A 90,648-nucleotide genomic window follows, 5' to 3' on the forward strand; every position below is an offset into this window, starting at 1 on the left:
CGGTTACATTCCGAACCCGGAAGCTAAGCCTTTCAGCGCCGATGGTACTGCAGGGGGGACCCTGTGGGAGAGTAGGACGCCGCCGAACAATCATTCAAAGGAAACCCCGCATCTTCGGATGCGGGGTTTTCTGCGTTTCAGGGCCCCTTGCGGGGCCCTGAATGTCACCTGGATGTCATAGGCGGCCGGCTGCCTTCAATGCCAAGTACGCATCCGCCAGTGCCGGCGCGAGGTCGTCCGGTGTCGCGTCCACGACTGTGACGCCGTGACGGCGGAGTTGATCTGCCGTGCGGTGGCGTTCGGACTGGGCCTGGGCTGCCGCGGCGGCCTCGTAGACGGCGTCGGTGTTTCCGCGTGCTCTGGCCATTTCGGTGATGTGCGGGTCTGCCACCGATGCCAGCAGGACGGTGTGGCGCTGGGTGAGCTGCGAGAGGACCGGGAGCAGGCCTTCTTCGATGGGGGCCGTGTCCAGGGTGGTGAGCAGGACGATCAGGGAGCGGCGGGGGGACGTACGGAGGGCGGTGGCCGTGAGGCCCCGGGCGTCCGTTTCTACGAGCTCCGGCTCCAGCGTGGCCATCGCGTTGACCAGGGACGGAAGGACGTCGCCTGCGGTGCGGCCCTGGACGAGGGCGCGGACCCTGCGGTCGTAGGCGAGGAGGTCGACGCGGTCGCCGGCGCGGGAGGCGAGGGCTGCGAGGAGGAGGGCCGCGTCCATGGAGGCGTCGAGGCGGGGTGCGTCTCCCACACGGCCTGCCGAGGTGCGGCCGGTGTCGAGGACCAGGAGGATGTGGCGGTCGCGTTCGGGGCGCCAGGTACGTACGGCGACCGTGGCCTGGCGGGCTGTGGCGCGCCAGTCGATGGAGCGGGTGTCGTCGCCGGGGACGTACTCGCGGAGGCTGTCGAATTCGGTGCCCTCGCCACGGGTGAGCACGCTGGTGCGGCCGTCCAGTTCGCGGAGACGGGCCAGTTTTGAGGGCAGGTGCTTGCGGCTGGTGAAGGGGGGCAGGGCGCGAACCGCCCAGGGGGCCTTGTGGGTGCCCTGGCGGGCGAAGAGGCCTAGGGGGCCGTAGGAACGGATGGTGACTCGGTCGGCTTGGCGGTCGCCTCGGCGGGTAGGGCGGAGGCGGGTCGTCACGCGTCGGCGTTCGCCTGCGGGGACGGTGAGGCGGTGGCGGGAGGCCGTCGTTTCCGTGCCTGGCTGCCAGCTGCTGGGCGGCCAGGCGTCGCGCAGCTGGGCGCGGAGGGGGCGGCGGGACGGATTGGTGATCGTGAGGGTCACGTCTGCTGTGTCGCCCAGGCGTACCGAGGTGTCTCCGGAGCGGGTCAGGCCCAGGCGTCGGATCGGAGCCGCCAGTGCGAAGTCGCAGGCGCAGGCCACAGCCAGGGGTGCGTTGACCGCCAGGATGCCCGTCCAGCCGGGTTCCCAGATGCCGACGGGGAGGGAGCCCAGGGCCGCGAGGAGGGCGGCGCGTCCGGTGAGTGCCATCAGCGGGGGACGGGGACGTGGGTCAGGATCGCGTTGATGACGGAGTCGGCTGTCACGCCTTCCATTTCGGCCTCCGGGCGGAGCTGTACGCGGTGGCGGAGGGTGGGCAGGGCCAGGGCCTTCACGTCGTCCGGGATGACGTAGTCGCGGCCTGTCAGCCAGGCCCAGGCGCGGGCGGTTGCCAGGAGGGCCGTGGCGCCTCGGGGGGAGACGCCGAGGGTGAGGGACGGCGACTCTCGGGTGGCGCGGCAGATGTCGACGACGTAGCCGGTGATCTCCGGGGAGATGGTCGTTTTGGCGACCGCCGCGCGGGCTGCCTCCAGGTCGGCGGGGCCCGCTACGGGGCGTACGCCGGCGGCGTGGAGGTCGCGTGGGTTGAAGCCCTCGGCGTGGCGGGTGAGGACGTCGATCTCGTCCTGGCGGGAGGGCAGGGGGATGGTGAGTTTGAGGAGGAAGCGGTCCAGCTGGGCTTCCGGGAGGGGGTAGGTGCCTTCGTACTCCACCGGGTTCTGGGTCGCTGCGACCAGGAACGGGTCGGGGAGGAGGCGGGGAGTGCCGTCGACCGTGACCTGGCGTTCCTCCATGGCTTCCAGGAGGGACGACTGGGTCTTGGGGGGCGTGCGGTTGATCTCGTCCGCGAGGAGGAGGTTGGTGAAGACCGGGCCGGGCTGGAAGGAGAACTCGGCGCTGCGGGTGTCGTAGACCAGGGAGCCGGTCACGTCGCTCGGCATGAGGTCGGGGGTGAACTGGACGCGTTTGGTGTCGAGTTCGAGGGCGGAGGCGAGGGCGCGGACCAGGAGGGTCTTGGCGACGCCGGGGACGCCTTCGAGGAGGACGTGGCCGCGGCAGAGCAGGGCGACGACGAGGCCGGTCACGGCGGGGTCCTGGCCGACCACGGCCTTGGCGATCTCGGCGCGCAGGGCCTCCAGGGCGGCTCGGGCGGTGCCCGGGTCCCCGGTCTGCCCGGCGTTGTCAGTGGTCGGGTCCATCATGGACGGCGTACCTCTCTTTCGAGGGCGTCGAGTCGGTCGGCGAGTGCGATGAGTGCTGAGTCGGTGCTGGGCGCTGGGCCGAAGAGGAGTGCGTGCAGGTCCTGTCCGTCGCCGTGGAGGTGGGCGGACAGGGCGGGGAGCAGGGCCTCGGGCGTGTGCGCCTGGGTGACGGGGACGCCGATGAGGGGGGCGAGGCGGGTGCGGGTCGTGGAGCGAAGAGCGTTTGCCGCGCGGTCGCGGGCGTCGGCCTTGCGGTAGAGGCGGGCGCGGCCTTCGGCGGTTTCGGAGGCGCGGATCGCCACGGGGAGTTTTTCGGGCACGAGGGGGCCGAGTCGGCGTGCCCGCCACAGGGCGGCCAGGGCTGCGGCGATGAAGAGTTGCAGGGTGCCCCAGAGCCAGCCCGAGGGGAGCAGGTCGAAGAAGCCGCGTTCGTCGTCGGTGCCGGTGGCCGACGTGTCGGAGAGCGAGGGGAGGTACCAGACCAGATGGGGTCGGGAGCCGAGGAGCTGGAGGGCGAGCGAGGCGTTGCCCTGTTGGTCGAGGCGGTCGTTGAGGAGGATGTCGGGTGCGCCGAGGGCGACGGTGTCGCCGTTCCCGGTCGGGTCCGGGATGCGCAGCAGGGTGGCCAGGCGCTCGCTGGGGTAGCACTGGTCGGCGTCGAGGTGCGTGGTGCTGTAGCGGACGCCGCCCGTGTCGGCGGTGCCCGCGCGCTGGGCGGCGGGCAGGTCGCAGTCGGGGGCGAGCGTCGAGTCGAGGCTGGTGGCGGGGTCGGCGGTGACGCCGGGGGCGAGCCGCTCGACGGAGGCGCTGCCGGAGGCGATCAGGACGGTGCGGCCGCCGGAGCCGGCGAACGAGTCGTGCAGGCGGGACTGCTGACCTCGGGTCAGCAGGTCGGGGGCGGCGACCAGGAGGGTCGTGTCCGGGCCGGACACGGCGGCTGCCTCGTCCAGGGTGGTCACCACGCGGGTGTCCACGCCCCGGTCGGCGAGGAGCTCGGCGACGGCGCGGCTGCCGCCCGGGTCGGCGGAGCGCGGGTCGAGTTCGCCGTGGCGGGCGTCGGAGCGGATCACGGCGATGGCGATGGCACCCGCGACGAGCACGACGAGGGCGAGCGCGATACCGCGCGTGCGGGTCCACACCTGGCGGGCGGTGGGCGAGGCCGAGGTGGACGGGAGCGTGGCCTCGGTGGTCATTCGGCGGCTCCCTGGCGGGTGTGGGAGGCCGTGCTGTGGGCGCTGCTGGTGGAGAGCTGGGGCTTGGTGCGTTCCAGGTCGCGGTCGAGTTCGGCGATGCGGCGGTACGACTTCTCGGTCGCCGAGCGGCCGCCGTACGTCACGTCGTCGAAGTCCCGGGCGGCGGCGCGCAGTCGGTCGGTGTGGGCGGGCAGGGCCCGGCCTGCTTCGGCGGCGGCCTCGTCGGCGGTGCGGCCGGGGCGGACGTCGAGGAGTGCGCGTTCCTCCAGGGCGCGGACGAGGGCCCGCATGCGTTCCTGGACGGCCTGGTTCCAGTGGCCCTGGGCGGCGTGTGCCTCGGCGGCGGAGCGGTGGTCGGCGGCGCTGCGGGGGCGGTCGTCGAACAGGGCGGCGGACGAGGTGGGCCCGCGGCGCGGGGTGCCCAGGCGCCACCACAGGGCGCCCAGGACCGCGACGACGGCCAGGATGATGACGACCAGGCCGAGTGTGCCGCCGGGTGTCGCGGACGAGGCGGCGTTGAACAGTTTGCCGAGCCATTCCCAGAAGGCGTCGAGCGCGCGCTGGAACAGGCTGGGGTCGTTCTCGTGGTACATCCGCTTGGACAGCTCGCGTCGGGCCGCCTCGCGCGCGGGGTCGCGTGGGGCGGTGAGGGGCGGCTCGTCGGAGGAGCGCGCCGACGACAGTACGGAGATGTCGCCGGCGCGCAGCAGCGTGCGTATGGCGGTGCGTGGCAGTGCCGTTGTGAGAGGTTCCCCCGCCCAGCTCACCGCATCAGCTCCCCGGGGTGGCGCCGGGGGCGTGGGAGCCGTAGTCCTGGACACCTGCGGCGCGGGCCAGTTCGAGGTCGAGGGCCTCGCGGCGGATGCGCTGGTCGATGTAGAGGAGCACGGTGACGCCTGCGGTGATCGGGAAGGTGATCATGGAGCCGATCACCGCGCCGATGCCGCTGACGATGAGGAACGTCCAGCCGAGGTCGGCGCCGCCGCTGTTGAGCCAGCCGGTGATGCCTTCGCCGCTGAGGGCCGCGGCGAGGAAGGTGAACGGGATGACGATGATCGAGGCGACGACGTTCGCGATGATCGTGGCGAGCAGCTGGATGCCGAAGATCCGCCACCAGGTGCCCTGGACGAGCTTCGCGGAGCGGCTCATGGCCTTCTTGATGCCCTGCTTCTCCAGCATCAGGGCGGGCGAGGCCAGGGAGAAGCGGATCATCAGCCAGAGGGCGACGATGCCGGCGCCGATGACGCCCAGGACGGTGAGGGCGACGCCTGGCCCGGTGCTCCCGGAGGCGGTGATGAGAATGCCGGGCAGGGTGCCCGCGGTGACGATGGCGGCGGTGATGAGCAGCAACAGGCAGATGAGGCCGAACAGTTTGACGATCTGAGGGCGGGCGTCCCGCCAGGCCTCGCCGATGGTCACCGATTTGCCGAGTACGGCGCGGCTGGTGACGGTGGTGAGCAGTGCGGTCGCGATGACGGTGCCGACCAGGGAGATCACGAAGACGACGGTGGAGTTGAGCAGGGCGTCGCTCATGGCGCGGCTCAGCTCGCTGAGGGTGGCGCTCGGGTCGTTGAGGGCCTGGGTGCTGGAGTCGTCGAGGACGAGGCCCTGGAACAGGACGACGATGATCTCGGTGAGGACCGCGACGGTCAGGGAGATACCCAGGACCGTGCGCCAGTAGGTGCGCATGGTGGAGACGGCGCCGTCGAGGATCTCGCCCACGCCGAGGGGGCGGAGCGGGATGATGCCGGGCTTGGCGGCGGGCGGGGGGCCGCCCCAGCCGCTTCCCCAGCCGCCGGGGGGCCCGTATCCGCCGGGGGCTGCGGGGCCGCCAGGGCCGTATCCGGCCGGGCCGTGGCCGCCGGGGGGCTGGGTGCCCCAGCCCGGGCCGGGGGGCGGGGGCGGGGGCGCCTGGCCGGGGACCGTCGGGCCGCTGGGGGCCGACCACTGGGCGGGTGGCGGCTGGTCCTTGGACCACTGCGGGCCAGGGCCCTGCGGGGCCTGGCCCGGCTGGGCCGCTTGGCCGGGCTGGTCCGCGGGCTGTGCGGGGCCGGGGCGGTCGGTGGGCTCGGCAGGGCCGGACTGGTCCGGCTTCTGCCCGTCGGACGGGGCGGATCCGGGCGAGGCCCAGCCCGGAGTGTCGTTCATCGTCGCTCCTTCACGGTGCCCGTCCGCGGTCGCGGCGGCAGGTTGGCAGCCATCGTGCCATGGGGTGGTCTTGGAATGACCGGCCGCGGTATGGGCTGCGTACCTTCAATTGTCCGCTCCACAGGGGGCAGACTGACCGCATGGCTGATCAGTACGCGTACAGCGGCGATGACAAGCGGCCGACCGAGATCCCCGCGATCCGTTGGGAGGAGCCACCGGAAGGACCCGTTCTGGTCCTTCTCGATCAGACGAGGTTGCCGGCCGAGGAGGTCGAACTGGTCTGTACGGACGCGTCCGCGCTGGTGGAGGCGATCCGCTCGCTCTCCGTGCGCGGGGCGCCGTTGCTCGGTATCGCGGGGGCGTACGGTGTCGCGCTCGCCGCCGTGCGGGGCTTCGACGTGGACGAGGCCGCGGCCGCGCTGGCCAGTGCCCGGCCGACCGCGGTGAACCTGGCCCTCGGTGTGCGCCGGGCGCGATCGGCCCACGAGGCGGCGCTCGCCAAGGGCGGTGATGTCCGGCAGGCGGCCTCGGCGGCGCTGGCGGCGGCGCGGCAGTTGCACCGGGAGGACGCCGAGGCCAGTGCGCGGATGGCCGAGCACGGGCTGGCGCTGCTGGACGAGTTGCTGCCCGGTGGCGGGCACCGGATCCTCACCCACTGCAACACCGGTTCGCTGGTGTCGGGCGGGGAGGGGACGGCGTTCGCGGTGGGGCTCGCGGCGCATCGGGCGGGGCGGCTCCGGCGGCTGTGGGTGGACGAGACGCGTCCGTTGCTGCAGGGCGCTCGGCTGACGGCGTACGAGGCGGCGCGGAGCGGGATGGCGTACACGCTGCTCACCGACAACGCGGCGGGGTCGCTGTTCGCCGCCGGGGAGGTGGACGCGGTGCTGATCGGGGCGGACCGCATCACGGCGGACGGTTCGGTGGCGAACAAGGTGGGGAGCTATCCGCTGGCGGTGCTCGCGCGGTACCACCATGTGCCGTTCATCGTGGTGGCGCCGGTGACGACGGTGGATCCGGACACCCCGGACGGGGCGTCCATCGAGGTCGAGCAGCGTCCCGGCCACGAGGTGACCGAGGTGGTGGCGCCGCAGGTGCCGGTCGCCGGTGCGCAGGAGGCGGGGGGCGGCATTCCCGTGGCGCCGCTGGGAACGCAGGCGTACAACCCGGCGTTCGACGTGACCCCGCCCGAGTTGGTGACGGCGATCGTCACGGAGGAGGGTGTGGTTTCGCCGGTGACGGCGGAGGCGCTCGCCGAGGTGTGTGCGCGGTCGCGGAGGGTGACGGCGGGCTGAGCTCAACGGCTGCCGGAGCGGGTGCGGGGCGGGCGGGCTCCGGCGGTCGCGTCCCCCTCCCGTGCGCCGGCGGCCCGGTCGGCGGGCGTCGTGGAGATCAACTATGGGCGGGCGAGGGCAGACAGTAGCGCTTGCTGCGACTATGGTCACTGGCCGGTGACCTACCTCACCACTGCCTTCGCCACCGTTATGAGAATGGGATGATGTCGTTTATGAAGGGACGAGTCCTTGTCGTCGACGACGACACCGCACTGGCCGAGATGCTCGGCATCGTGCTGCGTGGTGAGGGTTTTGAGCCGTCTTTCGTGGCTGACGGTGACAAGGCGCTGGCCGCTTTCCGTGAGGCCAAGCCCGATCTGGTGCTGCTGGACCTGATGCTGCCCGGTCGGGACGGCATCGAGGTGTGCCGTCTGATCAGGGCGGAGTCCGGGGTGCCGATCGTGATGCTCACGGCGAAGAGCGACACGGTCGACGTCGTGGTGGGCCTGGAGTCGGGTGCCGACGACTACATCGTGAAGCCGTTCAAGCCGAAGGAGCTGGTCGCCCGGATCCGGGCGCGGCTGCGGAGGTCGGAGGAGCCCGCTCCGGAGCAGCTCGCCATCGGTGACCTGGTCATCGACGTGGCCGGGCACTCCGTGAAGCGGGACGGGCAGTCGATCGCGCTGACGCCGCTGGAGTTCGACCTGCTGGTCGCGCTCGCGCGCAAGCCGTGGCAGGTGTTCACGCGCGAGGTGCTGCTGGAGCAGGTCTGGGGCTACCGGCACGCGGCGGACACGCGGCTGGTCAACGTGCATGTGCAGCGGCTGCGCTCCAAGGTCGAGAAGGACCCGGAGAAGCCGGAGATCGTGGTGACCGTCCGTGGCGTCGGGTACAAGGCAGGACCGAGCTGACATGTCCGGCGACAGTGCCGCTTCGGCGCCCGGACGGTCCGGGGCCCGCCCGGGGCGGCCTGTCGGGCGGAAGAAGACGGGGTCCCGCTGGGGACGGTTCCTGGAGAGCGGGCTGCTGCTCCAGGGCGGGGTACAGGGCAGTCCGGTCATCCGCCTGTTCATGCGGTGGGTGCGCCGGCCGCTGCTGCCCGTCATGCGGCTGTGGCGGCGCAACATCCAGCTCAAGGTCGTCGTCACGACGCTGCTGATGTCGCTTGGCGTGGTGCTGCTGCTGGGCTTCGTCGTCATCGGGCAGGTGCGCAACGGCCTGCTGGACGCCAAGGTGAAGGCGTCCCAGAGCCAGGCCACCGGCGGTTTCGCGGTGGCCAAGCAGCGGGCCGACGAGGCGGCGAGCGGGACCGGCGACGATGTCGCCACGGCGGACGGCCGTCCCGCGCAGAACGTCATCCAGTGGATGAGTGATCTGGTGTCCTCGCTGTCCAGCGGCGGGCAGGGCGCTTTTGACGTGGTCACGCTTCCGGCTTCCGACGCCGACGGTGCCGGCGGACGTGGTCCGCGTGCCTCCGGTGAGGTGGACTGGAGCAAGAGCGTGCCCGCGGCGCTGCGGGAGCGGATCGGCAGCAGTACGACGGCCGCGCAGAGCTACAGCCGCGTCATCTACAACAACGACACCAAGGACTCCCAGCCCGCCCTGGTCATCGGCAAGCAGGTCAACGACCCGAACGGCGATCCGTACCAGCTCTACTACCTCTTCCCGCTCACCCAGGAGGAGAAGTCGCTGAGCCTGGTCAAGGGGACTCTGGCGACGGCCGGGCTGTTCGTCGTGGTGCTGCTCGGGGCCATCGCGTGGCTGGTGGTGCGCCAGGTCGTCACGCCGGTGCGGATGGCGGCGGGGATCGCCGAGCGGTTGTCGGCCGGGCGGCTTCAGGAACGTATGAAGGTCACCGGCGAGGACGACATCGCGCGTCTCGGCGAGGCCTTCAACAAGATGGCGCAGAACCTTCAGCTGAAGATCAGCCAGCTGGAGGACCTGTCGCGCATGCAGCGCCGGTTCGTGTCGGACGTGTCGCACGAGCTGCGTACGCCGCTGACGACCGTACGGATGGCGGCGGACGTCATCCATGAGGCGCGGGAGGACTTCGACCCGATCACCGCGCGGTCGGCGGAGCTGCTCGCCGACCAGCTGGACCGGTTCGAGTCGCTGCTCGCGGACCTGCTGGAGATCAGCCGGTTCGACGCGGGTGCCGCGGCCCTGGAGGCGGAGCCGATAGACCTCAGGGACGTCGTGCGGCGGGTGGTCAGCGGGGCCGAGCCGCTCGCGGAGCGCAAGGGCACGCAGATCCGGGTCTTCGGCGACCAGCAGCCCGTCGTCGCCGAGGCCGACGCCCGGCGGGTGGAGCGCGTGCTGCGCAACCTCGTCGTGAACGCCGTGGAGCACGGTGAGGGCAGGGACGTCGTCGTCAAGCTCGCCGCGGCCGGCGGCGCGGTCGCCGTCGCGGTGCGGGACTACGGGGTCGGGCTGAAGCCGGGTGAGGCGACCCGGGTGTTCAGCCGCTTCTGGCGGGCCGACCCGGCACGCGCGCGGACCACGGGTGGTACGGGGCTCGGGCTGTCCATCGCCCTGGAGGACGCGCGGCTGCACGGCGGCTGGCTGCAGGCGTGGGGTGAGCCGGGCGGCGGTTCGCAGTTCCGGCTGACGCTGCCCAGGACCGCGGACGAGCCGCTGCGGGGCTCCCCGATACCGCTGGAGCCCAAGGACTCACGGCGCAACCGGGGACTCGACGACGCGGGTCTGCCCTGCGGCGGCGGGGACGGCGAGAAGCGGGCGACCGTGCCGGCACAGCCGGCGGGCGGTCCGGTGCCGTCGGGGCCGACCCGCAACCCGATACCGCCGCGGGCGTCCACCGTGGCGCCCACGGCCGATCCGACGGCGCTGCCCGGCAACGGCGCGCGCGTGGTGCCGCGGCCCGCCTCGGGCACGCGGCGGCAGGACGAGTCGGTGCCAGCGGAGTCGTCGGCTCGTGGCGGGGGCGCGGAGAGCACGGCCGGTGACGGCGGTGCGAGTGGTACGGCGCGGACGGCTCGTGACGAGGGCGGGGGTGAACCGGCCGGAACGGCTCGTGACGGGGTCGGCGGCGGCCCTGCGGGGGCGGCCCCGGGACCGGCCGTGAGCGGGCCGCGGGACAAGGACAACGGCTCCGCGGGCTCGGGCAGGGAAGCCGAGCCGGGAGACGCGAACAGGCAAGGGGAGGCATCTCGTGGGCGCTGACCGCGAGGGGCGCGGTCGGCGTACGCCCGCGCGCGTGATGGCGTACGCCGCCGGTGGCGTGCTGGTGCTGGCGGGGTGCGCCTCGATGCCGGACAGCGGGGATCTGCGGGGCGTGGAGTCGACACCGCGCCAGGACACCCAGGTGCGGGTGTTCGCCGTGCCGCCGGGGGAGGACGCGCCGCCCTCGGAGATCGTGCAGGGCTTCCTGGAGGCGCTCACCAGCGACGATCCGCACTACAAGACCGCGCGCCAGTACCTGACCGGCGAGGCGGCGAAGACCTGGCGGCCGGAGCTGTCCACCACGGTGCTCACGGACGGGCCGGGTGCCAAGGCCGAGGGTGCCGGCGGCCGGGAGGACACCGGCGAGATCTCGTACACGCTGACCGGCACCAAGGTGGCCACCGTGGACGCGCAGCAGTCGTACGCGCCGGCGACCGGGGCGTACGGCAGGACCGTGCACCTGACGCAGGACGAGAAGAGCGGGCAGTGGCGGATCGACGCGCTGCCTCAGGGCGTCCTCATGGGCCAGTCGGACTTCCAGCGCAACTACATGTCCGTCAGCAAGTACTACTTCGCCTCCAACACCATGGCGGCCGGGGCGGACACGCAGCCCACGGCGGTCGCCGACCCCGTCTACATCCGCCGCCGGGTGGACCCCACGACACAGATGGTGCGCTCCCTGCTCAACGGGCCCACCCGGTGGCTCGGGCCCGTGGTCAGGTCGAGCGTCCCCACCGGTACGGCGCTGGCGAAGGACGCCGGAGCGCTCACGCCCGACGAGCGGAACAAGCTGACGGTCCCGCTCAACGACAAGGCCGCGGGCATCGGCACCAACAGGTGCCAGGAGATGGCGGCCCAGACACTCTTCACGCTGAGGAACCTCAGCCCCGCGGTGGACGAGGTCGCGCTGCGGGCCGGCGGGGCCGAGCTGTGCTCGCTCACGCAGGAAGCGGCCGACGCGGCGGCCTTCCGGACCTCGGCGCGCCACCCCGACTACCTGTACTTCGTCGACGCCAAGGACCGGCTCGTACGGATCCCGGCCGGCAGCAGCGACACCAAGCCGGACACGGCACCTGGGGCGCTGGGCGAGGGCGACACGGCGCTGCGGGCGGTGGCGGTGTCGCGCGACGAGCACACCGCGGCCGGTGTCGGCCTCGACGGCAGGTCGCTGTACGTGGGATCGCTGGTCTCGGGCGGTTCGCTGGGCGAGCCGGTGCTGCGCAGCCAGGGCCGGACCGAGGAGGACCGGCTGACGACGCCCAGCTGGGACGCGGACGACGGCCTGTGGGTGGCCGACCGTGACCCGGACAACCCCCGGCTGCTGCTGCTCGAGGAGGGCAAGGGCGATCCGCTGGAGGTGCGCACACCGCACCTGGACGGGCGGATCCAGTCCGTGCGGGTGGCCGCCGACGGCGTGCGGATCGCGCTCGTCGTGGAGAAGGGCGGCAAGAAGACCCTGCTCATCGGGCTGATCGAGCGGGAGGAGAAGCCGGGCGAGAAGCCGGCCGTCAGGGTGGTCGAACTTCGCTCCGCGACGCCGGAGTTGGAGGAGGTCACAGCCATGTCGTGGGCCGGTGACAGCCGGCTCGTGGTGGTCGGGCGCGAGCACGGGGGCGTGGAGCAGATGCGGTACGTCCAGGTCGACGGCTCCACGCCGGACGTGCCGGCGCCCGCCGCGCTGACCGGCGTCAAGGAGGTCACCGCCGCCGAGGACGACCGGCTGCCGCTGGTGGCGTACTCGGTGGACGGCATCGTCCGGCTGCCGTCGGGCGCGCAGTGGCAGAAGGTGACGGAGGGGACGGCGCCGGTTTATCCGGGGTGAGCGCCGGTTTGTAGTACAGGTTTGTAGTACCGGTTTGCAGCGCCGGTTCGTCCGGTGTGAGGCGTCCCGGTGGGGATGCGGTGGGTCCTGGCCGGGGCCGGTGGAAACCGGCCGTCGGCTCGGGGCGACGCGTTGTCCACAGGGAGTTATCCACAGGGGTGGCCGGGTGCCCTCGCTGTTGGCACAGTGGTGGCCATGCGGGGCTGGTGGCAGGACCTCACCGACCTGGTGCTGCCGGGCGAGTGCGGGGGCTGCGGGGCGCCTCGTACGGTGCTGTGCGCGAAGTGCCGTGCGGTGCTGAGCGGAGCGGTGGCGCATCGGGTGCGGCCGGTGCCGGAGCCACCGGGACTGCCGGTGGTGCACGCGGCGGCTCGGTACGCGGACGAGGTCCGGGCGACGCTGCTGGCCCACAAGGAACGGGGCGCTCTGGCGCTCGCCGGTCCGCTCGGGGCCGCTCTGGCGGGGGCGGTACGGGCGGGAGTTCCAGGAGCGCGGAGTGGGCCCTGGCCGGGGGCCGGAGGGGTGCGGTCGCGGGGCATCGGGGCGGCTGTGCTGCTCGTGCCCGTTCCGTCCGGGCGGCGGGCCGTGCGGGCCAGGGGGCATGATCCGGCGCGGCGGATCGCGCTCGCGGCGGCTGGTGAGCTGCGGCGGAGTGGGGTGCCGGCCAGGGCGCTCGGCGTGCTGCGGCAGCGGCGGGCCGTGGCCGACCAGTCGGGGCTCAACTCACGGCAGCGGCTGGACAATCTCGCGGGCGCGCTGGCGGTGGCGCCCGGTGGTGCCCGGCTGCTCTCCGAGGGCCTGGTCGTCCTCGTCGACGACGTGATGACCACAGGGGCCTCGCTGGCGGAAGCCGCGCGTGCCGTGCGGTCGGCGGCGGGGCTGGTTTCGAACGCTGCGGGAACTGGGGCCGTGTACAGGGGAGAGACCTGGGAAAGCAGAGAAGAACAGAACATCGGATCAACGCGAGAGAGGACGAGCCGATGGCCCGCCCGGCAGGGAATCACGGGTGCGGGCGGCGTCGGCGGAGTCGTTGACGTGGTGTGCGCGGCCGTGGTCGCGGCACCGCCGGACTCTTTCGAAATAAACCGGAACTGACTGAGAACTTGCGTCGTTGCAGGTAACGAGAGGGCCTATTCACCTGAACGGAGGTACGCCGCAGTAGAGGGTGACGACATCCGTCCGGGCGAGATATGTTCGGTTGAGAGGGAAAGCCGCAGGCCACACCTCTCAAAACCGAATGCCGTGCTGCGGGTTTTTCTTCATCACTCGCGACGGTGGAGTGGAGATCTCGCTCACGGGGGAGGAGGTGGAAGTCACCGAGAGTCCGAGGTTCCGGGCCTCACCGGAACCTGGTGCAAAAGGGAGATGCTCCGCACCGAAGCGGAGTGATCCGGGAACGGAGTTCTGCGTGGACATCGTCGTCAAGGGCCGCAAGACCGAGGTGCCCGAGCGGTTCCGGAAGCACGTGGCCGAGAAGCTGAAGCTGGAGAAGATCCAGAAGCTCGATGGCAAGGTGATCAGCCTCGACGTCGAGGTGTCCAAGGAGCCCAACCCCCGGCAGGCCGACCGCTGTGACCGAGTGGAGATCACGCTCCGCTCCCGCGGTCCGGTGATCCGGGCGGAGGCAGCGGCGAGCGATCCGTACGCGGCGCTCGACCTGGCGGCGGAAAAGCTGGAAGCCCGGCTGCGCAGGCAACACGACAAGCGGTTCTCGCGTCGTGGCTCGCGCCGGATCCCGGCCGCCGAGGTCGCCGATCACGTCCCGGGCGTGGCGACGCTCAACGGCAACGGCTTGGTGCCGACCCCGGAGGAAGAGCCGGCGGCCGTGCCCACGAAGAAGATCGGCTCACTGGAAGTACAGGGTGACGGCCCCATCGTCGTCCGCGAGAAGACCCACGTCGCAGCACCCATGACCCTCGACCAGGCTCTCTACGAGATGGAGCTGGTCGGGCACGACTTCTACCTGTTCGTCGACTCCGAGACCAAGGAACCGAGTGTCGTCTACCGACGGCACGCCTACGACTACGGCGTGATCCACCTCAGCACGGACACGATGGTCACACAGGTGCACGCCCCCGACGCGGGCGGTGCGCTCGGCGGCTGACCGTGCCGGGTGACAGCGGAGCAGGTGCCCCTGGAGCGCGTGTGCGCCCCCAGGGGCACCCCTGTGCGACCACTGCGCGCCCCGCTCGGTCGTCCCGGTGCCGTCCGGGCATGAAATCATGGTGGCCACGACCCAATCGGTGGGTCGTTGCTCTGGGTTGGCGATGGCTCAGGACCACAGGCCGCAGCCTTCAGGGGGAGGAACGATGGCGGACAGCTTCGGACCGATGCGTGACGAGGATGCCGACGACGGCGTTGTCGGCATGGGCCCGGACACGGACTCTCCACGCAAGGAACCGATCAGAGTCCTTGTGGTGGACGACCACGCCCTGTTCCGCCGTGGCCTGGAGATCGTGCTCGCGGCCGAGGAGGACATCCAGGTCATCGGGGAGGCCGGCGACGGCGCCGAGGCCGTCGAGAAGGCCGCCGACCTGCTGCCCGACATCGTTCTGATGGACGTGCGGATGCCCAAGCGGGGCGGGATCGAGGCGTGCACCTCCATCAAGGAGGTCGCACCCAGCGCCAAGATCATCATGCTGACGATCAGCGACGAGGAAGCCGATCTCTACGACGCCATCAAGGCGGGTGCGACCGGCTATCTCCTCAAGGAGATCTCGACGGACGAGGTGGCCACCGCCATTCGCGCGGTGGCCGACGGGCAGTCGCAGATCAGCCCGTCCATGGCGTCGAAGCTGCTCACCGAGTTCAAGTCGATGATCCAGCGCACGGACGAGCGCCGGCTGGTGCCCGCGCCGCGGCTGACGGACCGCGAACTCGAAGTCCTCAAACTCGTCGCGACGGGGATGAACAACCGGGACATCGCCAAGGAGTTGTTCATCTCCGAGAACACCGTGAAGAACCATGTGCGCAACATCCTGGAGAAGCTGCAGCTGCATTCCAGGATGGAGGCGGTGGTGTACGCGATGCGAGAGAAGATTCTCGAGATTCGCTGACGGTCAGGCGGTCGTCCGGGCGAGCTCCCTCACGAGAGGCTCGCGCAGGTGTGGTGCGTCGACCCGCTCCACGCGTACGTCCGTGCAGTCCACCCAGGTCGCCGCCTCGGCCAGGGCCTGGGCGACCGCCGGGACCGCCTTCGGGCCGTCGAGCGTGACCTGCCTGGCCACCAGAGTGCCGCCCTCGCGGGCCGGGTCCACGCGGCCGACGAGTCGGCCGCCGGCCAGGACCGGCATCGCGAAGTAGCCGTACACCCGCTTCTGCTTGGGGACGTAGGCCTCCAGGCGGTGGGTGAAGCCGAAGATCCGCTCCGTGCGCGCCCGCTCCCAGATCAGGGAGTCGAAGGGCGACAGGAGGGTGGTGCGGTGGCGGCCGCGCGGAGGTGTCTCCAGCGCCGCGGGGTCGGCCCAGGCCGGCTTGGACCAGCCCTCGACCGTGACCGGGACCAGGCCCGAGTCGGCGATCACCGCGTCGACCTGTTCGCCCTTGAGGCGGTGGTAGTCGGCGATGTCCGCGCGGGTACCGACGCCGAGGGACTGGCCCGCCAGGCGGACCAGGCGGCGTACGCACTCGGTGTCGTCGAGTTCGTCGTGCAGCAGGGGCTGCGGGACGGCGCGCTCGGCGAGGTCGTAGAGGCGCTTCCAGCCGCGGCGCTCCACGCAGACCACCTCGCCGTACATCAGGGCGCGTTCGACGGCGACCTTCGTGCCGGACCAGTCCCACCAGTCGCTCGTCTTCTTCGCGCCGCCCAACTCCGTCGCGGTGAGGGGGCCTTCGGAGCGGAGCTGCTTGATGACCTGGTCGTAGACACCGTCCGGGAGGTCGTGGTTCCAGTGCGGGCGGTTGCGGTAGGCGCGGCGGCGGAAGGCGAAGTGGGGCCACTCCTCGATGGGGAGGATGCAGGCCGCGTGGGACCAGTACTCGAAGGCGTGAGTGTCTCTCCAGTAGGCGTTCTCGACTGTCTTTCGGCCTACCGCGCCCAGGCGGGCATACGGGACGAGCTCGTGGGAGCGGGCCAGGACCGAGATGGTGTCGAGCTGTATCGCGCCCAGGTGGCGGAGGACGCCGCGGACGCCGGAGCGGCGGTCGGGGGCGCCGAGGAAGCCTTGGGCGCGGAGCGCCAGGCGGCGGGCCTCGTCTGCGGAGAGCTCTGCGGTGGGGCGCGGGGTGGTCATGGGTCCGCACGATAGGGGGTGGGACTGACAATGGGGCGTGACCTGCGGGGTTGGGTGTCCGGTGCTGGCGTGGGTGTGGGGGCGGGGTGGGTGCGCAGCACGGCGGTGCGGGGTGCCGCTGCGCCCACCCGTGCCGCCCCCAGCGGCACGCATGCCCGCAGCTCGGGCGGCACGCATGCCCGCAGCTAGGAGGGGGCGGGGAGGTACGGGGCCGTTGAGGGGAGGCTCAGGTCTGAGGGGAGGAGGGAGCCCACCCAGGAGTCCCGGCGTACTCCCTTGTTGTTGACGGCGGCGCGCAGGGTGCCTTCGATGGTGAAGCCGGAGCGTTCCGCCACGGCGCGGGAGGCGTGGTTGCCCACCTCGGCGCGCCATTCGACGCGGTCGAGCGCGGCGTGGACGAAGGCCCAGCGGCAGGCGGTGAGGACGGCCTCCGTGATGTAGCCGTTGGCGCGGTGCTGCTTGGTGGCCCAGAAGCCGATCTCGCCGACGCCCAGGGCGCGCATGGTGATGCCGAGCATGCCCGCCAGTTCTCCGGAGTGGAGGAAGACGCCGAGAGTGAACATGGACCCGTCCGCCCAGCCGTCCGGGACCATCTGTTCCGTGAAGCCCTGGGCGTGCTCCAGCAGGTAGGGCGAGGGGATCGTGGTCCAGCGCTGGATGTCGGGGTCCTGGCAGGCGTCGTACACCGCGTCGGTGTCCTGGGGGCCGACCGTGCGCAGCAGGAGGCGGTCCGTGGTGAGGGTGACGGGGTCCATCGGCCGATTCTGCTCGGAGGTCGCAGAAGGCGCCATCTGCTGGCGGTGGGTGAGTGTCTTGTCACGCTTCGTTTAATTCGGTCGGGGGATGCGGCACTATCCGCGGCGCCCGGACGTTGTCCCCTTTGAAGCAGACGAATCAGAATTGAAGCAGCGCACGGTCGCCGTCACGGCAGGCCCTCCCGGCGCGGTGGGGTCCTCGCATACGATGGCCGTTGCTCAGTAAGTCAAGTGGTAACCGACCGTCCCAGGCCCGACCGGCAAGGAGACCAACCCCCGTGTCCGTCCTCTCGAAGATCATGCGTGCAGGCGAAGGCAAGATCCTGCGCAAGCTGCACCGCATCGCGGACCAGGTCAACTCCATCGAAGAGGACTTCGTCGACCTCTCCGACGCCGAGCTGCGCGCCCTCACGGATGAGTACAAGCAGCGCTACGCCGACGGCGAGACCCTGGACGACCTGCTGCCCGAGGCGTTCGCCACCGTTCGCGAGGCCGCCAAGCGCGTCCTCGGCCAGCGTCACTACGACGTGCAGATGATGGGCGGCGCCGCCCTGCACATGGGCTACGTGGCAGAGATGAAGACCGGTGAGGGCAAGACCCTCGTCGGCACGCTGCCGGCGTATCTGAACGCCCTGTCCGGCAAGGGCGTCCACATCATCACGGTCAACGACTACCTGGCCGAGCGCGACTCCGAGATGATGGGCCGCGTCCACCGGTTCCTGGGCCTCGAGGTCGGCTGCATCCTGGCCAACATGACGCCGGCTCAGCGCCGCGAGCAGTACGCCTCCGACATCACGTACGGCACGAACAACGAGTTCGGCTTCGACTACCTCCGCGACAACATGGCGTGGTCCCAGGACGAGCTCGTCCAGCGCGGCCACAACTTCGCCATTGTCGACGAGGTCGACTCCATCCTCATCGACGAGGCCCGTACGCCGCTGATCATCTCCGGCCCGGCCGACCAGGCCACCAAGTGGTACGGGGACTTCGCCAAGCTGGTGAAGCGCCTCAAGCGCGGCGAGGCCGGCCAGCCGCTCAAGGGCCTCGAGGAGACCGGCGACTACGACGTCGACGAGAAGAAGCGCACGGTCGCCATCCACGAGTCCGGTGTCGCCAAGGTCGAGGACTGGCTGGGCATCGACAACCTCTACGAGTCGGTGAACACGCCGCTGGTGGGCTACCTGAACAACGCCATCAAGGCCAAGGAGCTCTTCAAGAAGGACAAGGACTACGTCATCATCGACGACGAGGTCATGATCGTCGACGAGCACACCGGACGTATCCTCGCCGGCCGCCGCTACAACGAGGGCATGCACCAGGCGATCGAGGCGAAGGAAGGGGTGCCGATCAAGGACGAGAACCAGACGCTCGCCACGATCACCCTCCAGAACTTCTTCCGCCTCTACAAGCGCCACGACCACAACGAGAAGGAACAGCCCGGCCTGTGCGGCATGACCGGTACGGCCATGACCGAGGCCGCCGAGTTCCACCAGATCTACAAGCTCGGTGTGGTGCCGATCCCGACCAACCGGCCGATGGTCCGCAAGGACCAGTCGGACCTGATCTACCGGACCGAGGTCGCCAAGTTCGAGGCGGTCGTCGACGACATCGAGGAGAAGCACCGCAAGGGGCAGCCGATCCTCGTCGGCACGACCTCGGTCGAGAAGTCCGAGTACCTCTCGCAGCAGCTCAGCAAGCGCGGCATCCAGCACGAGGTGCTGAACGCCAAGCAGCACGACCGTGAGGCGACGATCGTCGCCCAGGCCGGCCGCAAGGGCTCCGTCACCGTGGCCACGAACATGGCCGGCCGTGGTACGGACATCAAGCTCGGCGGCAACCCCGAGGACCTCGCCGAGGCGGAGCTGCGTCAGCGCGGCCTCGACCCCGAGGAGCACATCGAGGAGTGGGCGCACGCCCTGCCCGAGGCGCTCAAGCGGGCCGAGAAGGCCGTCCAGGCCGAGAAGGACGAGGTCGAGAAGCTCGGCGGGCTCTACGTGCTGGGCACCGAGCGCCACGAGTCGCGGCGGATCGACAACCAGCTGCGCGGTCGTTCCGGCCGTCAGGGCGACCCGGGCGAGTCCCGCTTCTACCTCTCGCTCGGCGACGACCTGATGCGGCTGTTCAAGGCCCAGATGGTCGAGCGTGTGATGTCGATGGCGAACGTCCCCGACGACGTGCCGATCGAGAACAAGATGGTCACGCGCGCGATCGCCTCCGCCCAGTCGCAGGTCGAGCAGCAGAACTTCGAGACCCGTAAGAACGTCCTCAAGTACGACGAGGTCCTCAACCGCCAGCGTGAGGTCATCTACGGCGAGCGGCGCCGCGTCCTGGAGGGCGAGGACCTGCACGAGCAGGTGCAGCACTTCATGGACGACACCATCGACGCCTACGTCCAGGCGGAGACGGCCGAGGGCTTCCCCGAGGACTGGGACCTCGACCGGCTGTGGGGTGCCTTCAAGCAGCTGTACCCGTCCAAGATCACGATCGAGGAGCTGGAGGAGGCCGCCGGCGACCGGGCGGGCCTGACCGCCGAGTTCATCGGCGACTCCATCAAGGACGACATCCACGAGCAGTACGAGGAGCGTGAGGCGCAGCTCGGCTCCGAGATCATGCGTGAGCTGGAGCGCCGGGTCGTGCTGTCGGTCCTGGACCGCAAGTGGCGCGAGCACCTCTACGAGATGGACTACCTCCAGGAGGGCATCGGCCTGCGCGCGATGGCGCAGAAGGACCCGCTGGTCGAGTACCAGCGCGAGGGCTTCGACATGTTCACCGCAATGATGGAGGGCATCAAGGAGGAGTCCGTCGGCTACCTGTTCAACCTGGAGGTCCAGGTCGAGCAGCAGGTCGAGGAGGTTCCGGTCGAGGACACCAAGCCGGTGGCCGACCTGGAGAAGCAGGACGCGGTGCCGGCGCAGGCGGGCTCCCGGCCGGAGATCCGTGCCAAGGGGCTCGACGTCCCGCAGCGGCGCAACCTCCACTTCTCCGCGCCGACGGTCGACGGTGAGGGCGGCACCATCGAGGGTGACTTCACCGAGGACGGCGAGCCGGCGCGTTCCGAGTCCGACGGCCTCACGCGCGCGGAGCGCCGGAAGCAGGCGAAGGGCCGGGGGCGCCGTAAGAAGTGACGGTGGCCGAGGCACCGTAGCGGCTTGAAGGGCCGGACACCCGAGGGTGTCCGGCCCTTCGGCTTGGGGTGGGCCGGCCGGGCGTCCGTTGCCTCGGCCGGCGCGTCCCTCAGTCGGCCTCCGCCTGGGGTGGGCGGGGGCCGCCCAGTTCCACCGCCGTGCAGCGCCAGCGGAGGTCCTGGCCGAGTTCCAGACGGAAGGCCATGGCGCGGAGGCGGTCGCCGGCGCCGATGCGGGCGAAGGCCTCGATGGCGCCGGCGCGGGGTTCGAACCAGCCGATGTCCCGGATGACGGGGCGGGCGCCGCGGGTGCGCAGGGGGCCGCGTTCGGCGAGCCAGGCCAGTTCGTCGTAGGCGCGGCCCCGGGTGTGGCGGAGCATCGAGTGGACGGGGCGACGTCCGCTGAGCACGGCGAGCAGGAGGTCGGCGAAGAGGTCGGTGGGCAGGAGCGGCTGGGGGATCGGCCGGCGGGGGCTCTGGGCCGGGACGCGGGGTGCGGTGTCCGTGGGGGTGCGGGGCGTCGGCCGGGGTGTTGCGCGGGTGGTGGTGGCGGTGGTGGTGCCGGCGCCGGTGCGGGGTGTGCGGGTGCGGGAGGGGGTCGGTGGGCGGTTGTCCGCGGGGCGGGTGTGGGCCTTCTTGGCGCGGCCGGGGGCCGGGGGACGGTCTCCGGCGGCCGTGGTGCGGGCGTGGCCTCCGCCGGGGGTGCGCGGAGGGGCTGCGCCGCTGGGCGGGCGCGGGGTGGTGGTGCTGGGGGTGCGTGAGGTGGTGCTGTCGGGGGTGCGGGGAGCGGTGGCGCCGTGGGTGTGTGAGGTGGTGCTGCTGGGAGTTCGGCGAGCGGTGCTGGCGAGGGTGCGCGGGGTGGTGTCGCTGGGGGTGCGGGGGGTGGTGCTGCCGGGGGTGTGCGGGGACGTGTCGCCGGGGGTTCGCCGAGCGGTGCCGTCGGGAGTTCGTGGAGCGGTGGCGCCGGGAGTGTGCGGGGTGGTTGCTCCGGGGGTGTGTGGGGTGGTGCTGCTGAGGGCGTGTGAGGAGGCGTCGCCGGGGGTGCGCGGAGGGGCTGCGCCGCTGGGCGGGCGCGGGGTGGTGGTGCTGGGGGTGTGTGAGGAGGCGTCGCCGGGGGTGCGTGGAGCGGTGTCGTCGGGAGTTCGCGGGGTGGTGGTGCTGGGAGTGCGTGAGGTGGTGTCGCCGGGGCGGTGGGGCGGAGGGTGGCCGGGCCGGCGGTGTTGTGCCCTGGTCATGACCTTGTGCATGGGGGGTCCCCGTTTCGTGGGCCGGTGATACCCGTGAGTAACTTCGGGTTGGTGATCTTGTACGGGGCGGACGGGGGCAGGGGCAAGGCAGGGGGCCTCGGGTCGGGGGCGCAGGATTGTTCACCTATCTGGGTGATTCGGAGGCTGAGGGGCCCGTCAGGGCGGGGGTGTGCCGGGTGAATTCCGAGCCCGGGGTGGACGCGTCCGGCGTCACGGGCGGGAACTCGAAAGGGGACCCCCGCACGTATCCTGGAGGCCCTCCGGGGCCTTCCCGGGCCCTCCGACCTGAACCGACCACGAAAGCGGCCAGCCATGCGTGTCTACGTGCCCCTGACCCTCCCCGGTCTCGCCGAGGCGTACAAAACGGGTGAGCTGGGAGCCGGGCCGTTCGTGGCGTACGCCGTGACGCCCGCGCTGCGTGAGTGGTATGTCTCCGACGACATCGAGGAACTGGAGTACGCGGCGCTGAACCGGGCCGCGCTGGCCTCGTTGCGGATGCTGGCGATGGAGCCGGGGGTGCCGCGGCGCCGGGTCGTGGTGGCCTTGGACGTGCCCGACCGGGCCGCGCATGCCGATCCCGACCGGGGGCTCGATCAGGGGGCACTGGGGGAGGTGCGGGTCTCGGGGGCCGTGGCGCTGGCCAAGGCGGCGGCCGTGCATGTCGACGCGGATGACGCTGAGGCCGATGTGACGGCTGCTGCCGCGGCGCTGGGGGCGGCGGACGCCGGGGACGACGACGCGCAGTTCGTCGTGGACGGTGCGGAGGATCACGAGCTGCTGTGGTTCGCCACGCAGGAGATTCCGAACCTGGTGGGGCAGGGGGACTGAGCGGTCCGCGGGCCCGGGCGCCGGGGGCGCGTTGAGGCGCTGTTCTCTTGATTGTCAGTGGGTGCGGGTACGTTTTCGGGCATGGGGATGAAGACGGGCGCGCACATTGTCTGGGACTGGAACGGCACGCTGTTCCATGACATCGACGCGATCATCGGGGCGACGAACGCGGCCTTCGCCGAGCTGGGGCTGGAGTCGCTGACGCTGGAGAAGTACCGGGAGCTGTACTGCGTGCCGGTGCCGAAGTTCTACGAGCGGCTGCTGGGGCGGCTGCCGACCGAGGCCGAGTGGGAGCTCATGGATGAGATCTTCCACCGGTACTACACCGAGCACCGCGCGGCGTGCGGGCTGACGGTGGGGGCCGTGGAGCTGCTGTCGGGGTGGCGGTCGGCGGGGCGCAGCCAGTCGATTCTGAGCATGTACGGGCACGAAGAGCTCGTGCCGTTGGTGCGGGGGTTCGGGATCGAGGCGCACTTCATACGGGTGGACGGGCGGACCGGCCCTTCCGGGGGCAGTAAGGCCGAGCACATGGTGCGGCATCTCGCGTCGCTGGCGGGGGTGGAGGCGGGGCGGACCGTGGTGATCGGGGATGCGGCGGATGATGCGGTGGCCGCGCTGCATGTGGGGGCTCGGGCCGTGTTGTACACCGGGGGGTCGCACAGTCGGGTGAGTCTTGAGGCGGTGGGCGTGCCGGTCGTGGACACGCTGGAGGAAGCGGTCGCTGAGGCGGAGCGGCTGGCGGCGTAGCCCAAGGTGCTCGGCGTCGGTGCTGGGGGCGGGGCGTTTCGCAGCCCGGCGTAGCGGGGTGCCGCTGCGCCCACCCGTGCCGCCCCCAGCGGCACGCATGCCCGGAGCGGGGTGCCGACTGTGCAGAACGTCAAACTTCCTGGCCTGGTTTTGTACACATACGGCTCATGACGGGGCCCCTGTAAGGAGCGATAGCCTTGGTGGCGTGATCAGCGCGATAGTTCGCGGGGACGTCGTCGTCCCTGCCCTGCGCCCGGAGTGCACGGACCACATCCGTGACCGGGCGGCGGTCGCTGGTCTTCGCGGGCGGTACGGGGCATCGATGACTCCCGGGACGCCGAGCACCACCGGGACCGAGGCGTCGCAGAGAGCAGCGTCACACCCGTGGGGCAGCTCAAGAATGGCTCAGACACCCCCGCTCCTCTCCTCTGGCGGCATAGCGTCGGAACAGACCGGATACCCCGTGTCACGGCGTGACGTCGTCAGCGCAGAGACCGTACTTCCTTCTACGTCACGCAACGGCGCGCGACAGGAGCCAGAGGACAATGCAGACCAAGCTGGACGAAGCCAAGGCCGAGTTGCTCGAGAGGGCCGCCCGGGTTGCTGAGAACAGCCCGGTCGGGGGGCACCTACCGACCGGGTCGACGGGCGAGGAGACCCCAGACGCCCAGGAAGCCCCGGACCGCGAGTCCCTGATCTCGTTCCTCCAGCGTTACTACCTGCACACGGCCCCGTGGGACCTTGCCGACCGCGACCCGGTCGATGTCTTCGGAGCCGCCGTATCCCACTACCGGCTGGCCGAGAACCGCCCCCAGGGCACGGCCAACGTGCGGGTTCACACGCCCACCGTGGAAGAGAACGGGTGGACGTGCAGCCACACCGTCGTCGAGGTCGTCACCGACGACATGCCCTTCCTCGTCGACTCCGTCACCAATGAGCTGACCCGGCAGGGACGCGGGATCCACGTCGTCATCCACCCGCAGTTCGTGGTGCGGCGCGATGTGACCGGCAAGCTCATCGAGGTGCTGCCCACGCCCGCGACCGGCGCCGGCGACCTCCCGCACGACGCGCACGTCGAGTCCTGGATCCACGTGGAGACCGACCGCGAGACGGACCGGTCCGATCTGAAGCAGATCACCGCCGACCTGCTGCGCGTGCTGTCCGACGCCCGTGAGGCCGTCGAGGACTGGGGCAAGATGCGGGAGGCGGCGACCCGGCTGGCGGAGGGGCTGCCGGACGAGTCCATCCCCGGCGACCTGCCCGGACCGCAGGTCGAGGAGGCCCGCGAGCTGCTGCGCTGGCTGGCCGACGACCACTTCACGTTCCTCGGCTACCGCGAGTACCAGCTGCGCGACGACGACTCCCTGGCCGCCGTCCCCGGCACCGGGCTCGGCATACTGCGCGCGGACCCGCAGCACGCCGCCGAGGAGAGCCACCCGGTCAGCCCGTCGTTCGAGCGGCTGCCCGCCGACGCCCGGGCCAAGGCGCGCGAGCACAAGCTGCTCGTCCTGACCAAGGCGAACAGCAGGGCGACCGTGCACCGGCCGTCGTACCTGGACTACATCGGGGTGAAGAAGTTCGACGCCGACGGCAATGTCGTCGGCGAGCGGCGCTTCCTCGGGCTGTTCTCCTCCGCCGCGTACACCGAGTCCGTGCGCCGCGTCCCCGTCATCCGGCGCAAGGTCGCGGACGTCCTGGAGCGCGCCGGGTTCTCGCCCAACAGCCACGACGGACGCGACCTGCTCCAGATCCTGGAGACCTACCCGCGCGACGAGCTCTTCCAGACCCCCGTCGACGAGCTGCGGTCCATCGTCACCTCCGTTCTCTACCTCCAGGAGCGCAGGCGGCTGAGGCTCTACCTGCGCCAGGACGAGTACGGCCGCTACTACTCCGCCCTCGTCTACCTCCCGCGCGACCGCTACACCACGGCCGTACGCCTCAGGATCATCGAGATCCTGAAGGAGGAACTGGGCGGCATCAGCGTCGACTTCACCGCCTGGAACACCGAGTCGATCCTCTCCCGGCTGCACTTCGTGGTCCGGGTCCCGCAGGGCACCGAGCTGCCGGAGCTGTCCGACTCCGACAAGGACCGCATCGAGGCCCGGCTGGTGGAGGCCGCCCGCTCCTGGGAGGACGCCTTCGCCGAGGCGCTCAACGCCGAGCTCGGCGAGGAGCGCGCGGCCGAACTGATGCGCCGGTACGCGCACGCCTTCCCCGAGGGCTACAAGGCCGACCACAACCCGCGCGCCGCGGTCGCCGACCTCGTCCACCTCGAGCAGCTGAACGCCGAGGAGGGCAAGGACTTCGCGCTCAGCCTGTACGAGCCAGTGGGCGCCGCCCCCGAGGAGCGCCGCTTCAAGATCTACCGCACGGGCGACGCCATCTCCCTCTCGGCCGTGCTGCCGGTCCTCAACCGGCTCGGCGTCGAGGTCGTGGACGAGCGGCCGTACGACCTGCGCTGCCCCGACCGCAGCGTGGCCTGGATCTACGACTTCGGCATGCGCATGCCGCGCTCGCAGAACGGTGGCGGGGACTACCTCGGCGACGACGCCCGCGAGCGCTTCCAGGACGCCTTCGCCGCCACCTGGACCGGCAAGGCCGAGAACGACGGCTTCAACTCCCTCGTGCTGAGCGCCGGCCTCACCTGGCGCCAGGCGATGGTGCTGCGGGCGTACGCGAAGTACCTGCGCCAGGCGGCTTCGACGTTCAGCCAGGACTACATGGAGGACACCCTCCGCAACAACGTCCACACCACCAGGCTGCTCGTCTCCCTGTTCGAGGCGCGGATGTCGCCGGACCGGCAGCGCGCGGGACACGAGATCGTGGACGCGCTGCTGGAGGAGGTCGACGCGGCCCTCGACCAGGTCGCGAGTCTGGACGAGGACCGGATCCTGCGGTCCTTCCTCACCGTCATCAAGGCGACCCTGCGCACCAACTTCTTCCAGGAGGCGGCGGGCGGCAAGCCGCACGACTACGTCTCCATGAAGTTCGACCCGCAGGCCATCCCCGACCTCCCGGCGCCGCGTCCGGCGTTCGAGATCTGGGTGTACTCGCCGCGCGTCGAGGGTGTGCACCTCAGGTTCGGCAAGGTCGCGCGCGGTGGTCTGCGCTGGTCCGACCGGCGTGAGGACTTCCGCACCGAGATCCTCGGCCTGGTCAAGGCGCAGATGGTGAAGAACACCGTCATCGTGCCGGTCGGCGCCAAGGGCGGCTTCGTCGCCAAGCAGCTGCCCGACCCGAGCGTCGACCGGGACGCGTGGCTGGCCGAGGGCGTCGCGAGCTACAAGACGTTCATCTCCGCGCTGCTCGACATCACCGACAACATGGTGGCCGGCGAGGTCGTGCCCCCGGCGGACGTCGTCCGGCACGACGAGGAGGACACCTACCTCGTCGTCGCCGCAGACAAGGGCACGGCGACCTTCTCCGACATCGCCAACGGGGTCGCCGAGAACTACAACTTCTGGCTCGGCGACGCCTTCGCCTCCGGCGGCTCCGCCGGCTACGACCACAAGGGCATGGGCATCACCGCCCGCGGCGCCTGGGAGTCCGTCAAGCGGCACTTCCGGGAGCTGGGCGTGGACACCCAGACCGAGGACTTCACGGTCGTCGGCATCGGCGACATGTCCGGTGACGTGTTCGGCAACGGCATGCTGCTCTCCGAGCACATCCGGCTGGTGGCCGCCTTCGACCACCGGCACATCTTCATCGACCCGAACCCGGACGCCGCCACCTCCTACGCCGAGCGCCGCCGCCTGTTCGAGCTGCCCCGCTCCAGCTGGGAGGACTACAACAAGGAGCTGCTGTCGGCCGGCGGCGGCATCTTCCCCCGTACGGCCAAGGCGATCCCGGTCAACGCGCACATCCGCGAGGCCCTCGGCATCGAGGGCAAGGTCACCAAGCTGACCCCGGCCGACCTGATGAAGGCGATCTTCAAGGCGCAGGTCGACCTGCTGTGGAACGGCGGCATCGGTACGTACGTCAAGTCCTCGGCCGAGTCGAACGCGGACGTCGGTGACAAGGCCAACGACGCCATCCGCGTCGACGGCAAGGACCTGCGCGTCAAGGTCGTCGGCGAGGGCGGCAACCTGGGCCTGACCCAGCTCGGCCGGATCGAGTTCGCGCTGCACGGCGGCCGGATCAACACCGACGCCATCGACAACAGCGCCGGTGTGGACACCTCCGACCACGAGGTGAACATCAAGATCCTGCTCAACGGCCTCGTCGCGGACGGCGACATGACCGTCAAGCAGCGCAACAAGCTGCTCGCCGAGATGACCGACGAGGTCGGCCGCCTGGTGCTGCGCAACAACTACGCGCAGAACACGGCGATCGCCAACGCCCTCGCCCAGTCCGGCTCCATGCTCCACGCCCAGCAGCGCTTCATGAAGCACCTGGTCAGGGAGGGCCACCTCAACCGGGCGCTGGAGTTCCTGCCCACCGACCGGCAGATCCGCGAGCGGCTCGCCCAGGGCCAGGGTCTGACCGGCCCGGAGACGGCCGTACTCCTGGCGTACACGAAGATCACGGTCGCAGAGGAGCTGCTGCACACCTCGCTGCCGGACGACCCGTACCTGAGCACCCTGCTGCACGCGTACTTCCCGACCGAGCTGCGCGAGCAGTTCCCCGAGTACCTCGTCAGCCACCCGCTGCGCCGCGAGATCACCACGACCGTCCTGGTCAACGACACGGTCAACACGGGCGGTACGACGTATCTGCACCGTCTGCGCGAGGAGACCGGGGCGTCGCTCGAGGAGATCGTGCGGGCGCAGACCGCGGCCCGGGCGATCTTCCGCCAGGGCTCGGTGTGGGACGGGGTGGAGGCGCTCGACAACAAGGTCGAGGCCGAGGTCCAGACCCGCATCCGGCTGCATGCGCGCCGCCTGGTGGAACGGGGCACGCGCTGGCTGCTCAACAACCGGCCGCAGCCGCTGGAACTCGCTGAGACGGTCGACTTCTTCGCCGACCGGGTCGAGCAGGTCTGGGGACAGCTGCCGAATCTGCTGCGCGGCGCCGACCTGGAGTGGTACCAGAAGATCTTCGACGAGCTGACGGGTGTCGGTGTCCCGGACGAACTCGCCACCCGGGTGGCCGGATTCTCCTCCGCCTTCCCGACGGTCGACATCGTCTCGGTCGCGGACCGCATGGACCGGGAGCCGCTGGACGTCGCCGAGGTCTACTACGACCTCGCCGACCGGCTGCGCATCACCCAGCTCATGGACCGCATCATCGAGCTGCCCCGCGCCGACCGCTGGCAGTCCATGGCCCGTGCGGCGATCCGTGAGGACCTGTACGCGGCGCACGCGGCGCTGACCGCCGACGTCCTGGCGGTGGGCAACGGCACCTCGACGCCCGAGCAGCGCTACAAGGCGTGGGAGCAGAAGAACGCGGCGATCCTCGGCCGGGCCCGCACCACGCTGGAGGAGATCCAGGGCTCCGACGCGTTCGATCTCGCCAACCTGTCGGTGGCGATGCGCACGATGAGGACGCTGCTGCGCACGCACTCGTAGGGGTACGGCCTCTTGGGCGCCCCGGGCCGGTTTCGGTCCGGGGCGCCTTTCGCATGCCTCAGGTTCCTCGCGGGTCTCTGGGCGGTTCGAGTGGAGGACTGACCGTTTCGGGCTGAGGCTTGTGCCGTGAGACCCGCTCTCGTCGCGCAGGCCGCCGCCGTGGTGGCCGCCGTGGCGGTCGTCGTGCTGCTGATCCTCGTGATCGTCCGGCTGCCCTGGGCCGGGGATCTCGGTGTGCACGCGGCGACCGTCCAGCGGCTCCGGCACAACCTCCTGGACCCCGGCAATCCCCTCGTCGACGCGGACACGCCGAGTCCGTACTACTCGCCCTGGATGGTGGTGCTCGGCTGCGTCGCGCGGGTGAGTGATCTGTCGGTCTTCTGGGTGCTGCGGATCGGGGCGTTCGCCGGGCTCGGGCTGCTGGTGACAGGGGTGTGGCGGTATGTGCGGACGCTGAGCGACCGGCGGGCCGCACCCGCGCCGGCCTTGCTGAGCCTGCTGTTGCTGTGGGGGACGGCGCTCTTCAACTGGAGCGGCTTCTACGGGCTCAACTCGCTCGCCCTGACGGTGTCGTACCCGAGCGTCTTCACATTGGGGCTGGCGTTTCACCTCTGGGCCTGGCTGGGGCGGGCGGTACGGGAGGACGGGGGGTGGGGGGTGTGGCTCGGGCTGGGGGTGCTGTGGGCGGTGATCCTGCTGTGCCACCAGTTCTCCGGGGTGGTGGCCTCGCTGGGGGCGGTCGCGACGGTGCTCGCCGCGCGGCCGGGGCGGGCGGTGTGGGGGCGGCTGGGGTGTGGGGTGGTGCTGGGGCTCGTGGTGCTGCTGGTGTGGCCGTACTACGACTTCTTCGCGCTGGTCGGGGCGTGGGACGGGCTGGAGTCGGTGCATCGGCCGCTGTACGAGGACCTGTTCGGGCGGTACTGGCTGGTGCTGCTCGGGGTGGTGGCCCTGGGGGTGCGGTGGTGGCGGGACCGGTGGGATCCGCTGGTGCTGTTCTTCGTGCTGGGGTTCGTGGTGGTGGCGGTGGGTGGGGTGAGTGGGCAGTACGCGTGGGGGCGGGTGTTGCCGGCGGTGTTGATTCCGGCGCAGGTCGCGGTGGCTCTGGAGGTGGGGGAGGCCGGGCGGCGGGCGGTGCGGGTGGGGTGGGGGTGTGTGCTGGGGGTGGCGCTGGCTGTGGGGGCATGGACGCAGGTGGGGACGGTGGGGTACGTGGTGCGGCCGGGGGATCTGCCGGTGGCTGTCGCGGAGAAGTACCGGGAGCCGTGGGTGGGGTATCAGTGGATGACGCGGTGGGTGAAGTACGGGGATGTGGTGATGGCCCGGGAGGGGCGGCCTTCCGCGCAGATCCCGGCGTATGGGGCGTACACCGTGGCGCCTGGGTATCCCGACTTCTTCCTGCCGGATGAGGGGCGGAGGGGGGAGGCGGTGCGGAGGTATTTCGGGGGTGGGGTGTCGGAGGGGGAGCGGGGGGAGATTCTGCGGGAGTACGGGGTGCGGTGGGTGATGGGTACGGGGGCGGATGGGCGGCGGGGGGTGGGGTTGCGGGAGGTGGGGCGGGGGCCTGGGGGGCAGGTGTTGTACGCGGTGGTGCGGTGAGGTTGGGCGGGGGTGAGGGAGTTGTTCTTATCCGCGTTGGGGTGCCGGGGCGGTTGGTGCTGGGGGCGGGTGGGTCCGCAACCCGGCGGAGCGGGGTGCCGCTGCGCCCACCCGTGCCGCCCTTAGCGGCACGATTGCCCGCAGCTCGGCCGCAGCTCGGCCGCAGCTCGGCCGCAGCTCGGCGGAGCGGGGTGCCGCTGCGGCCACCCGTGCCGCCCCTAGCGGCACGCATGCCCGTAGCGGGGTGGGGCGGGACGCATGCCCGCAGCGCGGATCAGCAGCGCAGCGCAGCTCAGCTCAGCGCAGTGCGCTTGCCACCAAGCGGGCTGCTCGCTTTACCCGGGGGCGGGCCAGGCGGCGGACTGTGGGGCGGATCAGGTTTGCTGTGGCTCCCGTGGGTTCCCAGCGGGCCTGGAGGCGGCCGGGGTTGTGGCCTTCGGGTTCCAGGGTCAGGTGGTGGTGGGGGACCTGGGTGGTGAAGGCGGGGAAGGTCAGGGGGGCCAGGAGGAGGCCGGTGTGCGAGACGCCCTGGTGTTGCAGGCGGAGCAGGGGGTGGCGGACTCCGGAGAAGCCGTAGAAGGGGAGCAGCGCTGCTCCGAGGTCGAGGTGGGCGTGGCCCTCGAAGACGCCGGGGCTGACCGGGGAGAGGCGGAAGTGGACGTGGACGCGGTGGCCGCCGGGGGCGATGAGGAGCGTGGCGCGCTGGGGGCCGACGGGCAGGCGCAGGGCCGGGTCGTACGTGCGGATCGCGAGGTCGACGGAGGCGCCCGGGCCCCGGGTGATCTCCGTGATCTCGTGGCGGAACTGCGCGCTCGGGAAGGGACGGGTCTCCAGATCCAGGTCGGAGATGTCCAGTTCGCGGCGGGCCCACTCGGAGTCCGGGACGCGGTCGCCCCAGTACGTGCGGCCCTCCCCGTCCGTCGTGATCTGCCTCGGCCCCACGCCGTGGCCCAGGCCTCGTGCCGCAAGCCGGGCCTCCGGCAGGCGGCGGTCGCGGATCAGCTGGAGGACGACGCGTTCGGCGCGCGGGAGGCGGGCGAACGCGCCGGGGGCGAGCGTGTCGAGGTACGGGGTGACCAGGTCCGCGAAGGACGCCAGCCATGCCTCGTCCCGGTAGGGCAGGTCACCGGCGTACATCCGGAAGTCGTGCTTCAGGAACTTGTGGTCCTTGTCCTCGCGCAGCGACTCGTGGCCGCTCTCGGACAGGAACGCGTCGATGAGGTGCTGGACGTGGACACGGTCGCGGACGTTGGCGAGCTTGTGCCGCTGGTTCGATATCGAGGCGGCCTCGGAGGCGGCGTAGGGCGCCACGTACCAGCGGTAGACCGGCTCCGGGACGATCGTGAAGCGCTTGGCCAGGCAGTACGCCTGCGCCGAGAACAGCTGGTCCTCGTAGTGGACGCCCTCGGGGAAGCGCAGGCCGTGCCGGTCGAGGAAGGCGCGGGCGTACATCTTGCTCGTCGCCAGGTGCTCGAAGAGCAGGCGCGGGTCGGCCGCGATGCCGTCGAGGGTGCGGCGCTCGGCGACCAGGTGCGGCATCCAGGTCGAGCGGCGGCCGTTGTCCACCCGGACCCGCCGCACCGCCCCCATCGCGAAGTCGATCTCGCGTTCGCGGTGCGCGGCGAGCAGCAGGGCGACGGCGTCGTCGGGGAGTTCGTCGTCGCTGTCGAGGAACATCAGGTACGGCGCGCGGGCGATGTCCAGGGCGCGGTTGCGCGGGACGCTGCAGCCGCCGCTGTTCCGCTCCAGGCGGAGATGGCGGACGCGGGGGTCCTGGGCCGCGAGACGCCGTGCCACCTCCGCGCTTCCGTCCGTGGAGTGGTCGTCGCTGATGATGATCTCGACGTTCGCGTGGGTCTGCCGGCGGACCGAGTCGACCGCGCGCGGGAGGCGTTCGGCGTCGTTGTAGACGATGACCGTCACGGTGACGTCGGGGGTGCTCATGCGGTCGCCTCCTGCGGGGTCGGGGCCGGGGTACGTGCATCGAGCGGCAGCACCGGCGGCAGGGAGCGTTCGTCCTGGCCGAGGAAGACCCGGCGTACGACGCGCTCGGCGGCGCGTCCGTCGTCGTACTCGCAGAACCGGCGCCGGAAGGCGGCCCGGGTCTTCGCCGCGCCCTCGTCGCGCCAGGCCTCGGTGGTGAGGATCTCCGTCAGTTCCTGCTGGGTGCGGGCGACCGGGCCCGGCGCCTCCGCCATCAGGTCGAAGTAGACGCCACGGGTGGTGCGGTACGTCTCCCAGTCGTCGGCGTGGATCACGATCGGCCGGTCGAGGTTGGCGTAGTCGAACATGATCGAGGAGTAGTCCGTGACCAGGGCGTCCGCCGCCAGGCACAGATCCTCGACCGGGTCGTAGGAGGAGACGTCGATGATCCGGCCCGTGCGGCGCAGGTTGGTGAGCGGGGAGGCCGCGCCGCCGTAGAAGTAGTGGCCGCGCACGAGCAGGACGGTGTCATCGCCGAGGCGGTCGGCGAGGGCGGCGAGGTCCAGGCGCGGGGTCCAGCCTGCCTCGTAGTCGCGGTGGGTCGGCGCGTAGAGGACGGCCCGGCGGCCCGGGTCGATGCCGAGGCGGTCGCGGACGGCGCGGATGTCGTCGGCCGTGGCCGTGTAGTAGACGTCGTTGCGCGGATAGCCGTGGTCGAGGGAGACGTAGTGCGAGGGATACGCGCGCTCCCACATACGGGTGGTGTGGCTGTTGGCGGAGACGCTGTAGTCCCACTTGTCGATGCGCTCCAGCAGCGCCTTGAAGTCCAGGCCCTGCGCGGCGGCCGGGTACGCCATCTGGTCCAGGCCCATGCGCTTCAGGGGCGTGCCGTGGTGGGTCTGGACATGGATCGCGTCCGGGCGTTTGACCACCGCGCCCGGGAAGTTGACGTTGTTGACGAGGTACTTGGCGGTCGCCAGCACCTCCCAGTAGCGGCGGCTGCCGGGCACGACATGGTCGGTGCCAGGGGGGAGGAGGGCCTCGTTCTCCTGGGTGACCACCCACACCGGGTGGATCTGCGGGGCGAGTTCGGAGAGCTCGGCGGCGATGGCGGCGGGGTTGCAGGCGACGCCGCGGTTCCAGTACGCCGCGAACACCGCGAGGTGGGGGTCGACCGGGCGGGCGAGTGCCCGGCGGTACTGGTGGTCGCGGAGCTTGGCGCCGGCCTGGCGCTTGCGGCTCCGTACGGCCGACCTGGCGGTGCGGCGGGTGCGGTTGACGGCCTGGAAGGCCCGGTACCTGCCGTAGGCGCCCTCTTCGAGCAGGGAGCGGCGGACGCCTTCGAGACCGGCGGGGCGGCTGTAGCCCTCGGGGCGGCGGCGCAGGGCGGCCAGGGACGCCCGGCGGAAGAACTCCCGGGCGACCTCCTCCTCCATGCCGCCGCGTGCGAAGACGCGCAGGCAGTCGCGGACCATGACGTCGTAGAGGACGGCGTGGGCTGTGGGGCGGCCCCGGGTGAGGTCGAGGAGGGACTCGTAGCGCTCGACGAGGCCGTAGCGCTGCTCGGGAGTGACCGGCGGCAGGCTCGCGGGGCGCAGGGCGCGGTCCTCGTAGGCGACGTGCGGCAGGCAGGCGACGCGGTCGGCGAGCAGCAGGGCGGCCAGGGCGGCGTGCGGCTCGTCGTCGGTGGTGAGCTGCTGCTCGTGCGCCCGCCAGAAGTCCGCGCGCAGGACGCGGGTGCCGAGCAGCGGGGTGAGGCGCAACAGGGGCGCGCAGACGTCGAGGGCGACATCGGCGCGGCCCGCCCGGGCCAGCAGGGAGCCGTTCGGGGAGGGCATGCCGGAGGTGTGCCAGGTGCTGCGGACGTGGTCGAGGAGCAGGACGTCCACCTCGGCGGGCAGTTCGGCCACCCGCTCGGCGACCGTGCGCGGGGCGCCGGCGGGCAGGCCGTCCTTGGCGTGGACGAAGTGCAGCCAGCGGCCCGAGGCCCGGGCCGCGCCCGCCGCCCGGGCCGCCGCGTCGCCCATGCCGTCCGGCACCGGCAGCACCTGGACGTCCGGGGTGTGCCGCTCGGCCGTCTCCCGGGCCCAGTCGCCGACCGCGGCCACGATCACCTCGGCGTCGGGGAGGGGATGCGCGGCGAGGGAGTCGAGGAGTTCCGTCAGATGGTCCTGAACGTTCGCCCCGTGGACGATGAGGCTGAGCTCGGCCATCGCGAGGGCTCCTTCACGCCGGTGCACCGTATGCGGTCATCGTGTCATCAATACGACAAAACGGCCGACCGGAGTACGCCTCACGAGCGAACGGGAACCTTCGTCTCCGGCTTGGGCTTGGGCTTCGCGGACTTGTCCCCGGTGAACGCCTCGTACTCCTTGAGGACGTCCTCCGTCGGCCCGTCCATGAGCAGCTCGCCGCGCTCCAGCCACAGCACCCGGTCGCAGGTGTCGCGGATCGACTTGTTGTTGTGGCTGACCAGGAACACCGTGCCCGCGTGCTTGCGCAGCTCGCGGATGCGCTGCTCGGAGCGCTTCTGGAAGGAGCGGTCGCCGGTGGCCAGCGCCTCGTCGATCAGCAGGACGTCGTGGTCCTTGGCGGCGGCGATGGAGAACCGCAGCCGCGCGGCCATGCCGGAGGAGTACGTGCGCATCGGCAGGGTGATGAAGTCGCCCTTCTCGTTGATGCCGGAGAAGTCGACGATCTCCTCGTAGCGGTCCCGGATCTGCTCGCGGGACATGCCCATGGCCAGGCCGCCGAGGTGCACGTTGCGCTCGCCGGTCAGGTCGTTCATCAGAGCCGCGTTGACGCCGAGCAGGGAGGGCTGGCCGTGGGTGTAGATACGGCCGTTCTCCACGGGGAGGAGTCCGGCGACGGCCTTCAGCAGGGTCGACTTGCCGGAGCCGTTGGTGCCGATCAGGCCGATGGCCTCGCCCTTGTACGCGACGAAGGACACGTTCCGCACGGCATGCACCCGGCGCACACCGGCCGCCTTCTCGGTCTTCTTGCGGCGCACGATGCGGTTGAGGGCGGCGGTCGCGGAGCCGCGTCCGGCGCCGGTGCCGTTGACGCGGTAGACGATGTCGACGCCGTCGGCGACGACGGTGGGGATGGTGGGGACGGTGGGGACCTTTTCGTTGAGGTTGTCAGCCACGGCCGTACGTCTCCTCAGCCTTCCAGAAGTAGATGAAGCCGCCGACTCCGGCGACCAGGGCCCATCCGGCGGCGAGCGCCCACACGTGGGCCGGGAGCTGGCTCGCGTGGAAGCTGTCGATCAGGGCGAAGCGCATCAGGTCGATGTAGATCGCGGCCGGGTTGGTCTCCAGCAGGATCGTCACGGCGCGCGGCAGGCTGTCCTTGTCGGCCAGCTTGTCGATGCTCCACATGACACCCGAGACGTACATCCAGGTACGCAGCACGAACGGCATCAGCTGGGCGATGTCCGGCGTCTTGGCGCCCATCCTGGCCATGACCATGGAGACGCCCGCGTTGAACGTGAACTGCAGGAACAGCGCCGGCAGCGCCAGCAGCCAGGACACGCCGACCGGCACTCCGAAGCAGAGCAGGATGACGACCAAGGCGCCCATCGAGAACAGCAGCTGCTGGAGCTGCTGGAGGCAGAACGACAGGGGCAGGGCGGCGCGCGGGAAGTGCAGGGCGCGGACGAGGCCGAGGTTGCCGGAGATGGCGCGGGTGCCCGCCATGATCGAGCTCTGTGTGAACGTCCAGATGAACACGCCCGTGACCAGGAACGGGATGTAGTCCGGCACGCCGTGCTTGGTGCCGAGCAGGACGCCGAAGATGAAGTAGTAGACCGCCGCGTTCAGCAGCGGGGTCATCACCTGCCACACCTGGCCCAGCTTCGCCTGGCTGTACTGGGCGGTGAGCTTGGCGGTGGCGAACGCGGTGATGAAGTGGCGGCGGGCCCACAGCTGCCGGACGTACGCGGGCAGGGAGGGCCGGGCGCCGCTGACCGAGAGGCCGTGGCGGGCGGCGAGGGCCGCGAGGTCGTCGCCGGCGGGAGCCGGGGCCGGGGTCGGTGGCTGGGGCGGTGTGTCGAGGACCTGGCTCACATCCGCTGCTTTCGTTCGGGGGAGGTTCGGGGGGTGTGGGGCCCGGGGTCGTGAGGAGCGGGAAAGTGAGGTTTTTACCAGACTCTTCACGAATTCTTACGTCGGGACGGGACCGTATCGTCGCAACGCGAGCGTAGGCCTTGCGGACGTCGGAACGCAACCGTTTCGTCGTGACGCCCCTATGCTGTCGGCATGACGACGAACGCGAACGCCGACGAGCCGCCGCCGCAGCAGTCGCAGTCGCAGCCGCGTCCGCGCCGCCGGGCCCCCGCGGGGGCGGCCGTGCTGCGGGAGGATGTGACGGACGCGATCCGGGCGGCCGTGTTCGAGGAGCTCGCGGCCGTCGGCTACGCGCGGATGTCCATCGAGGGGATCGCGCGCCGGGCGGGCGTCGGGAAGACGGCGGTGTACCGCCGCTGGCGCTCGAAGCTGCACCTCGTGCTCGACATCGTCTCGGCGCTCGCCGTGCAGGGCCTGCCCGCGCCGGACACCGGCTCCCTGGAGGGCGACCTGCGGCTGCTGTACGAGGTGACGTCCCGCGCCCTGCGCCACCCCGTCGCCTCGCAGATCATCCCCGACCTCCAGGCCGAGGCGGCCCGCAACGCCGAGATCGCCGAGGCCCTCCAGAAGGCCCTGCGCGAGGGCCAGGACGGCGTCGCGACCGGCATCGTCACGGCAGCGGAACGCCGCGGCGAGCTCCGCGAGGGCCTCGACCACGACCTGGCCCTCGACCTGATCTCGGGCCCCCTGTACTGGCGCTCGGTGGTCATCCGCAGCCCGAAGCTCCCGCAGGGGTACCTGGGATCACTGGCCCGGGCCACGGCGGGGGCGTTGCGGGCGTTGTGAGAGGCCGCCTTGCCGGTAGGTGACGCGGCTTAGGCCCGCCCCGCCTACAGGTTCAGCCCCGCCTCGCCTCGGGGTGCAGCCGAACCCACCCTTCCCAGGCCGACGTGATCATGTCCTGGATGTCGTGCCGGGCCTTCCAGCCCAGTTCCGTGGCGGTGAGGTCGGCCGAGGCGACGACGCGGGCCGGGTCGCCGGGGCGGCGGGGGCAGACCGTGGGCGGGCGGTCGTAGCCGGTGATGGCGTTGATGCGGTCGATCATCTCGCGTACGGAGACGCCCTCGCCCCGGCCGATGTTGAGCGTGAGGTCGCGGCCGGGGGAGGAGCGCAGCGCCCGGGCCGCCGCGACATGGGCCTCGGCCAGGTCGACGACGTGGATGTAGTCGCGTACGCAGGTGCCGTCCGGGGTCGCGTAGTCGTCGCCGAAGACGCGCGGCGGCGCGTCCTCCGTGAGCTTCTCGAAGACCATGGGCACGAGGTTGAAGACCCCGGTGTCCGCGAGCTCCGGGCTCGCCGCGCCCGCCACGTTGAAGTAGCGCAGCGACGCCGTCGACAGGCCGCTCGCCCGGCCCGTCGCCCGGACCAGCCACTCACCGGCCAGCTTCGTCTCGCCGTAGGGCGACATCGGCACGCAGGGCGTCTCCTCCGTGACCAGGTCCACATCCGGCATGCCGTACACCGCCGCCGAGGAGGAGAACACGAAGGACGGCACCTTCGCCGCCGTCACCGCGTCCAGCAGGATCCGCAGGCCCTCGACGTTCTCCCGGTAGTAGCGCAGCGGCTGCTCGACCGACTCGCCCACCTGCTTCTTCGCCGCGAGATGGACGACACCGGTGACCGAGTGGTCCGCGAGGACGCCCGCGAGCCGCTCGGCGTCCAGCGTCGAGCCCACCACCAGCGGCACCCCCTCGGGCACCCGCCCGGCGATACCGGTGGACAGGTCGTCGTAGACCACGGCCCCTTCTCCCGCCGCGGTCATCGCCCGTACGACGTGCGCGCCGATGTAGCCGGCGCCGCCGGTGATCAACCAGGTCATGTGCGACCGTCCCCTCGTCAGTTGGCCCGTCGTGTTCTCAGTGAAGCAGGCGGCTTTCAGTGAAGCAGGCGCCGCAGTCTCGCGCGTGCGACGGACAGTACGCCGCGCACGCCGGGCGCCACCCGTAGCGCCAGCGCGCCGGAGTGGGTGGCGTACGGCTGCACGAGCACCACGCCGTGGCGGGCGCTCGGTACGGCACTGCGGCGCAGCAGGCCGGCGCCCGCGAGCGCGTGCGCCGAGACCTCGCGGCTCACCCCGTCACGGAAGCGGAGGCGAAGGCGCAGGTCCCAGATGCCCGTACCGAGCGCCGCCAGCGCGGGGAGGTCGAGGTCCGCCTCGGACGACCAGCCGTCGGCGGCCTCGGTGAACCGGGTCGTGGCGCGGACGGTGACCTCCCCGTCGTCCCGGTGCCGCCACTCCACCTCCACCGCCTCCGGGCCCGCCCGCGCCACCCGGCCGTACAGCTCGTGCAGGCGCAGCCGCAGCCGGGCGCCCCGCGCGCGTGGCCGCAGCTCCGCGTCCACGGCGAGGGGCAGCGCGCGCACCGGCCGGGTCAGCAGGGGCTCCAGGGAGACCTGCGGGAGGTCGTCCGACCAGACGGGCGTGCCGTCCGCGGCACGGGCGTACGGCGGACAGAGCCGGGCCGGACGGGCCGCCAGTTCCCGCAGCCGGGGCAGGTCGCACGGCTCCGGGGAGGCCAGCACGACCCGCCCGGCCAGCCGGCCCGGAGCGGCCGGGTCGCGCGCCCAGTCGTCGGCGTCGTACTCCGCGAGATGCGCCCGCGTCACCTCCCACCACGCGCGCCGGTAGGCGGCGTCACGCAACCCCAGCTCGCGCACGTACATCCGCAGCTCGTGGTCGAGAAACCTGGCCCGCGCGGCCCGCGCGAGTTCCTTCTGCCCGGCGCTCAGCAGGGTCTCGTACGCCTGTCGGCACGCCTCCGTACGGGCCCGCCAGTTGCCGACGCCGGTTCGGTCCAGGGAGATCGACAGCCGCTCGGCGGACCAGCGCACGTGCCAGACGTACACCAGGTCCGGGACCAGGGCGATACGTGGGTCCGCGGCCAGCACACGCGCGCTGAAGACGATGTCCTCGTACGGGAAGCGGCCCTCGGGGAAGCGGATGCCGTGCTCGCGCAGGAAGTCGGTGCGGTAGAGCTTGTTGACGCAGAGCGGGTCCTGGACCAGGTGCGGTCGCAGCGCGGGGCGCGGTACCACGGCGTGGAGCGCGTAGAGGCGCGCCTGCCAGGGCACTTCACGCCCCGACGGCAGCTCCCGGCGTACGCACAGACCGCCCGCGACCTCCGCGTGCGCGCCCGTCGCGGCCCCGAGCAGCGCGTCGACCGCGCCGGGCGGCAGGACGTCGTCGCTGTCCAGGAACATCACGTACGGCGAGGTCACCGCGTCGAGCCCGGTGTTGCGCGGGGTGCCGCAGCCGCCGCTGTTGACCCGGCGGCGGATCACCCTCAGGCGGGGCTCCGACGCGGCGAGCCGGTCGAGGAGGCCGGCGCTGCCGTCCGTCGAGCAGTCGTCGACGGCCACGACCTCGCGCACGGCCGGGCCCTGCGCGAGCGCCGAGCGCACGGCGTCCGTCACATGGGCGGCGTCGTCGTAGCCGATGACCACGACGGCGACCTGGGGGCGAGGCCTGTCGGCATCCACAGCGGCATTCATTACAAAGGATCGTAAGTCGGGTGAATGCCGCGAAAGCGATAAAACGCCCTAAGCTGCTACATCCGCCCGTCGCCCGGCGACCCGCCCGGCACCTCCGAGAGCGCCGCCGCGTCCAGTGCCGTGGTGAGCTCGTCGAGGCGGGCGCGCAGGGCGCGGACCTCGGTGGCGTCGAAGCCGGTCGCCCCGGCGATCCGGCGCGGCACCTGGAGCGCCCGCGTCCGCAGCGCCGTGCCCTCCTCGGTCAGCCGCACCTCCACCGACCGTTCGTCGCGCGCGCTGCGCTCCCGGCGCACGAGGCCCGCCGCCTCCAGCCGCTTGAGCAGCGGCGACAGGGTGCCGGAGTCGAGGCGCAGGTGCTCCCCGAGCTTCTTCACGGGCAGTTCGCCCTGTTCCCAGAGCACCAGCATCACCAGGTACTGCGGGTAGGTGAGCCCGAGGTCCTTGAGGATCACGCGGTAGACGCCGTTGAAGGCGCGGGAGGCCGCGTGCAGGGAGAAGCAGATCTGCTGGTCCAGGCGGAGCCAGTCGTCGTCCGGCGTGTTCATGGCTCCAGGGTAGCTCGGACCCACCATTCAATTGCGCACAACTTAATTGTGTGCTCTAATCATGAATGTCAGGCGGCCCGGAAGCGGGCCGCCGGAACGTGATGCGAGAGGGAGATTTCCATGGACGCGCTCTACACCGCTGTCGCCACCGCCACCCACGGCCGCGAGGGCCGTGCCGTCAGCTCCGACGGCACGCTCGACCTCGCGCTGGGCATGCCTCAGGCGCTGGGCGGCAACGGCCAGGGCACCAACCCGGAGCAGCTCTTCGCCGCCGGTTACGCCGCCTGCTTCGGCAGCGCCCTCGGCCTCGTCGGCCGCTCGGCCAAGGTCGACGTCAGCGACGCCGCCGTGACCGCCGAGGTCTCCATCGGCAAGCAGGGCGAGGGCTTCGGCCTCGCCGTCACGCTCCGCGTCGAGCTGCCCGACAGCGTGGACGAGGCGACCGGCCGCAAGCTGGTCGAGCAGGCCCACCAGGTCTGCCCGTACTCCAACGCCACCCGCGGCAACATCGAGGTCGACCTCGTCATCGAGTAGTCACCAGCGCGTCACCCCCCGACCCGCGCCAGCACCTCCCCAGTCTCCCCGCTCCACGCCACCACCACGGCCTCCTCGGGCACCGGGTGCCAGCGCGTGAGCAGCAGCCAGCGCACGTGGTAGCGGCGGACGACGGCGGCACGCCCGGCGCGGGTCGAACCGGGGGCCAGATACGCCCGGACGTCAGACAACCGGCGCTCCCGCTCCCGCTCGTCCAGGGCCGGGTCGGGCCGGACAGGCGCGGCGAGGTTCGGCCCGTACCCGGCGAGGGAGCGGCCGGACCGGTACCCGTCGGTGATCACCACCTCGCCCGGACCGATGTGCCGTGCCGCCCAGTCGTACGCCGGCCAGCGTACGGGCTGTGCGAACCCCACCGGGTCGAGGGAGCGCGGCACGACCGCCCCGGCGTGCACGGTGACGAACCCGGCGCACGCCCCGGCCGCCGCCGCCCCGCCCAGCACCTTCCGGGCCCGCCGCCAGGGCCGGGGCGCCGCCAGCTCCACCGCGAGCGCGCACTGAAGCGGGACCAGGGCGGCCCACAGGGCCATGGCATACGTGTAGTGCCCGCTCACCCAGCCGTACGCCACCAGCGGGCACTCCAGCAGGAACATCAGCACCAGCGGATCACGTGAGGACCCACGCGCCCGCACCCACAGCGCGGGCACCCCGAGCAGCGCCAGCCAGGAGCCGGCGAACGTCTCCTCGTACAGCCGCCGGTGCGTGCCGTCCGTGCCGGAGTCGCCCACCAGCGCCAGGACGTCGTAGTACGGCCACGACACCGCGACCGCCCCGCAGACGGCCCCTGCGAGCGCCCAGCGCGCCACGACCGGCCGGCGCCACCCGCGCTGCCGGGACGCCACGACCGCCACCGCGCCGAGGAGCGCCGAGGCGCCTGTGACGGAATGGGTGAGCAGGATCAGCCCGTACAGGGCGCCGAGCCCCGCGTACCCCGCCCCGCCGCCGAGCCCGCTCGGACCGACGAACCGCACGGGGGCGTCCGCACGCGCCCGCGACGCCGTCCAGGCCCACGCCCAGAGCGTCAGCCCGATCGCGAGCGCGGACGGATAGCCCAGGTTCGTCGTCATCGGCATCAGACCGAGGCGGCCGCTCCCCAGGATCCGCGCCGTGCCCCACAGCAGCGTCATGAACAGCAGGGCCAGTACCGGCGCCCAGGGACGCGGGGTGAGGGTCCGGACGAAACGGCCGAGCCCCGTCAGCAGCACCAGCAGATGCACCGGCCCCGCGAGCTTCACGACCGCCCAGCCGGACAGCCCCGTCAGCTGGGCCAACACGCCCTGCGCGACGGCGTACGGGCCGTAGTACGGGCTGCCCTCGCCCGGCAGGTCGGCCATGGGGTGGGCCGGATGGAGCAGATCGGCCCCGAGCCGCTCCACGACCGCCGCGTGCAGTCCGGCGTCGCAGCACAGCGGGACCCGCCAGTACGCCAGCGTCATGACCAGCCAGAACAGGGCGCCGAAGAGCTGGTACGGGGTGAGGCGCCCGATCCGTCCGCCGCGCAGCGCCGTCGCACCGCGCACGGTCCGCCGGACCAGGACCGAGGCGCTCACAGAAGTGGGGGCGGGCATGCGCCAGATGTTCCCGCCCCACGCATGCCCTGACCCCGGGTCACCTCATCGGATCAGTCGCAGAGCGCCCTCTCCGCCGTCGCGGGCCAGCGCGCGAACCGGAACCCCGTCCGCTCGACGGACCCCGTGAGGTTCCGCCAGAACCGCTCGGCGGTGAGCGGTGCGCGCACCGACTCCCTCAGTTCGGCCAGTTCGCCGCAGTCCAGCGCGGCCCGGGCCGCCACGACCGTCTCCAGCGAGGCCCCGGCCCGCAGCAGATCGCGCTGCGGCGGGTGCCGCGGCGCCCACTCCGCGAAGACCCAGTGGTTGCGCAGGAACTTCTCGTGCCCGGGCCAGCTCCACCGCTCCAGCGCGAGATGCGCGCCGACGGGACTGGCCAGCCCCCAGGCGTCGTTGACATAGGCGTCGAGCGGCGCCGCGGCTCCCGTGACGCCGAGATGACGGCCCACGATCACCAGGTGGTACCGGGAGTCCGGCCGCATCGGCGTGGCGTGCAGCCGCCGCCCGGCGTCGAAGTACAGCAGCGTCGGCCCGGGCGCCCGCACGGCCCGCGCGAGCATGCCCCGCCCCTCCGGCAGGGCGGGCCAGTTGGCCACCCAGGTGCCGGTGCGCACCGGGTTGTGGTCGCCGAGGGCCTCCACGTCGGAGCTGCGCACATTGAACGACCCGGGTGTGCCGCGCACGTCGAAGGGCGCCCGCAGCGGGCTGACCGTCGCGCACAGCCACACCAGCAGCAGCGCGCTCGCGACGCCGGTGAATCGGTTCGCCGGAACGACCAGCACCGGCAGGAGCAGCAGCAGCAGGGCGGGCAGGATCATGCGCGCGTGCATGTAGTCACCGCCGACGCGGATGACGTACGCGGACAGCAGCAGGCCCGCGACCAGTGGAGCCAGCACCACCGCGAGCGAGGTCCGCCCGGGGGCGCGGTACCGCCGCTCCCGGCGCGTGCGCCGCACCAGCAGCACGGCCAGCGCGCCGAGCACGGGGACGACGGGCCACAGCCAGTAGGGCCCGAGCGTCTCCTGTACATAGCCGGCGCCCCGGCTCCAGTCGCTGGCGCTCGCCTCCTTGGCGATGGCGGGCAGCGGCACCAGGATCCCGTAGTACCCCGCCCGGAAGACCTCGTACGCCAGCGGCAGCGCTCCCGCCGAGGCGAGCATCGCGGCGGTGCCCCGCCGGGAGGGACGCAGCACCCACCACTGCGCCGCCAGGAAGCACGCCGTGACCACCGCGAGATCGGGCCGGACCAGCGGACCCAGCCCGAACACGAAGGCGGCCGTGTACACCGGCCGGGGCCGCTGCCCACGCCGGGTGCGCGTCAGCAGCCACCACGACAGGCCGGTCCAGAAGGCGCCCAGGCCGCTCTCCAGGCCCGAGGTCATGTACGACCAGAACGGCGGCACGGCCAGCAGCACGAACACCCCGGCCGGGAGCAGCAGCCGGGCGCCCCGGTGCAGCCGGCACGTGGCGTACAGGGCGAGCCCGAACCCGGCGGCGCTCAGCAGCAGTCCGAGCCCGACCGCGAGGAACGCGGGGTCCTCGCCGGTGACCCAGGCGGCGAGCGCGAGCAGCCACTGCCACAGGGTGCCGGTCGAACTCTCCGCCCGCTCTCCCACGTTGAACACGGGCCCGTTGCCCGCCAGGATCTGCCGGACCGGACGCAGATAGATCAGCCCGTCGTCGCAGATCCAGCGGCGCCGGTAGCCCAGCACGAACAGGGCCGCGGTGGGCACGGCGACCAGCGCCGCGTGCCACCAGTGCACCGGCCGCGGCCGCTCGGCGGCGGCCGGCGGCCGGGCCGAGGCGGCCCGCTGGCCGGGCAGGGACGGGACGGCCTCGGGGGTGGCGGGGGTTCTCATCGCTCGACCAGCGCCTCGGACCTCGCACCGGCACCCGCGCGGGCCGCGGGCAGGAGCGAACCGCCCCGTTCGCCCAGCATCAGCAGGCGTACGACCCGCTCGGCGGCCCGCCCGTCCTCGAACTCGCAGTACCGCTCCCGGAAGCCCGCCCGCAGCCGCTCCGCCTCCCTGTCCTGCCAGGTGCCGGACGCGAACAGCCAGGCCAGCTCCCGGTAGGAGCGCGACACATGCCCCGGCGCGTCGGCCGTGATGTCGAAGTAGGCGCCCCGGCTGGCCGCGAACGCGCCCCAGTCGTCGGCGTGGACCACGATCGGCCGGTCCAGGAGGGCGTAGTCGAACATCAGGGCCGAGTAGTCGGTGACCAGCGCGTCGGAGGCGAGCAGCACGTCCTCGACGTGCGGCTCGTCGGTCGCGTCCACCAGCACGCCCCGCCGGTGCAGTTCGGCCAGCCCCAGGCCGCGCGCCACACTCTGGGCCAGCGAGGGGTGCAGCCGGACGACGAGGGTGTGGCCGGGGCCGAGGTCCTCGGCGAACCGGGCCGGGTCGAACCGGTCGACATGGCCGCCCTTGCGGTAGTCGCGCCGGGTCGGCGCGTACAGCACGACCGTGTGCCCGGCGGGGATGCCGAGCCGCTCGCGCACCTCCGGGCCCCGGCCGGGGTCGGGGCCGACCAGGACGTCGTTGCGCGGACTGCCGGTCCGCAGCGAGGCGAAGTGGCACGGGTAGGCCCGCTCCCAGGCCCGTTCCGCGTGCATGCCCGCGACCAGGCTGTAGTCCCAGCGGTCGGCCCGGCGCAGCATCTGCGGCACGTCGAAGCCGTGCCGGGCGCCCGGCTTGGTCAGCAGGTCGGCGCCCATGTACTTGAGCGGGGTGCCCTGGTGGGTGTGGATGTGGACGCTGCCGGGCCGCTTGGCGAGGGTGCCGGGCCAGTTGACGTTGTTCACCCAGTACGTGGCCCGTGCCATGACCTCGTGGTAGCGCCGCGAGCCCGGTGTCACATGGTCGATGCCGGGGGGCAGCGCGTCCACCGCGTCCTCCCGGACCACCCACACGCCCCGGATGTGCGGGGCGATCTCGCGGGCCTTGGCGTGGATCGCGGCCGGGTCGCCGGACACGCCCCGGTGGTGGGTCGCCGAGTAGACGGCGAGGTGCGGATCGAGCGGGCGCTTCGACTGGGCCGCGTACCAGGTGCGCAGAGCGGTCCCCGACGCCTTCCGCACCACCCGCCGCTTCCTGCCCAGGGCACTCGCGCGCAGGTCCCGCAGTCGCCGCACCGCCGCGTACGAGGCGTAGGGAGCGGAGGCCAGCAGCCGCATCTCGACCCCGCGCCAGCCGTCCGGCTCCGGGAAGCCGCCCTCGGGGAGGTGACGGCTGCGGAAGGAGCGGATCTCGCGGTAGAAGTCGCCCCGGTCCGCGGGCCGCACCCGGTCCTCGCGGGCCAGCACGAACAGCATGTGGTCCAGCGCCCGCTCCAGCAGCGGCGGACGCGCCCAGCCGAGGTCGGGGCGCTGCTCCAGGAACGCGAACAGGCCCTCGTACTGCGGGAAGATCTCGAAGTGCCGCCGCCCCGGCGTCCTGGTGATCGCGCCCTGCCTGCGCTGCCGGTACTCGACCCCGATCCGGCCCAGACAGGCGATACGGTCCGCCAGCACCATCGACCGGTAGGTGACCGGCGCGTCCTCGTACAGCCCCGCCGCGTACTCCAGGCCGTGCTCCTCTAGGAAGGCGCGCCGGTAGGCCTTGTTCCAGGCGACCAGGAACAGGTTCAGGTACTGCGGGCTCTCCCGGATGCCGAACGTCTCCGTGCCCGCCGCGGCCAGCAGGTCCGCCGCCTCACTGCGCCCGCCCCTGCCCCACCAGTGGGTGCGCACATGGTCGAAGACCAGGATGTCCGGGTCACCGGTCGCCTCCAGACGCGCCGCTACGGCGGCCAGCAGGCCCGGCGTGTAGCGGTCGTCGCTGTCGAGGAACAGGACGTAGTCGCCGGCCGCCCGCTCCCGTCCGGCGTTGCGGGCCCGGCCGAGGCCCACGTTCTCGGGCAGGTGCAGCACCCGCACCCGGGCGTCGCGGGCGGCGTACTCGTCGAGGATCGCGCCGCTGCCGTCGGGGGAGCGGTCGTCCACGGCGATCACCTCGAAGTCGCCGTACGACTGGGAGAGCACCGAGTCGAGGCACTCGCGCAGGAAGCCCTGCACCTTGTAGACGGGGACGATGATGCTGAAGCGGGGCACTTCTTCGGTCAGCTCCTCACGAGGGTGGCGGCGGGGGCCGGGACGCGCTCCGCGAGCGGGATCACGGGCGGGATCGACTCGGGCGGCTCCCCCAGCAGCACCCGGCGTACGACGCGCTCGGCGGCCCGCCCGTCGTCGAACTGGCAGAAGCGCTCCCGGAACGCGGCACGCAGGGCCGTCGCGGACTCGTCCGCGTAACCGCCGTCGACGAAGGCCGCCGCCAGCTCCCCGGGCGTACGGGCGACGCGGCCGGGCGGGGTCTCCATCAGGTCGAAGTAGACGCCCCGCGTTTCCCGGTAGACGTCCCAGTCGTCGGCGTACACGACGATCGGGCGGTCCAGGTTGGCGTAGTCGAACATGATCGACGAGTAGTCGGTGACCAGCGCGTCGGCGGCCAGGCACACGTCCTCGGAGGACCGGTGCCCGGTGACGTCGATGATCCGGTCGCCGCCCCGGCCGGGCCCCCGGTCGTAGAAGTAGTGGGCGCGCAGCAGCACCACGTACTCGTCGCCGAGCGCCTCGCAGAACTCGGCCAGGTCCAGGCCGGACGCGAAACCGGTGGCGTAGTCGCGGTGCGTGGGAGCGTAGAGGATCGCCTTCTTGCCCTCGGGGACGCCGAGTTCCTTGCGGACGCGGGCGACGTCCTCGGCGGACGCCGTGTAGTAGACGTCGTTGCGCGGATAGCCGTACTCGAGGGTCTCGTGCGCGCCGGGGAACGCCTTCTCCCACATCTCGGTGGAGTGCCGGTTGGAGGTGAGGTTGTAGTCCCAGCGGTCCATCCGCGCCAGCAGCCTGGCGAAGCTCCCCGTCGCCGCGGCCACCACGGGATACGTCGCCTGGTCGGCGCCCATCGTCTTCAGCGGGGTGCCGTGCTGGGTCTGGAGGTGCGTGCTGCCGGGGCGTTTGACCACGGCGTCCGCGAAGTTGGCGTTGTTGACCAGGTACCGGGCGCGGGCCAGCGCCTCCCAGTACTTCCGGCTGCCGATCACCGCGTACTCCACGTCCTTCGGCAGGCCGTCCACCGCGTCCGGCTCCACCAGGAAGACCGAGCGCAGGTGCGGGGCGAGTACGCGGGCCTTGGCGTGGATCGCGGCCGGGTTGCAGGCGTAGCCGCGGCCCCAGTACGCGCAGTACACGGCGAGGTTCCTGTCGAGCGGGAGGCGCAGGTTCGCCGCGTAGCGCAGGCGGGTGCGCAGCCCTCGGGGGCGCGGGAGCAGTGCGGTGGCCCGCAGCGCCCGCTGGTTGACAGCGCGCAGGGCGCGGAACGCGGGGTACGAACCGGCCGCCAGCAGCCGGTGCTGGACGCCGAGGCTGCCGCCGGGCGGCCGGTAGCCGAGGGGGCGGTGCCGCCGGTAGAGCGCGCCCGCCCGGCGGAAGAAGGCGCGGCGCCCGGCCGGCAGCCGCCGGGGGTGGGCGGCCGTCTTCAGTACGGCGGCGAAGAGCTGGGTGAACAGCGGCTTCAGCCGGTCCGCCGGCAACTCCTGCTCCGCTGCCCGCGTCAGCACCAGCTCGGCCTGGTCGAGCAGCTCGGCATGGTGCTCGCCCGGAAGGTTCAGCCGGTTGCCCTGCCGGCGCACCAGATGCCGGACGACGACCGTGCGCAGGGCCGCCACCCGCTCCGCCCGCAGGGCGACCAGAGCGCCGAACCCGATGTCGGTGAAGTGGCCCTCGGGGAACGTGATGTCCCGCTCGGTGAGGAAGGCCCGGCGGTAGACCGCGCTCCACGCCGGAAGCGTCACGCCCGTCAGCTCCGGGGCCCGGTCGAGGGAGAAGACCCCGTCCGGTGTCCTGGCCAGCAGGGGCGCGGCCGGGTTGGCAGGCTCGCCCTCCCACCAGGGGGCGCGCTCGTGCTCGACGTACAGGACGTCCACCGGCGCGACCCCGTCGCCCACCGCGCTCAGCCGGGCGTCCAGCGCCGCCAGCGCCCCCGGGACCAGGACGTCGTCGCCGTCGAGGAACAGCACATGCCCGCCGACGGCCGCCCGCAGCCCGGTGTTGCGCGCCCCGGCCAGACCGGCCGACGGCGGGGAGTGCACCGGCGTCACCCGGGAGTCCCGCTCGGCGTACCCGGCGACGACCTCGGCCGCCGGCGCGTCGGGTGCGTCGCACACCGGGATCAGCTCGAAGTCGCCGAACGACTGGGCGAGGACCGAGTCCAGCGCCAGGGACAGCCGGCCCGCGACCCCATGGGACGGGACGACGATGCTGAAGCGGGGCATTCTGCTCTTTCTGTCAGGGGCTTGGGGACCTGGGGGCTTCTCAGGACGAGGGACCGGCCGGGCGCGGCACCGTGGCGAGCGGCTCGCGCGTCAGCGAGGCCGCCGCCGACGGCACCGGACGGCGTTCGCCGAGCGGGACGACGGGCGGCAGCTCCGACTCCCCGAGAACGACGCGGCGGACGACCCGCTCGGCGGCCCGTCCGTCGTCGTAGGCGCAGAACCGCTCGCGGAACGCCGCGCGCAGCTGGGTCGATCGGGAGCCCCGCCAGTGGCCGGTGGCGAAGATGTCGATCAGCTCGTCCTCGCCGCGCGCGAGGGCGCCCGGCGGGGAGGCGCGCAGGTCGAAGTAGGTGCCCCGGGCCGCCTCGTACGCCTCCCAGTCATCCGCGTGGATCACGATCGGCCGGTCCAGGTTGGCGTAGTCGAACATCAGCGACGAGTAGTCCGTGACCAGGGCGTCCGAGGCCAGGCAGAGCGACTCCACGCTCGGGTGGTCGCTGACGTCGACGACCCGGCCGCGGGTGGTGGTCAGCGGGGCGCCGTAGGCGTGGTGGGCGCGGGCCAGGACGATGAAGCGCGGGCCGAGGCGCCGCACGATCCGCTGGAGGTCGAGGGTGCGGTGCTGGGAGCGGCGGTAGTCGCGGTGGGTCGGCGCGTAGAGGATCGCCACCGTGCCCTCGGGGATGCCCAGGGAAGCGCGCAGCCGGGCCACGTCCGCCGGGGTCGCCGTCCGGAACACGTCGTTGCGCGGGTAGCCGTACTCCAGCGTGGTGTAGCGGCCGGGGTGGACGCGCTCCTGGGTCAGGGTGGTGTGGCGGTTGGCGGACAGCACGTAGTCCCACTGGTCGACGCCCTTGAGCAGCCGGGCGAAGTCCCTGCCGCGGGCCGCCGCCGGGCGTTCCTGGAGGTCCAGGCCGATGTGCCCCAGCGGGGTGCCCTGCCCGGTCTGGATCAGGACCTGGCCCCGGCGCTTGACCAGGCGGTCGTCGAAGTCGGTGTTGCTGACCAGGTACCGGGAACGGGCGAGCGCCGTCCAGTAGGCGGCCGTCCCGGGGACGAGGCAGCGCGGGCCGGGCGGACTGGCGTGGTGGTGCTCCGGACGGGCGATCCACGCCGTGCGGATGTGCGGCGCGAGGTCGCGGATCGTGGATTCCAGCGCGCCCGGGTTGCAGCCGTGGCCGCGGCCGTCGTAGGCGGCGAAGACGGCCCGGTCACGTACGGGGAGGCAGCGCTGGATGCCGTAGTGGACCCGGAGTGCGGCGGCCCGCAGACCGTGCAGCAGCGTGCCGGTGGTTCTGGCGGCGGCGCGGTGCAGGGCCGCCGTCAGCCGCAGCGTGCGGTAGGTGCGGTGCATGCCGAAGCGGATCAGGGTGTGGTGCACCCGGGCGCGCAGGGGGACGGGCGGGCCCGGGGTGCGGTAGCGGCGGTAGTGGGCGCGGGCCCGGCGCAGGAAGTCCGCCCGTGAGCCGCGCGGCAGCCGGTCCGGCCGGGAGTACACGATCGCCAGGTGGTGGACCATGCGGCGGAACAGCGCCGGCCGCCACCGGTCCAGCTCGGGGCGCTGGTCGAGATACGCGAACACCCGGTCGTACTGGTCGAAGACGTCGAAGTGCCGCTCGCTGGTGGTGCGCAGGATGCTGCCCATCCGCCGCTGCCGGTAGTGCACGCAGACGCGGTCGAGGGTCGCGATCGACTCGGCCGTCATCAGCACCGGGTACGTCCACGGCGCGTCCTCGTAGTAGCCGGGCGGGAAGACGAACCCCTTCTCCTCGACGAACTCCCGCCGGTAGGCCTTGTTCCAGGCGACCATCAGCAGCTTCAGCAGACCCGGCCGGTCCTCCAGGCGGAACGGGGCCGGGCCCTCCTCGGAGAGCCGCAGGGCCGCCTGGTTGCGGACCGCCTCGCCCGTCCAGTAGGTGCGCGCGTAGTCGAAGACCAGGACGTCCGGCTCGCCGGTCTCCTTCAGCCGGTCGGCGATGGAGCGCAGCGCGTCCGGCGTGAGGGTGTCGTCGCCGTCGAGGAACAGCAGGTAGTCGCCGCCGGCGTGCGCCACGCCGGCGTTGCGGGCGGGGCCGAGGCCGACGTTCTTCGGCAGATGGACGGGCTGTACACGCGCGTCACGGGCGGCGAACTCGTCGATGATCGCGCCGCACGCGTCCGGCGAGCAGTCGTCGACGACGATCAGTTCCAGATCGGGACAGGACTGGGAGAGCACCGACTCCAGGCACTCGTGCAGGTACGCCTGAACCTGGTATGCGGGGACAATGACACTGAACCTGGGCAAGAGGCATCCATCGGTCGGCGCGGGCGTTCGGCCCGGGAACGGCCCAGAGGGCCACTTGGTTACGGCGGCTACGTCATCCGGGGGAATGTGGAAGGGGCGGACCGCCACCGGCCCGCCCCTCCAACTGCCTTGCTATTACGGCTACTTGACCGCCCCAGCCATCACGCCGGACACGAACTGCCGCTGGAACGCGAAGAAGACGGCCAGCGGGACCACCATCGAGATGAACGCGCCGGGTGCCAGCACGTCGATGTTGTTGCCGAACTGCCGTACCTGCGTCTGGAGCGCGACCGTGATCGGCTGGCTCCCGGAGTCCGAGAAGATCAGCGCGACCAGCATGTCGTTCCACACCCACAGGAACTGGAAGATGCCGAGGGCGGCGATCGCCGGGCCGCCGAGCGGCAGCACGACTCGGAAGAACAGCCGCAGTTCACCCGCCCCGTCCAGGCGTGCCGCCTCCAGCAGCTCTCGTGGGATCTCGGCGAAGAAGTTCCGCAGCAGGAACACCGCGAACGGCAGACCGAATCCGACGTGGAAGAGCACCACGCCGAGCACCGAGCCGAAGATGCCGATGTTGCCGAAGAGTTCGGCGATCGGGATCAGCGCGACCTGCACCGGTACGACCAGCAGGCCGACCACGGCCAGGAACCACCAGTCCCGGCCCGGGAACTCCATCCACGCGAAGGCGTAGCCCGCCAGCGAGCCGATGATCACGACCAGCAGGGTCGCCGGGACGGTGATCCACACCGTGTTCAGCAGGGAACCGGTGATGTCGTCGTTCTCCAGCAGCTTCGCGTAGCTGTCGAAGGTGATCTGCGTGGGCTCCGTGAACACCTTCCACCAGCCGCTCGCCGCGATGTCCTCGGGCGAGCGGAGACTGGCCAGCAGCAGACCGATCGTCGGCACCAGCCAGAACAGGCCGACCAGGATGAGGAACACCCTCACCAGCCCACCGCTGACACTCTCGGCGAGCCGGGACCCCAGCGACTGCTTCGCCTTCATCGCCGCACCTCCCGCCTCAGCCGACGCACGTTGAACCACATCACCGGGATCACGAGCAGCAGCAGGAACACCGAGATGGCGCTGGCGATACCCGGCTGGTCCTCGGAGAAGCCCTTGCGGTACAGCTCCAGGGCCAGGACGTTCGCGTCGTCCTGGGCGGAGCCGGGGGCGATGATGAAGACCAGGTCGAAGACCTTCAGCACATTGATCATCAGGGTGACGGTGACGACCGCGAGGACCGGCGCCAGCAGCGGCACCGTGACCCGTCTGAACACCTGCCACTCGCTCGCTCCGTCGACCCGGGCGGCCTCCAGCAGCTCCCGGGGCACGCTCGCGAGCCCGGCCGCGATCAGCACCATCGCGAAGCCCGCCCACATCCAGATGTACGAGCCGATGATGGACGGGGTGACCAGGGACGGGCCGAGCCAGTCCAGGCCGTTGTAAGGCTCCTTGAAGTTGCTTGCCGGAAGCCTCAGTTGGGCCCTGTCCGCCGAGGCCGGCAGGGTGAAGGTGCCGTCGCCGGCCGCCGTCGCCGACGCCACCACCCGGCCGTCCTTCACCGCCTCGACCTTCATACCGGCGTAGCCCAGTTCGGCCGCGTCGACCCCGCCCAGCGTGCCCACGCCCTTGCCGCGGGTGAAGTCCTGCCAGGTCGTACCGGTGATCTTGTCCGGCTCGGGCCTCGGCGCCACTGCGGCCTTCGCGCCGTCGGGCATCAGATCGGGCGCCACACCCACCAGCGGCAGCGAGACGGTCTCGCCCGCGCGGACGGGCGACTTGGTGATGAACGCGCCGCCGCCGGCCGGCTCCAGCGGCGACTCACGGCCCGGGTGGGCCTTCGGGAACGCCGACGCCTGGGCGAACGTGTCGTGCACGCCCACCCACACCGCGTTCGCCACGCCCTTGTCCGGATCCTGGTCGTACACCAGGCGGAAGATGATGCCCGCCGCCAGCATCGAGATCGCCATCGGCATGAAGACGACCAGCTTGAACGCCGTACCCCAGCGCACCCGTTCGGTCAGCACCGCGAAGACCAGGCCGAGCGCCGTCGCGACCGTCGGCGCGAACACCACCCAGAACACGTTGTTCTTCAGCGCGGTGCGGATGCCGTCGTCGGTGAAGAGCGCCTTGTAGTTGTCCAGCCCGGCGAAGCTCTCGCCGGGCTGGTCGTAGAAGCTGCGCACGACCGAGTACCCGATCGGGTACACCACGAGCGCGCCGAGCAGGACGAGCGCGGGCAGCAGGAACAGCGCCACGACGGTCCTGCGGGTGCCGGTCACGCTCTTGCGCGTCTTGGGAGCGGCAGAGGGCCCGTTGCCCCCTGCCGCCGTGGCCGACGTCATGACATCAGTCTCCGTAGGCCGCGGCCGCTTCGGCCTCCAGCTTCGCCTGGGTACCCGCGATGTCCTTCGGGTTCTTCAGGAAGTCCTGCAGGATCTTCCACTCGCCCTTGCCCGGTGTGCCGCCGAAGGCCTGCGGGGTCTGGTCGGACATGTCGAAGCGGAAGTCGTCACCGGCGCCGATGAGCGCCTTGGCGATCTTCTGCTGCACCGCGTTCGGGTACGCGGAGTCCGGCACGTTCTTGTTCGGCGAGAGGTAGCCGCCCAGCTTGGCCTGGATCTGTGCCGCGTCGGGCGAGGCGAGCCAGGTGGCCAGGGCCTGCGCCCCCTTCGAGTCCTCCAGGATCACGGCCGCGTCGCCGCCCGAGACCACCGGCCCGTTGTCACCGACCGCCGGGAACGGGAACACCTTCGCGTCCGTGCCGACCTTCATGCTGGAGGGGATGTTGACCTGCGCGAAGTCGCCCGCGGCGACCATGGCGGCCTTGGGCTGGTCCCCGCCGGTGAAGACCTGGGTGACGGAGGCCGGGAAGTCGGTCTGCAACGCCCCGTTCGCCCCGCCCGCGATGTAGTCCGGCTTGCCCCAGACCTGCGCGAGCGTGGTCAGCGCGTCCTTCACGGACGGGTCCGTCCACTTGATCTCGTGCTGGGCCAGCTGGTCGTACTTCTCCGGGCCCGCCTGGGAGAGGTAGACGTTCTCGAACCAGTCGGTCAGCGTCCAGCCCTCGGCGCCGCCGACGGAGAACGGGGTGACGCCGGAGTCGTAGACCGTCTGCGCGGTGCTGAGCAGATCCGGCCAGGTCTCGGGCTCGCTGGCCCCGGCGTTCTCGAAGACCTGGTTGTTGTACCAGATCAGGGACTTGTTGGCGGCCTTGTAGTAGACGCCGTACTGCTTGCCGCCCACCTTGCCGATGTCCTGCCAGCCCTGCGAGTAGTTCTCGCCGAGCTCCTTGAGGGCGTCGGAGCCCAGCGGCTTGGCCCAGCCCTTGTCCACGGCCTGCTTGATGGCGCCCGGCTGCGGCAGCATCGCGATGTCCGGCGGCTGCCCGCCGGCCACCTTCGAACCGATGAAGTTGATGATCGGGTCCTGGGCGGGCACGAAGGTGACCTTGGCGCCCGTGCGCTTCTCGAACTCCGCCAGGACCTTCTTGAAGTTGGCCTGTTCGGTACCGCTCCACACGGCGGCGATCTCCAGGCTCGTCCCGTCCAGCTTCGGCAGGGTGACGTTGTCGGCGGTCTCCTCGGCGGTGCCCTGGCTTCCACCGCTCTTGTCGCCGTCGCCTCCGCAGGCGGTGAGCGAGAGCGCGAGCGCTCCCGCGGCCACGGCGGCCGCGGCCTTGGCGGTTCTGCGGTGCTGGAGGGTCGCCTTGTCCCGCTTGGGCGACCAGCGTGTCCGGATGGTGCTGCTCGTCATGCGCATGACTGCCCCGTTCTTCGTTCCTCGTCGAACGTCGAGCGCGCTCCCGTGCGGTCTGGTCTACGCCCGGGTGTGCGGGGGCGGCAAGATGGCGTCGGCTGTCAAGCGGGGGATCGTGACTCCCTCGTGACCAGGGACTGAACCTCTGATCCACGGGCGGGGTCGGCTTCCGGCCAGTGCCATGCACGCGTGCTGACGACTGCTAGAGAAGGGACGGCACTTCTGCCGCCGAGACCTCCCTCGCCGCCCTTTCCAGCGCGCTGGCCAACAGTGCCAGGTCGGTCGGGCCGTTGCCGAGCTCCCGCACCGGGCGCCGGGCCGGAGGGTCACCCATGCGGTGCCATTCCAGCGGTACGACCGTGGGGCGCAGGGTCGCCGTCCGGGGGATACGGCCGGTGACCCGCCCGCCCTGCAGCGGCGTGACCCGCCCGTCCGCGCAGGTCAGGCTGCCCCGGCCGGGCGCGGGCTCGTCCGGACCCGGCGCCGGGGCCTCCAGCTTGACGCGCAGGGTGGCCCGGCGGGCCGGTTCCGTCTCCGCCGTACGGGGGCAGGGGCCGGAGGCCGTCACCAGGTGGACGCCCAGCCGCTCGCCCTCCCGGGCCACGGCTTCCAGCGCGCGCATCACCGAGCCGGCCGCGGGCCGCCCGGTCGAGCCGAGCGCGGGGGAGACCAGGGCGTCCAGATCGTCGACGACCACGACGAGCCGGGGCAGCGGTGACGCCGCCTCCTGCTGCCGCCGGGCCGCTCCGGGCCGCAGCCGCATGGTCGAACTGGACGGGGAGTCGAGATCCCCGGCACCGGCCCCGGCGGCGGCCTCGGTACGGTCGCCGCCCCGGGCCGTGGCCGTGCGCTGGGCGACCACACGGCCCGACAGCTCACGGCCGCTGTGCCACTCGGCGAAGTCGGACCGGCCCAGCAGCTCGGCCCGCCGCTTCAGCTCGGCGCTCAGCGACTGTGCGAACTCCCGCATCCGGACCGGGTCGTGGGCCGAGAGATGCGTGGTGACATGCGGTACGTCCGTACACACCCGCAGGCCCTCGCCGTGCCCGCCGCCCGAGCCCGAGCCGGGGCCGGGACCGCCCCGGCCGTCGACGAGCACGATGCCCAGCCGGTCCGGCCGCTCGGCGGCGGCCAGGGACGCGACGACCGCCCGCAGCAGCTCGGTGCGGCCGCTGCCCGGCGGGCCCTCGATCAGCAGATGCGGTCCCTGGGCCGCGAGGTCCGCGCCGACCGGGCCGCGCGGCCCGGCGCCCAGCACCGCGCGCACCCGACCGCCCAGCGCGTCCGCGTCGTCGGCCGCGTCCGCCCAGCGCGCCATCAGCGACGCCGGGGTGGCCCGGGCCAGGCCCAGCTCGTCCAGCAGCCGGGCCGCCTGGGGCAGCGGCGCGGAGACCCGCGGCTGCCGCTCGCTCGTCGCGGCGTCCGTCCGCAGGGGCGCCAGCGCCCGGGCGAAGCGCTCGGCCCAGGCGGGGGAGACCGCGTCCACGGTGGCGACCGTGCCGTGACCGGCCGGCGCGGAGCCTGCTCCGGCGCGGGCCACGCGCATCAGCCGCAGCGCCGTCGCCACGTCCCCGCTGAGCAGCGCGACCGCACCGCACTCCCGGAACGTCGGCGACACCGCGCAGGCCGCCTCGTAGGTCTCCGTCACCGGCGAGGCCGGGGAGGCGGCGGGGGTCTCGGCCAGGCACAGCACGTGTATCCCGGCCTGCGGGCCCTCGGCCGCCAGCCGCGCCACGGCCTCGCGCAGATCGGCTCCGCCGGGGTCGCCGTCCACGACGAGCACGGTGAACGGGCCGGGGAAGGGGGCGGAAGCGTCCGTATCAGGTCTGTCGTCCGGGGCCGGGTGGCCGGTGACGGGGTCGGCGCTCGCCGCCCCCGTGTCCGCCAGCTGGTCCTCCAGACGGCGGAGGAGCTCGTCGGTGCGGGCCGCGGCCTGTTCCCGGTCGTGGGCGAGGAGCAGCCGGCAGTCCTGGCCGTGCCCGGGCCGGACATGCGGCAGCCAGCCCAGCCAGGACCACTCGGCGGTGCGCTCGTCCAGCGGGCGGGAGCGGTCCGCGGCGAGCAGGACGATCTCCAGCATGTCGGGGGAGTGCAACGTGGCGAGCTGGGCCAGCAGGGCACGGGCCAGCCCGCCGAGCCGCGCCCGCGGCCCGGCGAGACCCAGCGCACCGGCCTCGCGCAGCCCGGCCGTCACCGGCACCGCGGGCAGCAGGCCCGAGCCGTCCGGCACCGCCCGGTCGGCCGTGCCGAGGCGCACCGCGAGCACCTCCGGGTGGCCCGGGCCGCGCTCCCACAGCCGGGGTCCCGGGCCCAGTGCCGTCAGCAGCAGAGTGGCCGGATCCGGCCAGGTCTCCGGCGCCGCCGGCACGACGGCCGGGCGCTCCGCCGTCCCGCCGGGCGGCTCGTCCTCGTACACCTCGCGCGGGTCCGGCCCCTGCTCGCCACGCCCTCCGGCCAGCCGCCGGGCCCACGCCCCGAGCCCGCCCCGCCTGCGGGTCCCTTGAGGTATGTCGGTCCCCCGGAGGGGCGTGCCCTTGCGCCCCCGCCCGGAAGGTTCGTCCGGGAAGCCGGCCGGAGTGCCCTGCCCGGGGGTGCCATCGGAGCGAGCGTCTCGGCCCGCGTGCGGCGACCCGGCCGGGTCGCCCGGACGCGGGCTGCCGCCGGAGCGGGCCCCCCGTCCCGTCCCGGCAGCCGCGGAGGCCGGCCCGTCGACGGTTCCGGCACCAGGGCCGGTGCCGTACGCCCCACCGGTGCCGTCTGTCCTGCCGGTGCGGTGGGCCCCACCAGTGCCGTCAGCCCTGTCGGCGGCGTACGCCTCACCGGTGCCGTACGCCCCGCCGCCCGGGTACGCCCCGCCACCGGCGAATCCCCCGCCCGGCGCCCCCGCTCCGAAGCGCCCCGCGTGGGTGTCGCCGTCGCCGAGGCCCGCCTGCGACGACGCGTCGCGCTGCCGGGAGGCGTGGTCCGGGCCGTCCGGGGAGGTCATGGGCGACGACGAGCCCTCGGCGGCGCCGCGCTGCTGGGGCGGCCGGGCCACGCCGTCCGGTGAGGACGGGCGCCCTTCACGGACGGAGGCGCGCGAGGTGTCGTCGGGCAAACCGGCGGAACCTCCCGGGGCCCGTGAGACCCTCCGCCCACGCCCACCGGCGCCCGGCCTGCCCTCCGCGGCAGCCCCCGCACCCCTGCTCTCGACCCGGGGCGCCCCGCCCTGCCCCGGCACCACGGCCGGGTCGCCGGAGCCCCGCCCGGCAGTACCCGATGTGCTCCAGGCCGCCGAGCCGTAGGCATGCCGCGTAGGACCGGAAGGCCCGGCCGGCGTCGGGTTCGTCGTGTGCGGGTGGGCCGCCGAGCCGTCGTCCCCGGCGGGGTCCGGCACGCGCACGTGACCCTCCCCGTCCGGCGTCGTGCCGACCCGGGCGCCCGGTCCTCCGGCGGGAGCCAGCCGCAGGGCCGACTCGCCGATCCGCAGCAGCGCCCCGGGCGCGAACCGGACCGCGCGGCCGCTCACCGGGCGGCCGTCCAGCGTCGTGCCGTTCGTGGAGTCCAGGTCGGCGACCGCGACGCGGCCGTCGGCCCCCACGGTCACCGCGCAGTGCAGCCGCGAGACGTCCGGGTCGTCGAGGGGCACGTCGGCGTCGGCGGAGCGGCCGACGCGGATCTCGCCGCCGTGCAGCAGATGGACGCCGCCGGCGTCGGGGCCGGCGACCACCTGGAGCTGGGCCGGGGCGTCGTCCAGCTCGGGGTGCGGCTCCGGCTCGCCCGGCGCGCCCACGGACAGCACCGCGCCGTCGGTCAGCGGGGGCTCGCCGAGCGTGCAGCGCTGGGCGTCGAGCCGCTGCTCCCCGGCGTACAGCACCACCGTGCCCGAGCCGTCGCCGCCGGAGACCACCTGGGCGAGCCCCGAGGCCACCGCCGCGAGCGCCGTACCGGCGGGCGCCGTCACCAGCACGTCGCTGCGTGGGGCACGGCCCTGCGCCGGCGCCGACGGGCCCAGCGGGTCTACGACGGTCAGCCGGATCTGCATCGCCGTCAGCGGTCCCTTCTGCCCGGGCGCGGAGTCCCCCACCCCGCCCCAGCACGTCGGCCAATACTGCAGGCATCCTCGCACCTGCCACTGACACCGCGCCCCTCGCTCGGGAAAAGGTGATCTTGATTGGTCGGCTCTGCCCGCAAAAGTGCCTGAGAGATGACCCACAGGCGACCTCTTGAGATCAGTCACGTTCGTTATCAGCAACCACAAGACCGAGGTGAGCGTCTTCGCTTCGAACGGATGTGAGAGCGGCTACGTAAGACCCACAGAAAGCCGACACCCCGGTCCCCGGCATGGCGGCACTACAGTGGGTCGGACACAGGCCAGCAGGCAAGGCAAGCAGCAGGGAGCGCATGACGTGCGGCCGGTAGGCAGCAAGTACCTGCTCGAGGAGCCGCTCGGACGCGGCGCCACGGGCACCGTCTGGCGAGCCCGCCAGCGCGAGACCGCGGGCGCCGAGGCGGCCGTGCCGGGACAGCCCGGCGAGACCGTCGCCATCAAGGTCCTCAAGGAGGAGCTGGCGAACGACGCGGACGTCGTGATGCGGTTCCTCCGGGAGCGCTCCGTCCTGCTCCGGCTGACCCACCCCAACATCGTCCGGGTCCGTGACCTGGTGGTCGAGGGCGATCTGCTGGCCCTGGTCATGGACCTCGTCGAGGGCCCCGACCTGCACCGCTACCTGCGCGAGAACGGCCCCTTCAGCCCCGTCGCCGCGGCCCTGCTCACCGCGCAGATCGCCGACGCGCTCGCCGCCAGTCACGCCGACGGTGTCGTCCACCGCGACCTCAAGCCGGCCAACGTCCTGCTCCAGCAGTACGACGGCCGGATGCACCCGCTGCTGACCGACTTCGGCATCGCCCGCCTCGCCGACTCCCCGGGGCTGACCCGCACCCAGGAGTTCGTCGGCACCCCGGCGTACGTCGCGCCCGAGGGCGCCGAGGGCCGTCCGCAGACCTCCGCCGTGGACATCTACGGCGCCGGCATCCTGATGTATGAGCTGGTCACCGGCCGTCCGCCGTTCGCCGGCGGCTCCGCCCTTGAGGTGCTGCACCAGCACCTGAGCGCCGAGCCGCGCCGCCCCTCCACGGCCCCCGACCCGCTGTGGACGGTCATCGAGCGCTGTCTGCGCAAGAACCCGGACGAGCGGCCCAGCGCCGAGAACCTCGCCCGCGGCCTGCGCGTCGTCGCCGAGGGCATCGGCGTGCACGCCAACTCCGCGCAGATCGCCGCCGCTGAGGGCGTCGGCATGCTCCTGGCGCCCGACCCGGCGCCCGCGCCCGTACCGGACATGTCCGGCGAGGCCGACCCCACCCAGGTCCTCCCGCAGGGCGCGGGTTCGTACGACCCGAACGCGGCGACCAGCTTCATGCCGCAGACCGGCGGCCCGGCCGGTGCCGGCGACCCCACCTCGGTCCTGCCCCACCGGGGCGCGGCCGACCCGACCGCCGTCATGCCGCCGGTCCCGCCGGGATCGCCCGGCCACCCCGGTCAGCAGGGCCAGGGCGGCGGGCCCGAGGACCCGCACCCCTGGCAGAACCAGCTGCGGGCCGCCCGCGACCGCAACGAGCAGACGCAGGTCCAGAACTACCTCGACCCGGGGCAGGACCCGCTGCGCCGCCGCCCCCAGCGCCAGGTCGCCCGGCCGCAGCAGCCTCCGCAGCGAGGTCGGCAGCCCCAGCCCGGACCCGGCTACGGCCATCCGCAGCAGCAGCCCCAGCAGTACGCCCCGCAGCATCAGGCCCAGCAGCCGCAGCGCTACGCCCCGCCCCCGCCGCCTCCTCAGCCGCAGCAGCCGCAACAGCCCCAGCGGCCGCAGCGCGAGCCCCGGCAGCCGCGGCAGCGCAGCGCGAATCCGATGCGGATCCCCGGGCTCGGCTGTCTGAAGGGCTGTCTCTTCACGATCGTCATCCTGTTCGTCGCCGGCTGGCTGATCTGGGAACTGAGCCCGCTCCAGGAGTGGATCGGCACCGGCAAGGGCTACTGGGACCAGCTCGCCGACTGGTTCAACGCCGTGACCGGCTGGTTCGAGAAGCTCGACAACGGCGGGGGTGCTTGAGCACGAATCGCCCCGAACCCTCTTACGGGGTTGGTGATTTGTCGACACCTGGCGGGTGATTTCCGCCCGGGCGGTGAAGGTTGGCTCTTCCTGCGCGTAGTTTTAGCGACAACACGCGTCGGTAGGAGCAGCCTTGGCACGGAAGATCGGCAGCCGGTACACCGCCCACCAGATCCTGGGGCGGGGCAGCGCCGGCACGGTGTGGCTGGGCGAGGGTCCCGAGGGCCCGGTCGCCGTCAAGCTGCTGCGCGAGGACCTCGCGTCCGACCAGGAACTCGTCGGACGCTTCGTGCAGGAGCGGACGGCGCTGCTCGGCCTGGAGCACCCGCACGTCGTGTCCGTGCGCGACCTGGTGGTGGACGGCAACGACCTGGCGCTGGTCATGGACCTCGTCCGCGGTACTGATCTGCGGACCCGGCTGGAGCGGGAACGCCGGCTGCCGCCCGAGGCGGCCGTGGCGATCGCGGCCGACATCGCCGACGGGCTGGCCGCGGCGCACGCCGCGGGCGTCGTGCACCGGGACGTGAAGCCGGAGAACGTGCTCCTGGACATGCGGGGCCCGCTCGGCCCCGGTGGCTCCCACCGCGCGCTGCTGACCGACTTCGGCGTGGCGAAGCTCATCGACACCCCGCGCCGGACCAAGGCCACGAAGATCATCGGCACGCCGGACTACCTCGCCCCGGAGATCGTCGAGGGCCTTCCGCCGCGCGCCTCCGTCGACATCTACGCGCTCGCCACGGTCCTCTACGAGCTGCTCGCGGGCTTCACCCCGTTCGGCGGCGGCCATCCGGGCGCGGTGCTGCGCAGGCACGTCACGGAGACGGTCGTCCCGCTGCCCGGCATCCCCGACGAGCTGTGGCAACTCCTCGTGCAGTGCCTGGCCAAGGCGCCGGCCTCGCGGCTGCGGGCCTCGGAGCTCGGGGCGCGGCTGCGGGAGCTGCTGCCGATGCTCGCGGGCATGCCGCCGCTGGAGGTGGACGAGCCCGACCCGGAGGCCGCGGAGGAGGACGACCGCGAGGAGCAGCCGGCCGGACCCGCCCCGGCCGGGGAGCGGATCCGGCGGCGCGGCGCGGTCCCTCTCGTCCCGGGTGCGAAACCGGCCGACTCCAACCGCGACACCCACACCTCGATGCGCGTCCCCGCCCCCGACGAACTGGCCGGCGGCGCCCACGGCACGGCCCGCGCCCCGCGCACCACCGGCACCCCACGGCCCGGCTCGGCCCGCAACCGCGCCGCCGCCCGACGCCGCCGCGTGGCACTGGGCGCGGCCGCGATCGCCCTGGCGGCCGCGATCGGCGTCGGCGCGTGGCTGTCCACCTCGGACGACGACACGAGCCCCCCTCCCCAGGACACGAGGAACTCGGCCCCACAGTCGCCCTGACCCGGCCCGGAGCGCGGGGGTGGCCCGTCCGTGGTCTCCCCGGCCCGTCGGCTCCGACCGCCCGGCGATGGCCGCCGGGCGGAGCCGTTACGCTGGAGGCGTGGCAGTCGTCGATGTATCCGAAGAGCTCAAGTCCCTCTCCTCGACCATGGAGTCGATCGAGGCCGTTCTGGACCTCGACAAGATGAGGGCAGACATCGCCGTGCTCGAGGAGCAGGCGGCCGCGCCGTCCCTGTGGGACAACCCCGATGAGGCGCAGAAGATCACCAGCAAGCTGTCCCACCTCCAGGCCGAGGTGCGCAAGGCCGAGGCCCTGCGCGGTCGCCTCGACGACCTGGGCGTCCTCTTCGAGATGGCCGAGGAGGAGGACGACCCGGACACCCGCGCCGAGGCCGAGTCCGAGCTCACGGCCGTGAAGAAGGCGCTGGACGAGATGGAGGTCCGCACCCTCCTCTCCGGCGAGTACGACTCCCGTGAGGCCCTGGTGAACATCCGCGCCGAGGCGGGCGGCGTCGACGCCGCCGACTTCGCCGAGAAGCTCCAGCGCATGTACCTGCGGTGGGCCGAGCAGCGCGGCTACAAGACCGAGATCTACGAGACGTCGTACGCGGAGGAGGCCGGCATCAAGTCGACCACCTTCGCCGTCCAGACGCCCTACGCGTACGGCACGCTCTCCGTCGAGCAGGGCACCCACCGGCTCGTGCGCATCTCGCCCTTCGACAACCAGGGGCGCCGCCAGACCTCCTTCGCGGGCGTCGAGGTCCTGCCCGTGGTCGAGCAGACCGACCATATCGAGATCGACGAGTCCGAACTGCGCGTCGACGTGTACCGCTCCTCCGGCCCCGGCGGCCAGGGCGTCAACACCACCGACTCCGCGGTGCGCCTCACCCACATCCCCACCGGCATCGTCGTCTCCTGCCAGAACGAGCGCTCGCAGATCCAGAACAAGGCGACGGCCATGAACGTGCTCCAGGCCAAGCTGCTGGAGCGGCGCCGCCAGGAGGAGCAGGCCAAGATGGACGCCCTCAAGGGCGACGGCGGCAACTCCTGGGGCAACCAGATGCGTTCGTACGTGCTGCACCCGTACCAGATGGTCAAGGACCTGCGCACCGAGTGCGAGGTCGGCAACCCCGAGGCCGTGTTCAACGGTGAGATCGACGGGTTCCTGGAGGCCGGAATTCGCTGGCGCAAGCAGCAGGAGAAGTAAGTTTGTCGACAAGGCAACTGCCGCCATGAGCGCGGCGGTTGCCTTTTCTGTGTCCGGATGTCCACCTTTTACATCACACTCACAGAGTTCGACTCTCCGCATAGCCCTCAGAGTTGGACATGGCGCCCGCAAACGCCCTTGACGTGTTCTTGAAAAATGGGAAGGGTAAAGCGCGGCATGCGTGTCTCTGGGGCGCATGTGAACCGGGGGGCTTTTTTCACCGCAGCCGCCCTGTCGATCGCAGCCCCGAGCCCTGCCTCACTGACGAGCTACTGGGGGTAGCAACCACATGACGAAGAAGACGCGGATCCGTGTCGCACGGATAGCGGCCGGTGCCGTGATCGCGGCCGGTGCCTCGCTGACCGCCGCCGGTGCCGCATCCGCCGCGGAGACCGACAACTGCCTGCTCGGCATCCTGTGCGCCGCCGAGTCGCCCAGTCCGGCCCCGACGCCGACGGACCCGCCCACCGACATCCCCACCGACCCGCCCACGGACATCCCGACCGACCCGCCGTCGACCGAGGAGCCCACGGACGAGCCGACGGAGCCCACGGAGGAGCCCACCGAGCCGACCGAGGACCCGACCGACGCGCCGACCGACCCGGGTAACGGGAACGGCACCGGCGGCGGCAACGGCAACGGCAACGGTGGCAGCACCGGTGGCGGCAACAACACCGACCCCGACGGCGGCACCTCCCCGCAGGAGGAGGGCTCCTCCTCCCTCACGGACACCGGCTCGGACTCCACCCCGGCGGCCCCGCAGGGCCAGGCCCAGGCCCAGGCTCAGGGCAACGGTGCGGAGCTCGCCGAGACGGGTGCCGCGCAGACCACCTTCCTGGTGATCGGCGCCGCCACGATGATCGCCGGCGGTGTCGGCTTCCGCCTCCTGCCGCGCCTCGTGGGCGGCCGCGGCGGGGCTGCCGCCTGACGGTAGCCGCGTCCGTACGGACCGTAGGCACGGCGTGAAGCCGAGGGCCCGGAGCGCAATGCTCCGGGCCCTCGGCCGTGTCTGCGTGTCTGCGGTGCGCGGTGTTACGCGGTCTGGTGGGCCAGCAGCGCCACTGCCGCGATCAGCACCGTCAGCAGTGCGATCAGCGTCATCGGGTTCAGATTCGCGAGGAAGTTCTCCTGCTGCAGCCGCTCGCGGTTCGCGCGGCAGACGGGGCACCTGCCCTCGCTCACGGGGGCCGCGCAGTTCGCGCACACCAGCCGGTCGTACGTCATGCGCTCGCCCTCCTTGCGCCGGTTCTTGTGTGTAACGCTCGTGCGGGCGCGAACGTTCCCTCTCCACTGTGCCAGGTTCCTCCGGAGGGCGCGCGGCTCGCTCTCACAGGGGCGTACAAAACGGAACATCCATGGCGCAACCACAGTCGGTGACTGCGCCGCCCTCCCCGGTTCGCGTATGGTCACGCTCATCTACCCCCGGCGACCCGTGGTGCATCCGTGATCCGATTCGACAATGTCTCCAAGGTCTACCCCAAGCAGACCCGCCCCGCCCTCAGGGATGTCTCCCTGGAGGTCGAGAAGGGCGAGTTCGTCTTCCTCGTGGGGTCCTCCGGCTCCGGAAAGTCCACCTTCCTGCGGCTGGTCCTCCGCGAGGAGCGGTGCAGTCACGGGCAGGTGCACGTCCTGGGGAAGGACCTCGCGCGCCTCTCCAACTGGAAGGTGCCGCAGATGCGGCGCCAGCTGGGGACGGTCTTCCAGGACTTCCGCCTGCTGCCGAACAAGACGGTCGGCGAGAACGTCGCCTTCGCGCAGGAGGTCATCGGCAAGTCGCGCGGCGAGATCCGCAAGTCCGTCCCGCAGGTGCTCGACCTCGTCGGGCTCGGCGGCAAGGACGACCGGATGCCCGGCGAGCTGTCCGGTGGTGAGCAGCAGCGCGTCGCCATCGCGCGGGCCTTCGTCAACCGGCCGAAGCTCCTCATCGCCGACGAGCCCACCGGCAACCTCGACCCGCAGACCTCCGTCGGCATCATGAAGCTGCTCGACCGCATCAACCGGACGGGCACGACCGTGGTGATGGCCACGCACGACCAGAACATCGTCGACCAGATGCGCAAGCGCGTCATCGAACTGGAGAAGGGCCGCCTCGTCCGCGACCAGGCCCGCGGTGTCTACGGCTACCAGCACTGAGACCGCACCCTAGATCACGGAAAGGCATAACCAGTCGCCATGCGCGCCCAGTTCGTCCTGTCGGAGATCGGCGTCGGTCTCCGCCGCAATCTGACGATGACCTTCGCCGTCATCGTCTCCGTCGCCCTGTCGCTCGCCCTGTTCGGCGGGTCGCTCCTCATGAGTGACCAGGTCAACACCATGAAGGGCTACTGGTACGACAAGGTCAACGTCTCGGTCTTCCTCTGCAACAAGAGCGACGCCGAGTCCGACCCCAACTGCGCCAAGGGCGCGGTCACCGAGGACCAGAAGAAGCAGATCAACACCGACCTCGACAAGATGGCCGTGGTCGAGAAGGTCACGTACGAGTCGCAGGACGCGGCGTACAAGCACTACAAGGAGCAGTTCGGCGACTCCCCGCTGGCCAGCTCCCTCACGCCGGACCAGATGCAGGAGTCGTACCGCATCAAGCTGAAGGACCCGCAGAAGTACCAGGTCATCGCGACCGCCTTCGACGGGCGGGACGGCGTGCAGTCCGTTCAGGACCAAAAGGGCATTCTGGACAACCTGTTCGGTCTGCTCAACGGCATGAACTGGGCGGCGCGGGCGGTGATGGCGCTGATGCTCGTCGTCGCGCTGATGCTGATCGTCAACACCGTGCGCGTCTCGGCGTTCAGCCGGCGGCGCGAGACCGGCATCATGCGTCTGGTCGGCGCCTCGGGCTTCTACATCCAGGCGCCGTTCATCATGGAGGCCGCGGTCGCCGGGCTCATCGGCGGGGCGGTCGCGTGCGGCTTCCTGGTGGTCGCGCGGTACTTCATCATCGACCACGGTCTGGCGCTGTCCGAGAAGCTGAATCTGATCAACTTCATCGGCTGGGACGCGGTCCTGACCAAGCTGCCGCTCATCCTCGCGACAAGTCTGCTGATGCCCGCGTTGGCCGCGTTCTTCGCGCTGCGCAAGTACTTGAAGGTGTGACGCATGACAACAGGGGCCGTGCGGTCAACCGACCGTACGGCCCTTCCCCTTGTCCTAGACTCACCGGCATGTCAGGTCGTGACCCGTTCTGTCAGCCCCGCCGTATCCGCCGCGGGGCGGCCCTGACCTTGCTCTTCACGAGCGTGCTCGTCGCCGGCGCGGCCACCGGGTCGCTCCCGCAGGCCGACCGGAAGTCAGCTCCGGACGAGGCCCGTTCGGCCACCCCGGCCGGGCGCCACACCGATGTCGCCCGGGCCGCCGAGGAGGCCATGGCCGACGGCAAGTCCCCGATGGAGGCCGCGAAGCGCGCGGTCAGCCGCAGCGGGGACCGCTGGGGCGCCGTCTACTCCGAGGGCGAGTACGAGGAGTTCGAGGAGTCCCTCGACGGCCAGTACACCGGCGTCGGCCTGTGGGCCCGCAGCGGACGGGACGGCCGGATGGAGGTGACCAAGGTGCGCTCCGGCTCGCCCGCGGCCACCGCCGGGATCCGCCCCGGAGACCTGCTGCGCAGCGTCGACGGCGAGAAGACCGACGGGCGGCCCGTCACCGAGGTCGTCTCCTTACTGCGCGGGGACGCCACCGAGGCCACCGCCGGCACCACCGTCCGCCTCGGTCTGGAGCGCGGCACGCGCGCGTGGAGCGAGACCCTGCGCCGGGCTCAGCTCTCCACGGACTCGGTCACCGTCCGAGAGGCCGCCGGCGCGGTCACCGTGATCAGGGTCGACACCTTCACCAAGGGCTCCGGCGACCGGATCCGCGAGGCCGTCCGGCAGGCCCCGCGCGGCGCCGGCATCGTCCTCGACCTGCGCGCCAACCCCGGCGGCCTGGTCACCGAGGCCGTCACCGCCGCCTCCGCCTTCCTCGACGGCGGCCTGGTCGCCACGTACGACGTCGACGGCGAACAGCGCGCCCTGCACGCCGACCCCGGCGGCGACACGACGAGACCGCTGGTCGCGCTCGTCGACGGCGGGACGATGAGCGCGGCCGAGCTTCTCACCGGTGCCGTCCAGGACCGCGGACGGGCCCTCGTCGTGGGCTCCCGCACCTTCGGCAAGGGCTCGGTCCAGATGCCGAGCCGGCTGCCCGACGGCTCCGTCGCGGAGCTGACCGTCGGGCACTACCGCACCCCCTCCGGCCGGGGGGTCGACGGCCGGGGCATCACGCCCGACCTGGAAACCGACGACGGAGCCCTCCAGCGGGCCGAGACCCTGCTGCGCGGCCTCGCGGGCCCGTCGTAATCGACTTTCCCGGGGCCCCCTCCGTAGTGCGAAAATGGACGGCACTATGGCTAAGGAAAAAGGGCGCAAGATGATCGCGCAGAACAAGAAGGCGCGGCACGACTACCTCATCATCGACACCTACGAGGCCGGCCTGGTCCTCTCCGGGACCGAGGTGAAGTCGCTGCGCCAGGGACGAGCGTCGCTGGCCGACGGCTTCGTGCAGCTGGACGGCAACGAGGCGTGGCTGCACAACGTGCACGTGCCGGAGTACAGCCAGGGCACGTGGACCAACCACAGCGCCCGGCGCAAGCGGAAGCTGCTGCTGCACCGCGCCGAGATCGACAAGCTGGAGTCGAAGTCGGGGGAGACGGGCCACACCATCGTGCCCCTCGCGCTGTACTTCAAGGACGGCCGCGCCAAGGTCGAGATCGCGCTGGCGAAGGGCAAGAAGGAGTACGACAAGCGCCAGACGCTCCGCGAGAAGCAGGACCGCCGGGAGACCGACCGCGCGATCGCGGCGGTGAAGCGGAGGCAGCGCGGGGCGTAGGGAATACGCTGGCACCGACCCGCGTTGGTCACGTACGATGGTGACTGCACCCCACGGCGGGTGCGCGCCCCTCTCCGGAGGGATTGTCAACACAACATGGGGATGATCGGTTTCGACAGCGGCTGTCGAAGCAGGGGAAGCGTGTCGAGGAAGCGGCAATGATCTCGTAAACCATATGTCGCAAAAAATAATCGCCACTACTAAGCGCGATTCCCAGTCCTTCGCCCTCGCTGCCTAATAAGCAGTGAGTGAAGGACCCTAAAGGGTGTCAGCCCGGGAGTGTTCCCGGCCCGGATCCTGGCATAATCTAGGGAACTAAACCATCGAGCCCGGTCACGGGGCTCGCTGGGAAATCAAACAGTGGCTGGGCCCGTCGGCGACTTGTTCGCGTGATTGCCGGGGCCGAGAAAATCGCAGCGAACTGCACACGGAGAAGCCCTGATTCCGCACCGTTGGACGCGGGTTCGATTCCCGCCATCTCCACTCATCCCATGTGGGCACAGGCCCCGTCGCTTCCGAGCGGCGGGGCCTTTGTCATGGCCGGACTGTCACGGCCGGACGTCGTGGCCGTCGGCGCCGGCGAGGGTCCAGGGGATCGCCGGGTCGCTGCACGACGCCCGCAGGGTGCCCCCCTCACCCACGACCGTGAAGGTCACCTCCCCGACCGGCACCGTCACCCGGTCGCCGTCCCGCAGGCCGTACGCCCGCAGGGTCACCCCGGCGGCGTGGTCGTAGTCCGGGCGGTCGTCCACCGCGCCCACCGGGATCACGGCCCCGGGCCGCACCAGCAGCGGCACGCTCAGGAACCCGTGGCGTTCGTGCACCCAGCGCGGCCCGGTCACCGTCTCCCCGGTGAGGAAGTGGGTCCAGGTGCCCTCGGGGACGTAGTAGGTGACATCGCCCTCGTCGCTGAACACCGGCGCGACCAGCAGGTCCGGGCCGAGCATGTACTGCCGCTCCAGGTGCGCGCACCCCGGGTCGTCCGGGAACTCCAGCACCATCGCCCGCATCACCGGCAGGCCCTCGGTGTGGGCGGTCCGGGCCGCCTCGTACAGATAGGGCAAGAGCCGCAGCTTCAGCCGGGTGAAGTGGCGCGCGACCTCCACCGACTCCTCGTCGAACAGCCAGGGCACCCGGTACGACGAGGAGCCGTGCAGCCGGCTGTGCGAGGAGAGCAGGCCGAAGGCCAGCCAGCGCTTGAACAGGGCCGCTGTCGGGGTGCCCTCGAAGCCGCCGATGTCATGGCTCCAGAAGCCGAAGCCCGACAGTCCGAGGGACAGCCCGCCGCGCAGGGACTCGGCCATCGACTCGTAGGTCGCCTCGCAGTCGCCGCCCCAGTGCACCGGGAACTGCTGGCTCCCCGCGGTCGCCGAGCGGGCGAAGAGGACGGCCTCCTCCTCGCCGCGGTGCTTGCGCAGCACCTCGAAGACCGTGCGGTTGTACAGGTACGTGTAGTAGTTGTGCATCCGCTCCGGGTCGGAGCCGTCGGACCAGGCCACATCGAGCGGCACGCGTTCGCCGAAGTCGGTCTTGAAGCAGTCGACGCCCTGCGCGAGCAGCGCCTCCAGCTTGGCGGCGTACCAGTCACGGGCGGCCGGGCTGGTGAAGTCGACCAGGGCCATGCCGGGCTGCCACATGTCCCACTGCCAGACGTCGCCGTCCGGGCGCTTCAGCAGGTGCCCGAGCGCCTGGCCCTCGGCGAACAGCGGGGAGCGCTGGGCGATGTACGGGTTGATCCAGACACTGACACGCAGGCCCCGGGCCTTCAGCCGGGCCAGCATGCCCTCCGGGTCCGGGAAGACCCGCGGATCCCACTGGAAGTCGCACCAGTGGAACTCGCGCATCCAGAAGCAGTCGAAGTGGAAGACGGACAGGGGCAGCTCGCGCTCCCGCATGCCCTCGATGAAGGACGTCACCGTCTCCTCGTCGTACGAGGTGGTGAAGGACGTCGACAGCCACAGGCCGAACGACCAGGCGGGCGGCAGGGCCGGGCGGCCGGTCAGGGCCGTGTACTTGCGCAGGATGTCCTTCGGGGTCGGGCCGTAGATGACGTAGTACGTCAGCTCCTGGGTCTCCGCGCTGAACTGCACCCGGGACACGACCTCCGAGGCGACCTCGAAGGACACCTGGCCCGGGTGGTCGACGAAGACGCCGTAGCCCGCGTCCGTGAGGTAGAAGGGCACGTTCTTGTAGGCCTGTTCGCTGCACGTGCCGCCGTCGGCCTGCCAGATGTCGACGACCTGCCCGTTCTTCACCAGCGGGCCGAAGCGCTCACCGAGGCCGTAGACGGCCGTGCCGACCCGGAGCACCAGTTGTTCGCGCAGGTGGTGCGCTCCGGTCGCGTCCCGCATGATGCCCATGCTCTGGTGGCCGCTGCTGGTGAGCGCCCGGCCGCGCGCGGCGAACTCGACGTGCCAGGGGCCGCCGCGGGCCACCCGGACCGACAGCTCGCCCGAGGTCAGGGTCGTGTGCTCGTCGTCGTACGCGATCCGCGCGGCCGGCCGGGAGTCGGTGAGCTCGAACTCCGGGCCGCGGGGCTGCCCGCCCGTGAAGTGCGTCAGCGTCAGGCCGATGACGTCGGGCAGGGGGGTGTGGGCGCGGAGGGTCAGGACGGGGCCCGTCATCAGGTCGCCGCGGGAGCGGATGGGCCGGGTCGGCGCGTGGAACTCCAGCGCGCCGTCCGACTCGGTGACGTCGAGGACCTCGGCCGGGTGGGCCGCGGTGACGCCCTCGCGCAGCAGCCAGTAGCCGTCGGTGAACTTCATGTGGGGGTCCCTAACTTCCCGGCGCATGGTGTCGAAGCGCTTCGACAGGCGAAACGTATGCGGGGGGCGAGAGGGCGTCAATGGGCTGTGGGGCAATCGGTGAAGCGATTCGACGCCTGGAGCAGCGCCAACGCCAAGGCCAGGGCTGCCGCCGTCACCGGGATTCCGTAACCGGCCGTCGCCGACACATGCTCCACCGTCCAGCCGCCGAGCGCGCCGCCACCGGCGATGCCGCCCAGCAGGCCGGTCACCGCGAGGGTCATGCCCTCGTTCAGCCGGCCCTCGGGGGTGCGCCGCTGGACCAGCGTCATGGTGGTGACCATCGTCGGGGCCGTCGCCATCCCGGCGACCAGCAGTGCGCCCGCGAGGCAGAGGAGAGAGCCGGTGAGGCTCGCCGCGAGCAGCGGCAGGGTCAGCAAAGCGGTCATCGCGGCCACGCACCACGGCAGACGTGCCGCCGCCGGCCCGGCGGGTTTCGCCGCGCCGTACAGCAGGCCCGCCGCGCAGGAACCGGCCGCCTGGAGCGCGAGTACGGCACCGGCCGCCGACTGGTGCCCCTGCCGGTCGGCGAACGCGAGCGTGACGACCTCCGTCGAGCCGAAGATCCCGCCCATCGCCAGACAGACCGCGAGCAGCGGGGGCATGCCGGGGGCGCGCAGCGGCGCCTTCGCGGGGATGTGCTCGCGGACCGGCGGCTCCGTCGCACGCCGGGTCGTGAACAGGAGCATCCCCGTCAGCAGCAGCACCGCGCCGACCAGCGTGCCCGCCTCGGGGAAGAACGTCCCGCACAGGAAGGCCGCGAGCACCGGGCCCAGCATGAAGCACAGTTCGTCCGCCGCCTGCTCGAAGGAGTGGGCGGTGTGCAGGCCCTTCGGGTCGCCGGCCAGCAGATGGGCCCAGCGGGCCCGGGACATGCCACCGGTGTTGGGGGTCGTGGCGGTGGCCGCGTAGGAGGCGAACAGGGTCCAGTCCGGGGCGTCGTGACGCACGCACAGCAGCAGCGCGAGGGAGCCGAGCACGGCGATCACCGTCGCGGGCAGGGCCACCCGGGCCTGGCCGTACCGGTCGACGAGCCGCGCGGTCCACGGCGCGACCACCGCGGTCGCCGCGAGCCCGGTCGCCGTGACGGCGCCGGCCAGGGCGTACGAGCCCCGCGTCCCGGCGATCATGACGACCGCGCTGACGCTGAACATGCCCATCGGCAGCCGGGCGATCAGGTTCCCGGCGGTGAACGCGCGGGCGCCCGGCAGGCGGAAGAGGCGGCGGTACGGGGCGAGATGCGGCATGCCCCTACCGTCGCCCGGCGGTGATCAAGCGGTCCAACACCTGTTCCGTACGGACTCACGCACCTGGGTTGTAGGACCGCCTGACGTTTCTTCATACAGAGCTACAGAGATACAGAGCTACAGGTATATGGAGATTCCTGATGGTTCTATTGGCGCATGGAAAAGATGCTCAACGGGGAAATCCTTCACTCGTTTGCCGCGTTTCCGCCGAAGTGGGCCGACGGTTAGTCGGTACATGACCGAGGCGACCAGGAAAGACGGCTGGGCGGTAACGCTCGGCCCGTACACCTACATTCCCGCTCCGGCGCATTCGTCGGCCACCGTCAACGGCACGCTCACCAACGGCGGTTGCCCGGTCACGCTGCAGGTGACCGAGCCGGTTCTGCGCGATTTCATCGACACCATGAGTGTGCTCGAAAAGGATCTAGCGCGACGCTGGATCAGTGCGACGGAATGGCCCGCATTCGCGCTCGCAGAATAGTCGGGTCGCGCTATGTATGACAATAGAATCGAAGGCAGTGGCCGGCACCGGGCTCCGGACCGGGAATTCTTCACACCCCTGACACCGCCGGACCCGACCTGGGATCCGGCCGAGGAACTGGCGTTCATCCTCGAGGAGGCCCTCGGGCAGCAGGCGGCGAGGGTTCCCGCGCCCCGTGACGAGGTGATGGACCCGGACCCGGAGCCGGCACCCGCCCCGGCACCGGTCGCTTCGGGCACCCACATGCGGCGGCTCCAGGACATCACCGAGGAACTGGCGCCCGTGCGGGACATCCACCGGCGCCACCGCAAGGTCCGCATCCGCAAGAGACCCGGACTGCTCCGCACCACCAGCCTCTTCGTCGCCGCCCTGGCGGCCGTCATCGCCTCCGCGGTGAGCCTCCTGGGCGGCATGGTCGCCTACGACCCCCTGCGCCTGGTCGGCGTGTCCCCCGAGGGGAAGAGTTTCGGCAGCTGGTGGCCCCTGCTGGTGTACGGGCCCTGGCTGGTGGCCTCCCTCTCCGTGCTGCGGGCCGCGCTGCACCAGCGGCGTGCCGTGCACTCGTGGTGCGTGGTCCTGGTCTTCTCCTGCGTCGCCGTACTGCTCTGTGTCGCCCAGGCGCCGAGGACCGTGCTCGGCACCGCGGCGGCGGCCCTCCCGGGCGTGGCGGCCCTGGCCTGCTTCCAGCAGGTCGTCCGCCAGATCACCCTGACCCGCCCGCCCCTGCGCTCGGTACCCCGCCACCGCCTGGGCCAGTCCGGGCCACGGGACGTGCCGGGCGCCGAGACCGGCGAGGCGAAGGGCCAGGGCGAGGCTCCCGGGCGGGGCGCCGGCTCCTGAGTCCCCGCGCTGTCGGGGAGCGGCCTCGCCCCGCCGCTCCCCGCTGTAGGTTCGCCGCATGCCCGCCCACCTCGACCCCCGTCTGCTGCGTGGCTTCGTCACCGTCGCCGAGGAACTGCACTTCACCCGTGCCGCGGTGCGTCTTCACGTGGCGCAGCAGGCGCTCAGCCGGGATGTGCGGCGGCTGGAGCGGGAGCTGGGCGCCGAGCTGTTCGTGCGGACCACCCGGCAGGTGACGCTCACGCCCGAGGGGGAACGGCTGCTGCCGTACGCCCGTCGCGCGCTGCGGGCGCAGGACGAGCTGCTCGCCGCCTTCGACCAGGCCCGGCCCCTGCTGGTGGACCTCAACTCCCCGGGCCTGGTCACACCGCGCCGCGTGCTGCACCGGGCGCGCGAACTCGCCCCCGGCCACGAGCTGATGGCCCGATACGAGAGCGGCCTGACCGGAGCCGCGGGGGAGTTGCTCGCCGGACGGCTGGACGCGTCGTTCGGACGGTTCGAGGGGCTGGACCCGGCGCTGCGGGCCGGGCTCGACCACCAGCCCGTGCGGTACGAGCCGATGGCGGTCGTGCTGCCCGAGGACCACCGGCTGGCCGCGCTGGAGGCGGTGCCGCTCGCCGAGCTGGCCGGTGAGACCGTCTACGCGGGGGCCGGAAATCCGCGCACGCCGGAGTGGACCGGCCTCGCGCGGCAGCTGTTCGAGGGGCGGGGCATCGAGATCGCGCCACCCGCGCCGCTGGCCGTGGGCGAAGAGGAGTTCCAGCGCGTCATGGCCAGAACGCGCAATCCGGTCCTGGCCGTCGTGGGTTTCCCGGCGCTGCCGTCGATGGTGTCGCGGCCTCTGGTCGATCCCGTTCCGCTGTCCGTCGTGTCGCTGGTGTGGCGCAGGGGCCTGACCCACCCCGCGTTCGACGCGCTGCGACGGGCCGCAGCCCGGATCGCGGCGGCGGAGGGGTGGCTGGACAGGCCCGCTGACCATTGGGTTCCCGCCGAGGACGATGTCCGCATGGCGTCTCGCGACTGACACGATTCGGTACGCCGTCCACACGGAACCTCCGCGTGCGCTACATTCAACGCCTGAGCACGGTGTGGTAATGGGGGGCGCTCGGACGGGCGAGGGGGCCCGGTCCGACGGCGGGTGCTCAGGTCGTCAGCGCACCTGAACCATCCCGTGGGGGGAAGTGCGTGCGCGTGGAAAAGTGGCGAGAAGACGCCCAACCCGAGTGGCCCGAGGCCGCGTCGGTGACCGGTGAACTCCCCTCGGACGGCAGAGTCCGCCACCGGAGAGCCACGCAGGCCTTCGCCGGGAACGACCTCCAGGGGACCGCCCACCGACTGCCCGCCGGGACCGAGATCCTGGGCGGCATCCCCCGGCAGAGCGAGGGCGCGGCCGACTCGTTCGCCACGGACCCCGTATCCCGGACCGCCGTCCGCGACCCTTGGCAGGAGCCGGAGGAAGCCGACCCGTCCGAGCACAGTCACGACCCGCACGAGGTCACGGTCCAGCTCGACGCCGTACAGCTCGGGGACGGTTTCGTCCGGCAGGTCAAGGAAGGCCCCGGCGCGGGCTCCGAAGCCGCCGCCGACTCGCCCGTGTTCGTCGACGAGTCCGGCCGCCGCAGCCGCCGCTTCCGCCGGATCGGCATGGCCGTCGCGCTGGCCTGCGGGGTCTACGCCGTCGTCATCGTCGCCACGCTGATGTCGGGCAACTCCCAGGCGCCCTGGCTGCCGGTACCGGGCCAGAAGGAGGCCCCGCCGGCCGGGCAGGTCGACACCCCGCCGGTGCCCGAGCGGTCGGCACCCACCGACGGCACCGGCGCCACCGCCCCGGGCAGCACGCCGGCCACCGAGGAGGGCACGGCACCCGCGCCCGTCGGGAGCGCCGGCGAACCCGTGGCCCCTGCGGCCCCCGAGGCCCCCGGCCGTTCCGGTACGACCGCCAAGCCCTCGCCGACCGCGTCCCGGACCGCACCGACCCCGGGTACCGGCGGCACCGATCCGACCCCGAGCAAGCCGGCGGCCCCGCCGAGCACGCCGGTGACCGAGCCGTCGCCGCCCGGCGAACCCACGCCCCTTCCGACGGAGACGACCGGCACCGACACGGTTGCCGAGGGTCCGGCTCCGACCCAGCCGGTCGCGCAGTCTCCCGTGGCCGACCAGCCGGCTGCGGATTCGCCTGCCGCCGACCAGCCCGCGGCCTGAGCGCTCCGCTGAAGGTCCCGTGACGGGCCGCCGTTCGTTTCGCGGCGCCGTCGTGGCCGGTCGCGCAGTTCCCCGCGCCCCTTCAGGGCGCTTCCGTACCACCCGCTCCCCGCACCACCCGGAGTACCACCACCCATGGCATCCCGTACCCGTCGTTCCGGGCGCGCGTCCCGAGCCCGTGGCGGCTCCAGGCGCCGCCGCCTGCCCATGCGCCTGCTGCTTCCCGTGCTTCTCCTCGTCGCCCTGATGGCGATGCTCATGCTGCGCGGCTACGTGCACAGCGAGATCCTCGCCGACCACCGGGTCGGACCGCCCGCGTCGAGCGACCAGGTCCCGAAGGAGATCCTGGAGGGCGGGCCCGTCATAGACACCCGGGAGGAGAAGCCGACCGCGCTGGAAGTCCCGGACCGCGAGCTGGTGCTGACCTTCGACGACGGTCCGGACCCCGAGTGGACGCCCAAGGTCCTCGACATGCTGAAGAAGCACGACGCCCACGCCGTCTTCTTCATCACCGGCACCATGGCCTCCCGATACCCGGACCTCGTCCAGCGCATGGTCGACGAGGGCCACGAGATCGGACTGCACACCTTCAACCACCCGGACCTCGCCCTGCACAGCAAGAGCCGGGTCGACTGGGAGCTGTCGCAGAGCCAGCTCGCGCTGGCCGGGGCGGCGGGCATCCGCACCTCCCTCTTCCGCCCGCCCTACTCCTCGTACTCGCACCTCATGGACAACAACTCCTGGCCGGTGACCGAGTACATCGGCAGCAAGGGCTACATCACCATCGTCAACGACACCGACAGCCAGGACTGGCGCAGGCCCGGTGTCGACCAGATCATCCGCAACGCCACGCCGAAGAACGGTGACGGCGCCATCGTGCTGATGCACGACTCCGGCGGTGACCGCTCCCAGACCGTCGCCGCGCTCGACCGGTTCATCTCGGGGCTGCAGGACGAGGGCTACCGCTTCAACACCCTGACCGCCGCCCTGGACGCGCCCAGCGCGCACACCCCGGTCGCCGGGCTCGACGCGGTGAAGGGCAACGCGTGGGTCTTCCTCGTCCAGGCCTCCGAGAAGACGACCGGCGTTCTCGTCGCCGGGCTCGCCGTCGTCGGCGTGCTGGTCTTCGCCCGGCTCGGGCTGATGCTGATCCTCTCCGTCGCGCACGCCCGCCGGGTCCGCCGCCGCGGCTTCCGCTGGGGCGAGACCGTCACGGAACCGGTGTCGGTCCTCGTGCCCGCCTACAACGAGGCCAAGTGCATCGAGCAGACGGTCCGTTCCCTGGTCGCGAGCGAGCACCCCATCGAGGTGCTGGTCATCGACGACGGGTCGAGTGACGGCACCGCGCGCATCGTCGAGAACCTCGGCCTGCCCGGCGTACGCGTCATCCGCCAGCTGAACGCGGGCAAGCCCGCCGCGCTCAACCGGGGGATCGCCAACGCCCGGTACGACCTCATCGTGATGATGGACGGCGACACCGTCTTCGAACCGGCCACCGTCCGTGAACTGGTGCAGCCCTTCGGCGACCCGCGCGTCGGCGCCGTCGCGGGCAACGCCAAGGTCGGCAACCGGGACTCGCTGATCGGCGCCTGGCAGCACATCGAGTACGTGATGGGCTTCAACCTCGACCGCCGCATGTACGACGTGCTGCGCTGCATGCCGACCATCCCCGGCGCGGTCGGCGCGTTCCGGCGCAGCGCACTGGAGCGCGTCGGCGGCATGAGCGACGACACGCTCGCCGAGGACACCGACATCACCATGGCCCTGCACCGCGACGGCTGGCACGTCGTGTACGCGGAGAAGGCCCTCGCCTGGACCGAGGCCCCCGAGTCCGTCCAGCAGCTCTGGTCCCAGCGCTATCGCTGGTCGTACGGCACGATGCAGGCGATCTGGAAGCACCGCCGGTCCGTCGTGGAGAGCGGGCACTCGGGCCGCTTCGGGCGCGTGGGCATGCCGCTGGTGTCGCTGTTCATGGTCGTGGCGCCGCTGCTGGCCCCGCTCATCGACGTGTTCCTGCTGTACGGGCTGGTGTTCGGCCCGACGGAGAAGACCATCGGCGCCTGGCTGGGCGTCCTCGCGGTGCAGGGCGTGTGCGCGGCCTACGCGTTCCACCTCGACAAGGAACGCATGACCCACCTGATCTCGCTGCCGCTCCAGCAGCTCCTCTACCGCCAGCTCATGTACGTCGTGCTGCTCCAGTCCTGGATCACCGCCCTCACCGGCGGCCGGCTGCGCTGGCAGAAGCTGCGGCGCACCGGCGCGGTCGGCCTGCCCGGGCCGGGCAGCGGCACGCCCCAGCAGCCGGTGGGCGGGAGGCAGGCCTGATGACCACGCACCCCGAAGCCGTCGCCGCCGCCCCGGAGAAGGAACGGGCCGGCTCCACCGGCCCCGTCCGCGACCGGTACTTCGACCTGCTGCGCGCCCTCGCCCTTTTCCGTGTCGTGCTCTACCACCTCACGGGCTGGGCCTGGCTGCCGCTGGTGTTCCCGTCCATGGGCGTGATGTTCGCCCTCGCCGGCAACCTCATGGCCCGTTCGCTCAAGCGCCCGCCCGTCCAGGTGATCCGCGGCCGGCTGCGGCGGCTGCTGCCTCCGCTGTGGCTGCTGGGCGTCGTCGGCGTCACGGGCATGGTCCTCCAGGGCTGGGGGCCGGACGCCGACGGCCATCCCGGCTGGTGGTGGCTCCACCTCACCTTCTGGATCGTCCCGCTCAGCGACCCGCCGTACGCCGAGGGACTGCCCGGCGTCCACGGCTTCATCGGCGAGGACTGGGCCGCCGAACTCGCGGGCCCGCTCTGGTACATCCGCGCCTACCTCTGGTTCGTCCTGCTGTCCCCGCTGCTCCTGAAGGCCCTGCGCGCCCTGCCGGTGGTCACGCTCCTGGCGCCGATCGCCCTGGCGGTCGCCTTCGAGCACAGCTACCTCACCCTGCCCGGCGAGCGGTTCCCCTCGGCGCTCACCGACTTCTCCACCTTCGGCGCCTGCTGGATCCTCGGCATGGCCCACCAGGAGGGCGTCCTCAAGCGGCTGCCGCGCTACATCGTCCCGTCCGTGGCACCCGTCATCGCCCTGGCCGGGCTCTGGTACGCCCTGCACCACGGCTTCGGACCGGGCAACGACCTGGACAGCATGCCCCTGGCGCAGGCCCTGTGGTCCTTCGGCACCGTGTTCCTGCTGCTGCACGTCAGCCCGTCCTGGTCTGAGTGGCCGGGCCGGCTGCGCCGCTGGGCCGGGCCGATCACCCTGCTCAACTCCCGGGCCGTGACGATCTATCTGTGGCACAACACCTGCATCCTGATCGCCGCGACCCTGTGGGACCGGCTGTGGGGCTTCCCCGTGCTGGAGCAGAACGTGCCCGGGCTGCTGGAGAGCGTCTGGCCGGTGCTGGTCCTGGTCTGGCTGCTGATCGGCGGCTGTGTCCTGGCGTTCGGCTGGGTGGAGGACCTGGCGGCGAAGCAGCGGCCCCGGTTGTGGCCGACGCGTGAGCCCCGGGTGAGGGCTCGCGGGAGCCGGAGGCGAGCGGCGCGCGGCGGCTGATGCCCCTTTCCCCCGGGGCTCTCCGGTATGGAAAACTGCCCGAGTTGCGCATGTGAACGAATGCGATCGGTGAGTGACCGGGGGAGCGGTGGGATGAGTAAGCGGCAGACACAGAAGATGCTGCGGCTGATGGCGAGCGGAGAGCCGGTCGAGCTCACCAGCCCGATGGCGTCCGTGAAGAAACTCGCCCGGCTGGCCTTCGTCGCCCAGCAGTTCGGCTACGAGTACGCGGACGTCCGGCAGAGCAGCGGCCGCAACGGGGCGCTCACCATGCTGATCCTGCCCGACCCCAGCCCGCACGCCCGGGGCCGGGCCGCGCAGAACTGGGCGCAGTATCCGAACGCCGCCGACGGCGTCTCCCTCCCACCGCTCGTGCCCGACGCCTTCGAGCTCCTCAAGGCCCGGATCAACTTCGACCTCACCGGCAAGAGCGCCGAGAAGCGCATGGGCTACGCGGCCCTCGGCCTCACCGTCGGCTGCGTGATCCTCGCCCTCCGCTCCGGCGGGGACGCCTTCGCCTTCATCGCGGCGGGCGTGATCTGGCTGCTCATCATGGCGATCCTCGGCATCGGCCTCCTGGTCACCCGCAAGCGCAACGCGAAGTTCGCCGCCCGGCTGCATGCGGCCGGCTTCATGCCGGTGACGGACGAGAACGGGCGGATGCGGTATCTGCCGCCGGGGGCGCAGCCGCCCGGGCATGGCAACCCGTTCGGCGGGGGGCCGTACGGCGCCGGGCCGGGGGCCGGGGCGCCGGGGTACGGCGGGGCGCCGGGACAGGCCGGGGGAGTTCCTGGCCAGGCTCCCGGGATGCCGGGGCAGGCGCCCGGGATGCCCGGTCCGGCCGTGGGGGCGCCCGCGGGGTACGGACATCAGCAGCCCGGGCCGGCACCGGCACCGGGCCCGTACGCCCAGCCGGCCCCGGGCCCCTATGCCCAGCCGGCACCGGGCCCGTACGCCCAGCCCGCCCCCGGCGGCCCGTACCCGCCGCAGCCCGCGCCCGGTCCGTACGGAGCGCAGCCCCCTGCCACGCCGTATCCCCCGCAGCAGCAGCCCGGCCCCTACGCGCCGCAGCAGCCGCCCCACCCCGAGCAGAACCCCCACTGGCAGCACCCGCAACGCTGACACAATGCCACCGAACCTCTCATCCCGCCCGAGCGCGGGGTGAGAGCGAAGTTCCCTCTCGGTCACTCGGTGGCACAGTCACGAAACGCGCCTTCCCTACCTTCGGGACCAGCCACTCGACGTACGACCGAGTCCCGGAGCAAGTGGAGGCGTCATGACAGGCCCTGGCACGGCACCCGCACCCCCGAGCAGGGGCGGACGCTGGATCCGGCACTGGGATCCCGAGAACGAGACCTTCTGGAACGAGACCGGCGAGAAGGTCGCCCGCCGCAACCTCTACTTCTCCGTGCTGTCCGAGCACATCGGCTTCTCGATCTGGACCCTGTGGTCCGTGATGGTGCTCTTCATGGGCCCGGAGTACGGCCTGACCCCCGCCGACAAGTTCCTGCTGACCTCGATGGTCACGCTGGTCGGCGCCGTCGTCCGGGTTCCCTACACCTTCGCCGTCGCGATCTTCGGCGGCCGGAACTGGACGATCATCTCCGCCGGCCTCCTGCTGGTCCCGACCGTCGCCGCGTTCACCGTGATGGAGCCGGGCACCTCCTTCTCCACCTTCCTGCTCGTCGGCCTGCTGGCCGGCATCGGCGGCGGCAACTTCGCCTCCTCCATGACCAACATCAACGCCTTCTTCCCGCTGCGGAAGAAGGGCTGGGCCCTCGGCCTGAACGCGGGCGGCGGCAACATCGGCGTCCCCGTGGCGCAGCTGGCCGCGCTCGCGATCATCGGCGCCGGCGGCGGGCCGCGTGTGCTGCTCGGGATCTACATCCCGCTGATCGTCGTGGCCGCCGTCATGGCCGCGCTCTTCATGGACAACCTGGAGAACGTCAAGAACGACACCGGCGCCGCCAAGGACGCCGCGCGGGACGCCCACACGTGGATCATGTCCGTCCTCTACATCGGCACCTTCGGCTCCTTCATCGGCTACAGCTTCGCCTTCGGCCAGGTCCTGCAGAACGAGTTCGGCCGTACGCCGCTGCAGGCCGCCTACGTCACCTTCCTCGGCCCGCTGCTCGGCTCCCTGATCCGGCCCGTCGGCGGCTGGCTCGCCGACCGGTACGGCGGCGCGAAGATCAGCCTCTGGAACTACGTCGCCATGGGCGTCGCGACGGCGGTCCTGATCGGCGCCTCCATGGAGAAGTCGCTGGCGCTGTTCACCGGGGCGTTCGTGGTGCTGTTCGTGCTCAGCGGGCTCGGCAACGGCTCGACGTTCAAGATGATCCCGGGCATCTTCCAGAACAAGGCCCTGGCCAAGGGGCTGGAGGGGGAAGAGGCCGCGGCATACGGGCGGCGGCTCTCCGGAGCCTCCATGGGACTCATCGGCGCGGTGGGCGCGCTCGGCGGTGTCGGCATCAACCTCGCCTTCCGCCAGTCCTTCCTCTCCTACGGTTCCGGCACCGGCGCGTTCGTCGCCTTCCTCGCCTTCTACGTGGTCTGCTTCGGGATCACCTGGGCCGTATACCTTCGACGTACGGCTCCGCGGGTACCCGTCACCTCGGCGACCTCGGAGGCGAAGCCGCAGCTCAGCTACGCCAAGGTGTGACGTAACACCGCCGACATCATGCCGATCCGGGCCTGTCACGAGCCGTTGACAGGCTCGTTCGGCATACACGTACGCCGAACCCATGGAGTACGACGACTCGAATGCGGGACGAGAGCATGCACGAGGAACAACAGCGACCGGAACACGGCCCACTGGCGGGATTCACCGTGGGCGTCACGGCCGCGCGCCGGGCCGAGGAGCTGGGCACGCTGCTCCAGCGGCGCGGCGCCACCGTCCTGCATGCCCCCGCCCTGCGGATCGTGCCGCTCGCCGACGACAGCGAGCTGCTGGCCGCGACCAAGGAGATCATCCACCAGGTGCCGGACATCGTCGTGGCGACGACCGCGATCGGGTTCCGGGGCTGGGTCGAGGCCGCGGACGGCTGGGGGCTGGGCGAGGATCTGCTGGCGCGGCTGGGTGGCGTACGGATCATGGCGCGCGGGCCCAAGGTCAAGGGCGCGGTCCGGGCCGCCGGTCTCACGGAGGAGTGGTCGCCGTCGTCGGAGTCCATGGCCGAGGTGCTAGACCGGCTGCTGGAGGAGGGCGTCGACGGTCTGCGGATCGCGATCCAGCTGCACGGTGAGCCGCTGCCCGGGTTCGTGGAGTCGCTGCGCGCGGCCGGTGCCGAGGTCGTCGGGGTGCCCGTCTACCGGTGGATGCCGCCGGAGGACATCGGTCCGGTCGACCGTCTCCTGGACGCGGTCGTGTCCCGTGGCGTCGACGCGCTGACCTTCACCAGTGCTCCTGCCGCGGCCTCTCTTCTCTCCCGGGCGGAGGAGCGCGGACTGCTCCCCGAGGTGCTGGCCGCACTCGGCCACGACGTCCTGTCGGCCTGTGTCGGCCCGGTCACCGCGGTGCCGCTGCAGGGCCACGGCATCGACACGGTCCAGCCCGAGCGCTTCCGGCTCGGCCCGCTCGTCCAGCTCCTCTGCCAGGAACTGCCCGCGCGGGCGCGCTCGCTGCCGATCGCCGGGCACCGGGTGGAGATCCGCGGCCACGCCGTCCTGGTCGACGGCGACCTCAAGCCCGTACCGCCCGCCGGCATGGCCCTGCTGCGCGCCCTCTCCCGCCGCCCCGGCTGGGTCGTCGCCCGCGCCGAGCTGCTGCGTGCCCTGCCCGGCGCCGGCCGTGACGAACACGCCGTCGAGACGGCCATGGCCCGCCTCCGCACGGCCCTCGGGGCCCCGAAACTGATCCAGACGGTGGTCAAGCGCGGCTACCGCCTGGCCCTGGACCCGGCGGCGGAGACGAAGTACGCGGACGCGTGAGGCCGCGCGGGCCCGCGCCGCGGGTGCCGTGCGGCGGTTCGCTGGTCTTCGGGTGCGGGCGCGTCGTGGCTGGTCGCGCAGTTCCCCGCGCCCCTCAGGACGCGTCGGGCCCGTGCCGAGGGGTTTCCGGCGGGGGAGTGGGCAGGCACTGTATGAGGGAACGGTTTCCCAGCCCTCTCACTGGCATCTCACCGGCCCTCTCGCGACCGGGGTGAACCCCTAGGCGGTGACAGGCACATGGCATTGGGTACGGCCACGGCGGCCCCGTACGAGCTGCGGTTCGATGCCGGGCGGATCTGCCTGGATCTGCTCTCCACCACGCATCCGGAGGAGCGGCTCGACTCCGTGGCCGTGCTGCGCGCCTGGATCACCGGCTCCGGTCTCGTCCCGGCGGACACCGTCCTGGCCCACGCCGACGCCGCCTGGCCGGCCGCCTTCCGCGAACTGCGCGACCAGATCGGGAGGTTGGTGCGCGGCTGGTCGGCGCCCCGGGCCCGGGCGTACGACTTCGCGCTCGCGCGCGTCAACGACCTGGCCACTCCCGCACCCCCCGTCCCACGCGCCGTCCGCGACGGAGACGGCGAGCTCATACGGCGGTTGGACGGCCCGCCCGACTGCGCCGCCCTGCTCGCGGCCGTCGCCCGGGACGCCGTGGACCTGCTCACCGACCCCGTCGCCCGCGCGGCCCTGCGCCAGTGCGAGGGCGACAACTGCCCGATCGTGTACCTCGACACCTCCCGGGGGCGCAGGAGGCGCTGGTGCTCCAGTGAGGTCTGCGGGAACCGCGAACGAGTCGCCCGGCATCGCCGCCGCGCGGCACTCGCACGGGCTTAAGTCCCATTTGCCCATCACGGCCCGGCCGTTGCGTGGCGACTGCACTCAATTTCCGCGCCCTAAAAGACACTTATGCGAGCGCACTGTCGAAGTGATTTCGATTACATACCGTTTACCTACGCCACCGTAGGGAAGGCCTGGGTTGATCTTGCTCGTGTGGCGGAAATGTGAAGATCGCGGGGTGGGAATGTGACCCCATGTCCAGCTCGTCACGTCATCTCGAAGAAATCTGTCGCGTCTCGTTGAACGCCCAACCGCTCGCTTGCGTACGGCATGTGGAGCGACCGACTGGGGGAACCCCCGGACACCGGAGGTGGGCGTGCGCAAGGATTCCGTCGTGGCCAATGAACGTGCACCGAGGGCCCGACATCGCATGTCCCAGCCCTCGGAACCCGACGAGGAGCTGATGCGTGCTCTGTACAGAGAGCACGCAGGACCCCTGCTCGCGTATGTCCTGCGACTGGTCGCCGGAGACCGGCAGCGCGCCGAGGACGTCGTGCAGGAAACCCTCATCCGTGCCTGGAAGAACGCCGGTCAGCTCAATCGTGCGACCGGATCGGTACGCCCCTGGCTGGTGACGGTCGCCCGGCGCATCGTCATCGACGGCCACCGCAGCCGGCAGGCCCGGCCGCAGGAGGTCGACCCGTCGCCGCTGGAGGTCATCCCCGCGGAGGACGAGATCGACAAGGCGCTGTGGCTGATGACTCTGTCGGACGCACTCGACGACCTGACCCCCGCCCATCGGGAGGTGCTCGTCGAGACGTACTTCAAGGGGCGTACCGTCAACGAGGCGGCCGAGACTCTGGGCATACCCAGCGGAACCGTCCGCTCAAGGGTGTTCTACGCCCTGCGTTCGATGAAGCTGGCACTGGAGGAGCGGGGGGTGACGGCGTGATGAGTGTTTACGGGGGTAACCAAGGGTTCGGTACGGGAGGCATGGGTATGTCAGGACCCATGCAGGAATCCCCGGTGCCGAACGAGCACGAGACCGTCGGCGCCTACGCCCTCGGCATCCTCGACGACGCCGAAGCAACCGTTTTCGAAGCCCACCTCGCGGGCTGCGAATGGTGCGCCCAGCAGCTCGACGAGCTGGCCGGCATGGAGCCGATGCTCGCCGCCCTCGCCGACCTGCCCGGCTCCGGCACACCCGCGATCGGCGAGTCGCTGTCCGCGAAGCCCCGGCCGCGCCTGGTGGAGAAGCTCGTCGACGAGGTCGCCGAGCGCCGCGCCCAGAAGCGCCGCCGCAGCTTCTACATGGTGGCCGCGTCGGCCGCGCTGATCGCCGGCGGACCCTTCGTCGCGGTCGCGACGAACGGCGGCGGCGACGGCGGGGGCGCGGAGAACCGCCCGCTCTCCGCGAGCCCGGCCAAGGCAGCCTTCAACGGCATCTCCGACAAGATCACGGCCACCGACCCGACCACCAAGGTCACCGCGACGGTCGCCCTCCAGAAGAAGGACTGGGGCACCGGCATGGTCCTGGAGGCGAAGAACCTCAAGGGCCCGCTGAAGTGCGCCCTCGTCGCGGTCGGGAAGAACGGCGAGCGCGAGACCCTCTCCTCCTGGTCCGTCCCGAACTGGGGCTACGGCATCCCGGACGCCACGACCGAGAAGGCCAAGGAGCCGCTGTACGTCCAGGGCGGCGCCGCCTTCCAGCCCAACGAGATCGACCACTTCGAGATCGTGACCTTCGACGGCAAGCGTCTGGTCGAGGTCGACGCGTAGCCTTTCGGGGTCCCCTTCGCGTACGGTAGACGGCTGCCATGCACGTCAGAAGGGGGCCCGGTGGCCGCTCAGGCTCAACAGGAAGCCGCGCTCGCTGACTCCTTGAGAGACCGCGAGATCAGCGTCGAGCAGGAACACCTCGACCGGGTGTACCGACGCCTCGAGGAGAAGATCCACGAGGCCGAGTTCCTCATGAACGACGCGGCCCAGCGCGGCCAGGTCGGCACGCCCGGCGCCCTGGCCGAGCGGGACGCCCAGGTCTTCCGGGCCGGCGTCCACCTCAACCGGCTCAACAACGAGTTCGAGGACTTCCTCTTCGGCCGTATCGACTTGCTGACCGGCAAGGACGGCAAGAAGGGCCCCGACGGCGCGTACACCGCGGTGGAGCCCGCCGAGGGCGCGGTCCGTGAGGACGACACCGCCGACATCGCCGAGACCCTGCACATCGGCCGCATCGGCGTCCTCGACCAGGACTACGCCCCGCTGGTCATCGACTGGCGGGCCCCGGCAGCCGCCCCCTTCTACCGCTCCACCCCCGTCGACCCCGGCCGCGTCGTCCGCCGCCGCGTCATCCGCTCCAAGGGCCGCCAGGTGCTCGGCGTCGAGGACGACCTGATGCGCCCCGAGCTGACGGCCTTCCTCGACGGCCACGAACTGCCCGTCATCGGCGACGGCGCCCTGATGGCCGCGCTCGGCCAGGCCCGCAGCCACACCATGCGCGACATCGTCGCCTCCATCCAGGCCGAACAGGACCTGGTCATCCGCGCCCCCGCCGCCTCCGTGACCTACGTCGAGGGCGGACCGGGCACCGGCAAGACCGCCGTGGCCCTGCACCGCGCGGCCTACCTCCTCTACCAGGACCGGCGCCGGTACGCGGGCGGCATCCTGATCGTCTCGCCGACCCCGCTGCTCGTCGCCTACACCGAGGGCGTGCTGCCCTCCCTCGGCGAGGAGGGCCAGGTCGCCATCCGCGCCATCGGCTCACTCGTCGAGGGCAACGAGGCCGCGCTCTACGACGCCCCGTCCGTGGCCCGCGCCAAGGGCTCCTACCGCATGCTCAAGGTGCTGCGGAAGGCCGCCCGCGGCGCCCTGGAGCTGAACGACACGCCGACCCGGCTGCGCGTGGTCGCCTTCGGCCGCCGACTGGAGCTGGAGGCCCAGGAGCTGGAGGGCATCCGCCGCGCCGCCCTCGGCGGCACCGCCCCCGTCAACCTGCTGCGCCCGCGCGCCCGCAAGCTGCTCCTGGACGCACTGTGGGAGCAGTCCGGCTCGGCCAACCGCCACAGCGACCCGGAGCTGGCCGCCGAGCTGCGCTCCTCCTTCGACGAGGACATCACCTCCGAGGACTCCTTCATCACGTTCCTCGACGCCTGGTGGCCGGAGCTGACCCCGGCGGCCGTGCTGGAGGCCATGACCGACGAGCGGCGCCTCGGCCGCTGGGCCCGGCGCATCCTCAACCCCGGCGAGGTCCGCAAGGTCGCCCGCTCCCTCAAGCGCGACGGGCGCTCCGTGCACGACATCGCCCTGCTCGACGAGCTCCAGGCCATCCTCGGCGCCCCCGCGCGCCCCCGGCGCAAGCGCGAACTCGACCCGCTGGACCAGCTCACCGGTCTGGAGGAGCTGATGCCGGTGCGCGAGGAGTCCCAGCGGGAGCGGGCCGAGCGACTCGCCCAGGAGCGCACCGAGTACGCGCACGTCATCGTCGACGAGGCGCAGGACCTCACCCCGATGCAGTGGCGCATGGTCGGCCGCCGCGGCCGGCACGCCACCTGGACGGTCGTCGGCGACCCGGCCCAGTCCTCCTGGTCCGACCCGGACGAGGCGGCCCAGGCCCGCGACGAGGCCCTCGGCACCCGCCCGCGCCGCCGCTTCGAGCTCACCGTGAACTACCGCAACCCGGCCGAGATCGCCGACCTGGCCGCGAAGGTGCTGGCCCTGGCCATGCCCGGCTCCGAGTCCCCGAAAGCCGTCCGTTCCACCGGCGTCGAGCCCCGCTTCACGGTCGTCGAGGACAGCCTCGCCGAAACGGTCCGCGAGGAGGCGGCCCGGCTGCTGGAGCGCGTCGACGGCACGGTCGGCGTGGTCGTCGCCATGCAGCGCCGCGCGGAGGCCCGGCGCTGGCTCGCCGGGCTCGGCGACCGGGTGGTGGCACTGGGCAGCCTGGAGGCGAAGGGCCTGGAGTACGACGCGACGGTCGTGGTCTCCCCGGCGGAGATCGCCGACGAGTCCCCGGCCGGACTGCGGGTGCTCTACGTCGCGCTGACCCGGGCCACCCAGCAGCTCACGGTCGTATCCGCGGAGCGGGACGAGCCCGACGCGGCGGGGGTTCCGGACCTGCTCAGGGACTGACCCACGAGCCGGGGCCGGATACCCACTTGTCGGCGAAATGAACTCCCGGTACGGGAATGGCCTTACGGGATCTGTTTGTTAGCCTGGACGTGGCACCGGCCCGATCCAAGCCCCCGGGCCCAACCTTCGTCGCTACGAGCGACCACTTGCCGCGAGGCGAGCATGGCGGGTCGGTGCCACCTAATTCCTCATAAGGGACCTCGATTCTTCACAGGGGACCTGCGCAGAGACCCACGTCGGACGTGACGTGGGTCTCTTTTTGCTGGCCTGTTCCGCGAACAAAAAGTTCGCAATCGGAGGCGGCTACCAGCTACCCAGCGGTAGGTGCGACTATCGGACGGCACAACTCAGCGTCAGGTGAAAGCAGAGGAAGTCGGCCATGGCAACGGCGCCCAGCGTCTCCTACTCGATGACGGTCCGGCTGGAGGTGCCCGCGAGCGGAACCGCCGTCTCGCAGCTCACCACCGCCGTGGAGTCCTCCGGAGGCTCGGTGACCGGCCTCGACGTCACCGCATCCGGTCACGAGAAGCTCCGTATCGACGTCACCATCGCGGCCTCGTCGACCGCGCACGCGGACGAGATCGTCGAGGAACTCCGCGGCATCGAGGGCGTCACGCTGGGCAAGGTCTCGGACCGGACCTTCCTCATGCACCTCGGTGGCAAGATCGAGATGGCGTCGAAGCACCCCATCCGCAACCGTGACGACCTGTCCATGGTCTACACGCCGGGTGTGGCCCGCGTCTGCATGGCGATCGCCGAGAACCCCGAGGACGCCCGCCGCCTCACCATCAAGCGCAACACGGTTGCGGTCGTGACGGACGGTTCCGCCGTGCTGGGCCTGGGCAACATCGGCCCGATGGCCGCCATGCCGGTCATGGAGGGCAAGGCGGCCCTCTTCAAGCGCTTCGCCGACATCGACGCCTGGCCGATCTGCCTGGACACCCAGGACACCGACGCGATCGTCGAGATCGTCAAGGCCATCGCCCCGGGCTTCGCCGGCATCAACCTCGAGGACATCTCCGCCCCCCGCTGCTTCGAGATCGAGGCCCGGCTGCGCGAGGCCCTCGACATCCCCGTCTTCCACGACGACCAGCACGGCACCGCGATCGTCGTCCTCGCCGCGCTGACCAACGCGCTGCGTGTCACGGGCAAGGCCATCGAGAACATCCGCGTCGTCATGTCCGGCGCGGGCGCGGCCGGTACGGCCATCCTGAAGCTGCTGCTCGCCGCGGGCGTCAAGAACGCCGTCGTCGCCGACATCCACGGTGTGGTGCACGCCGGCCGCGAGGACCTGGTGGACGCCGCCCCGGACTCCGCGCTGCGCTGGATCGCCGACAACACCAACCCCGAGGGCCTCACGGGCTCGCTCAAGGAGGCCGTGCGCGGCGCCGACGTCTTCATCGGCGTCTCGGCCCCGAACGTCCTCGACGGCGACGACGTGGCCGCCATGGCCGACGGTGCCATCGTGTTCGCGCTCGCGAACCCGGACCCCGAGGTCGACCCGGCAATCGCCCGCGAGACCGCTGCCGTTGTCGCGACGGGCCGCTCCGACTTCCCGAACCAGATCAACAACGTGCTGGTCTTCCCGGGTGTCTTCCGCGGTCTGCTGGACGCCCAGTCCCGCACGGTCAACACCGAGATGATGCTGGCCGCCGCGACCGCCCTCGCGGACGTGGTGACCGAGGACGAGATCAACCCGAACTACATCATCCCGAGCGTCTTCAACGACAAGGTCGCGGGCGCGGTCGCCGGGGCCGTGCGGGAGGCCGCCAAGGCGGCGGGGACGTCCGCCCTCTGACTGTGAGTATCCCCACGGCAGCGTGGGGAACGGCGCGTCGCAGGACCTCTGTGAGCAGCGGAGCCCTATCGTGGCGGCCAGGCTCAGGCCCTCTTTTCGTGTGACTCCTGAAGGGTGTACTCACGACACGTGCGGGTGCCGGATTGGCTTTCCCGCCGCAGGTAGGGGCAGGATGCGTCTCTGGGCGCGAGGGTCTGACGACGGACCCGGTCCGGGGACTCACGGAGGACCCTGGCAGCATCGGCTTCGATCTGACGCCTCAACGGCAAGATGAACACGGGAGTAACAACATGAACCGCAGTGAGCTGGTGGCCGCGCTGGCCGACCGCGCCGAGGTGACCCGCAAGGACGCCGACGCCGTGCTGGCCGCGTTCGCCGAGGTCGTCGGCGACATCGTCTCCAAGGGCGACGAGAAGGTCACGATCCCCGGCTTCCTGACCTTCGAGCGCACCCACCGTGCCGCTCGCACCGCCCGCAACCCGCAGACCGGCGAGCCGATCCAGATCCCGGCCGGCTACAGCGTGAAGGTCTCCGCGGGCTCGAAGCTCAAGGAAGCCGCCAAGGGCAAGTAACCCTGCCGTCCGTACGCCGACGGCGTACGGACCACAGTGAGTGACATCAAAGGGGGGGGGGACCCAAACAGAGGGGCATCCGCCTCGTAGCCAACGCGCTTGCCTCACGGGGAGT

At 71.8% G+C, this 90,648-nt stretch carries 64 protein-coding genes, 1 rRNA gene and 1 other RNA gene; 39 read left to right on the forward strand and 27 right to left on the reverse strand.

The window, feature by feature from the left end:
• Positions 1-88: ribosomal RNA gene (gene rrf, locus ACZ6I3_RS17145) — 5S ribosomal RNA — on the forward strand; the annotation flags it as partial.
• A gap of 87 nt (positions 89-175) precedes the next feature.
• Here the strand turns inward: rrf and ACZ6I3_RS17150 are convergent.
• The 5 genes from ACZ6I3_RS17150 to ACZ6I3_RS17170 are packed head-to-tail and all read right to left on the reverse strand — an operon-like array spanning position 176 to position 5,819.
• The gene (locus tag ACZ6I3_RS17150) at positions 176-1,486 is read right to left on the reverse strand and encodes a DUF58 domain-containing protein (RefSeq protein ID WP_469415410.1); all 1,311 of its coding nucleotides are present in this window, start codon (positions 1,484-1,486) and stop codon (positions 176-178) included.
• Positions 1,486-2,475: an AAA family ATPase gene (locus tag ACZ6I3_RS17155; protein ID WP_469415698.1), complete on the reverse strand. Its 990-nt coding sequence runs from the start codon at positions 2,473-2,475 to the stop codon at positions 1,486-1,488. Before ACZ6I3_RS17155 ends, ACZ6I3_RS17150 begins: the two co-directional genes overlap by 1 nt.
• Positions 2,475-3,671, reverse strand: coding sequence for a DUF4350 domain-containing protein (locus tag ACZ6I3_RS17160; protein WP_469415412.1), 1,197 nt, complete (start codon positions 3,669-3,671; stop codon positions 2,475-2,477). The genes ACZ6I3_RS17155 and ACZ6I3_RS17160 overlap by 1 nt, the downstream gene beginning before the upstream one ends.
• On the reverse strand, positions 3,668-4,438 hold the full coding sequence (locus ACZ6I3_RS17165; protein WP_469415413.1) for a DUF4129 domain-containing protein: 771 nt from the start codon (positions 4,436-4,438) through the stop codon (positions 3,668-3,670). Before ACZ6I3_RS17165 ends, ACZ6I3_RS17160 begins: the two co-directional genes overlap by 4 nt.
• Before the next feature lie 4 nt (positions 4,439-4,442).
• Positions 4,443-5,819, reverse strand: coding sequence for a DUF7847 domain-containing protein (locus ACZ6I3_RS17170; protein ID WP_469415414.1), 1,377 nt, complete (start codon positions 5,817-5,819; stop codon positions 4,443-4,445).
• A 140-nt stretch (positions 5,820-5,959) separates the two neighbouring features.
• Here ACZ6I3_RS17170 and mtnA point away from each other — a divergent pair, with 140 nt between their 5' ends.
• The 7 genes from mtnA (at position 5,960) to ACZ6I3_RS17205 (ending at position 15,148) form a co-directional block, all read left to right on the forward strand.
• Positions 5,960-7,111: an S-methyl-5-thioribose-1-phosphate isomerase gene (mtnA, locus tag ACZ6I3_RS17175; RefSeq protein WP_469415415.1), complete on the forward strand. Its 1,152-nt coding sequence runs from the start codon at positions 5,960-5,962 to the stop codon at positions 7,109-7,111.
• A gap of 200 nt (positions 7,112-7,311) precedes the next feature.
• Positions 7,312-8,001, forward strand: a complete 690-nt coding sequence (gene mtrA / locus ACZ6I3_RS17180; RefSeq protein WP_009188938.1) for a two-component system response regulator MtrA — start codon at positions 7,312-7,314, stop codon at positions 7,999-8,001.
• 1 nt (position 8,002) lies between these two features.
• Entirely contained in the window at positions 8,003-10,270 is a 2,268-nt protein-coding gene (mtrB, locus tag ACZ6I3_RS17185) for an MtrAB system histidine kinase MtrB (protein ID WP_469415417.1), read from the forward strand.
• Positions 10,260-12,092, forward strand: a complete 1,833-nt coding sequence (locus ACZ6I3_RS17190) for an LpqB family beta-propeller domain-containing protein (RefSeq protein ID WP_469415418.1) — start codon at positions 10,260-10,262, stop codon at positions 12,090-12,092. Before mtrB ends, ACZ6I3_RS17190 begins: the two co-directional genes overlap by 11 nt.
• A 195-nt stretch (positions 12,093-12,287) precedes the next feature.
• A complete protein-coding gene (locus ACZ6I3_RS17195) occupies positions 12,288-13,187 on the forward strand; it encodes a ComF family protein (protein WP_469415419.1) in 900 nt (299 codons plus the stop codon).
• A gap of 313 nt (positions 13,188-13,500) precedes the next feature.
• Entirely contained in the window at positions 13,501-14,196 is a 696-nt protein-coding gene (gene hpf, locus ACZ6I3_RS17200) for a ribosome hibernation-promoting factor, HPF/YfiA family (RefSeq protein ID WP_189724019.1), read from the forward strand.
• 205 nt (positions 14,197-14,401) lie between these two features.
• Positions 14,402-15,148, forward strand: a complete 747-nt coding sequence (locus ACZ6I3_RS17205) for a response regulator (RefSeq protein WP_010039804.1) — start codon at positions 14,402-14,404, stop codon at positions 15,146-15,148.
• Between the two features lie 3 nt (positions 15,149-15,151).
• On the opposite strand, the gene ACZ6I3_RS17210 is transcribed toward ACZ6I3_RS17205, so the two are convergent.
• Both ACZ6I3_RS17210 and ACZ6I3_RS17215 read right to left on the reverse strand, forming a co-directional pair.
• Positions 15,152-16,324, reverse strand: a complete 1,173-nt coding sequence (locus ACZ6I3_RS17210; RefSeq protein WP_469415421.1) for a winged helix-turn-helix domain-containing protein — start codon at positions 16,322-16,324, stop codon at positions 15,152-15,154.
• 185 nt (positions 16,325-16,509) lie between these two features.
• The gene (locus ACZ6I3_RS17215; protein ID WP_469415423.1) at positions 16,510-17,079 is read right to left on the reverse strand and encodes a GNAT family N-acetyltransferase; all 570 of its coding nucleotides are present in this window, start codon (positions 17,077-17,079) and stop codon (positions 16,510-16,512) included.
• A 278-nt stretch (positions 17,080-17,357) separates the two neighbouring features.
• Between ACZ6I3_RS17215 and secA the strand changes: the two genes are divergently transcribed.
• Positions 17,358-20,204: a preprotein translocase subunit SecA gene (gene secA, locus ACZ6I3_RS17220; RefSeq protein WP_469415424.1), complete on the forward strand. Its 2,847-nt coding sequence runs from the start codon at positions 17,358-17,360 to the stop codon at positions 20,202-20,204.
• A gap of 109 nt (positions 20,205-20,313) precedes the next feature.
• On the opposite strand, the gene ACZ6I3_RS17225 is transcribed toward secA, so the two are convergent.
• Positions 20,314-21,438 carry an Rv3235 family protein gene (locus ACZ6I3_RS17225; RefSeq protein WP_469415425.1) on the reverse strand — a complete coding sequence of 375 codons (1,125 nt, stop codon included), beginning with the start codon at positions 21,436-21,438 and terminating at the stop codon, positions 20,314-20,316.
• A gap of 324 nt (positions 21,439-21,762) precedes the next feature.
• Between ACZ6I3_RS17225 and ACZ6I3_RS17230 the strand changes: the two genes are divergently transcribed.
• The 4 genes from ACZ6I3_RS17230 (at position 21,763) to ACZ6I3_RS17245 (ending at position 30,128) form a co-directional block, all read left to right on the forward strand.
• Positions 21,763-22,278 carry a DUF6912 family protein gene (locus ACZ6I3_RS17230; RefSeq protein WP_469415426.1) on the forward strand — a complete coding sequence of 172 codons (516 nt, stop codon included), beginning with the start codon at positions 21,763-21,765 and terminating at the stop codon, positions 22,276-22,278.
• Positions 22,279-22,359: 81 nt separating this feature from the next.
• The gene (locus ACZ6I3_RS17235) at positions 22,360-23,025 is read left to right on the forward strand and encodes an HAD family hydrolase (protein WP_469415427.1); all 666 of its coding nucleotides are present in this window, start codon (positions 22,360-22,362) and stop codon (positions 23,023-23,025) included.
• 545 nt (positions 23,026-23,570) lie between these two features.
• On the forward strand, positions 23,571-28,532 hold the full coding sequence (locus tag ACZ6I3_RS17240) for an NAD-glutamate dehydrogenase (protein WP_469415428.1): 4,962 nt from the start codon (positions 23,571-23,573) through the stop codon (positions 28,530-28,532).
• A gap of 126 nt (positions 28,533-28,658) precedes the next feature.
• Positions 28,659-30,128, forward strand: coding sequence for a hypothetical protein (locus tag ACZ6I3_RS17245; protein ID WP_469415430.1), 1,470 nt, complete (start codon positions 28,659-28,661; stop codon positions 30,126-30,128).
• 297 nt (positions 30,129-30,425) lie between these two features.
• Here ACZ6I3_RS17245 and ACZ6I3_RS17250 read toward each other — a convergent pair whose 3' ends face one another.
• The 4 genes from ACZ6I3_RS17250 to ACZ6I3_RS17265 all read right to left on the reverse strand — a co-directional run bounded on the left by ACZ6I3_RS17250 (position 30,426) and on the right by ACZ6I3_RS17265 (position 36,118).
• Complete coding sequence (locus tag ACZ6I3_RS17250) at positions 30,426-32,072, reverse strand: glycosyltransferase family 2 protein (RefSeq protein ID WP_469415432.1); 1,647 nt, start codon at positions 32,070-32,072, stop codon at positions 30,426-30,428.
• Positions 32,069-34,264, reverse strand: a complete 2,196-nt coding sequence (locus ACZ6I3_RS17255; RefSeq protein ID WP_469415433.1) for a CDP-glycerol glycerophosphotransferase family protein — start codon at positions 34,262-34,264, stop codon at positions 32,069-32,071. The genes ACZ6I3_RS17250 and ACZ6I3_RS17255 overlap by 4 nt, the downstream gene beginning before the upstream one ends.
• 80 nt (positions 34,265-34,344) lie before the next feature.
• Entirely contained in the window at positions 34,345-35,217 is an 873-nt protein-coding gene (locus tag ACZ6I3_RS17260; RefSeq protein ID WP_469415700.1) for an ABC transporter ATP-binding protein, read from the reverse strand.
• Positions 35,192-36,118: an ABC transporter permease gene (locus tag ACZ6I3_RS17265; RefSeq protein WP_469415434.1), complete on the reverse strand. Its 927-nt coding sequence runs from the start codon at positions 36,116-36,118 to the stop codon at positions 35,192-35,194. The genes ACZ6I3_RS17260 and ACZ6I3_RS17265 overlap by 26 nt, the downstream gene beginning before the upstream one ends.
• A 192-nt stretch (positions 36,119-36,310) precedes the next feature.
• Between ACZ6I3_RS17265 and ACZ6I3_RS17270 the strand changes: the two genes are divergently transcribed.
• On the forward strand, positions 36,311-36,964 hold the full coding sequence (locus tag ACZ6I3_RS17270; RefSeq protein WP_469415435.1) for a TetR/AcrR family transcriptional regulator: 654 nt from the start codon (positions 36,311-36,313) through the stop codon (positions 36,962-36,964).
• Between the two features lie 52 nt (positions 36,965-37,016).
• Here ACZ6I3_RS17270 and galE read toward each other — a convergent pair whose 3' ends face one another.
• Genes galE through ACZ6I3_RS17285 form a run of 3 tightly spaced genes read right to left on the reverse strand, consistent with a single transcriptional unit; the run spans position 37,017 to position 40,242 of the window.
• A complete protein-coding gene (galE, locus tag ACZ6I3_RS17275; protein WP_469415437.1) occupies positions 37,017-37,997 on the reverse strand; it encodes a UDP-glucose 4-epimerase GalE in 981 nt (326 codons plus the stop codon).
• A gap of 56 nt (positions 37,998-38,053) precedes the next feature.
• On the reverse strand, positions 38,054-39,670 hold the full coding sequence (locus ACZ6I3_RS17280) for a glycosyltransferase family 2 protein (RefSeq protein ID WP_469415439.1): 1,617 nt from the start codon (positions 39,668-39,670) through the stop codon (positions 38,054-38,056).
• A 56-nt stretch (positions 39,671-39,726) separates the two neighbouring features.
• A complete protein-coding gene (locus tag ACZ6I3_RS17285) occupies positions 39,727-40,242 on the reverse strand; it encodes a MarR family winged helix-turn-helix transcriptional regulator (RefSeq protein WP_469415441.1) in 516 nt (171 codons plus the stop codon).
• A 93-nt stretch (positions 40,243-40,335) separates the two neighbouring features.
• Here ACZ6I3_RS17285 and ACZ6I3_RS17290 point away from each other — a divergent pair, with 93 nt between their 5' ends.
• Entirely contained in the window at positions 40,336-40,749 is a 414-nt protein-coding gene (locus ACZ6I3_RS17290) for an organic hydroperoxide resistance protein (protein ID WP_382835519.1), read from the forward strand.
• A gap of 11 nt (positions 40,750-40,760) precedes the next feature.
• Here the strand turns inward: ACZ6I3_RS17290 and ACZ6I3_RS17295 are convergent, their stop codons facing one another.
• The 9 genes from ACZ6I3_RS17295 to ACZ6I3_RS17335 form a co-directional block, all read right to left on the reverse strand.
• Positions 40,761-42,317 carry a hypothetical protein gene (locus tag ACZ6I3_RS17295; RefSeq protein WP_469415701.1) on the reverse strand — a complete coding sequence of 519 codons (1,557 nt, stop codon included), beginning with the start codon at positions 42,315-42,317 and terminating at the stop codon, positions 40,761-40,763.
• A 71-nt stretch (positions 42,318-42,388) separates the two neighbouring features.
• Complete coding sequence (locus ACZ6I3_RS17300; RefSeq protein ID WP_469415442.1) at positions 42,389-44,194, reverse strand: arabinofuranosyltransferase AftB family protein; 1,806 nt, start codon at positions 44,192-44,194, stop codon at positions 42,389-42,391.
• Positions 44,191-46,425, reverse strand: coding sequence for a bifunctional glycosyltransferase/CDP-glycerol:glycerophosphate glycerophosphotransferase (locus ACZ6I3_RS17305; protein ID WP_469415443.1), 2,235 nt, complete (start codon positions 46,423-46,425; stop codon positions 44,191-44,193). The genes ACZ6I3_RS17300 and ACZ6I3_RS17305 overlap by 4 nt, the downstream gene beginning before the upstream one ends.
• Before the next feature lie 8 nt (positions 46,426-46,433).
• A complete protein-coding gene (locus ACZ6I3_RS17310) occupies positions 46,434-48,644 on the reverse strand; it encodes a bifunctional glycosyltransferase/CDP-glycerol:glycerophosphate glycerophosphotransferase (RefSeq protein WP_469415445.1) in 2,211 nt (736 codons plus the stop codon).
• Between the two features lie 40 nt (positions 48,645-48,684).
• Positions 48,685-50,928 carry a bifunctional glycosyltransferase/CDP-glycerol:glycerophosphate glycerophosphotransferase gene (locus ACZ6I3_RS17315; RefSeq protein WP_469415447.1) on the reverse strand — a complete coding sequence of 748 codons (2,244 nt, stop codon included), beginning with the start codon at positions 50,926-50,928 and terminating at the stop codon, positions 48,685-48,687.
• Between the two features lie 141 nt (positions 50,929-51,069).
• Positions 51,070-51,930 (reverse strand): carbohydrate ABC transporter permease, encoded by an 861-nt coding sequence (locus ACZ6I3_RS17320; RefSeq protein ID WP_469415448.1) that lies wholly within the window; start codon positions 51,928-51,930, stop codon positions 51,070-51,072.
• The gene (locus tag ACZ6I3_RS17325; protein WP_469415450.1) at positions 51,927-53,273 is read right to left on the reverse strand and encodes a carbohydrate ABC transporter permease; all 1,347 of its coding nucleotides are present in this window, start codon (positions 53,271-53,273) and stop codon (positions 51,927-51,929) included. Before ACZ6I3_RS17325 ends, ACZ6I3_RS17320 begins: the two co-directional genes overlap by 4 nt.
• A 4-nt stretch (positions 53,274-53,277) precedes the next feature.
• The gene (locus ACZ6I3_RS17330) at positions 53,278-54,690 is read right to left on the reverse strand and encodes an ABC transporter substrate-binding protein (protein WP_469415452.1); all 1,413 of its coding nucleotides are present in this window, start codon (positions 54,688-54,690) and stop codon (positions 53,278-53,280) included.
• Between the two features lie 199 nt (positions 54,691-54,889).
• A complete protein-coding gene (locus ACZ6I3_RS17335; protein ID WP_469415702.1) occupies positions 54,890-58,711 on the reverse strand; it encodes an FHA domain-containing protein in 3,822 nt (1,273 codons plus the stop codon).
• A gap of 364 nt (positions 58,712-59,075) precedes the next feature.
• Between ACZ6I3_RS17335 and ACZ6I3_RS17340 the strand changes: the two genes are divergently transcribed.
• The 4 genes from ACZ6I3_RS17340 to ACZ6I3_RS17355 all read left to right on the forward strand — a co-directional run bounded on the left by ACZ6I3_RS17340 (position 59,076) and on the right by ACZ6I3_RS17355 (position 64,289).
• Positions 59,076-60,773 (forward strand): serine/threonine-protein kinase, encoded by a 1,698-nt coding sequence (locus ACZ6I3_RS17340; RefSeq protein ID WP_469415453.1) that lies wholly within the window; start codon positions 59,076-59,078, stop codon positions 60,771-60,773.
• A 133-nt stretch (positions 60,774-60,906) separates the two neighbouring features.
• Complete coding sequence (locus tag ACZ6I3_RS17345; protein WP_469415455.1) at positions 60,907-62,154, forward strand: serine/threonine-protein kinase; 1,248 nt, start codon at positions 60,907-60,909, stop codon at positions 62,152-62,154.
• Between the two features lie 100 nt (positions 62,155-62,254).
• Positions 62,255-63,361: a peptide chain release factor 2 gene (gene prfB, locus ACZ6I3_RS17350; protein ID WP_469415456.1), complete on the forward strand. Its 1,107-nt coding sequence runs from the start codon at positions 62,255-62,257 to the stop codon at positions 63,359-63,361.
• A 289-nt stretch (positions 63,362-63,650) separates the two neighbouring features.
• Positions 63,651-64,289 carry a hypothetical protein gene (locus tag ACZ6I3_RS17355; protein ID WP_469415457.1) on the forward strand — a complete coding sequence of 213 codons (639 nt, stop codon included), beginning with the start codon at positions 63,651-63,653 and terminating at the stop codon, positions 64,287-64,289.
• A gap of 104 nt (positions 64,290-64,393) precedes the next feature.
• Here the strand turns inward: ACZ6I3_RS17355 and ACZ6I3_RS17360 are convergent, their stop codons facing one another.
• The gene (locus ACZ6I3_RS17360) at positions 64,394-64,585 is read right to left on the reverse strand and encodes a hypothetical protein (protein ID WP_261683029.1); all 192 of its coding nucleotides are present in this window, start codon (positions 64,583-64,585) and stop codon (positions 64,394-64,396) included.
• A 219-nt stretch (positions 64,586-64,804) separates the two neighbouring features.
• On the opposite strand from ACZ6I3_RS17360, the gene ftsE reads away from it, so the two are divergent.
• The 5 genes from ftsE to ssrA all read left to right on the forward strand — a co-directional run bounded on the left by ftsE (position 64,805) and on the right by ssrA (position 68,704).
• Positions 64,805-65,494 (forward strand): cell division ATP-binding protein FtsE, encoded by a 690-nt coding sequence (gene ftsE / locus ACZ6I3_RS17365; protein ID WP_193478384.1) that lies wholly within the window; start codon positions 64,805-64,807, stop codon positions 65,492-65,494.
• Positions 65,495-65,533: 39 nt separating this feature from the next.
• Positions 65,534-66,451, forward strand: a complete 918-nt coding sequence (ftsX, locus tag ACZ6I3_RS17370; RefSeq protein WP_469415459.1) for a permease-like cell division protein FtsX — start codon at positions 65,534-65,536, stop codon at positions 66,449-66,451.
• A gap of 68 nt (positions 66,452-66,519) precedes the next feature.
• Positions 66,520-67,689, forward strand: coding sequence for a S41 family peptidase (locus ACZ6I3_RS17375; protein WP_469415460.1), 1,170 nt, complete (start codon positions 66,520-66,522; stop codon positions 67,687-67,689).
• A 46-nt stretch (positions 67,690-67,735) separates the two neighbouring features.
• Entirely contained in the window at positions 67,736-68,218 is a 483-nt protein-coding gene (gene smpB, locus ACZ6I3_RS17380) for an SsrA-binding protein SmpB (RefSeq protein WP_469415461.1), read from the forward strand.
• Positions 68,219-68,316: 98 nt separating this feature from the next.
• Positions 68,317-68,704: a transfer-messenger RNA gene (gene ssrA, locus ACZ6I3_RS17385) on the forward strand.
• A 62-nt stretch (positions 68,705-68,766) separates the two neighbouring features.
• Here ssrA and yicI read toward each other — a convergent pair.
• Both yicI and ACZ6I3_RS17395 read right to left on the reverse strand, forming a co-directional pair.
• A complete protein-coding gene (yicI, locus tag ACZ6I3_RS17390) occupies positions 68,767-70,983 on the reverse strand; it encodes an alpha-xylosidase (protein WP_469415462.1) in 2,217 nt (738 codons plus the stop codon).
• 77 nt (positions 70,984-71,060) lie between these two features.
• Positions 71,061-72,269 (reverse strand): MFS transporter, encoded by a 1,209-nt coding sequence (locus ACZ6I3_RS17395; protein WP_469415464.1) that lies wholly within the window; start codon positions 72,267-72,269, stop codon positions 71,061-71,063.
• Between the two features lie 235 nt (positions 72,270-72,504).
• Here ACZ6I3_RS17395 and ACZ6I3_RS17400 point away from each other — a divergent pair, with 235 nt between their 5' ends.
• The 15 genes from ACZ6I3_RS17400 (at position 72,505) to ACZ6I3_RS17470 (ending at position 90,533) form a co-directional block, all read left to right on the forward strand.
• The gene (locus tag ACZ6I3_RS17400) at positions 72,505-72,750 is read left to right on the forward strand and encodes a hypothetical protein (protein WP_086604464.1); all 246 of its coding nucleotides are present in this window, start codon (positions 72,505-72,507) and stop codon (positions 72,748-72,750) included.
• Positions 72,751-72,762: 12 nt separating this feature from the next.
• The gene (locus ACZ6I3_RS17405; RefSeq protein ID WP_469415467.1) at positions 72,763-73,590 is read left to right on the forward strand and encodes a hypothetical protein; all 828 of its coding nucleotides are present in this window, start codon (positions 72,763-72,765) and stop codon (positions 73,588-73,590) included.
• A 58-nt stretch (positions 73,591-73,648) separates the two neighbouring features.
• A complete protein-coding gene (locus ACZ6I3_RS17410) occupies positions 73,649-74,614 on the forward strand; it encodes a LysR family transcriptional regulator (RefSeq protein ID WP_469415468.1) in 966 nt (321 codons plus the stop codon).
• Positions 74,615-74,781: 167 nt separating this feature from the next.
• Positions 74,782-75,792: a hypothetical protein gene (locus tag ACZ6I3_RS17415; protein ID WP_469415470.1), complete on the forward strand. Its 1,011-nt coding sequence runs from the start codon at positions 74,782-74,784 to the stop codon at positions 75,790-75,792.
• Between the two features lie 135 nt (positions 75,793-75,927).
• A complete protein-coding gene (locus tag ACZ6I3_RS17420; RefSeq protein ID WP_469415472.1) occupies positions 75,928-78,117 on the forward strand; it encodes a bifunctional polysaccharide deacetylase/glycosyltransferase family 2 protein in 2,190 nt (729 codons plus the stop codon).
• Complete coding sequence (locus tag ACZ6I3_RS17425) at positions 78,117-79,328, forward strand: acyltransferase family protein (protein ID WP_469415473.1); 1,212 nt, start codon at positions 78,117-78,119, stop codon at positions 79,326-79,328. Before ACZ6I3_RS17420 ends, ACZ6I3_RS17425 begins: the two co-directional genes overlap by 1 nt.
• A 93-nt stretch (positions 79,329-79,421) precedes the next feature.
• On the forward strand, positions 79,422-80,450 hold the full coding sequence (locus ACZ6I3_RS17430; RefSeq protein ID WP_469415475.1) for a hypothetical protein: 1,029 nt from the start codon (positions 79,422-79,424) through the stop codon (positions 80,448-80,450).
• Positions 80,451-80,604: 154 nt separating this feature from the next.
• The gene (locus ACZ6I3_RS17435; RefSeq protein ID WP_469415476.1) at positions 80,605-81,990 is read left to right on the forward strand and encodes a nitrate/nitrite transporter; all 1,386 of its coding nucleotides are present in this window, start codon (positions 80,605-80,607) and stop codon (positions 81,988-81,990) included.
• A 116-nt stretch (positions 81,991-82,106) separates the two neighbouring features.
• Positions 82,107-83,258, forward strand: coding sequence for a uroporphyrinogen-III synthase (locus tag ACZ6I3_RS17440; protein ID WP_469415703.1), 1,152 nt, complete (start codon positions 82,107-82,109; stop codon positions 83,256-83,258).
• A 237-nt stretch (positions 83,259-83,495) separates the two neighbouring features.
• Positions 83,496-84,092, forward strand: a complete 597-nt coding sequence (locus ACZ6I3_RS17445; RefSeq protein ID WP_469415478.1) for a CGNR zinc finger domain-containing protein — start codon at positions 83,496-83,498, stop codon at positions 84,090-84,092.
• 373 nt (positions 84,093-84,465) lie between these two features.
• Complete coding sequence (locus ACZ6I3_RS17450) at positions 84,466-84,987, forward strand: sigma-70 family RNA polymerase sigma factor (RefSeq protein ID WP_010039908.1); 522 nt, start codon at positions 84,466-84,468, stop codon at positions 84,985-84,987.
• Positions 84,987-85,814 (forward strand): anti-sigma factor family protein, encoded by an 828-nt coding sequence (locus tag ACZ6I3_RS17455; protein WP_469415480.1) that lies wholly within the window; start codon positions 84,987-84,989, stop codon positions 85,812-85,814. Before ACZ6I3_RS17450 ends, ACZ6I3_RS17455 begins: the two co-directional genes overlap by 1 nt.
• A gap of 60 nt (positions 85,815-85,874) precedes the next feature.
• Positions 85,875-88,163, forward strand: coding sequence for a HelD family protein (locus ACZ6I3_RS17460; protein WP_469415481.1), 2,289 nt, complete (start codon positions 85,875-85,877; stop codon positions 88,161-88,163).
• 379 nt (positions 88,164-88,542) lie between these two features.
• Positions 88,543-89,961, forward strand: coding sequence for an NAD-dependent malic enzyme (locus ACZ6I3_RS17465; protein WP_469415482.1), 1,419 nt, complete (start codon positions 88,543-88,545; stop codon positions 89,959-89,961).
• A 290-nt stretch (positions 89,962-90,251) separates the two neighbouring features.
• Complete coding sequence (locus ACZ6I3_RS17470) at positions 90,252-90,533, forward strand: HU family DNA-binding protein (RefSeq protein ID WP_003950507.1); 282 nt, start codon at positions 90,252-90,254, stop codon at positions 90,531-90,533.
• Positions 90,534-90,648: the final 115 nt, after the last annotated feature.

It is taken from the genome of Streptomyces sp. NPDC041940 (assembly GCF_055589465.1).

Coding starts and splice junctions, on each gene's coding strand:
- ACZ6I3_RS17150 (WP_469415410.1), bottom strand. CDS start 1,486: ATGGCACTCACCGGACGCGCCGCCCTCCTCGCGGCCCTGGGCTCCCTC.
- ACZ6I3_RS17155 (WP_469415698.1), bottom strand. CDS start 2,475: ATGGACCCGACCACTGACAACGCCGGGCAGACCGGGGACCCGGGCACC.
- ACZ6I3_RS17160 (WP_469415412.1), bottom strand. CDS start 3,671: ATGACCACCGAGGCCACGCTCCCGTCCACCTCGGCCTCGCCCACCGCC.
- ACZ6I3_RS17170 (WP_469415414.1), bottom strand. CDS start 5,819: ATGAACGACACTCCGGGCTGGGCCTCGCCCGGATCCGCCCCGTCCGAC.
- mtnA (WP_469415415.1), top strand. CDS start 5,960: ATGGCTGATCAGTACGCGTACAGCGGCGATGACAAGCGGCCGACCGAG.
- mtrA (WP_009188938.1), top strand. CDS start 7,312: ATGATGTCGTTTATGAAGGGACGAGTCCTTGTCGTCGACGACGACACC.
- mtrB (WP_469415417.1), top strand. CDS start 8,003: ATGTCCGGCGACAGTGCCGCTTCGGCGCCCGGACGGTCCGGGGCCCGC.
- ACZ6I3_RS17195 (WP_469415419.1), top strand. CDS start 12,288: ATGCGGGGCTGGTGGCAGGACCTCACCGACCTGGTGCTGCCGGGCGAG.
- ACZ6I3_RS17205 (WP_010039804.1), top strand. CDS start 14,402: ATGGCGGACAGCTTCGGACCGATGCGTGACGAGGATGCCGACGACGGC.
- ACZ6I3_RS17210 (WP_469415421.1), bottom strand. CDS start 16,324: ATGACCACCCCGCGCCCCACCGCAGAGCTCTCCGCAGACGAGGCCCGC.
- ACZ6I3_RS17215 (WP_469415423.1), bottom strand. CDS start 17,079: ATGGACCCCGTCACCCTCACCACGGACCGCCTCCTGCTGCGCACGGTC.
- ACZ6I3_RS17225 (WP_469415425.1), bottom strand. CDS start 21,438: ATGACCAGGGCACAACACCGCCGGCCCGGCCACCCTCCGCCCCACCGC.
- ACZ6I3_RS17230 (WP_469415426.1), top strand. CDS start 21,763: ATGCGTGTCTACGTGCCCCTGACCCTCCCCGGTCTCGCCGAGGCGTAC.
- ACZ6I3_RS17235 (WP_469415427.1), top strand. CDS start 22,360: ATGGGGATGAAGACGGGCGCGCACATTGTCTGGGACTGGAACGGCACG.
- ACZ6I3_RS17240 (WP_469415428.1), top strand. CDS start 23,571: ATGCAGACCAAGCTGGACGAAGCCAAGGCCGAGTTGCTCGAGAGGGCC.
- ACZ6I3_RS17250 (WP_469415432.1), bottom strand. CDS start 32,072: ATGAGCACCCCCGACGTCACCGTGACGGTCATCGTCTACAACGACGCC.
- ACZ6I3_RS17255 (WP_469415433.1), bottom strand. CDS start 34,264: ATGGCCGAGCTCAGCCTCATCGTCCACGGGGCGAACGTTCAGGACCAT.
- ACZ6I3_RS17270 (WP_469415435.1), top strand. CDS start 36,311: ATGACGACGAACGCGAACGCCGACGAGCCGCCGCCGCAGCAGTCGCAG.
- galE (WP_469415437.1), bottom strand. CDS start 37,997: ATGACCTGGTTGATCACCGGCGGCGCCGGCTACATCGGCGCGCACGTC.
- ACZ6I3_RS17280 (WP_469415439.1), bottom strand. CDS start 39,670: ATGAATGCCGCTGTGGATGCCGACAGGCCTCGCCCCCAGGTCGCCGTC.
- ACZ6I3_RS17285 (WP_469415441.1), bottom strand. CDS start 40,242: ATGGTGGGTCCGAGCTACCCTGGAGCCATGAACACGCCGGACGACGAC.
- ACZ6I3_RS17290 (WP_382835519.1), top strand. CDS start 40,336: ATGGACGCGCTCTACACCGCTGTCGCCACCGCCACCCACGGCCGCGAG.
- ACZ6I3_RS17300 (WP_469415442.1), bottom strand. CDS start 44,194: ATGAGAACCCCCGCCACCCCCGAGGCCGTCCCGTCCCTGCCCGGCCAG.
- ACZ6I3_RS17310 (WP_469415445.1), bottom strand. CDS start 48,644: ATGCCCCGCTTCAGCATCGTCGTCCCGTCCCATGGGGTCGCGGGCCGG.
- ACZ6I3_RS17320 (WP_469415448.1), bottom strand. CDS start 51,930: ATGAAGGCGAAGCAGTCGCTGGGGTCCCGGCTCGCCGAGAGTGTCAGC.
- ACZ6I3_RS17325 (WP_469415450.1), bottom strand. CDS start 53,273: ATGACGTCGGCCACGGCGGCAGGGGGCAACGGGCCCTCTGCCGCTCCC.
- ACZ6I3_RS17330 (WP_469415452.1), bottom strand. CDS start 54,690: ATGCGCATGACGAGCAGCACCATCCGGACACGCTGGTCGCCCAAGCGG.
- ACZ6I3_RS17335 (WP_469415702.1), bottom strand. CDS start 58,711: ATGCAGATCCGGCTGACCGTCGTAGACCCGCTGGGCCCGTCGGCGCCG.
- ACZ6I3_RS17355 (WP_469415457.1), top strand. CDS start 63,651: ATGACGAAGAAGACGCGGATCCGTGTCGCACGGATAGCGGCCGGTGCC.
- ACZ6I3_RS17360 (WP_261683029.1), bottom strand. CDS start 64,585: ATGACGTACGACCGGCTGGTGTGCGCGAACTGCGCGGCCCCCGTGAGC.
- ftsX (WP_469415459.1), top strand. CDS start 65,534: ATGCGCGCCCAGTTCGTCCTGTCGGAGATCGGCGTCGGTCTCCGCCGC.
- ACZ6I3_RS17375 (WP_469415460.1), top strand. CDS start 66,520: ATGTCAGGTCGTGACCCGTTCTGTCAGCCCCGCCGTATCCGCCGCGGG.
- smpB (WP_469415461.1), top strand. CDS start 67,736: ATGGCTAAGGAAAAAGGGCGCAAGATGATCGCGCAGAACAAGAAGGCG.
- yicI (WP_469415462.1), bottom strand. CDS start 70,983: ATGAAGTTCACCGACGGCTACTGGCTGCTGCGCGAGGGCGTCACCGCG.
- ACZ6I3_RS17395 (WP_469415464.1), bottom strand. CDS start 72,269: ATGCCGCATCTCGCCCCGTACCGCCGCCTCTTCCGCCTGCCGGGCGCC.
- ACZ6I3_RS17400 (WP_086604464.1), top strand. CDS start 72,505: ATGACCGAGGCGACCAGGAAAGACGGCTGGGCGGTAACGCTCGGCCCG.
- ACZ6I3_RS17405 (WP_469415467.1), top strand. CDS start 72,763: ATGTATGACAATAGAATCGAAGGCAGTGGCCGGCACCGGGCTCCGGAC.
- ACZ6I3_RS17410 (WP_469415468.1), top strand. CDS start 73,649: ATGCCCGCCCACCTCGACCCCCGTCTGCTGCGTGGCTTCGTCACCGTC.
- ACZ6I3_RS17420 (WP_469415472.1), top strand. CDS start 75,928: ATGGCATCCCGTACCCGTCGTTCCGGGCGCGCGTCCCGAGCCCGTGGC.
- ACZ6I3_RS17425 (WP_469415473.1), top strand. CDS start 78,117: ATGACCACGCACCCCGAAGCCGTCGCCGCCGCCCCGGAGAAGGAACGG.
- ACZ6I3_RS17430 (WP_469415475.1), top strand. CDS start 79,422: ATGAGTAAGCGGCAGACACAGAAGATGCTGCGGCTGATGGCGAGCGGA.
- ACZ6I3_RS17435 (WP_469415476.1), top strand. CDS start 80,605: ATGACAGGCCCTGGCACGGCACCCGCACCCCCGAGCAGGGGCGGACGC.
- ACZ6I3_RS17440 (WP_469415703.1), top strand. CDS start 82,107: ATGCACGAGGAACAACAGCGACCGGAACACGGCCCACTGGCGGGATTC.
- ACZ6I3_RS17445 (WP_469415478.1), top strand. CDS start 83,496: ATGGCATTGGGTACGGCCACGGCGGCCCCGTACGAGCTGCGGTTCGAT.
- ACZ6I3_RS17450 (WP_010039908.1), top strand. CDS start 84,466: ATGTCCCAGCCCTCGGAACCCGACGAGGAGCTGATGCGTGCTCTGTAC.
- ACZ6I3_RS17455 (WP_469415480.1), top strand. CDS start 84,987: ATGAGTGTTTACGGGGGTAACCAAGGGTTCGGTACGGGAGGCATGGGT.
- ACZ6I3_RS17465 (WP_469415482.1), top strand. CDS start 88,543: ATGGCAACGGCGCCCAGCGTCTCCTACTCGATGACGGTCCGGCTGGAG.
- ACZ6I3_RS17470 (WP_003950507.1), top strand. CDS start 90,252: ATGAACCGCAGTGAGCTGGTGGCCGCGCTGGCCGACCGCGCCGAGGTG.